At 74.8% G+C, this 114,340-nt stretch carries 107 protein-coding genes and 1 pseudogene (2 of these 108 cut by a window edge); 54 read left to right on the plus strand and 54 right to left on the minus strand.

Annotation, left to right across the window (positions count from 1 at the left end; genetic code table 11):
* On the plus strand, window positions 1–1,210 hold the 3' portion of the coding sequence (locus ACWIX3_RS16525) for an amino acid permease (RefSeq protein WP_448608429.1). The gene continues 317 nt to the left of window position 1, outside the view; 1,210 of the gene's 1,527 nt are visible here — the last part of the coding sequence; its start codon lies beyond the left edge, outside the window; its stop codon occupies window positions 1,208–1,210.
* 15 nt (window positions 1,211–1,225) lie between these two features.
* Here ACWIX3_RS16525 and ACWIX3_RS16530 read toward each other — a convergent pair whose 3' ends face one another.
* Window positions 1,226–2,629 carry a threonine/serine ThrE exporter family protein gene (locus ACWIX3_RS16530; protein WP_448608430.1) on the minus strand — a complete coding sequence of 468 codons (1,404 nt, stop codon included), beginning with the start codon at window positions 2,627–2,629 and terminating at the stop codon, window positions 1,226–1,228.
* A 58-nt stretch (window positions 2,630–2,687) separates the two neighbouring features.
* A complete protein-coding gene (locus tag ACWIX3_RS16535; RefSeq protein ID WP_448608431.1) occupies window positions 2,688–3,599 on the minus strand; it encodes a LysR family transcriptional regulator in 912 nt (303 codons plus the stop codon).
* 107 nt (window positions 3,600–3,706) lie between these two features.
* Between ACWIX3_RS16535 and ACWIX3_RS16540 the strand changes: the two genes are divergently transcribed.
* Window positions 3,707–4,873, plus strand: coding sequence for an NAD(P)/FAD-dependent oxidoreductase (locus ACWIX3_RS16540; protein WP_448608432.1), 1,167 nt, complete (start codon window positions 3,707–3,709; stop codon window positions 4,871–4,873).
* Between the two features lie 130 nt (window positions 4,874–5,003).
* Window positions 5,004–6,533: an L-piperidine-6-carboxylate dehydrogenase gene (amaB, locus tag ACWIX3_RS16545; protein WP_448608433.1), complete on the plus strand. Its 1,530-nt coding sequence runs from the start codon at window positions 5,004–5,006 to the stop codon at window positions 6,531–6,533.
* Between the two features lie 76 nt (window positions 6,534–6,609).
* Here the strand turns inward: amaB and ACWIX3_RS16550 are convergent, their stop codons facing one another.
* Window positions 6,610–7,260: a GntR family transcriptional regulator gene (locus ACWIX3_RS16550; protein ID WP_448608434.1), complete on the minus strand. Its 651-nt coding sequence runs from the start codon at window positions 7,258–7,260 to the stop codon at window positions 6,610–6,612.
* A gap of 88 nt (window positions 7,261–7,348) precedes the next feature.
* Here ACWIX3_RS16550 and acnA point away from each other — a divergent pair, with 88 nt between their 5' ends.
* Window positions 7,349–10,102, plus strand: coding sequence for an aconitate hydratase AcnA (acnA, locus tag ACWIX3_RS16555; protein ID WP_448608435.1), 2,754 nt, complete (start codon window positions 7,349–7,351; stop codon window positions 10,100–10,102).
* Here the strand turns inward: acnA and ACWIX3_RS16560 are convergent.
* Window positions 10,077–11,648: a helix-turn-helix domain-containing protein gene (locus tag ACWIX3_RS16560; protein WP_448608436.1), complete on the minus strand. Its 1,572-nt coding sequence runs from the start codon at window positions 11,646–11,648 to the stop codon at window positions 10,077–10,079. The two genes, acnA and ACWIX3_RS16560, sit on opposite strands and share 26 nt — an antisense overlap.
* A gap of 184 nt (window positions 11,649–11,832) precedes the next feature.
* Here ACWIX3_RS16560 and ACWIX3_RS16565 point away from each other — a divergent pair, with 184 nt between their 5' ends.
* The 3 genes from ACWIX3_RS16565 to ACWIX3_RS16575 are packed head-to-tail and all read left to right on the plus strand — an operon-like array spanning window position 11,833 to window position 14,742.
* Complete coding sequence (locus ACWIX3_RS16565) at window positions 11,833–12,876, plus strand: amidohydrolase family protein (RefSeq protein WP_448608437.1); 1,044 nt, start codon at window positions 11,833–11,835, stop codon at window positions 12,874–12,876.
* 10 nt (window positions 12,877–12,886) lie between these two features.
* Window positions 12,887–13,720: an iron-sulfur cluster assembly protein gene (locus ACWIX3_RS16570; protein WP_448608438.1), complete on the plus strand. Its 834-nt coding sequence runs from the start codon at window positions 12,887–12,889 to the stop codon at window positions 13,718–13,720.
* Window positions 13,717–14,742 carry an NAD(P)-dependent alcohol dehydrogenase gene (locus tag ACWIX3_RS16575; RefSeq protein WP_448608439.1) on the plus strand — a complete coding sequence of 342 codons (1,026 nt, stop codon included), beginning with the start codon at window positions 13,717–13,719 and terminating at the stop codon, window positions 14,740–14,742. Before ACWIX3_RS16570 ends, ACWIX3_RS16575 begins: the two co-directional genes overlap by 4 nt.
* A 123-nt stretch (window positions 14,743–14,865) precedes the next feature.
* Here ACWIX3_RS16575 and ACWIX3_RS16580 read toward each other — a convergent pair whose 3' ends face one another.
* The 4 genes from ACWIX3_RS16580 to ACWIX3_RS16595 all read right to left on the minus strand — a co-directional run bounded on the left by ACWIX3_RS16580 (window position 14,866) and on the right by ACWIX3_RS16595 (window position 18,901).
* Window positions 14,866–16,530 (minus strand): CocE/NonD family hydrolase, encoded by a 1,665-nt coding sequence (locus ACWIX3_RS16580; RefSeq protein WP_448608440.1) that lies wholly within the window; start codon window positions 16,528–16,530, stop codon window positions 14,866–14,868.
* An 83-nt stretch (window positions 16,531–16,613) separates the two neighbouring features.
* A complete protein-coding gene (locus ACWIX3_RS16585; protein ID WP_448608441.1) occupies window positions 16,614–16,994 on the minus strand; it encodes a hypothetical protein in 381 nt (126 codons plus the stop codon).
* A gap of 94 nt (window positions 16,995–17,088) precedes the next feature.
* The gene (locus ACWIX3_RS16590; RefSeq protein ID WP_448608442.1) at window positions 17,089–18,261 is read right to left on the minus strand and encodes an acyl-CoA dehydrogenase family protein; all 1,173 of its coding nucleotides are present in this window, start codon (window positions 18,259–18,261) and stop codon (window positions 17,089–17,091) included.
* Between the two features lie 49 nt (window positions 18,262–18,310).
* On the minus strand, window positions 18,311–18,901 hold the full coding sequence (locus ACWIX3_RS16595) for an Rv1733c family protein (RefSeq protein WP_448608443.1): 591 nt from the start codon (window positions 18,899–18,901) through the stop codon (window positions 18,311–18,313).
* Between the two features lie 242 nt (window positions 18,902–19,143).
* Here ACWIX3_RS16595 and ACWIX3_RS16600 point away from each other — a divergent pair, with 242 nt between their 5' ends.
* The 4 genes from ACWIX3_RS16600 to ACWIX3_RS16615 all read left to right on the plus strand — a co-directional run bounded on the left by ACWIX3_RS16600 (window position 19,144) and on the right by ACWIX3_RS16615 (window position 23,120).
* Window positions 19,144–19,350, plus strand: a complete 207-nt coding sequence (locus tag ACWIX3_RS16600; RefSeq protein WP_448608444.1) for a DUF2191 domain-containing protein — start codon at window positions 19,144–19,146, stop codon at window positions 19,348–19,350.
* Entirely contained in the window at window positions 19,341–19,766 is a 426-nt protein-coding gene (locus ACWIX3_RS16605; protein WP_448608445.1) for a PIN domain-containing protein, read from the plus strand. Before ACWIX3_RS16600 ends, ACWIX3_RS16605 begins: the two co-directional genes overlap by 10 nt.
* A gap of 104 nt (window positions 19,767–19,870) precedes the next feature.
* Entirely contained in the window at window positions 19,871–21,532 is a 1,662-nt protein-coding gene (locus tag ACWIX3_RS16610; protein ID WP_448608446.1) for a bifunctional 3'-5' exonuclease/DNA polymerase, read from the plus strand.
* A gap of 139 nt (window positions 21,533–21,671) precedes the next feature.
* Entirely contained in the window at window positions 21,672–23,120 is a 1,449-nt protein-coding gene (locus tag ACWIX3_RS16615; protein WP_448608447.1) for an SGNH/GDSL hydrolase family protein, read from the plus strand.
* A gap of 418 nt (window positions 23,121–23,538) precedes the next feature.
* Here the strand turns inward: ACWIX3_RS16615 and ACWIX3_RS16620 are convergent, their stop codons facing one another.
* Entirely contained in the window at window positions 23,539–24,483 is a 945-nt protein-coding gene (locus ACWIX3_RS16620; RefSeq protein ID WP_448608448.1) for an NAD(P)-dependent alcohol dehydrogenase, read from the minus strand.
* Window positions 24,484–24,617: 134 nt separating this feature from the next.
* Here ACWIX3_RS16620 and ACWIX3_RS16625 point away from each other — a divergent pair, with 134 nt between their 5' ends.
* Complete coding sequence (locus ACWIX3_RS16625) at window positions 24,618–25,118, plus strand: MarR family winged helix-turn-helix transcriptional regulator (protein ID WP_448608449.1); 501 nt, start codon at window positions 24,618–24,620, stop codon at window positions 25,116–25,118.
* A gap of 108 nt (window positions 25,119–25,226) precedes the next feature.
* On the opposite strand, the gene ACWIX3_RS16630 is transcribed toward ACWIX3_RS16625, so the two are convergent.
* A complete protein-coding gene (locus ACWIX3_RS16630) occupies window positions 25,227–25,580 on the minus strand; it encodes a nuclear transport factor 2 family protein (RefSeq protein WP_448608450.1) in 354 nt (117 codons plus the stop codon).
* Window positions 25,581–25,921: 341 nt separating this feature from the next.
* Window positions 25,922–26,311, minus strand: a complete 390-nt coding sequence (locus ACWIX3_RS16635) for a hypothetical protein (RefSeq protein WP_448608451.1) — start codon at window positions 26,309–26,311, stop codon at window positions 25,922–25,924.
* A gap of 87 nt (window positions 26,312–26,398) precedes the next feature.
* Between ACWIX3_RS16635 and ACWIX3_RS16640 the strand changes: the two genes are divergently transcribed.
* Window positions 26,399–27,172, plus strand: coding sequence for a helix-turn-helix domain-containing protein (locus tag ACWIX3_RS16640; RefSeq protein WP_448608452.1), 774 nt, complete (start codon window positions 26,399–26,401; stop codon window positions 27,170–27,172).
* Between the two features lie 9 nt (window positions 27,173–27,181).
* On the opposite strand, the gene ACWIX3_RS16645 is transcribed toward ACWIX3_RS16640, so the two are convergent.
* Window positions 27,182–28,609, minus strand: a complete 1,428-nt coding sequence (locus ACWIX3_RS16645) for an MFS transporter (protein WP_448608453.1) — start codon at window positions 28,607–28,609, stop codon at window positions 27,182–27,184.
* Here ACWIX3_RS16645 and ACWIX3_RS16650 point away from each other — a divergent pair.
* From ACWIX3_RS16650 to ACWIX3_RS16675, 6 genes and pseudogenes are all read left to right on the plus strand, one after another.
* Window positions 28,608–29,027: pseudogene (locus ACWIX3_RS16650) on the plus strand (acyl-CoA thioesterase domain-containing protein); the annotation flags it as partial. The gene ACWIX3_RS16645 and the pseudogene ACWIX3_RS16650 overlap by 2 nt on opposite strands.
* A gap of 223 nt (window positions 29,028–29,250) precedes the next feature.
* A complete protein-coding gene (locus tag ACWIX3_RS16655; protein ID WP_448608454.1) occupies window positions 29,251–29,553 on the plus strand; it encodes a hypothetical protein in 303 nt (100 codons plus the stop codon).
* 112 nt (window positions 29,554–29,665) lie between these two features.
* Window positions 29,666–30,826 carry a Gfo/Idh/MocA family protein gene (locus ACWIX3_RS16660; RefSeq protein WP_448608455.1) on the plus strand — a complete coding sequence of 387 codons (1,161 nt, stop codon included), beginning with the start codon at window positions 29,666–29,668 and terminating at the stop codon, window positions 30,824–30,826.
* Between the two features lie 192 nt (window positions 30,827–31,018).
* The gene (locus ACWIX3_RS16665; RefSeq protein WP_448608456.1) at window positions 31,019–31,999 is read left to right on the plus strand and encodes a substrate-binding domain-containing protein; all 981 of its coding nucleotides are present in this window, start codon (window positions 31,019–31,021) and stop codon (window positions 31,997–31,999) included.
* A gap of 61 nt (window positions 32,000–32,060) precedes the next feature.
* Window positions 32,061–33,122 carry an ABC transporter permease gene (locus ACWIX3_RS16670; protein ID WP_448608457.1) on the plus strand — a complete coding sequence of 354 codons (1,062 nt, stop codon included), beginning with the start codon at window positions 32,061–32,063 and terminating at the stop codon, window positions 33,120–33,122.
* A gap of 1 nt (window position 33,123) precedes the next feature.
* Window positions 33,124–33,939 (plus strand): ATP-binding cassette domain-containing protein, encoded by an 816-nt coding sequence (locus tag ACWIX3_RS16675; RefSeq protein ID WP_448608458.1) that lies wholly within the window; start codon window positions 33,124–33,126, stop codon window positions 33,937–33,939.
* A gap of 60 nt (window positions 33,940–33,999) precedes the next feature.
* Here the strand turns inward: ACWIX3_RS16675 and ACWIX3_RS16680 are convergent, their stop codons facing one another.
* From ACWIX3_RS16680 to ACWIX3_RS16690, 3 genes are all read right to left on the minus strand, one after another.
* On the minus strand, window positions 34,000–34,785 hold the full coding sequence (locus ACWIX3_RS16680) for a histidine phosphatase family protein (RefSeq protein ID WP_448608459.1): 786 nt from the start codon (window positions 34,783–34,785) through the stop codon (window positions 34,000–34,002).
* Window positions 34,786–34,857: 72 nt separating this feature from the next.
* A complete protein-coding gene (locus tag ACWIX3_RS16685; protein WP_448608460.1) occupies window positions 34,858–36,045 on the minus strand; it encodes a phytanoyl-CoA dioxygenase family protein in 1,188 nt (395 codons plus the stop codon).
* 171 nt (window positions 36,046–36,216) lie between these two features.
* A complete protein-coding gene (locus ACWIX3_RS16690; protein WP_448608461.1) occupies window positions 36,217–37,053 on the minus strand; it encodes an aldo/keto reductase in 837 nt (278 codons plus the stop codon).
* Between the two features lie 72 nt (window positions 37,054–37,125).
* On the opposite strand from ACWIX3_RS16690, the gene ACWIX3_RS16695 reads away from it, so the two are divergent.
* From ACWIX3_RS16695 to ACWIX3_RS16705, 3 genes are all read left to right on the plus strand, one after another.
* Complete coding sequence (locus ACWIX3_RS16695; RefSeq protein WP_448608462.1) at window positions 37,126–38,166, plus strand: LacI family DNA-binding transcriptional regulator; 1,041 nt, start codon at window positions 37,126–37,128, stop codon at window positions 38,164–38,166.
* A gap of 89 nt (window positions 38,167–38,255) precedes the next feature.
* Window positions 38,256–39,263, plus strand: a complete 1,008-nt coding sequence (locus tag ACWIX3_RS16700) for a Gfo/Idh/MocA family protein (RefSeq protein WP_448608463.1) — start codon at window positions 38,256–38,258, stop codon at window positions 39,261–39,263.
* Window positions 39,260–40,297 carry a Gfo/Idh/MocA family protein gene (locus ACWIX3_RS16705; RefSeq protein ID WP_448608464.1) on the plus strand — a complete coding sequence of 346 codons (1,038 nt, stop codon included), beginning with the start codon at window positions 39,260–39,262 and terminating at the stop codon, window positions 40,295–40,297. Before ACWIX3_RS16700 ends, ACWIX3_RS16705 begins: the two co-directional genes overlap by 4 nt.
* A 10-nt stretch (window positions 40,298–40,307) precedes the next feature.
* Here ACWIX3_RS16705 and ACWIX3_RS16710 read toward each other — a convergent pair whose 3' ends face one another.
* Window positions 40,308–41,306, minus strand: coding sequence for a sugar phosphate isomerase/epimerase family protein (locus ACWIX3_RS16710; RefSeq protein WP_448608465.1), 999 nt, complete (start codon window positions 41,304–41,306; stop codon window positions 40,308–40,310).
* A 19-nt stretch (window positions 41,307–41,325) separates the two neighbouring features.
* The gene (locus ACWIX3_RS16715) at window positions 41,326–42,513 is read right to left on the minus strand and encodes a Gfo/Idh/MocA family protein (RefSeq protein ID WP_448608466.1); all 1,188 of its coding nucleotides are present in this window, start codon (window positions 42,511–42,513) and stop codon (window positions 41,326–41,328) included.
* 188 nt (window positions 42,514–42,701) lie between these two features.
* Here ACWIX3_RS16715 and ACWIX3_RS16720 point away from each other — a divergent pair, with 188 nt between their 5' ends.
* Together ACWIX3_RS16720 and ACWIX3_RS16725 are read left to right on the plus strand one after the other, a co-directional pair.
* Entirely contained in the window at window positions 42,702–43,718 is a 1,017-nt protein-coding gene (locus ACWIX3_RS16720) for a LacI family DNA-binding transcriptional regulator (protein WP_448608467.1), read from the plus strand.
* A 117-nt stretch (window positions 43,719–43,835) separates the two neighbouring features.
* Complete coding sequence (locus ACWIX3_RS16725; protein ID WP_448608468.1) at window positions 43,836–46,103, plus strand: cytochrome P450; 2,268 nt, start codon at window positions 43,836–43,838, stop codon at window positions 46,101–46,103.
* Window positions 46,104–46,212: 109 nt separating this feature from the next.
* On the opposite strand, the gene ACWIX3_RS16730 is transcribed toward ACWIX3_RS16725, so the two are convergent.
* Entirely contained in the window at window positions 46,213–47,214 is a 1,002-nt protein-coding gene (locus tag ACWIX3_RS16730) for a LacI family DNA-binding transcriptional regulator (protein ID WP_448608469.1), read from the minus strand.
* 111 nt (window positions 47,215–47,325) lie between these two features.
* Between ACWIX3_RS16730 and ACWIX3_RS16735 the strand changes: the two genes are divergently transcribed.
* Window positions 47,326–48,345 (plus strand): Gfo/Idh/MocA family oxidoreductase, encoded by a 1,020-nt coding sequence (locus tag ACWIX3_RS16735; RefSeq protein ID WP_448608470.1) that lies wholly within the window; start codon window positions 47,326–47,328, stop codon window positions 48,343–48,345.
* A complete protein-coding gene (locus ACWIX3_RS16740) occupies window positions 48,342–49,127 on the plus strand; it encodes a TIM barrel protein (RefSeq protein WP_448608471.1) in 786 nt (261 codons plus the stop codon). Before ACWIX3_RS16735 ends, ACWIX3_RS16740 begins: the two co-directional genes overlap by 4 nt.
* Window positions 49,128–49,162: 35 nt before the next feature.
* On the opposite strand, the gene ACWIX3_RS16745 is transcribed toward ACWIX3_RS16740, so the two are convergent.
* From ACWIX3_RS16745 to iolC, 11 genes are all read right to left on the minus strand, one after another.
* Window positions 49,163–50,353, minus strand: a complete 1,191-nt coding sequence (locus ACWIX3_RS16745) for an FUSC family protein (protein ID WP_448608472.1) — start codon at window positions 50,351–50,353, stop codon at window positions 49,163–49,165.
* Window positions 50,354–50,605: 252 nt separating this feature from the next.
* Window positions 50,606–52,024 carry a sugar porter family MFS transporter gene (locus ACWIX3_RS16750; protein WP_448608473.1) on the minus strand — a complete coding sequence of 473 codons (1,419 nt, stop codon included), beginning with the start codon at window positions 52,022–52,024 and terminating at the stop codon, window positions 50,606–50,608.
* A gap of 105 nt (window positions 52,025–52,129) precedes the next feature.
* Window positions 52,130–52,447: a helix-turn-helix domain-containing protein gene (locus ACWIX3_RS16755; RefSeq protein ID WP_448608474.1), complete on the minus strand. Its 318-nt coding sequence runs from the start codon at window positions 52,445–52,447 to the stop codon at window positions 52,130–52,132.
* Window positions 52,448–53,051: 604 nt separating this feature from the next.
* The gene (locus tag ACWIX3_RS16760; protein WP_448608475.1) at window positions 53,052–54,545 is read right to left on the minus strand and encodes a CoA-acylating methylmalonate-semialdehyde dehydrogenase; all 1,494 of its coding nucleotides are present in this window, start codon (window positions 54,543–54,545) and stop codon (window positions 53,052–53,054) included.
* A 93-nt stretch (window positions 54,546–54,638) separates the two neighbouring features.
* Window positions 54,639–55,592: a sugar phosphate isomerase/epimerase family protein gene (locus ACWIX3_RS16765; RefSeq protein WP_448608476.1), complete on the minus strand. Its 954-nt coding sequence runs from the start codon at window positions 55,590–55,592 to the stop codon at window positions 54,639–54,641.
* Complete coding sequence (locus tag ACWIX3_RS16770; RefSeq protein ID WP_448608477.1) at window positions 55,589–56,674, minus strand: Gfo/Idh/MocA family protein; 1,086 nt, start codon at window positions 56,672–56,674, stop codon at window positions 55,589–55,591. Before ACWIX3_RS16770 ends, ACWIX3_RS16765 begins: the two co-directional genes overlap by 4 nt.
* A complete protein-coding gene (locus ACWIX3_RS16775) occupies window positions 56,671–57,657 on the minus strand; it encodes a sugar phosphate isomerase/epimerase family protein (protein WP_448608478.1) in 987 nt (328 codons plus the stop codon). Before ACWIX3_RS16775 ends, ACWIX3_RS16770 begins: the two co-directional genes overlap by 4 nt.
* A gap of 30 nt (window positions 57,658–57,687) precedes the next feature.
* Complete coding sequence (gene iolD / locus ACWIX3_RS16780; protein WP_448608479.1) at window positions 57,688–59,637, minus strand: 3D-(3,5/4)-trihydroxycyclohexane-1,2-dione acylhydrolase (decyclizing); 1,950 nt, start codon at window positions 59,635–59,637, stop codon at window positions 57,688–57,690.
* The gene (gene iolB / locus ACWIX3_RS16785; protein WP_448612482.1) at window positions 59,634–60,524 is read right to left on the minus strand and encodes a 5-deoxy-glucuronate isomerase; all 891 of its coding nucleotides are present in this window, start codon (window positions 60,522–60,524) and stop codon (window positions 59,634–59,636) included. Before iolB ends, iolD begins: the two co-directional genes overlap by 4 nt.
* A gap of 91 nt (window positions 60,525–60,615) precedes the next feature.
* The gene (locus ACWIX3_RS16790; RefSeq protein ID WP_448608480.1) at window positions 60,616–61,539 is read right to left on the minus strand and encodes a class I fructose-bisphosphate aldolase; all 924 of its coding nucleotides are present in this window, start codon (window positions 61,537–61,539) and stop codon (window positions 60,616–60,618) included.
* On the minus strand, window positions 61,532–62,494 hold the full coding sequence (gene iolC, locus ACWIX3_RS16795) for a 5-dehydro-2-deoxygluconokinase (RefSeq protein WP_448608481.1): 963 nt from the start codon (window positions 62,492–62,494) through the stop codon (window positions 61,532–61,534). The genes ACWIX3_RS16790 and iolC overlap by 8 nt, the downstream gene beginning before the upstream one ends.
* 223 nt (window positions 62,495–62,717) lie before the next feature.
* Here iolC and ACWIX3_RS16800 point away from each other — a divergent pair, with 223 nt between their 5' ends.
* Together ACWIX3_RS16800 and ACWIX3_RS16805 are read left to right on the plus strand one after the other, a co-directional pair.
* Window positions 62,718–63,446 (plus strand): GntR family transcriptional regulator, encoded by a 729-nt coding sequence (locus ACWIX3_RS16800; RefSeq protein ID WP_448608482.1) that lies wholly within the window; start codon window positions 62,718–62,720, stop codon window positions 63,444–63,446.
* A 183-nt stretch (window positions 63,447–63,629) separates the two neighbouring features.
* On the plus strand, window positions 63,630–63,878 hold the full coding sequence (locus ACWIX3_RS16805) for a hypothetical protein (protein WP_448608483.1): 249 nt from the start codon (window positions 63,630–63,632) through the stop codon (window positions 63,876–63,878).
* Between the two features lie 206 nt (window positions 63,879–64,084).
* On the opposite strand, the gene ACWIX3_RS16810 is transcribed toward ACWIX3_RS16805, so the two are convergent.
* Both ACWIX3_RS16810 and ACWIX3_RS16815 read right to left on the minus strand, forming a co-directional pair.
* Window positions 64,085–64,345, minus strand: a complete 261-nt coding sequence (locus ACWIX3_RS16810; protein ID WP_448608484.1) for a hypothetical protein — start codon at window positions 64,343–64,345, stop codon at window positions 64,085–64,087.
* Window positions 64,346–64,809: 464 nt separating this feature from the next.
* Window positions 64,810–65,142: a hypothetical protein gene (locus ACWIX3_RS16815; protein WP_448608485.1), complete on the minus strand. Its 333-nt coding sequence runs from the start codon at window positions 65,140–65,142 to the stop codon at window positions 64,810–64,812.
* A gap of 416 nt (window positions 65,143–65,558) precedes the next feature.
* Between ACWIX3_RS16815 and ACWIX3_RS16820 the strand changes: the two genes are divergently transcribed.
* The 13 genes from ACWIX3_RS16820 to gcvP all read left to right on the plus strand — a co-directional run bounded on the left by ACWIX3_RS16820 (window position 65,559) and on the right by gcvP (window position 78,673).
* Window positions 65,559–66,443, plus strand: coding sequence for an alpha/beta fold hydrolase (locus tag ACWIX3_RS16820; RefSeq protein WP_448608486.1), 885 nt, complete (start codon window positions 65,559–65,561; stop codon window positions 66,441–66,443).
* 69 nt (window positions 66,444–66,512) lie between these two features.
* A complete protein-coding gene (locus ACWIX3_RS16825; RefSeq protein ID WP_448608487.1) occupies window positions 66,513–66,713 on the plus strand; it encodes a DUF1918 domain-containing protein in 201 nt (66 codons plus the stop codon).
* Window positions 66,714–66,718: 5 nt separating this feature from the next.
* On the plus strand, window positions 66,719–68,788 hold the full coding sequence (locus tag ACWIX3_RS16830) for an elongation factor G-like protein EF-G2 (protein WP_448608488.1): 2,070 nt from the start codon (window positions 66,719–66,721) through the stop codon (window positions 68,786–68,788).
* Between the two features lie 271 nt (window positions 68,789–69,059).
* Window positions 69,060–69,710: a CDP-alcohol phosphatidyltransferase family protein gene (locus tag ACWIX3_RS16835; RefSeq protein ID WP_448608489.1), complete on the plus strand. Its 651-nt coding sequence runs from the start codon at window positions 69,060–69,062 to the stop codon at window positions 69,708–69,710.
* Window positions 69,707–70,627 carry a DUF881 domain-containing protein gene (locus tag ACWIX3_RS16840; RefSeq protein ID WP_448608490.1) on the plus strand — a complete coding sequence of 307 codons (921 nt, stop codon included), beginning with the start codon at window positions 69,707–69,709 and terminating at the stop codon, window positions 70,625–70,627. Before ACWIX3_RS16835 ends, ACWIX3_RS16840 begins: the two co-directional genes overlap by 4 nt.
* 2 nt (window positions 70,628–70,629) lie before the next feature.
* Complete coding sequence (locus ACWIX3_RS16845; RefSeq protein ID WP_448608491.1) at window positions 70,630–70,962, plus strand: small basic family protein; 333 nt, start codon at window positions 70,630–70,632, stop codon at window positions 70,960–70,962.
* On the plus strand, window positions 70,959–71,840 hold the full coding sequence (locus tag ACWIX3_RS16850; RefSeq protein WP_448608492.1) for a DUF881 domain-containing protein: 882 nt from the start codon (window positions 70,959–70,961) through the stop codon (window positions 71,838–71,840). Before ACWIX3_RS16845 ends, ACWIX3_RS16850 begins: the two co-directional genes overlap by 4 nt.
* Before the next feature lie 45 nt (window positions 71,841–71,885).
* Window positions 71,886–72,290: a glycine cleavage system protein GcvH gene (gcvH, locus tag ACWIX3_RS16855; protein WP_448608493.1), complete on the plus strand. Its 405-nt coding sequence runs from the start codon at window positions 71,886–71,888 to the stop codon at window positions 72,288–72,290.
* A 276-nt stretch (window positions 72,291–72,566) separates the two neighbouring features.
* Window positions 72,567–73,079 (plus strand): oxoglutarate dehydrogenase inhibitor Odhl, encoded by a 513-nt coding sequence (gene odhI / locus ACWIX3_RS16860; RefSeq protein ID WP_012948792.1) that lies wholly within the window; start codon window positions 72,567–72,569, stop codon window positions 73,077–73,079.
* A gap of 129 nt (window positions 73,080–73,208) precedes the next feature.
* Window positions 73,209–73,934, plus strand: coding sequence for a transcriptional regulator FtsR (ftsR, locus tag ACWIX3_RS16865; protein ID WP_448608494.1), 726 nt, complete (start codon window positions 73,209–73,211; stop codon window positions 73,932–73,934).
* 121 nt (window positions 73,935–74,055) lie between these two features.
* Complete coding sequence (locus tag ACWIX3_RS16870; protein WP_448608495.1) at window positions 74,056–74,547, plus strand: bifunctional nuclease family protein; 492 nt, start codon at window positions 74,056–74,058, stop codon at window positions 74,545–74,547.
* A 389-nt stretch (window positions 74,548–74,936) separates the two neighbouring features.
* Window positions 74,937–75,509 carry a MerR family transcriptional regulator gene (locus tag ACWIX3_RS16875; protein ID WP_448608496.1) on the plus strand — a complete coding sequence of 191 codons (573 nt, stop codon included), beginning with the start codon at window positions 74,937–74,939 and terminating at the stop codon, window positions 75,507–75,509.
* Window positions 75,510–75,661: 152 nt separating this feature from the next.
* Window positions 75,662–78,673, plus strand: a complete 3,012-nt coding sequence (gcvP, locus tag ACWIX3_RS16880; RefSeq protein ID WP_448608497.1) for an aminomethyl-transferring glycine dehydrogenase — start codon at window positions 75,662–75,664, stop codon at window positions 78,671–78,673.
* Between the two features lie 491 nt (window positions 78,674–79,164).
* Here the strand turns inward: gcvP and coaA are convergent, their stop codons facing one another.
* Entirely contained in the window at window positions 79,165–80,127 is a 963-nt protein-coding gene (gene coaA, locus ACWIX3_RS16885; protein WP_448608498.1) for a type I pantothenate kinase, read from the minus strand.
* A 123-nt stretch (window positions 80,128–80,250) separates the two neighbouring features.
* Here coaA and ACWIX3_RS16890 point away from each other — a divergent pair, with 123 nt between their 5' ends.
* Window positions 80,251–81,057, plus strand: a complete 807-nt coding sequence (locus ACWIX3_RS16890; RefSeq protein ID WP_448608499.1) for a GNAT family N-acetyltransferase — start codon at window positions 80,251–80,253, stop codon at window positions 81,055–81,057.
* A gap of 77 nt (window positions 81,058–81,134) precedes the next feature.
* Here ACWIX3_RS16890 and ACWIX3_RS16895 read toward each other — a convergent pair whose 3' ends face one another.
* A complete protein-coding gene (locus ACWIX3_RS16895; protein WP_448608500.1) occupies window positions 81,135–82,040 on the minus strand; it encodes an LppW family protein in 906 nt (301 codons plus the stop codon).
* Window positions 82,041–82,152: 112 nt separating this feature from the next.
* On the minus strand, window positions 82,153–82,698 hold the full coding sequence (locus ACWIX3_RS16900; RefSeq protein ID WP_448608501.1) for a YbhB/YbcL family Raf kinase inhibitor-like protein: 546 nt from the start codon (window positions 82,696–82,698) through the stop codon (window positions 82,153–82,155).
* Window positions 82,699–82,883: 185 nt separating this feature from the next.
* Between ACWIX3_RS16900 and ACWIX3_RS16905 the strand changes: the two genes are divergently transcribed.
* Together ACWIX3_RS16905 and ACWIX3_RS16910 are read left to right on the plus strand one after the other, a co-directional pair.
* On the plus strand, window positions 82,884–83,615 hold the full coding sequence (locus ACWIX3_RS16905; RefSeq protein WP_448608502.1) for an HAD family hydrolase: 732 nt from the start codon (window positions 82,884–82,886) through the stop codon (window positions 83,613–83,615).
* A complete protein-coding gene (locus tag ACWIX3_RS16910; protein WP_448608503.1) occupies window positions 83,612–85,975 on the plus strand; it encodes a glycoside hydrolase family 65 protein in 2,364 nt (787 codons plus the stop codon). The genes ACWIX3_RS16905 and ACWIX3_RS16910 overlap by 4 nt, the downstream gene beginning before the upstream one ends.
* On the opposite strand, the gene ACWIX3_RS16915 is transcribed toward ACWIX3_RS16910, so the two are convergent.
* Both ACWIX3_RS16915 and ACWIX3_RS16920 read right to left on the minus strand, forming a co-directional pair.
* On the minus strand, window positions 85,976–86,695 hold the full coding sequence (locus ACWIX3_RS16915; protein WP_448608504.1) for a M50 family metallopeptidase: 720 nt from the start codon (window positions 86,693–86,695) through the stop codon (window positions 85,976–85,978).
* A 423-nt stretch (window positions 86,696–87,118) separates the two neighbouring features.
* A complete protein-coding gene (locus tag ACWIX3_RS16920; protein ID WP_448608505.1) occupies window positions 87,119–87,487 on the minus strand; it encodes a VOC family protein in 369 nt (122 codons plus the stop codon).
* Between the two features lie 139 nt (window positions 87,488–87,626).
* Between ACWIX3_RS16920 and ACWIX3_RS16925 the strand changes: the two genes are divergently transcribed.
* From ACWIX3_RS16925 to ACWIX3_RS16935, 3 genes are all read left to right on the plus strand, one after another.
* Window positions 87,627–87,872, plus strand: a complete 246-nt coding sequence (locus ACWIX3_RS16925) for a type II toxin-antitoxin system Phd/YefM family antitoxin (protein WP_448608506.1) — start codon at window positions 87,627–87,629, stop codon at window positions 87,870–87,872.
* Window positions 87,869–88,243: a type II toxin-antitoxin system VapC family toxin gene (locus tag ACWIX3_RS16930; protein ID WP_448608507.1), complete on the plus strand. Its 375-nt coding sequence runs from the start codon at window positions 87,869–87,871 to the stop codon at window positions 88,241–88,243. Before ACWIX3_RS16925 ends, ACWIX3_RS16930 begins: the two co-directional genes overlap by 4 nt.
* Before the next feature lie 495 nt (window positions 88,244–88,738).
* Entirely contained in the window at window positions 88,739–88,984 is a 246-nt protein-coding gene (locus ACWIX3_RS16935; RefSeq protein ID WP_448608508.1) for a hypothetical protein, read from the plus strand.
* An 18-nt stretch (window positions 88,985–89,002) separates the two neighbouring features.
* On the opposite strand, the gene ACWIX3_RS16940 is transcribed toward ACWIX3_RS16935, so the two are convergent.
* Window positions 89,003–89,425 (minus strand): hypothetical protein, encoded by a 423-nt coding sequence (locus tag ACWIX3_RS16940; RefSeq protein WP_448608509.1) that lies wholly within the window; start codon window positions 89,423–89,425, stop codon window positions 89,003–89,005.
* 186 nt (window positions 89,426–89,611) lie between these two features.
* Between ACWIX3_RS16940 and ACWIX3_RS16945 the strand changes: the two genes are divergently transcribed.
* From ACWIX3_RS16945 to ACWIX3_RS16960, 4 genes are all read left to right on the plus strand, one after another.
* Window positions 89,612–90,388, plus strand: a complete 777-nt coding sequence (locus tag ACWIX3_RS16945) for a glycerophosphodiester phosphodiesterase (protein WP_448608510.1) — start codon at window positions 89,612–89,614, stop codon at window positions 90,386–90,388.
* Between the two features lie 86 nt (window positions 90,389–90,474).
* Window positions 90,475–91,827 (plus strand): MFS transporter, encoded by a 1,353-nt coding sequence (locus ACWIX3_RS16950; RefSeq protein ID WP_448608511.1) that lies wholly within the window; start codon window positions 90,475–90,477, stop codon window positions 91,825–91,827.
* A gap of 73 nt (window positions 91,828–91,900) precedes the next feature.
* Window positions 91,901–92,632, plus strand: coding sequence for a thymidine kinase (locus ACWIX3_RS16955; RefSeq protein ID WP_448608512.1), 732 nt, complete (start codon window positions 91,901–91,903; stop codon window positions 92,630–92,632).
* A gap of 300 nt (window positions 92,633–92,932) precedes the next feature.
* Window positions 92,933–93,277 carry an RNA polymerase-binding protein RbpA gene (locus ACWIX3_RS16960; RefSeq protein WP_089304327.1) on the plus strand — a complete coding sequence of 115 codons (345 nt, stop codon included), beginning with the start codon at window positions 92,933–92,935 and terminating at the stop codon, window positions 93,275–93,277.
* 246 nt (window positions 93,278–93,523) lie between these two features.
* Here ACWIX3_RS16960 and ACWIX3_RS16965 read toward each other — a convergent pair whose 3' ends face one another.
* The 4 genes from ACWIX3_RS16965 to ACWIX3_RS16980 all read right to left on the minus strand — a co-directional run bounded on the left by ACWIX3_RS16965 (window position 93,524) and on the right by ACWIX3_RS16980 (window position 98,361).
* Window positions 93,524–94,051, minus strand: coding sequence for an FxsA family protein (locus ACWIX3_RS16965; protein ID WP_448608513.1), 528 nt, complete (start codon window positions 94,049–94,051; stop codon window positions 93,524–93,526).
* Window positions 94,052–94,093: 42 nt separating this feature from the next.
* Window positions 94,094–94,885: a polyprenol monophosphomannose synthase gene (locus tag ACWIX3_RS16970; RefSeq protein ID WP_448608514.1), complete on the minus strand. Its 792-nt coding sequence runs from the start codon at window positions 94,883–94,885 to the stop codon at window positions 94,094–94,096.
* Window positions 94,882–96,489: an apolipoprotein N-acyltransferase gene (gene lnt, locus ACWIX3_RS16975; RefSeq protein ID WP_448608515.1), complete on the minus strand. Its 1,608-nt coding sequence runs from the start codon at window positions 96,487–96,489 to the stop codon at window positions 94,882–94,884. Before lnt ends, ACWIX3_RS16970 begins: the two co-directional genes overlap by 4 nt.
* Before the next feature lie 351 nt (window positions 96,490–96,840).
* Entirely contained in the window at window positions 96,841–98,361 is a 1,521-nt protein-coding gene (locus tag ACWIX3_RS16980; protein ID WP_448608516.1) for an amidohydrolase, read from the minus strand.
* Between the two features lie 128 nt (window positions 98,362–98,489).
* Here ACWIX3_RS16980 and ACWIX3_RS16985 point away from each other — a divergent pair, with 128 nt between their 5' ends.
* A complete protein-coding gene (locus tag ACWIX3_RS16985) occupies window positions 98,490–99,020 on the plus strand; it encodes a GNAT family N-acetyltransferase (protein WP_448608517.1) in 531 nt (176 codons plus the stop codon).
* Window positions 99,021–99,108: 88 nt separating this feature from the next.
* On the opposite strand, the gene ACWIX3_RS16990 is transcribed toward ACWIX3_RS16985, so the two are convergent.
* On the minus strand, window positions 99,109–99,966 hold the full coding sequence (locus ACWIX3_RS16990) for a lysophospholipid acyltransferase family protein (protein ID WP_448608518.1): 858 nt from the start codon (window positions 99,964–99,966) through the stop codon (window positions 99,109–99,111).
* 33 nt (window positions 99,967–99,999) lie between these two features.
* On the minus strand, window positions 100,000–101,151 hold the full coding sequence (locus ACWIX3_RS16995) for a glutamate--cysteine ligase (protein WP_448608519.1): 1,152 nt from the start codon (window positions 101,149–101,151) through the stop codon (window positions 100,000–100,002).
* Window positions 101,152–101,305: 154 nt separating this feature from the next.
* Between ACWIX3_RS16995 and ACWIX3_RS17000 the strand changes: the two genes are divergently transcribed.
* Window positions 101,306–102,163, plus strand: a complete 858-nt coding sequence (locus tag ACWIX3_RS17000) for a hypothetical protein (protein ID WP_448608520.1) — start codon at window positions 101,306–101,308, stop codon at window positions 102,161–102,163.
* A 124-nt stretch (window positions 102,164–102,287) separates the two neighbouring features.
* On the opposite strand, the gene ACWIX3_RS17005 is transcribed toward ACWIX3_RS17000, so the two are convergent.
* The 3 genes from ACWIX3_RS17005 to ACWIX3_RS17015 are packed head-to-tail and all read right to left on the minus strand — an operon-like array spanning window position 102,288 to window position 105,077.
* Complete coding sequence (locus tag ACWIX3_RS17005) at window positions 102,288–103,418, minus strand: Rv2578c family radical SAM protein (protein WP_448608521.1); 1,131 nt, start codon at window positions 103,416–103,418, stop codon at window positions 102,288–102,290.
* Between the two features lie 41 nt (window positions 103,419–103,459).
* On the minus strand, window positions 103,460–103,945 hold the full coding sequence (locus tag ACWIX3_RS17010) for an Lrp/AsnC family transcriptional regulator (protein WP_448608522.1): 486 nt from the start codon (window positions 103,943–103,945) through the stop codon (window positions 103,460–103,462).
* The gene (locus ACWIX3_RS17015; protein ID WP_448608523.1) at window positions 103,920–105,077 is read right to left on the minus strand and encodes a M24 family metallopeptidase; all 1,158 of its coding nucleotides are present in this window, start codon (window positions 105,075–105,077) and stop codon (window positions 103,920–103,922) included. Before ACWIX3_RS17015 ends, ACWIX3_RS17010 begins: the two co-directional genes overlap by 26 nt.
* 67 nt (window positions 105,078–105,144) lie before the next feature.
* On the opposite strand from ACWIX3_RS17015, the gene ACWIX3_RS17020 reads away from it, so the two are divergent.
* Entirely contained in the window at window positions 105,145–106,062 is a 918-nt protein-coding gene (locus tag ACWIX3_RS17020) for a 5'-3' exonuclease (protein WP_448612483.1), read from the plus strand.
* Between the two features lie 4 nt (window positions 106,063–106,066).
* Here ACWIX3_RS17020 and ACWIX3_RS17025 read toward each other — a convergent pair whose 3' ends face one another.
* The 8 genes from ACWIX3_RS17025 to ACWIX3_RS17060 all read right to left on the minus strand — a co-directional run.
* Window positions 106,067–106,798: a DUF4333 domain-containing protein gene (locus ACWIX3_RS17025; protein WP_448608524.1), complete on the minus strand. Its 732-nt coding sequence runs from the start codon at window positions 106,796–106,798 to the stop codon at window positions 106,067–106,069.
* Between the two features lie 29 nt (window positions 106,799–106,827).
* Window positions 106,828–109,683: a DEAD/DEAH box helicase gene (locus ACWIX3_RS17030; protein ID WP_448608525.1), complete on the minus strand. Its 2,856-nt coding sequence runs from the start codon at window positions 109,681–109,683 to the stop codon at window positions 106,828–106,830.
* Window positions 109,684–109,879: 196 nt separating this feature from the next.
* Window positions 109,880–110,779, minus strand: a complete 900-nt coding sequence (locus ACWIX3_RS17035; protein WP_448608526.1) for a diacylglycerol kinase family protein — start codon at window positions 110,777–110,779, stop codon at window positions 109,880–109,882.
* A 51-nt stretch (window positions 110,780–110,830) separates the two neighbouring features.
* Window positions 110,831–111,808 carry a twin-arginine translocase subunit TatC gene (gene tatC, locus ACWIX3_RS17040; protein ID WP_448608527.1) on the minus strand — a complete coding sequence of 326 codons (978 nt, stop codon included), beginning with the start codon at window positions 111,806–111,808 and terminating at the stop codon, window positions 110,831–110,833.
* A gap of 20 nt (window positions 111,809–111,828) precedes the next feature.
* Window positions 111,829–112,185: a Sec-independent protein translocase subunit TatA gene (tatA, locus tag ACWIX3_RS17045; RefSeq protein WP_448608528.1), complete on the minus strand. Its 357-nt coding sequence runs from the start codon at window positions 112,183–112,185 to the stop codon at window positions 111,829–111,831.
* A gap of 89 nt (window positions 112,186–112,274) precedes the next feature.
* Window positions 112,275–112,469, minus strand: coding sequence for a hypothetical protein (locus ACWIX3_RS17050; RefSeq protein WP_448608529.1), 195 nt, complete (start codon window positions 112,467–112,469; stop codon window positions 112,275–112,277).
* Between the two features lie 9 nt (window positions 112,470–112,478).
* Window positions 112,479–113,474 carry a helix-turn-helix transcriptional regulator gene (locus tag ACWIX3_RS17055; protein WP_448608530.1) on the minus strand — a complete coding sequence of 332 codons (996 nt, stop codon included), beginning with the start codon at window positions 113,472–113,474 and terminating at the stop codon, window positions 112,479–112,481.
* Window positions 113,471–114,340 carry the 3' portion of a helix-turn-helix transcriptional regulator gene (locus tag ACWIX3_RS17060; RefSeq protein ID WP_448608531.1) on the minus strand. 174 nt of this gene lie beyond the right edge of the window, so 870 of the gene's 1,044 nt are visible here — the last part of the coding sequence; its start codon lies off the right edge, out of view; the stop codon is at window positions 113,471–113,473. Before ACWIX3_RS17060 ends, ACWIX3_RS17055 begins: the two co-directional genes overlap by 4 nt.

Consider the following 114,340-nt stretch of genomic DNA (forward strand, 5'->3'; position numbering starts at 1 on the left):
CGTCGTCGGCTTCGAGGCCGTGGCCGGGGCGGCGATCCTGCAGCGCTGGCTGCCCGGCGTCCCGCTGTGGGTCATGGCGCTCGTCCTGATGGTGCTCATGACGGCGACCAACCTGTTCTCGGTGGCCTCCTACGGGGAGTTCGAGTACTGGTTCGCCGGCGTCAAGGTCCTCGCGATCATGGCGTTCATCGGCCTCGGCGCGCTGTTCGTCCTGGGGCTCTGGCCGGGCCGTGACCTCGACTTCTCGAACCTGACCGAGCACGGCGGCCTGTTCCCCAACGGCGTCGGCACGCTCTTCTCGGGCATCGTCATCGTGGTCTTCTCGATGGTCGGCGCCGAGATCGCCACCATCGCCGCCGCGGAATCCGACGAGCCGGAGCGCGGCATCGCGCGGGCGACGAACTCCGTCGTCTTCCGGATCCTGATCTTCTACGTCGGCTCCATCTTCCTGCTGGCCACCATCCTGCCGTGGAACTCCACGGAGCTGGGTGACTCGCCGTACGTGGCCGCGATGGAGCAGATGGGGATCCCGGCCGCGGCCGAGATCATGAACGCGGTCGTGCTCACCGCCGTCCTGTCCTGCCTGAACTCCGGCCTCTACACGGCCTCTCGCATGCTGTTCGTGCTCGCCGCCCGGCACGAGGCCCCGGGCCGGATGCTGAGGATCAGCAAGCGCGGGGTGCCCGCGTGGTCGATCCTGTCGTCCTCCGTCATCGGGTTCCTCTGCGTGGTCGCCGCCTACGTGTCCCCGGAGACCGTGTTCCTGTTCCTGCTGAACTCCTCGGGCGCGATCATCCTGTTCGTCTACCTGCTGATCGCCTTGTCCCAGCTGCGGATGCGGCCGACGATCCCGCCGGAGCGGCTGCGGGTGAAGATGTGGTTCTACCCCGTCCTCACCCTGCTCACGGCCGCCGCGATCGTCGCGATCCTCGTGCAGATGTTCATCCGGGGGAGCACGCGGTCGCAGCTCCTGCTCAGCCTGCTCGCCTGGGCCGTCGTGCTCGTGGCCTACGCGGTCCGGCGCAGGGCCATCGGCGACGCCCACCTGACCGAGGACGGGACCGCCGCCGAGCAGCGTGCGGACCGGTGGATGCACGAGCACGGCGCCGTGGTCGACGTGGAGGTCGACGCCGCCGTGGGGGAGGGGCGCCTCGACCCGAAGGTGGTCCGCCGGATGGACGAGGAGGGCTACCCGACCGAGGCCCCGTGACCGGGGGACCGGAGGTCAGTCGGCGGTCATGGCCCGACGCCGGACGCGCTCGTCGTAGCGGTCCCGCCTCGCACTGACCGGCCTGCCGAGGTACTCGCCCAGCGTGACCCCGGCGGCGAGGGCGAGCCCGACCGCCGAGGCCCCCACCAGGGCGGCGAGCCCACCCTGGATGTCGGCGTCGACGACGATCGCGAACAGGCCCTGGTAGATCGCCAGGCCCGGCAGCAGCGGGACGATGCCGCACACCGCGACGAGCTGCGGCGGGATCCGGAGCCGGTCGGTCAGCAGCTCTCCGCAGAACCCGAGGACGACGGCGGCGACCCCGCTGGCCAGCGGGGGACCGGCACCCATTCCGCCGGCCGCCCAGGACGTCGTCCACGCCAGGGCCCCGGCCAGCGCGGCGAGGACGACGGCGCGCGGCCGGGCGTGGCAGGCCAGGGACCAGCCTCCGGCGATCCCGGCCGACGCGGCCAGCCCGACAGGGAACGGGACGCTCGTGGGCGAGGCGTCGACGACGTCCAACGGGATCCCGGCCCGCAGGGCGACGTCCAGCACGCCGGCGATGCCCACGACGATGCCGGCGGTCAGCGTCACCACCTCGAAGGCCCGGGCTGCGGCGGTCACCGGGAAGCCGCTGATCGCATCCTGCGCGGCGCCGACCAGGGACAGCCCGGCGAGGAGCACGACGATGCCGGCCGCGACGACCAGTGAGCTCCGCACCTCGACGTCCCAGGCGAGCAGCAGGACGGCGACGCCGGTGGCGAGCGCGGCCCCGGCCGCCTGCTGGAAGAACAACGGCAGGCTGCGCCGGTTGAGCAGGCGCAGCACCTGGGCGATCAGGGCGGTGGTCAGCGCGGCGATGAGGGCCTCCAGCCACCCGCCGCCGAGGAGGAACCCGACGGAACCGGCGACGCCGGCCCATCCCAGCGCGTTCACGGTGCGGCGGTAGGTGGCGGGTGCCGACACGACGGCGTCCAGCCGGCGGTGTGCCTCCTCGACGTCCAGGCCGCCCCCGCCGACCGCACCGGCCAGGTCGCTGATCCCCTGCAGGCGGGTGTAGTCCATCTGGCTCGTGCGCACGGTCCGCATCGCGGTGAGCGGCACGGCGCCCTCCCGGTCGTAGCTCACCGTGATCGACGTGAAGGTCACGTCGACCTGGCAGTTCACCAAGCCGTAGCCGGCGGCCACCCGCAGCACCGTCGCGGTCACGTCGGCCGCGGGAGCCCCCACGGCCAGCATCGACGCCCCGATGCGCAGGGCCAGGCCCAGCGCGGCGTGCGCGGTGAGGTCGTCCATCCCGCCGCGCTGCGCCCGGATGCCGATCGGCGCGGTCGGGGGCGAGTTCCCCGCGATGGCCCGCCAGGCCCGCTCCGGGATGCGTGCGTACGTCGAGCGACGGGACCGGGGACGGGTGGACACGCTCCCAGGCTAGGTCGGCACCCATAGGGGGACGGGCGAGCGACCCCGGGTCGTCCCGTCAGCCGGGCCGGCCGGACGTCATCGAGGTCCGGATGGCGTCGATGACCGCCCGCACCCCGGGCTGGGGTGCCGGCTCACGGCGGTGGGCCAGCACCAGCGTCCGTTCGACGCGGTCGGTCAGCGGCACCGTGGCCAGGCCCGCACGCCGCAGCGACAGCATGAGGTCCGTCACGGGCGCCACACCGAGGCCGGCGGCGACCAGGGACAGCGTCGAGGCCGTGTCGGTCACGACGTGGTCGGCGCGGGGCTCGAAGTCCAGCCGGCGGCAGGCCATCCGGACGGCGCGGCCGTAGGAGCTCTGCTCCGGTGGCAGGATCCACGGCTCGTCGGCGAAGTCGCGCAGCGACACCGGTGTGCCCGGCGCCGAGCGACCGGCGGCGGTGGCCATCGCGAACCGCTCGGTGCCGAGGACGAGCAGGGCCACGTCCCGGGCCCGCGGGACGGGCGCGTGCGGGTAGTCCACGCCGAAGGCGAGGTCGACCCGCCCGGCGGCCACGGCGGACGTGGCGTCGTCCACGTCGACCTCGACCGACCGCAGACGGACGCCGGGGCAGTGCTCGCGCACCCGCAGCAGGGCGCGGGGCAGCAGCGCGGCCGCCGTCCCGAAGACCCCGACGAGGACGCTCGTCTGCGGCCCCCCGGGGAGGCCGGCCAGCGCCAGCTCGGTCTGCCGCGCCAGGGACAGCAGCCCCTCCGCGTGGTCGGCGAGCAGCCGGCCGGCATCGGTGAGCTGCACGCGACGGCCGACCTGGGTGAACAGGTCGGCCCGCACCGACCGCGCCAGCGCCGCCATCTGCTGGGACACCGCACCCGTCGTGTACCCGAGGGCCGCAGCCGCCGCGGTCATGCTGCCGCTCGTGCGGATCTCGACCAGGGTGCGCAGCTTTACCAGGTCGAGGTCGCCGTCCATGCAGGAACGTTAAACGGTCAGGTGCACGAACCGTCGATGGTGCTGCACGCTGCCGGGCGGCATGATCACAGCGCACCCGGCGTCCCCCCGCTCCCGTGAGGACCGTGATGACCGCTCCCCGGCGCCAGCCGCCGTCGTCGGCCTCGGTGGTCGTCATCGGCGGGGGCGTGGTGGGCCTGAGCTCGGCCTGCTCCCTGGCACGGGCCGGGGTGCGGGACGTCGTGCTGCTCGACGCCGGCGCACTCGGGTCCGGCTCGACCTGCAAGGCGGCCGGTGGCGTCCGGGCGCAGTTCTCCGACCCCGTCAACATCGCGCTCGGCGCGCGCAGCCTCGAGACCTTCCGCGACTTCCCCCGGCTGTTCGGCCAGGAGATCGACCTCTCCCAGGTCGGTTACCTGTTCCTGCTCAGCACCCCCGAGGCCGTGGTCGCCTTCGAGGCCAACGTCGCGCTGCAGAACGAGCTCGGCGTCCCCAGCCGCGTGATCGGTGTGGACGAGGCCCGCCGACTGTCACCGCTCATCGCCACGGAGGGGCTGCTCGCCGCGGCGTACTCCCCGACCGATGGCCACTGCACGCCGGAGTCGGTCGTCCTCGGCTACGCGGCGGCCGCCCGCCGGGCCGGCGCAACGCTGCTGCCGCACTGCGCGGCCGCCGGTATCGACGTCCGGGACGGCCGGGTCACCGGCGTGCGGACCGCCGCCGGGACCATCCGGACCGACACGGTCGTCTGCGCCGCCGGGGCCTGGTCGGCGGAGGTCGGTTCCTGGGCGGGCGTCGACCTCCTGGTCACCCCGCTGCGCCGGCAGATCCTGGTCACCGAGCCGATGCCCGGCCTGGACCCGCACACCCCCTTCACCATCGACTTCGAGACCAGCCTGTACTTCCACCGGGAGGGCTCCGGTCTGCTGCTCGGCATGTCCGACCCCGCGGAGACCCCCGGCTTCGCCCTCTCCCGATCCGACGCCTGGCTGCCCCGCCTCGGCGAGGCGATCGAGCGGCGCGCGCCGGCGCTGGCCGAGGTGGGCATCGTCGGCGGCTGGGCGGGGCTGTACGAGATGACCCCGGACCACAACGCCCTCATCGGCCGCGCCGACACGGTGGAGGGCTTCCTGTACGCGACCGGCTTCTCGGGGCACGGTTTCCTGATGGGGCCGGCCGTGGGCGAGGTCGTGCGCGACCTGTACCTCGGCGAGGAGCCCTTCGTCGACGTCTCCGGGCTCGGCGCCGCACGCTTCACGAGCGCCGACGTCCGGCCCGAGCTGAACATCGTCTAGAGAGGACCACCGTGCACCCCCACCGTTCGGCCCCCTCCCGGGTCCCGCCGCGAGCGTGCGAGCGGTGGGGAGGAGGGGGTCCTCCCACCTGCACGGTGGCCGCCGACCCACGATCCCCGAGGAGCCGTACGTGACCACCCTGCCCACCGCCGACGACCTCAGCCGTTCGGCGCGGGAGGCCGCCGCCCGCTGCGGCGTCGACCTCGACGCCGTCGCCGGCGACCGTCCCGTGACCTCCCCGGTCAACGGAGCGCCGCTGGCCTCCGTCCGCTGGCAGGGCGCGGCCGACGTCCACGACGCGGTCACCCGCGCCGGCCAGGCGTTCCAGGCGTGGCGGACGGTGCCGGCGCCGGTGCGCGGCGGGCTGGTGCGCCGCTTCGGCGAGCTGCTCCGCGAGCACAAGGCCGACCTCGGCACCCTGGTCAGCCTCGAGGTCGGCAAGATCACCTCGGAGGCCCGGGGCGAGGTCCAGGAGATGATCGACATCTGCGAGTTCGCCGTCGGTCTCTCCCGGCAGCTCTACGGCAAGACCATCAGCTCCGAGCGCCCCGGCCACCGGCTCATGGAGACCTGGCACCCCCTGGGCGTCGTCGGCGTGATCAGCGCCTTCAACTTCCCGGTCGCCGTCTGGTCGTGGAACACCGCCCTCGCCCTCGTCTGCGGGGACCCGGTGGTCTGGAAGCCCTCCGAGCTCGCCCCGCTGTCGGCCCTCGCCTCGGCCGCCCTGCTCGACCGCGCGATCGCCGAGACCGGCGCCCCCGCCCACCTGAGCCAGGTCGTCGTCGGCGGCGCCGACGTGGGGGAGGCGTTGGTGGGCTCCCCGGGTGTGGCCCTGCTCAGCGCCACCGGGTCGACGCGCATGGGCCGGGCGGTCGGCCCGCGGGTGGCCGACCGCTTCGGCCGCTCCCTGCTCGAGCTCGGCGGCAACAACGCCGCGATCGTGACGCCGTCGGCCGATCTGGACCTCACCACCCGCGGGGTCGTCTTCGCCGCCGCCGGCACGGCCGGGCAGCGGTGCACCACCATGCGCCGGGTCATCGCCCACGTCGACGTCGTCGACGAGCTCACCAACCGGCTCGCCGCCGCCTACCGCCGCCTGCCCATCGGCTCGCCCACCGAGGAGGGGACGCTGGTCGGCCCCCTCATCCACGACGCCTCCTACAAGGCGATGCAGGACGCGCTCGAGTCCGCACGGCAGCAGGGCGGCGAGGTCGTCGTGGGCGGGGAGCGCCGGCTCGCGGACGAGGCGCCGGACGCCTACTACGTGGAGCCGGCGATCGTGCGGATGCCGGCGCAGACCGACATCGTCCGGCAGGAGACCTTCGCGCCGATCCTCTACGTCCTGCCGTACCGGACGCTCGAGGAGGCGATCGCGCTCAACAACGGCGTCCCGCAGGGACTGTCGTCGAGCATCTTCACCTCCGACCAGGCCGAGGCCGAGCGGTTCCTCGCCGCCGACGGCTCCGACTGCGGCATCGCCAACGTCAACATCGGCACCTCCGGCGCCGAGATCGGCGGGGCCTTCGGCGGCGAGAAGCAGACCGGGGGCGGGCGGGAGTCCGGCTCCGACGCGTGGCGCAGCTACATGCGCCGCGCGACCAACACGATCAACTACTCCGGCGAGCTGCCCCTCGCCCAGGGTGTGAAGTTCACCGTGTGAGAGAGGACCCCCTGTTCCCGGCCCCGTTCAGCGCACCGCCCCGAGCTCGCGCAGGGCGGGAGGACGGGGTCGGTGTTCAGGTGCCGGCGAGGACGTCGATCGCGCGACGGCCGAGGCTGCCGGCCACGTGGCGGCGCATCTGCTCCTCGGCGGCATGGGGGTCGCCGTCGAGGACGGCGGTCATCATCGCCGAGTGCTCGGCCCGCACCCGGGTGCGGTCGTCGGGGGAGTCCTCGCGCGCCTCGAGGGCCACGCGGCGGTAGCGGTCGGCCTTGTCCCACAGCCCGTCGAGCAGGCCGATCAGCAGGTCGTTGTGGCTGGCCCGGTACAGCGCGCCGTGGAACGCGCGATGCGCCTCGAGGGCGGCGAGGCCGCTGCCGGCGTCCAGGGGCTCCAGCGACGCGGCGGCCTCGCGGATCCGCGCCCGGTCGCGCTCGTCGCGCCGCTCGGCGGCCAGCCGGACGGCGAGCGGGTCGAGCTGCTGGCGGACCTCGAACAGGCTGCGGGCCTCGGCGGCCGTGAGCGGGGCTACGCGGGCGTCCCGGTGGGCGCCGAGGAGGACCAGCCCCTCGGCGGAGAGCCGGCGCATGGCCTCGCGCAGCGGCGTGGTGCTGACGTCGAGCTCGGCCGCGAGGGCCTCCTGGTTGAGGACCGCGCCGTGGGGCAGGGCGCCGGACATGATCCGTTCCCGGACCTCGCCGTAGGCGTAGTCGGCCTTCGTGGACACCGGCTGGACCACACGTCCCTCCCTCGTGAGGCGGTGAGTTTTCGTTCGTCGCCCAGCCTGTAGCCTATAAGCAACTCTGGGAGGTGGCATGGCCCGGTACGACAGCTTCGGTGCACGGCGCGTCCTCGACCTCGGTGGCGAGACGTTCGAGACCTGGGCGGTGCACGCCGTCCCGGGCGCCGAGGACCTGCCGTTCTCGCTGAAGATCGTCCTCGAGAACCTGCTCCGGCACGAGGACGGCGTCGCGGTGACCGCCGAGGACATCCAGGACCTGGCCTCCGGCGCGGGGCGGGGGCGCGAGGTGTCCTTCGCGCCGGCCCGCGTCTTCCTCCACGACACCAACGGCATCCCGGTCCTGGCGGACCTGGCGGCGATGCGCGAGGCAGTGCGTGACCTCGGCGGCGACCCCGCGGTGGTGGACCCGGTGATCCCGGCGGAGCTGACGGTGGACCACTCGGTGGTCACCGACGTCTCCGGCCGCCCGGACGCGCTGACGCTCAACGTGGCCCGGGAGTACGCGCGCAACGAGGAGCGGTACCGCTTCCTCAAGTGGGGCCAGGAGCAGTTCCGCCGGCTGGCCGTCGTGCCCCCGGGGACCGGGATCATGCACCAGATCAACCTCGAGTACCTGGCCGACGTCGTCGTGCGCCGCGACGGGCAGGCGTTCCCCGACACGCTCGTGGGCACCGACTCGCACACCACGATGATCAACGGCCTGGGGGTCCTGGCCTGGGGCGTCGGTGGCATCGAGGCCGAGGCGGCGATGCTCGGCCTGCCGGTCAGCACCCTCGTCCCGCCGGTCGTGGGCCTGGAGCTCACCGGGGAGCGGCGTCCCGGGGTGACCGCGACGGACCTCGTGCTGACCATCGCGGAGCTGCTGCGGGCCCACGGCGTCGTCGGCAGCTTCGTGGAGTTCACCGGGCAGTCGGTCGGGGCCGTCCCGCTCGCCGACCGCGCCACCCTGGCCAACATGAGCCCGGAGTTCGGCTCCACCTGTGCCGTCTTCCCGATCGACCGGGTCACGCTGGACTACCTGCGGTTCACCGGCCGGGACGCCGAGCACGTAGCGGCGGTCGAGCGCTACGCCGAGGAGCAGGGGCTCTGGCACGACCCGGCGGCCCGGTTGCGCTTCGACGACCTCATCCGGCTGGACCTGTCCACGGTGGAGCCGTCGCTGGCCGGGCCCCGCCGTCCCCAGGACCGGATCCCGCTGGCCAGCTCGCGCAGCCGCTTCCGGAGCACGCTCGCCGACCTGCTGGCCGACCGGTCGCCGGAGGCCGCCGGCGACGCCGTGGACGAGGCCGGCCGGGAGTCCTCCCCGGCCGGCGACCCGCCGGCCCTGGCCCCGGGCCCGTCGCCTCGGGCGAACCGGGTGGAGCTGGAGCACGGGGCGGTGGCGATCGCGGCCATCACGTCGTGCACCAACACGTCCAACCCCTCGGTCATGGTCGCCGCCGGGCTGCTGGCGCGGAACGCCGTCGCCGCCGGGCTGACGGCCAGGCCGTGGGTCAGGACCAGCCTGGCCCCCGGCTCGAAGGTCGTCACCGACTACCTGCAGCGCGCCGACCTGGAGGCCCCGCTCGAGCAGCTCGGCTTCCACACCGTCGGCTACGGGTGCATGACCTGCATCGGCAACTCCGGGCCCCTGGCCCCGGAGGTGAGCCAGGCGGTCGCCGACCGCGACCTGCTCGTCGCCGCGGTGCTCTCCGGCAACCGCAACTTCGACGGCCGGATCAACAACGACGTCGCCCTCAACTACCTGGCCTCACCGCCCCTGGTCGTCGCCTACGCCCTGGCCGGCTCGATGGACGTCGACCTGCTCCACGACCCGCTCGGCGCCGACCGAACCGGACGGCCGGTGTACCTGGGCGACCTGTGGCCGACCGACGCCGAGGTCGAGGAGGTCGTCCGGGCGAACCTCGACCCCGCGATGTTCGCCGACCGCTACGCCGACGTCTTCACCGGTGAGGAGCGCTGGGCGCAGCTGCCGGGCGGCGGAGGCGCCACCTTCGACTGGGACCCCGACTCCACCTACGTCCGGCGTCCGCCGTTCCTCGACGACCTCTCAGCGGTCCCGGAGCCGGTCGGTGACATCACCGGGGCCCGTGCCCTGGCGGTGCTCGGCGACTCCATCACGACCGACCACATCTGCCCGGCCGGTCGCATCCCGGCCGACAGCCCGGCGGGGGGGTTCCTGCGCGCGCGGGGGGAGACGGACCTGAACACCTACGCCTCCCGGCGCGGCGACCACGAGGTGATGCTCCGCGGCGCCTTCGGCAACCAGCGGCTGCGCAACCGGCTGGTGCCGCACCGGCGCGGCGGCTGGACCCTCGACCACCTCGACGGCCGGGAGAAGACGGTGTTCGAGGCGGCGGAGCACTACCGCACCGCGGGGACCCCGCTGCTGGTCCTCGCAGGTGGGGAGTACGGCACCGGCTCGTCCCGCGACTGGGCGGCCAAGGGAACGGCGCTGCTCGGCGTCCGCGCGGTCCTCGCCGAGGGCTTCGAGCGGATCCACCGATCCAACCTCGTCGGAATGGGGGTCCTGCCCCTCCAGTTCCGCGCGGGCGACAGCGTGCAGAGCCTCGGGCTCACCGGGCGGGAGGCCTTCGACATCACGGGCCTGGGCGGCCTCGGCGAGGGGGACCGGCCCGGGCACGTCGTCGTCGAGGCCCGGTCCGACGACGGCAGTGCGGTGCGCTTCGCCGCCGACGTCCGGGTGGACACCGCTCGCGAGGCGCTCTACCTGCGCCACGGCGGGATCCTGCCCTACGTCGCGCGCTCCCTGGTCGCCTCGACGTCGTCGGCGGCGGCGCTCAGCCCGTCGCCCGCGGCACTGTGATCTTGTACTGGGCGATCTTCCGGTAGAGCGTCGCGCGGCCGATGCCGAGCTCCTCGGCGGCGCGGGTGACCGTGGTGTCGGGCCGGGTGAGGCAGCGGACGATCTCGTCCCGCTCGAGCCGCTCGAGCCGGCTGAGCGGGCGGCTGCCGCCGTCGAGCACCTCCGCCGCGAGGTGGTGCACGTCGACGACGTCGGCGCGGGTCACGGCGTCCCGGACGACGCGGCGCAGCTGCCCGACGTTGCCCGGCCAGGCGTAGCCGGTCAGCGCCCGGGCGGCCCGTGGGGTGAACCCGACCGCGCGGTGCCGCTCACGACGCGCCGACCAGTGCGCGAGGGGAAGGACGTCGTCGGGCCGCAGCCGCAGCGGCGGGGCCTCGACGACGGCGTCGGCCAGCTGAGCGAGCTGCTCGGGGATCGCGGCGAACTCGGGGGCGGCCAGCACGAACGGCTGTGGCGAGCCGGCCCGCCGGACCGCGGCGAGGGTCTGCGCGAGCTCACCTGCCGCCCACGCCGGCAGGTGGTGCAGCCCGGAGACGATCACGCAGGTGTCCGCGTCGCGCAGCTCCGGCGTCCACAGCTCGAGCCAGGCCGCGACGTCACCGGTCTCCGGGGCCCGGGCGTGCAGCAGCCGCTGTCGCGGGGCGAGCCGCCGGCGGGCGAGGGCGGCCAGCGTGGCCTTGCCCGCGCCCGGCTCGCCCACGACCGCGGTCACCCGGCCGGCGGCGACGGCGACCGCCGCCTCGTCCGTCGCGGCCCGCCAGTTCGCCGACACGCACGGGTCGCCGGCGTCCGGGGCGAGGTGGCTGCCGACCACGTGGAAGACCTCGCCGCGGGGTGCCGACCGGACGGTCCGGCCGCCGGCGCGCACGAGCATGAGCGCGCTGGTGGCGTTCGCCGCCGTCTGCGCCAGCCCCAGGAGCAGCCCGGAGGAACTGCTCGACCAGGTCGTGAGGTTGATGCTGCCGGCCAGCTCGCCGGTCACCGGCTCGATCACGGGTGCCGCCGCGCAGGTGTAGCCGCGCAGGTCGGTGCAGTAGTGGTCCTCGGCGCGCACCAGCGAGGGCGCCCGGTCGGCGAGGGAGAGCCCCAGACCGTTGGTGCCGGCGTTGCGCTCGTTGTAGGAGAACCCGGGCGCCAGGTGCACCCGGTCCAGCGACCGCTGGATGTCGCGGTCGTCGCCGATCCGGGCCAGGACCAGCCCCTGCGAGTCGGCCACCATGAGGCTCACCGGCTCGTTCGGGATGGTCGCCTGCAGGTCGGTGAGCACCCGGTGCGCGCACTCGTAGAGCAGCGAGCCGGTGTCCGGCGAACCGCTGAAGACCGGGACGACCTCGTCCGGGGGGACGCCGTAGCCGGCACTGCGCTGCCACGACGCGCGCAGCCGGGGTGCCGCCGCCCGCCCGGCCAGCTCGGGGTCGGCCAGCGGGGCGGCGGTCGACACCTCGTCCCGGCCCACGTCGTCCCGGCCCACGTCGTCCCGGCCCACGTCGTCCCGGCCCACGTCGTCCCGACCCACGTCGTCCCGGCCCACGTCGTCCCGGCCCACGTCGACGGGGCACCTCCACCGGCTGGGATGTGTGCGCTGGGTCACACCGGACTGTACGCGTCCGATCGTTCCCGGCGGCGTCCCAAAGTGAGACAGCAACCGGTTCCGCGGGGGGCGGCCCCTGCCTAGCGTCGTCGGCCAGGGGAGCGTGACCGCTCTCACAGCGAGCCGACGGAGGCCGGAGATGTACAGCAAGGACGGCGAGCAGTACTACGTCGTGGACTCCCACATCGCCCTGTGGGACGCGCGGCCGGAGAACCAGCGCAACGTCCACGGCAAGCAGTTCATCGACTGCTTCTACGACTACCACCGCAACCTCAGCCCGGAGTCCGAGGTCTGGGGCTACGAGGAGTACCTGTACCAGGGCGGCGAGCGGCTGATGCGCGACGTGTTCGTCGACGGGATCGTCGACCACGCGATCTTCCAGCCGGCCCGGCTGGCCGAGTTCTACCACCGGGGCTTCGGGCAGACCGAGGAGGCCTTCGCCCTCGCCCAGGCCCATCCGGACAAGCTGACCTACAACCACTACTGGGACCCGCGCGACGGCGAGAACGGCCTGGACGCGCTGCGGGCCAACGCCGAGCGCATGCAGCTCAAGGGCGTGAAGCTGTACACCGCCGACTGGCACGGCGAGTCCCGGGGCTGGAAGCTGACCGACCCGATGGCCTACCGCTACTTCGAGCTCTGCCGCGAGCTGGGCATCACGAACGTCCACATCCACAAGGGCCCGACGATCCGGCCGCTGGACCGCGACGCCTTCGACGTCGCCGACGTCGACCACGCGGCCACGGACTTCACCGACCTCAACTTCGTCGTCGAGCACTGCGGCCTGCCGCGGCTGGAGGACTTCTGCTGGATCGCCACGCAGGAGCCGAACGTCTACGCCGGCCTCGCGGTGGCGATGCCGTTCATCCACACCCGGCCGCGCTACTTCGCGCAGATCATGGGCGAGCTCACCTACTGGCTCGGGGAGGACCGCATCCTCTTCTCCAGCGACTACGCGCTGTGGACCCCGAAGTGGCTGGTCGAGCGGTTCGTGGACTTCCAGATCCCCGAGGACATGACCGAGTACGCGCCGCTGACCACCGCGGTGAAGAAGAAGGTGCTCGGCCTCAACGCGGCCAAGCTGTACGACCTGCCGGTGCCGGCCCACCTGCAGCTGCCCGACGCCGACGAGACCCAGACCGGCCCGCGCCAGCCCGACGCGGCCGACCTGGCGACGGTCTGAGGCGCTGCCGATGACCGCCGTGCTGACCGGCCTCACCGCAGAGGTCGCCGAGGCAGAGGTCGCCGAGGCAGAGGTCGCCGAGGCAGAGGTCACCGAGGCAGAGGTCACCGAGGCAGAGGTCCGGGCCGCGCTGGGCACCGTCGTCGACCCCGAGCTGGACGAGCCGATCACCGACGTCGGCTTCGTCCGCTCGGTGGCCGTGGACGGGGCGGCGGTGGAGGTGCACCTGCGCCTGCCCACCTCGTTCTGCGCGCCGAACTTCGCCTGGCTGATGGTCTCCGACGCCCACGACGCGGTGTCCGCCGTCCCGGGGGTGGGGTCCGTGGTGGTCGAGCTGGACGACCACCACGACTCCGACCTGATCAACCGCGGGATGGCGGCCGGGCTGGGCTACCGGGGCACCTTCGGGCACGAGGCGGAGGAGTCGCTCGACGCACTGCGGGCGACGTTCCGGCGCAAGGCGCACACCGCGGCGATGGAGCGGGCGATCACCGCACTGCTCCGCACCGACCCGGCGGTGGACGTCGTGGCGCTCACCCTCGGCGACCTACCCGCGGGGGAGCACACCACCGACGCGCTGCTGCGCCGGCGGGCGGCTCTCGGCCTGCCCGTCGACGACGGGGCGCCGGTGCTCGTGCACGACGACGGCACCCGCCCCGACCCCGCGCAGGCGGAGCTGGTGCTGCGCCGGGCCCGCTCGGTGCGCATCTCCGTCGACGGCAACGCGCACTTCTGCCGGGGTCTGCTCACCACCCGCTACCCCGGGTCGGAGGCCGACCAGACCCCCCGCCCCGAGGACCGTCCCGTGCTCCCGCTCACCGTCTCGAAGGGAACCCACCCGTGAAGGCCGCCCGCGTGCACGAGTACCACGCCGACCCCACGATCGACGACATCCCCGAACCGGAGATCCAGGGTCCCCTCGACGTCATCGTCAAGATCGGCGGCGCCGGGGTCTGCCGCACCGACCTGCACATCCTCGAGGGCCAGTGGGCCGACCTGCAGAACCCGGACCTGCCCTACGTGATCGGGCACGAGAACGCCGGGTGGGTGCACGAGGTCGGGGAGGGTGTCACCAACGTCGCCGTCGGTGACACCGTGATCCTGCACCCCCAGCCCAGCTGCGGCCTGTGCATGGCCTGTCGCGCCGGCCGGGACATGCAGTGCGAGAACGCCTTCTTCCCCGGGCTGTCGAACGACGACGGCGGCATGGCCGAGTACCTGCGCACCACCGCCCGCGCCTGCGTGAAGCTCGACCCGTCCACCAACCCCGCCGACGTCGCCGCGCTCGCGGACGCCGGCATCACCGCCTACCACGCCGTGCGCAAGGCCCTGCCGCTGCTGCACCCGGGCACGACGGCGGTCGTGCAGGGCGCCGGCGGTCTGGGCCACATCGGCGTCCAGTGCCTGGCCGCACTTTCGGGCACCCGGATCATCGTCGTCGACCGCAACCCCGACGCCCTGGAGCTCGCTCGGCAGATCGGCGCGGACGAGACCGTGGTGGCCGACGGGAACCAGGTGCAGGCGGTCAAGGACCTGACCGGCGGGGGCGCGAACGTCGTCCTCGACTTCGTCGCCGAGCAGGGCGCGGAGATGGACGGCTGGCACATGACCGGCCCGGCCGGCTCGTACTACGTCATCGGGTACGGCGGCGAGCTCCGGATCCCGACGCTGGACTTCGTCGCCGGCGAGAAGAACATCGTCGGCAACATCGTCGGCACCTACACCGACCTGGCCGAGCTGATGGTGCTCGCGCAGGCCGGGAAGGTCACCCTGCACACCCAGCAGTACCCGCTCGACAGGGCCGTGGACGCGCTCCGCGACCTCGACGCCGGGAAGGTCCGGGGCCGGGCGATCCTCGTGCCCTGAGACAGGACCCCTCTGCCCCCCACCGCTCGCAAGCTCACGGTGGGGCCCTGCAGAGGGGCCGTTCCAGCACCTCACCAGGCACACGCGGCCCGGGTCCCTCCTCGGGACCCGGGCCGCGGTGCGTCACGGCAGCACGGGCAACTCCAGGCACGACGGGTGCGCGGCGTCGTGGAACACCTCGAACCGGCAGGTGCGCCCGGTGGTGGCGGTCGCCAGCGGTTCCCCGGTGCCCGGGTTGCGGGCGTAGCGGGGGAAGGCGCCGCCGGCGACCTGGACGCGCAGCCGGTGCCCGGCCCGGACGCGGTAGGCGGTGGGGAACAGCTCGACGTCGACCGCCAGCACGCCGTCCTCCCCGACGGTGACGTCGTCGGCGGGGACCGTGCGCGGGTCGAGCCGGCGGATGCCGTCGACGACGTTGCGGGACACCCCGTCGGGGTCGACGTCGCACAGCCGCACGAATACGTCGGCGTGCTCCAGCTGCGGGCGCACGTGCACGCGGGCGCGGACGTGCCCGACCACGTCGACGTCGTCGGTCAGCACCGGGCCGGTGAAGACCAGGACGTCGTCGCGCGACTCGACGGCCGCGTTGTCGGCCTGCTTGCCCGGCGGCTGCAGCAGCGGGCCGCCCACCGTGGGCGTGGGGTTGGCCGGGTCGTAGGTGAAGACGCCGGGCCGGGCGTCGCCGGGGTCGGCCTCCTCGGTGAGCCCGCCTCCGGCGCGGAGGTGGTGGCGGACCGGACGGCTGCCCGGTGGCGGCCACGACTCGGACTCCAGCCACGTGCCGGCCTGCTGCAGGTACAGCCGGACCGGTGCACCCGATGGGGCGGGACCGCCGCGGAGGTGGTGGTCGAGCCACCGCACGTCGGTACGGAGGATCGTGCGGATCTCCCCGGCCTCGGCGTGGATCCACGGCCCGACCGTGAGGCGCGCGGGCACACCGGCGGCGCGCAGGCGGGCGTGGTCGGTGAGCTGGCCGGCCGCGAAGAGGTCCCACCAGCCGGTGACCATGGTGACCGGCGGCATCCGGCTGAGGTCGGCGTCGTCGTGGTCGGCGACGTCCCAGAAGTCGTCGCCGGGTTCGGCGTGGGTGGTGAAGTCGCGCCAGAACGGCACGGGGGCACCGGTCACCGCGGTGTCGGCGGCCTGCAGGGGCAGCCGGCGCAGGGCCCGCTCGAGTCGCGCCCGGCGCCGCGGGGTCGGGACCCCGGCCGGCAGGCCACCGGCCTCCTGCCGGCCGATCTCGGCCGACCAGGTCAGCGCGGTGTGCAGCAGGGGCGCGCCGTGCTCGTAGAACGCCGTGGTGATCCGCGCGGCCGTGACGTGCGGCGAGACGCAGACCAGCGGTGGGTCGACGTAGGGGGCGACCGCCCACTGGGTGTGCCCGAAGTAGCTGCCGCCGGTCATCGCCACCCGGCCGTCGCACCACGGCTGCTCCCGCAGCCAGGCGACGGTGGCCAGGCCGTCGTCGTGCTCGGTGGTGAAGGGCCGGAAGTGGCCGCCGGAGCCGAACGTGCCGCGCGTGGACTGGACGAACACCTGGAACCCGCGACGGGCGAACGGGGTCGCGAAGGCGTGCGCGAACGCCGCGGCGCGACCGTAGGGCAGCCGGACCAGCACCACGGGCAGCGGGCCGGGAGTCCCGGCGGGGCGGTAGAGGTCGCCCAGCAGCGACACCCCGCCGGGTACCGGGACGGGGAGGTCGCGCTCGACCGTGTACGGCGTGGCGCGCAGCGGCAGGCCCAGCGCAGCGTCGGCGAGCAGCCCACCCAGTCTCGTCAGCAGCGACACCCCGCCACTCTCTCCCGCCGGGCGGACGACGGCGCGCGCAGCAGGGCACCGCCCGCGGATGCGGGCCTTCCGGGCCCCGCGGCTCAGGGTGCGTCGAACAGGGTGACCTCGTCGGGCCGGGTGGAGAACGGGTTGGCCCACTCCGACGGCGCGCCGGTGATGGGCTGGGCGTCGGTCACGACGACGAACGGGCTGCCCGGGTAGACGGCGAGCACCCGGGTGGCCGAGGTCAGCGTCTCGGTGCGCTCGAGCAGCTCTCCGCGGCGGAGCTGCTGCGTCGTCCGCTCCCCGCGCAGGACCTCCCCGACCTCGGCGACCCACCGGGCGCCGTCCTGGGCGAAGGCGATCGCCTGCACACGCCGCCCCGGGGGAGCGGGCTCGCAGCCGGCGAACTCGGCGAGGGCCTCGTAGAGCCGCTCGGCCTGCTCGTCGTCGCTCGCCCGCGGGAGGAAGAAGGCAGCCATGGCCGCCATCCTCACCGGGAGCACCGACAGGACGGGGGTCGCCCCCTGCTCCCTCACGGGAGCAGCGCCCGAGCGTCCGGGGTGGAGGGTTCGGTCAGTACGACCGGGGCAGCCCCAGCACCTTGGTCGCGACGAAGGCCTTGACCATGTTGTTGTGCACCGGGGCCACCTGGTACATGCGGGTCTCGCGGAACTTGCGCTCGACGTCGTACTCGTCGACGAACCCGTTGCCGCCGTGCGTGTCGAGGGCGACGTTGGCCGCGGCCCAGCTGGCCTCGGAGGCCAGGTGCTTGGCCATGTTCGCCTCGGCCCCGCACGGCTGGCCGGCGTCGAAGAGCCGGGCGGCCTCGTAGCGCATCAGGTCCGCCGCCCGCACCTTCATGTAGGCGTCGGCCAGGGGGAACTGCACCCCCTGGTTGGCGCCGATCGGGCGGCCGAACACCTCGCGTGCGTTGGCGTAGGCGACGGCTCGGTCGACGAACCAGTAGCCGTCGCCGATCGCCTCGGCGGCGAGCAGGATGCGCTCGGCGTTCCACCCGTCGATCACGTACCGGAAGCCGGCGTCGACCTGGCCGACGACGTGGTCCGCGGGCACGCGCACGCCCCGGTAGAACACCTGGTTGGTCGCGTAGTTGAACATCGTGCGGACGGGCACGACCTCGAGGGTCTCCGGCTGCTCGGCGCGCACCTGTCGCAGGTCGACGAGGAAGAGGGTCAGGCCGCGGGTCCGGTCGACGGCCTTCTCGCCGGTGCGGGCCAGCACGAGGGCGAGGTCGGACTCGGAGATCCGGCTGGTCCAGTTCTTGTGCCCGGTGATCACGAAGTCGTCGCCGTCGCGGGTGGCCGTGGTGGTGATCGCGGTGGTGTCCGACCCGGCCGCGGACTCGGTGATCGAGAAGGCCTGCAGCCGCAGCTCCCCCTTGGCGATCAGCGGCAGGTACGCCTCCTTGAGCGCGTCGCTGCCGTGCCGCAGCAGGGCGCCCATCGTGTACATCTGCGCGTGGCAGGCGGCGGAGTGGCCGCCGGAGCGGTTGATCTCCTCCATGACGACGGAGGCCTCGGTCACGCCGAGGCCCGCGCCTCCGTACTCGGTGGGGATCAGGACCGAGAGCAGGCCGGCCGCGGTGAGGGTGTCGACGAACTCTTGCGGATAGCGGCGGTCCCGGTCGGTCCCGCGCCAGTAGGCGTCGGGGAACCCGGCGCACAGCGCGCGGGTGCGGGCGCGCAGGGCCTCGAGGGAGACCTCGTCGGTGCCGGCGGGGGGCATGGGCGTCCTTCCGGGAGTCGTGTCGGTGAGCGGCGCGAGCGGCCGCCGGTCAGGGCACGCGGCGGCTCCACGTCGGCTCGACGCGGGCCCACTCGCGGGCCCACCGCCGGTCGGCCCGGGAGGCGAGCAGCCGGCACAGCGCGACGTGCAGCAGGACGGTGGCCACCACGGTGCCGGCCCAGCCCAGCCCGACCAGCACGAGCGTGCTCCGCCACACCCCGGCCGGCGTCATCGGCGCGCCGGTCGGCCGCCCGTCGGACGTCGTCCACAGCACCAGGGTGTCGCCGGCGCGGGTGGTCGGACGCGCGGGCACCTCGCCCTCCACCGGGGTCCCGTCGGGGGAGGTCCACCGCGCCGGAACGGGGACCCGGGTCCGCGGGGGCGCGTCGGCAGGGGCCGCGGCGTCGGCGGTCACGACGGCGGGGACCTGCGTGCGCTCGTCGGCCTGCTGCCGCGCCAGGGCCGCCAGGTCGGACCGGACGGCGGTCCCCACGGCGAGGGCGACCGGTACGGAGAGCAGCACCACGAGCAGGACGACGACCCGCGACACGAACTCCACCGTGTCGCTCGTGCGCCGCGGCGGGCCCCAGCCGAGCGTGAACCGGCGGACGCCGCAGGCGAGGGGACCGAGCCGGGCCACGACACCGCCTCCCTCCGCACCGGGCCCCATCGTGCCAGCGGATCCCGCACCGTCGTCCGGCTCGACCGACCGCGTGCCGCGTCCGCGCAGCAGCGTCAGCACCTGCCGCACGACCGGCCGGCGAGGACGCCGAGAGGGACGGGAGCCGCGACCCGGCGCGAGCGGCCGCGCCACCACACGGCCGAGGAGCCGTACACCTCGGACGTATATACGAGACGGCGCAGGCATATATACTTGCTGGCGTGACGAAGCGCCTGGTGGAGATCGACGACGCCGACCTCGATGCCGCCCGGGTGGCGCTGTCGACCTCGACGATCAAGGAGACGGTGGGCCGGGCGCTGCGCGAGGCGGCCGCCTCCGCCGCCCGTCGCCGTGAGGTCGAACGGCTGCTGGACGGCTCCTCGAGCCTCCTCGCCACCGGCGCGGACCGCGACCGGGCATGGCGGTAGTCGCCCGGTACCTCCTCGACACCAGTGCCGCCGCGCGGGTGCCCCACCGCCCGGTGGCCGACCGCGTCGTGCCCCTGCTGTCGGCCGGGCTGCTGGCGACCTGCGCCGCCCTGGACCTGGAGGCGCTGTACAGCGCCCGGACGCCGGGGGAGTACCGGGACGTCCGGGCCGACCGACGGCTGGCGTACGAGTACCTGCCCACCGAGGACGAGGACTGGCAGCGCGCCCTCGAGGTGCAGGCGGCCCTGGCCGACGGCGGCCGGTGGCGGGGCGTGGGGATGGCCGACCTGGTGATCGGTGCCGTGGCCGAGCGGCACCGGATGACCGTGCTGCACTACGACGGGGACTTCGACCTCGTCGCCGGGGTGACCGGCCAGCGCACCGAGTGGGTGGTGCCGGCCGGCTCGGTGCCCTGACGCCGACCGTCGGTGCCCCGGTCCGGTCACGGCTCTCCGACGGGGTGACCGACGCCCCCTCGGCGCGCCCGCGACCTGTCGCACCGGGCCACGAGACTGCGGGGGTGAACAGGGTCGTCCTCGTGCGCCGCGCGGAGGCCGTCGTCGAGGCCCGGGAGTGCGCCGAGGACGGGACGACGGTGCGGATCACCCCACTGGCGGCCGGGGAGCTCGCGGCGTTCGTCCGGGTGCGGGAGCGCGTGCCCGTCCGCTGGGTGTGGGACGACACCACCCGCTGGTACCCGGAGCTGCTGGACGCCGGCGTCCGCGTCGAGCGGTGCACCGACCTGCGGCTCACCCACGCGGTGCTGCGGCGCTCACCGTTCGCCGACCAGTCCCTGCTCGTCGCCGGGGAGACCCCGGCCTGGGACGCGCTGCAGCCGGTCACCGCCGCCGACCCGGCGCTCTTCCCGCTCGAGGACCCCGCCGACGCCCTCGACCCGGTCGCCGAGCACGAGCGCCAGCGGGCCGCGGTGGCCGCCTCCCCGCAGCAGACGCGCCTGGCGCTGCTGCTGGCCGCGGAGTCCTGCGGAGCGCTGGTGGCGGCGGAGATGACGCACGCGGGGCTGCCGTGGCGGGCCGACGTGCACGAGCGCCTGCTCACCGAGCTGCTGGGGCCGCGCCCGCTCTCCGGGCAGCGGCCTGCGGTGCTGGAGGCGCTGGCCCGGGAGGTCCGCGCGGCCCTGCGGGCGCCGGAGCTGAACCCGGACTCGCCGGGCGCGCTGCTGGCGGCGCTGCAGTCCGCCGGGCTGGCGGTGGAGGACACCCGGTCGTGGACGCTCGAGCAGCTCGACCACCCCGTCGTCCCGCCGCTGCTGGAGTACAAGCGGCTCTCCCGGCTGCTGACCGCCAACGGCTGGGCCTGGCTGGACGCCTGGGTACGCAACGGCCGGTTCCGGTCGTGGTTCGTGCCCGGCGGCGTGGTGACCGGGCGGTGGGCGTCCAACGGCGGGGGAGCGCTCTCGGTCCCGGTCCAGGTGCGCCCGGCCGCGGTCGCCGACGACGGCTGGCGGCTGGTCGTCGCCGACGTCGCCCAGCTCGAGCCGCGGGTGCTCGCCGGCCTGAGCGGGGACGACGCGATGGCCGAGGCCGCCCGGGCCGCCGACCTGTACGAGGGCATGGTGGCCGGCGGCGCGGTCGAGACCCGGGCGCAGGCCAAGGTCGCGATCCTCGGCGCGATGTACGGCGCCACCCGGGGCGAGAGCGGCCGCATCATGCCGCGGCTGACCCGCCGCTACCCGCGGGCGATCGGGCTGGTCGAGGAGGCCGCGCGGGCGGGGGAGCGCGGGGAGGTGGTGCACACCCTGCTCGGCCGCGGCTCACCACGTCCCACCGGCGCGTGGGCCGAGCGCGCCGTCGCGCTGGGCGAGCCGGCCGAGGCCCCGGGCTCCCGGGAGGAGCGCGACCGGCACCGTCGCGCCTGGGGCCGGTTCACCCGGAACTTCGTGGTCCAGGGCACCGGCGCCGAGTGGGCGCTGTGCTGGCTGGCCGACCTGCGCAACCGGCTGTGGCGACTGGGCGGCACGGGTGCCCTGGACCAGCGCCCGCACCTGGTCTTCTTCCTGCACGACGAGGTCGTCGTCCACACGCCCGAGCACCTCGCCGCCCCCGTCGCCGAGGAGGTGCGCCGCGCCGCCGCGACGGCCGGCCGGCTGCTCTTCGGCGGCTTCCCCGTCGACTTCCCGCTCGACGTCTCGGTCGTCCGCTCCTGGGCGGAGGCCGGCTGAGTCCTGGGCTGGTCCTGCGGCGACGCGCAGCGCGAGCAGCGGGGTTCGGCATCGTCGGACGAGCGCCCTTGCCGGCCCCCCTGGACTCCCGCCACGCTCCAGACCCCCGACCGGGGTCGCTGGTTCGAGGAGGAACAGCATGAGAGTGCGATCCCTGACGACAGCCGTCCTCACGGCGGCCGGGTGCGTGGTCCTGGCCGCTCCGGCGCTGGCGGTCGTCCCGCAGCAGGCACCGTCGCTGGCGGTGTACCACGACCCCGGGCACCAGGGCTCCGGCGAGGAGCCGTGGGTGGCGGCGTGGACCACCGCGCCCCAGGGCGTCTACCCGTTCGGCTACGCGGTGGGGCAACCGGGGCCGCTCGGCGAGGTGGCGCCCGGCGTGCAGCAGCCGCTCCTCGAGCACGCCTTCCCCGACGAGCAGGCGCAGGACCAGACCATGCGCATGGTCGTGCACCCGGGCATCGGCGGCGACGAGTGGCGGGTGAGGCTCAGCAACCGGTTCGGCACGCAGCCGGTGACCTTCGGCAGCGCGACCGCCGCCCTGCAGCAGAGCGGCGCCACCGTCGTCCCGGGCACCGACCGGCAGCTCACCTTCCACGGCCAGGAGTCGGTGACCCTGCAGCCGGGCGAGGAGGTGCGCAGCGACCCGGTCCGCATGGAGCTCACCGACGCCGACGCGCAGCGGTCCGATGTGGCCGTGAGCCTGCACGTCCGGGGGGCCAGCGGGCCGATGACCTGGCACGCGGCGTCCTTCACCACCTCCTACGTCACGGACCCGGGGGCCGGCGACCACACCGGTGACGTCACCGACGAGGCGTTCCCGCACCCCACGACGAGCTGGTTCTTCCTTACCGGGCTGGAGGTCCAGCGGGAGGACGCCGGAACGGTGGTCGCCTTCGGCGACTCCATCACCGACGGCTTCTTCTCCACCATCAACGGCAACGACCGCTGGCCCGACGTGCTGCAGCGCCGCCTGCTGGCCGAGGACGACGAGGGGGTCCTCTCGGTCGTGAACCAGGGCATCGCCGGCAACATGGTCACCCGGGTGGGGCGCCTCGCGGGAGGCTGCACCCCGTGCGACGGACCCCCGGCCGTCGACCGGCTCGACGAGGACGTGCTCAGCCAGCCCGGCCTGCGTGCCGTCGTCCTGCTGGAGGGCATCAACGACCTCGGTGGCGGTGGCGCGACCGCGGCCGAGGTCATCACCGGCATGGAGGAGCTCGCCGACCGGGTGCACGCCGCCGGGATCCCGATCATCGGGGCGACGCTGACCCCCTCGGGCGGTGCCGAGGAGGGCCTGGCGAACTACGGCACGGCCGAGACCGACGAGCGGCGGCGGGCCGTGAACGACTTCATCCGCAGCAGCGGGGTGTTCGACGCCGTGGTCGACTTCGCGGCGGCCACCGAGGACCCGGCCGACCCCGGCCGGCTGCTGCCCGCCTACGACACCAACACGTCGGTGGGCGGCCCCGGCGACCACCTGCACCCCAACCGCGCCGGGTTCCTCGCCATGGGCTCCGCGTTCGACCTCGAGGAGCTGCGGCAGCTCGTCGACGCCGCCGCTCCGGAGGTCAGGCAGGCGGGCTGAGGACGGCGGGGGCGACCGGAGACGGGAACCCGCACCGCGGGAGGCGGCGTCCCGACGAGGGGGCGCTGCCTCCGCCGCCTCCGCCGCTGGTGCCCGCGTGCGCTGCGCCGTCGCCCTCCCCGGAGGGGACGGCGCAGGAGCTGCGGCGCTGGTAGGGGTGGAGACGGGACCGGGCGGTGCCGTTGTCAGCGGTGTGCGCGTCTCCTCGGTCCTGTGGCCCCGCGACGAGTCACCGTGAGCGTCGGCGTGGCGCACGCCCCGGACCACGCGAGCGACGTGCGCGACCTCTACGCGGCAGCGGACGCGGCCCTCTACGCGGCAAGCGCGGCGGACGCGACCGGGGCGCCGTCGCCGCGGAGGTCGCGGCCACGTCCGCCTGACCGGCCGGGCCGCCCGGACCCGAGCCGGACCCAGCGGTCTACGGCTGCGTGCCCAGCGAGACCACCACCTTGCCGCGGAGCCGGCCGGAGCCCGCGTGCTCGAGGCCCGACGCCACGTCCTCCAGCGCCACGACGCGGTCGAGCGGGACGCGCAGGCGGGCCGTGTCGACCAGGTGGGCGAGGTGGGCGAGGTCGACCGGTGACCGCCGCGTCGCGACGGCGGTGGCGCGCGGCCCGTGGCCCGGACGGAGTCCCCGGACCGTGTCGGGGGACAGCGGCCGGGTCGAGACCAGGACGCCGCCGCGGCTCAGCGAGGGTCGCACCGCGGCGAACCGCAGCGCGCCGGGCGCGTCGAGCACCACGTCCCACTGCCGACCGCCGCCCAGGACGTCGTCGCGGCCTCGGTCGACGACGACGTGGGCGCCGAGGTCGCGGACGAAGTCCGCACGGGCGGGGTCGGCGACCGCGGTGACGTGGGCGCCGGCGAACCGCGCGAGCTGCACGGCGTACGCGCCGATCCCCCCGGCCGCCCCGACGACCAGGACCCGCGGGGCGACCCGCGCGGAGAGGGCGGCCCGGCCGTGCAGGGCCTGCAGGGCGGTCAGGCCGGCGAGCGGGATCCCGGCCGCCTCCTCGAGGTCGATCGTGCGAGGTGCGCGGGCGACGCGGTGCTGCGGCAGGAGGACCAGCTCGGCCATCCCGCCGCCGGTGTGACCGATGAGGGCCATCACCCGGTCACCGACGGCGAAGCCGGTCACGGCCGGCCCGCACGCGACCACCTCGCCGGCCACGTCGAACCCGGGCGCGACGCGGCCACCGCTCAGCGCGCGGAACAGACGTCCCCCGCGCAGCAGCCCGAGGTCGGTGCCGTTGACACTCGACGCTGCGACCCGGACCAGCACCTCGGTGCGCGCCGGTGCCGCGGGTCGAGGCACCTCGACGACCCCCGGCGCGACCGACCCGCCGGCGCGGACGAGCCGCACGGCTCGCATCGGGCGGGAGCCGGTCACCGCCCGTCAACCAGCAGCCCGCCGGTCGTTCCGGTTGCTCCGGGTACCGCCATCCGCACGGCGCGACTCCTCGACGAGCAGGGTCAACTCATGTGTACGGTACACACGTGGCAGGGGCGCGGCCAGGGGATCTGCGGGTGCTCGACGAGGCGCTCGTCCGACTCCGCCGGCTGTGGGCGGCGTCGCGGGCCCACGTCGTCGACGACCTCGGCCGGCGGGTGGAGATGTCCAGCGTGCTGGTGGTGGAGGCCTGCGCCCGAGCGGAGCCGGGCACCGCCGAGGTGACGGTCGGCGACGTGGCCGCCTTCCTCGACGTCGAGCCCTCCACCGCGAGCCGCATGGTGGAGCGGGCGGCGGCGGCGGGACTGGTCCTCCGCGTGGCCTCCACGGTGAACGGGCGCCGTGTCGCCCTCCGGATCACCGAGGCCGGGCGCGAACTGCGCGCGCGGGCGACCGCCGCCCGCCTCGGCTGGCTCGGCGGGGTGGTGGCGGACTGGCCGGGCGAGGAGGTGCACGCCCTCGCCACCGCGCTCACCCGCTTCGCCGACGCGGTGGCTGCGACCCCGGCGTCCGCGGGAGGCGGGCGCGGAGCGCCGCCGCGGACCTGAGGACCGCGTACCGGCCCCCTGGTCGGGTTCCGGGCCTGTCGGGACCCCCCACCCGCGCCGGCTCCCGAGAGGCCGACCGCAGCGCCGCGTCCGGGTCGCCCGGCGGTGCTACTGCTCGACGTCCATGCGCTGCACGAGGTCCCCGGCGAAGCGGTACACGTGGCGGACGTCGCCGACCGCGAGGAGCGCACCGGTCCGGTCGCGGACCACCTGGTGGACGGCGACCTCCACCGTGCCGTCGGGGCGCTCCCGGATGCCGGTGGGCTCGACCCGGGGGCGGATCTCGGCCCACTGGCTCTGCCAGTAGCGGCGGACCCCGTCCTGCCCGACGACCCGGCCTCCCTGCCAGCCGTTGGGCCAGTCGACGTCGGCGGTCATGGCGCCCAGCACGGTGTCGATGTCCCGCGCGTTGAACGCCCGGTACAGCGACCGGAGCAGCTCCTCGCGGCTCGGTGCGGTCATGGCGGAGTGTCCTCCCGGCCCGACGTCGTGGCGTGCAGGACACCGTCGCACGATCCGGCGCCGGCGAAGGCGTCCACCGACGGCCGGAGGCGGTCGGGACCGGGCGCGACGGGCGCGGACGTTCCGTTATCCCCAACTATCGACAGAGGAGAACGGTGCCCGGTCGACGTCTACCGGACGAGCCGGGAACCGGCGGACGAGGGGCGACGGGCTGCGAGCGGGACGGCGAGCTCAGGGCCGGCCAGTTCACCCCGGACAGCACGCTCCGGCACGACCGCGCCGCGGCGGAGGCGACCGAGCCGGCTCGGTGGCCGGCCCGGTCGCCCCCGGCCGGGTCGGGCTCAGGAGCGGCGCAGGCCGGCGACCTGGAGACCGGCGAAGGCGGCGACGACGAGCGCCTGCAGCAGGACCCATCCCGCGCCGACGGCGGTGGGGGAGCCGACGCCGGTCGCGGCTACGAGGACGCTCCCGGCCACCCAGAGCGCGTTGGCCGCGACGACGGTGCCGACGGCGGGTGACGTGGGCCGGGCGGCGACCGCCCACACCCCGGCGCCGAAGAGCAGCAGGAAGACGCCGACGCCGCGCAGCCACCCGGAGGGCAGGCCGAGCAGGTCGTCGAGCAGCGGGGCGGCGAGCAGGTAGGCCGCGCCGTTGGCCGCGGTGACGACGGCGTCCAGCCGGAGCGCCAGCCGCAGCAGCGAGGGGACAGCGGGAGCGGTGGTGGTGGTCATGGCGGACACGCTCCCGCTCGTGGGGGAGCCGGTCGATTACCTGCGAGGTAGGCGACGGCGCCCTCGCGCGTCGCTAGCGTCGCGGGGGTGACCGTCGCCTCGACGAGCCCGTCCGTGGGGGACCTGCTGCGCACCTGGCGGCAGCGGCGCCGGCTGTCCCAGCTCGACCTCGCCAACGAGGCCGGCGTCTCCGCGCGCCACCTGAGCTTCCTCGAGACCGGCCGGGCCAGGCCGAGCCGCGAGATGGTGCTGCACCTGGCCGAGCAGCTTGAGGTCCCGCTGCGGGAGCGCAACGAGCTGCTGCTCGCCGCCGGGTTCGCCCCGGTCTACGGACGCCGCCCGCTGGACGCCCCCGACATGGCCGCGGTCCGCGCGGCGGTGGACCTGCTGCTGGAGGCCTACGAGCCGTTCCCGGTCGTCGTCGTGGACCGCGGCTGGCACATGGTGGCCGGCAACCGCAGCCTCGCCGTGCTGACAGCAGGTGCCGACCCCGACCTGCTCGAGCCCCCCGTCAACGTGCTGCGGCTGGGGCTGCACCCCCGAGGGCTGGCGCGGCGGATCCTCAACCTGCCGCAGTGGCGCACCCACCTGCTCACCCGGCTGGCCCGCGAGGCCCACCTCACCGCCGATCCGGCCCTGGCCGCGCTGCACCGCGAGCTCGCCGCCCTGCCCGGCGGCACCGACCGGCGGCTCCCGGACGGCATCGCCGTCCCGCTGCGCATCCGGCACGGGGACGGCGTGCTGTCCTTCCTCAGCACGGTGACCACCTTCGGCACCGCCGTCGACCTCACCGCCGCGGAGCTCTCCGTCGAGGCGTTCCTGCCCGCCGATGCCGCCACTGCGGAGGCGCTGCGCGGCTGACGGGCCGGGCTACCGCGCCGGGAGCCGCCCGCCGCGGGTCGCCTCCGCAGGCCGGTCGGGGGAGGAGGAACGCCCCAGCCCGAGCCGGGCGACGGCCGCCGTCGTCGCGCACACCGTGATGCCGACGAGGGCGAGGGTCGTGTAGCCGCCGGCGGCCGGTGCCGCAGCGCCGGAGGGCGTGGCCCCGGCGAGCACGGTCGCGGTGAGGGCGCTGCCGAGCGCGAAGCCCACGTACCGCAGCACCTGGTTGAGGCTCATCGCGCTCCCGGTCTCCGAAGGCGGGACGGCGGAGACGACGAGCGCGGGGAACGCCGCGAAGGAGGCCCCGACCCCGAGACCGGCGACGGCCATGACGACGAACAGCTGCCAGAGGTCCGAGCGGACGAGGGCGAACAGGACGAACGCGGTGCCCTGCACGCCCGCCGCGACCGGGAGGACGACGTGCCGGCCCGCGCGGTCGGCCAGGAGCCGGGCCAGCCGCCCGCCCAGCACGCCCGCCGCCGAGAACGGCAGCAGCGTCAGTCCGGCGACGACGATCGAGGTCCCGAAGCCCGCACCCTCCGACGGCGGGGCCTGGGCGAGCACGGGCACGGCCGTGAGCAGCAGGTAGTTGGACAGCCCGACCAGCAGGGCCGCCGCGTGGGCGGTGCGCGCCAGTCGCCCGCGGGCCAGCCGCAGGTCGACCAGGGGCCAGGTCGTCCGGAGTTCCCAGGCGACCCAGGCCAGCAGCGCGACGGCCGAGCCGGCGGCGAGCGCCCACAGCAGCGGGGAGGTCCAGCCCCAGGCCTCGACCTCGCCGAGGGCGAACAGCAGCCCGGCGACCCCGGCCCCGAGCAGGACGGCGCCGACGACGTCCAGCCGCCCCCGCGGGGCCGCCGTCGACGGCGGAAGGACCGCCGCGCAGGCCAGCAGCGCGGCGAGGCTGACGGCGGCGCCGGCCCAGAACGCGGCGTGCACCCCGCCGAGCTCGGCCACCAGCCCCGCCAGGGGGTAGCCCAGCCCGACACCGGAGACCACCGTCACCGACAGCACGGCGATGGTCGACCGCGACCGTTCCCCCTCGAGCGCCTCGCGGGCGGTCGCCATGGCCAGCGGCGTCAGCCCCAGTCCGACGCCCTGCAGTGCGCGGCCGGCGATCAGCCAGCCCAGACCGAGGGGGAGGGCGGCCAGCACGCCGCCGAGCGTCACGACCGCGAGGACGGCCAGGACGACCCGGCGCCGGTGCGGCCCGTCGCCGAGGCGGCCCACGACCGGCGTGGCCACCGCGCCCACGAGCAGCGTGGCGGTCAGCGACCACTGGGCGCTCGGCAGCGTCGTCCGCATGGTGTCGGCGATCGCGGGCACCAGCGGTGCGCCGAGGCTGCTGATGACGGCGACGACGGTCCCGACGAAGACCAGCACCGGGACGAGGGCGCGGGGGGACCGGCCGACCGACATGGGTCCAGGGTCCCAGGTGGTTGCGTCGATCAACCGGAGGGCTGCCCCACCGTGCCCGGTCCGCAGCCCGGGTCGGCATCCTCGGCACACCACCGTCCCCGTGGCCCTGCCACCCGGCCCCGGAAGTCGAGCATGCCCGCCCCCCGTCCCGACCGCAGCGCCGCCGGCCTACTTCGAGCGCCTCGCCCCCGACCGGTTCCGGGCGACCGGGCACACCGGCGGCGCGTGGTCGGTCACCGAGCAGCACGTCAGCCCGCTCAACGGGCTGCTCGTGCACGCGATCGACCGGTTCGTGGCCGAGCGCGGGACCGGCGACCGGCTGGTCACCGCCCGCATCGCGTTCGACATCCTCGGAGTCATCCCCATCGGCGAGGTCGACGTCCACGTCGAGGTCGTGCGCCCCGGGCGCACCGTCGCGCTGCTCGAGGCCGTCGCCGTCTCCGGCGGGCGTCCCGTCCTGCGTGCCCGCGCGTGGCGGCTGGCGCGGCACGACACCGCGGCGGTGGCCGGCGGTCAGCCCGACCCCCTGCCCCCGCCGGACGGGCTGGCGCCTGCGGAGCTGTCGGGCGTGTGGCCCGGCGGCTACATCGCCTCGCTCGACGTGCGCCCGTTGCGCACCCCCCCAGCCGGGGCGGGCCACCGTGTGGCTGGCCACCCCGGTCGCCCTGGTCGCCGACGAGCCGGGAAGCGAGCTGGCCCGGTTCGTGGGCCTGGTCGACACGGCCAACGGGATCGCCGTGCGGGAGTCACCGAGGGCGTGGATGTTCCCCAACGTCGACCTCACCGTCCACCTGTACCGGCAGCCCGGAGGGCGCTGGGTGGGCCTGGACACCACCGTCGTCTTCGGTCCGGACGGTTCGGGCCTCACCACGACCGTGCTGCACGACCGCACCGGTCCGGTGGGGCGGGCCGAGCAGCTCCTCACCGTGCGGCCGCTGACCTGACCTGGCCGACCCGCCCCGGGGGCGTGGGCGGGGCGGTGACCCGGGCGTCCGTCCCCGCCCTGCCGGGTCGCGCCCTAAGCTCGCGCCCTCGACGGGCCGGAGAGGGGCGTTCATGGAGAGCATCGGCGTGGGGGTCATCGGGTTCGGGTGGATGGGCCGGGTGCACGCCCAGGCCCACGCCCGGCTCCGGCACCACTTCCCGGACCTGGGACTGGTCCCGGAGCTCGTCGCGGTCGCCGACGACGTCCCGGGGCGGGCCGAGCAGGCCGCCGCGCAGTTCGGGTTCGCCTCCGCGACCACCGACTGGCGCGAGCTGCTCGCCGACCCGCGGGTCGGGCTCGTCTCGGTGACCGCCCCCAACTGGCTGCACCGGGAGATCGGCGTGGCCGTCGCCGAGGCCGGCCGGCACCTGTGGATCGAGAAGCCCGTGGGTCTCACCGCGGACGACGCCCGGGCGGTGGCCGGCGCCGCCGCCGCTGCCGGCGTGCAGGGCGCCGTGGGCTTCAACTACCGGCACGCGCCCGCGGTGGCCCTGGCCCGCCGCCTGGTCGACGAGGGCGCGATCGGCCGGGTCACGCACGCCCGGTTCGCCTTCCTCAGCGACTACGCCGCCGCCCCCGAGGGCGCCCTGACCTGGCGGTACGAGCGGGCGCGGGGCGGCAGCGGCGTCCTGGGGGACCTCGCCTCGCACGCCGTCGACCTCGTCCGGTACGTCCTGCACGGCGAGGTCACCTCCGTGCTGGCCGACACCGCCGTCTTCGTGCCGGAACGGCCGCGTCCGACCGGTGCGACGTCCGGGCACGCCGTCGCGACCGGAGGCGTCCCCGGGCCGGTGGAGAACGACGACCACGTGTCCGCGCTGCTGCGCCTGTCCACCGGTGCCCGCGTGGTGCTCGAGGCCAGCCGGGTCGCGGTGGGGGAGCAGAATGCCTACGGGTTCGAGGTCCACGGGACGGCGGGGCGCCTGGCGTGGGACTTCCGCCGGATGGGCGAGCTCCAGCTCAGCCGCGGACCGGCCGCCCAGGACCAGCCGGTCGCCACCGTGCTGGTCGGGCCGGGGGCCGGGGAGTACGCCGCCTTCCAGCCCGGCGCCGGGATCGCGATGGGCTACGACGACCTCAAGGTCGTCGAGCTGCGCGACCTGCTCGCGTCGGTCGTGGCCGGGCGGCCCGTCGGCGCCGACCTGACCGACGCCGTCCGCGCCGCGGTCACCCTCGACGCCCTCGTCGCCTCCTCGGCGAGCGGCACCCGGGTCGAGGTCCCGGTCGGCTGAGGCGCCCCGTCTGCGCTGAGGGGTCTGGGCGGGGTCGCGCACACGGAGGACCCTTGACGCTGCTGGTGGGCCATGTCACATTCCTCATGTCACTATGTCCAGACATAAGGGCTTCGTCGCGGGGGTCGGCGTCCGGGGACTGGGCAGGCGAGCAGCCACCAGCAGGGTGGCCATCCCGACGAGGAGACGTGCATGAGGAACACCCGGAGGTCGCTGCAGGCGGCGGTGGCGGTCAGCGCAGCGACCGTGGCGCTCGCGGCGTGCAGCAGCCAGGGCGGGGCGCAGGACGAGGGCGGAGGTGCCGCTGCGGCCGGCGAGGAGTTCACCATCGCGATGGTCACGCACGAGGCCCCCGGTGACACGTTCTGGGACAAGATCCGCGCCGGTGCCGAGGCGGCCGCCGCGAACCACAACATCACGCTGAACTACTCGAACAACCAGGACGCCGGCGAGCAGTCGACGCTCATCCAGAACGCCATCGACCAGGGCGTAGACGGGTTGGCGACCACGCTGCCCACCCCCGACGCCATCGGGCCCAACGTGCAGAAGGCGGTCGACGCCGGGATCCCGACGGTCGCGTTCAACGCCGGGATCAACGACTACACCAACTTCGGCGTCGGCATGTACTTCGGCTCGGACGAGGACCTCGCCGGGCAGACCGTCGGCACGAAGCTCGCCGCGGAGAGCCCCGGACCCACGGTGTGCGTCATCCAGGAGCAGGGCCAGGTCCAGCTCGAGGCCCGCTGCGCCGGTGTGGCGAAGACCGCGCCCGACACCGAGGTCCTCTACGTCAACGGCCGCGACCTGCCGGCGGTGCAGCAGACCATCGGGGCCAAGCTGCAGGAGGACGCCTCGATCGCCAACGTGGTCGCGCTCGGCGCCGACATCGCGCTGGCCGCCCAGCAGGCCAAGGCCGACTCGGGCAGCCAGGCCAGCGTCGCGACCTTCGACCTCAACGCCGACGTGGCCAAGCAGATCGAGGACGGCGGCATCCTGTTCTCGGTCGACCAGCAGCCCTACGTCCAGGGCTACATGGCCGTGACCTCGTTGTGGCTGAACCTCACCAACGGCAACGACATCGGTGGCGGCGGCCCGGTGCTGACCGGCCCGTCCGTCGTCGACCAGAGCAACATCGGCCCGATCGTCCAGTACGCGGAGAACAACACCCGCTGACCCGCTGGGGGGAGCCGGGGGGACCCGGCTCCCCCCACCCCCGCCCAGCCCTGGAGCAGTCATGAGCTCATCCGTGGCGGCGAAGCCGTCCACCGCACCCCCGGCCGCACCTCCGGGCCGCGCCGAACGATCACTGGTCTCCCGCGTCCTCGGCCGTCCCGAGATCGGCGCGCTGGCCGCGGCGATCGTGATCTTCGCCTTCTTCTACGCCGTCGCGGAGCCGTTCCGGACCCTGCCGGCGCTGGCGACCGTCCTCTATGCCTCCTCGACCATCGGCATCGTCGCGGTCGGCGTGGCGCTGCTGATGATCGGCGGCGAGTTCGACCTGTCCGCCGGTGTCGCGGTGACCACGGCGGCGCTCGCGTCGGCGATGATCTGCTACCAGTTCAGCCTGAACATGTGGGTCGGCGTCGTCGTGAGCCTGCTCATCGCGCTGGCGGTCGGCTTGGTCAACGGCTACCTCGTGATGAGAACGGGGATCCCGAGCTTCCTGATCACGCTGTCCACCTTCTTCATCCTCCAGGGCATCAACCTGGGCGTCACCAAGCTGGTCACCGGGACGGTCGCCACGCCGAACACCAGCGCCCTCGACGGGTTCGCCTCCGCGAAGGCGGTCTTCGCCAGCGACATCGACCTGGGGTTCATCACGCTGAAGGTCACCGTGCTGTGGTGGCTGCTGTTCGTGGCCGTCGGCACCTGGCTGCTGCTGCGCACCCGCACCGGCAACTGGATCACCGCGGTCGGCGGCAACCAGGCCAGCGCCCGCGCGGTCGGTGTGCCCGTCCGCGCGACCAAGATCGGCCTGTTCATGGGCGTGTCGTTCCTGGCCTGGTTCCTGGGCATGCACCTGCTGTTCAACTTCAGCACCGTGCAGGCCGGCCTCGGCGTCGGCAACGAGTTCATCTACATCATCGCCGCGGTCGTCGGTGGTGCCCTGCTGACCGGTGGCTACGGCTCGGCCGTGGGGTCGGCGCTCGGCGCCTTCATCTTCGGCATGACCACTCAGGGCATCGTCTACGCCGGCTGGGACCCGAACTGGTTCCGCGCCTTCCTGGGCGTGATGTTGCTGCTCGCCGTGCTGGTGAACCTGTACATCAAGAACTACGCCGCCCAGAGGAGATGACGTGACGGACACGATCGCCGAACACGCCGCACCGGACCTCACCAAGGGCGCGCCCCTGGTGGAGATGGAGGGCGTCGGCAAGGCCTACGGCGCCATCCGGGCCCTGGAGGGCATCAACCTGACGGTCAACGCGGGGGAGGTGGCCTGCGTGCTGGGGGACAACGGCGCCGGCAAGTCCACCCTCATCAAGATCATCTCGGGGTTGCACGGGCACACCGAGGGCACGCTGCGGGTCGACGGCCAGGAGCGCAAGTTCTCCTCACCGCGGGAGTCCCTGGACGCCGGCATCGCCACCGTCTACCAGGACCTCGCGGTCGTGGGCCTGATGGAGGTGTGGCGGAACTTCTTCCTCGGCTCGGAGATCCGCAAGGGGAAATACCCCATGGCGCCGCTGGACATCAAGGCGATGCGGGAGGTCGCCGACGCCGAGCTGCAGAAGATGGGCATCGTCGTCAAGGACATCAACCAGCCGATCGGCACGCTCTCCGGCGGGCAGCGCCAGTGCGTCGCCATCGCCCGGGCGGTCTACTTCGGCGCGCGGGTGCTGATCCTCGACGAGCCGACGGCGGCCCTCGGCGTCAAGCAGTCCGGCGTGGTGCTGAAGTACACCGCCGCGGCCCGCGACGCCGGTCTCGGGGTCGTCTTCATCACGCACAACCCGCACCACGCCTACCTGGTGGGCGACCACTTCATCATCCTCAAGCTCGGCCGCCGGGTGCTCGACAAGAAGCGCTCCGAGGTCTCGCTCGAGGAGCTCACCACCGAGATGGCCGGCGGTCAGGAGCTCGCGGAGCTCTCGCACGAGCTGAAGCGGTGAAGGACCCCGTCCTCCTCACCGCTCGCTAGCTCGCGGCGAGCCTCTGGACGGGGCCGGCGGTCACGGCGCCCGCCGTTCCCGGACCACGTCGTCCGGGGACGGCGGGCGCCGTGGCGGCTCCCTGCAGGTCCGCCACGAGCTCGCGAGTGGAGGAGGCAGTCCTCCCTCAGGTCGGCGGGACCCCGACCCGGGAGAGGTCGTCGGCGAGGTGCGCGGTGTCGTCGAACCGGCGGACCGGCGGACCGTCCAGCGTTCGCCGGCGAGGACAACCCGGGACAGCGCGGTGTTGCGAGCGCTCAGGAAGGCGAACGGCGGCGCGCCCGTGGCCAGGGCGAGGGCCTGGGCGACGACCCCGCCGTGCGTGAAGACGGCGACCCGCCCGCCCGGGTGCGCGGCCGCGATCCGCTGCAGCGCGGCGCGGACCCGCGCCGCGAGGGCCGCCACCGGCTCCGCACCGGGGATGAGGTCCCACCGCTGCTCGGCCACCACCCGCGTGGCGACCGGGTCCCCCTGGGCCAGGCGCTCGCGGACCAGCCCGTCCTCCCACTCGCCGAGGTGCAGCTCGCGCAGGTCGCGCTCGACCCTCGGCCGGATGCCGGTGACGTCGAGCAGCGGCTGCGCGGTCTCGACCGTGCGGCGCAACGTCGTCACGTAGACGGCATCGAGGCCGGCGTCGCACAGCCGCCGTCCCACCGCATCCGCCTGCGTGCGGCCGAGCGGCGACAGCGGCGGGTCGCCCTGTCCGTCCTCGAGCAGGGGATGGGGGTGGTCGGGGTGCGCGGGCACGACCTCGCCGTGGCGGACGAGCAGCACGTCGGTGGTGGGGTCGCGGTGCACTGCGGGCACCGGGTCATCCTGCCCGGACGGCCGCACCGGCGCCGTGCCGTTCTCCGACACCGGGGCCGCGCGACTGCACGGTCACCCGGCGCCGGCGTGCCGCTCGGCCTGGGCGGTCAGCTCGGCGTCCAGGGCCTCGGGCGACCAGTCCTCCCGCAGCGCCCGCCAGACCAGCTCGGCCTGCGTCTCGGGGGCCAGGCCGCCGATCGGCTGGTCGCGGTCGAGGTTCGTGGGGAAGGCGTAGCCCTCGGCGGAGGCGGCCACGACGTCGCGCAAGGTGCGCTCGTCGGCACCGGCGGCCTTGCGGGCGCGCAGCACCGGGTAGAGCGCGCGGCACATCGCCGCGCGATCGACGGTCTCCATCGCCCGGCCGAACGCCGAGGAGACCTGCAGCAGGTTGGCCATGCGGCGCACGTCGGCCGAGCGGTTCGTGCCCGCGCCGTGGAACAGTGCCGGGTTGAAGAAGGCGGCGTCGCCCTTGCGCAGCGGGAGTTGGACGAAGTGCTCGTCGAAGTAGGCGGTGAAGTCCGGCTGGTGGAAGGCGACGTAGCCGGGGGCGTACTTCTGCGAGTGCGGCAGGTACATCGTCGGCCCGGTCTCCACCGGCATGTCGCAGTGCGCCACCGCGCCCTGCAGGGTCATGACCGGCGAGAGCCGGTGCACGTGGGCCGGGTAGGCCAGGGCCTGCTCCTCGGACATGAAGCCGAGGTGGTAGTCGCGGTGGGCGACCTGGGCCTTGCCGCCCGGGTTCACCACGTTGACCTGGCTGGTGACCTGGTACCCGCGGCCCAGCCACGCCTCCGAGGCCAGGGCGATCACGTCGTTGCCGTAGTAGGCGGCGAAGGCCTCCGGGTCCCGGACGGCGAACTTGTCCAGCGCGCCCCACACCCGGTCGTTGGCACCGGGCGTGGCGAAGTGGTCGCCGCCGACGACGCCGGCCGCCTTCTGGTCGGTGATCATCGCCTCGAAGACGGCGGTGGCCCGGTCGACCACCGAGGTGTCGGGGAAGGCGCCGGCGAAGACGACGATGCCCGGACCGTCGGTGAGCGCGCGGGCGAGCTCCGCCTGGACGTCCCGGCGTCCCTCGGGGGTGGCGAGGTGGTTGCGCAGCCGGGAGCCGTAGACGAGGACGTTCTCCCGCACCTCGTCGGCGTAGGGGTACTCGGCCAGGTCGGTGGTCGTCTCGACGACGGCGCGGAAGTCCTCGAGGCGGCAGTCCTCCGCGGTGAACCAGCCGGGAGTGCGTCGGGTCGTGACGGGTGCGCTCATGGCGTCGTCCTCCGTGTGCGGGTCGGGTGCCATCGAGCCTGACCGGCGGCTGCCGGGTCCACAAGGCCGCGAACCCCTCAAGAACCCGTCATCGGGCGGTGCTGCCAGTAGGCCTGATCCTCGCGCTCCGGCGCTCGCCGCGATGCTCCCCGGGCTGTCAGCCGACGGGCCTCAGAACTCCTCCCAGACGTCCGGGTACTGCCCGTTGACCCGGGTGCCGTCGGCGAGCGTGGCGATGCCGGCCAGGTCCTCCTGGGTGAGCGCGAAGTCGAAGACGTCCAGGTTCTCGACCAGCCGGACGCGGGAGGACGCCTTCGGGAAGGTCACCAGCCCCTGCTGCACGTGCCAGCGCAGCACCACCTGCGCTGGTGTCCGGCCGTGCCGGGCACCGATCTCGGCGAGCACCGGCCGGCGCAGCAGCTCGCCGCCGTTGGCCAGCGGCGACCACGACTCGGTGACGATGCCGCGCCGGGCGTCGTCGGCGCGCTGCTCGAGCTGCGGCTCCCGCGGGTGGCACTCGATCTGGTTCACCGCCGGCACGGTCGAGCTCTCGGCGGCGAGGCGGTCGAGGTGCTCGGGCAGGAAGTTCGACACCCCGATGGCCCGGGTCAGCCCCTCGGCCAGCAGCTCCTCCATCGCCAGCCACGACTCGACGTAGCGGTCGAGCCGGGGGAGCGGCCAGTGGATGAGGTAGAGGTCCACGAAGTCCAGCCCCAGCCGGTCCAGGCTCGACCGCAGCGCCTCCTTCGCCGAGGCCGAGCCCTGGTCGCGACCGCGCAGCTTGGTGGAGACGAACACCTCCTCCCGGGGGAGGCCCGAGTCGGCGAGGGCCTGCCCGACACCGCGCTCGTTCTCGTAGCTGGCGGCGGTGTCGACGAACCGGTAGCCGACCTCGAGCGCCTCGCCGACCACCCGCCGCGTCTCCTCGTCGGGGAGCCGGGCGGTGCCCAGCCCGAGCTGGGGGATCGCGACACCGTTGTTCAGCTGGACGTCCGGGACCGTGGTCATCGCGCCAGCCTCCTGAGCCGCCCGGCGCCCGGTCAACCTGGGCGCCCTCAGGGACCCCTCAGACTGGTCGACGTGCCGCACCCCTACCCGATCCGCGAGATCGCCCGCCAGGCCGGCCTGTCCGAGGCGACCGTCGACCGCGTCCTCAACCGGCGCGGCGGGGTGCGGCAGAGCACCGTGCAGGAGGTGCACCGCGCCATCGCGGACCTGGACCGGCAGCGCTCGCAGGTGCGGCTGACCGGGCGGACGTTCTTCCTCGACCTGGTGGTCGACGCGCCCGACCGGTTCTCCGCCGCCGTCCGGGCGGCCCTGGAGTCGCAGCTGCCGCTGGTGCGGCCGGCGACGTTCCGGGCGCGGTTCCACCTGGCCGACGCCCCGTCGGTTCCCGAGCTGGCGGCCACGCTCGACGGGATCGCGCGGCGCGGATCGCAGGGTGTCGTCCTGAAGGCCCCCGACCACCCGCTGGTGGTGGGTGCGGTCGAGCGGCTGGCCGAGGCCGGGATCCCCGTGGTCACGCTGGTCACCGACCTGCCCACCAGCCGCCGGGTCGCCTACGTCGGCCTGGACAACCGGGCGGCGGGTGCGACCGCGGCCTACCTGCTCGACCGGTGGCTGCCGGACGACGCCGCCGTCCTCGTCACCCGCGGGACCGGCACCTTCCGCGGCGAGGACGACCGGGAGATGGGCTTCCGGGCGACCACCCGGTCGCTGCGCCCCGGCCGGCGACAGGTCGACCTGGTGGACGCCACCGGGGAGGACGACGTGCTGCGCGGGCTGGTCCGGGACGCCCTCGCCGCCGACCCGGACATCGCCGCCGTCTACTCGATGTACGCCGCCGGCGGCAACGCCGCGACCGTCGCGGCCTTCGCCGACGCCGGGCGTGCCTGCCGCGCGTTCGTCGCTCACGACCTGGACGCCGAGAACCTCGCCCTGCTGCGGGCCGGGCGGCTGTCCGCGGTGCTGCACCACGACCTGGCCCTGGACCTGCGCCGCGCCTGCCACGTGGTCATGCAGGCCCACGGCGCGCTGCCCGGCACCCCGCGGTCCTGGCACTCGGGGGTCCAGGTGGTCACGCCGTACAACGTCCCCGCCGAGGTCCTGAGGGCTACTTGAGGGTCCTCCGCCGTTGCCCGCGCCTCCCCGAGCCCGGAACCTGGACCGACGCGGACCGGACGGGGCGCAGCGGAGTCGAGGAGGGCGTCGTGGGACTGGACGTCGGGGTCATCGGGGTCGGCATGATCGGCCAGGAGCACATCCGCCGGCTCGACGGCGGCCCCGGGGGCAGCCGGGTGGTGGCGGTGGCCGACGCGGACGCCGAGCGCGCCGCGACCGTGGCCACGCGGCTGCCGGCCGCCAAGGTCCTGCCCAGCGGCGAGGAGCTGATCGCCTCGGACGCGGTCGACGCCGTCGTCGTGACCTCCTGGGGGCCCACGCACGAGCCGTACGTGCTGGCCGCCATCGCCGCCGGCAAGCCGGTGTTCTGCGAGAAGCCGCTGGCCACCACGCAGGAGGCCTGCCGGCGGATCGTGGAGGCGGAGGTCGCTGCCGGCCGCCGCCTGGTCCAGGTCGGCTTCAACCGCCGCTACGACCCCGCGCACCGGGCCCTCAAGCGGGCCGTGGACGACGGCGCGATCGGCGCGCCGCTGCTGGTGCACTGCGCGCACCGCAACGCCTCTGTGCCGCCGCACTACACCCGCGACATGTCGATCGCCGACACCGCCATCCACGAGATCGACGAGCTGCGCTGGCTGCTCGGGACCGAGATCGCCGCCGTGCGGGTGCTGACGCCGCGGAGGAGCAGCCGCGGCGGCGAGCTGCAGGACCCGCTGCTGGTGCTGTTCGAGATGGCCGACGGCGTGCTCGTCGACGTCGAGGTGTCGGTCAACATCCACTACGGCTACGAGATCCGCTGCGAGGTGTCCGGGGAGACCGGCACCGTCGAGCTGGCCGAGTCCGCGCCGGTGACCATCCGCCGCGAGGGCACCGTCGCCGGGCTGGTCCCGGGCGACTGGCGGGAGCGCTTCGCCCTCTCCTACGACGTCGAGCTGCGCGAGTGGGTCGACGGCGTCGCCGGCGGACACCCGCCGCAGGGGCCCAGCGCCTGGGACGGCCACGTCGCGCAGGTCGTCTCCGACGCCGCGCTGCACTCCCTGCACTCCGGCGGGCGCGTGGCGGTCGAACTCCCCACCCGACCGGACCTGTACCGGTGACGACCGCGCCGACCGAGCCCCTGCGGATCGGGGTCCTCGGGGCCGCGCGCATCGCCGAGCGGGCCATCGCCGTCCCCGCGCGGGCCACCGGCAACCGGCTGGTCGCGATCGCCGCCCGGGACCGGGCCCGAGCCGAGGAGTTCGCCCGCGCGCACGGCGTCGAGCGGGTGCTGCCCTCGTACGAGGACGTCCTCGCCGACCCGGAGGTGGAGGTCGTCTACGACCCGCTGCCCAACGCGCTGCACGGCCCGTGGAACCTGGCCGCGATCGAGGCCGGCAAGCACGTGCTGTCCGAGAAGCCGTTCGCCTCCAACGCGGGGGAGGCCGCCGACGTCCGCGACGCCGCTCGGCGCGCGGGCGTCACGGTCATGGAGGGCTTCCACCACCTCTACCACCCGGTGGTGCGCCGGCTGCTGGAGCTGGTGGACGCCGGCGAGCTGGGTGACGTCGTCTCCGTCGAGGCCACCATCGCCATGCTCCCGCCGGCCGACGGCGACCCGCGCTGGTCGCTCGAGCTCGCCGGCGGCGCGCTCATGGACCTCGGCTGCTACGGCCTGCACGCGCTGCGCAGCCTGGCGCCGTGGACCGGCGGGGAACCAGAGCCGGACGCCGCGCGGGCCGGCGAGCGCGCCGGGGCCCCGGGCGTCGACGAGTGGCTCGACGCCGACCTGCACTTCCCGTCCGGCGCCACCGCGACGGTGCGCTGCAGCATGGTGCACCGGGAGCGGGACTTCTCGCTGCGCATCGTGGGCACCCGCGGGGAGGCGACCGCGCCGGCGTTCGTCGAGCCCCACCGGGACGACCGCGTGCTCGTGCGCACCCCGGCCGGTACGAGGACCGAGCACCTGGGCACCCGGTCGTCGTACACCTACCAGCTGGAGGCGTTCGCCGCGGCGTTGCGGGGCGGCCCGCCGGTCCCGACCGGTCCGGACGACGCGGTCGCGACCATGACCCTGATCGACCGGTGCTACCGGCTCGCCGGGCTGCCGCCCCGACCCCGCGCGGCGGGCGAGCCGCACCGGGCCGGGGCCTGATCCGAGGGCGCTACAGCTTCTCGGCGGCGGCGCGCAGGTTGTCGGCGGCGAGGGCCAGGCCCTCCAGGCGGTCGTAGGCCGCGTCCTCGTGCTCGATGTTGACCGCCATGTCCGGGTCGACCTCGGCCAGCGCGCGCAGGAACTCCGTCCAGTAGCCGACGTCGTGGCCGACGCCGACGGCCACGAACCGCCAGCCGGGCTCCTCCGGCCAGGCGTTGCACCAATGGCCGTAGCCGGTGGGCACCTTGCCCGGTGCGTCGGCCGGGACGCGCTCGAACGAGGTGTCGAGGACGCCGCGGACGTCCACCCCGGGCGTGATCATCGCGTCCTTGGCCGCGGCGTGGAACACCAGCGGGCCCAGGCGGCGGATGCAGGCCACGACGTCCATGCCCTGCCACATCAGGTGCGACGGGTCCATCTCGGCACCGAGGTTCGTGGCCCCGGTCAGCTCGACCAGCTTCTCCAGCGTGACGGGGGAGAAGACCAGGTTGTGCGGGTGCATCTCGATGGCGACCCGGACGTCGTGGGCGCGGGCGAGGGCGTCGATCTCCGTCCAGAACTCGGCCGCGACGCCCCACTGGTAGTCCAGGACGTCCATGTAGACGCCGTCCCACGGGTTGACCACCCACGACGGGTACCTGGCGTCGGGGTCCGACCCGGGCGTGCCCGACATCGTGACGACGTTCCGCACCCCGAGCAGCCCGGCCAGCTCGATGGTGCGGCGCAGGTCGTCGGCGTGCTTGGGGCCGACCCCCGGCAGCGGGTTGAGCGGGTTGCCGTTGCAGTTCAGCCCGGTCAGCTCCATCCCGCGCGCGGAGAACGTCTCCAGGTAGTCGCGGCGGGCCTGCTCTGAGGAGAGCAGCAGGTCGACGTGGCAGTGCGGCGAGGGGATGAAGCCGCCGGTGTTGACCTCGACGGAGGTCAGGCCGTCGGCCTGCAGGACGTCGAGGGCCTCGGCCAAGGGGCGGTCGTGCAGGCAGGCGGTGTAGGCGCCGAGCTTGAGGGGCATCGCAGGTCCAGCCTTCCGGTCAGTGGGTGGGGACGGCGACGGCGGCGCCGTCGGACTGCGCGGACTGCACGACGGCCTGGATGATCTGCATCGTGTGCAGCCCGTCGGCGAAGGTGGCGTTCGGCGGCAGCGGGTCGGGCGTGCCGGCGATCTGGTCGAGGAAGGCGCGGCACTGGTAGACGAACATCTCGGCGTTGCCGCCGCCCACGCCCGGGGCCTCCATCGGGTAGCCGCCGGCGAAGTAGGGCATCTGCGGGCCGACGATGACCTGCCGCGCCCCTCGGGTGCGGGCCTCGGGCTGCGGGTCGTCGAACAGGTACTCCGAGGGGCGGTGCCAGTCGAAGGAGGCGCGGCCGCCCAACCCGTACACGTCGAAGGCCAGCCCGTTCGGCATGCCGAAGGCGGTGCGGGACACCGAGAACGACGCGGACAGGCCCGACTCGAACCGGGCCGTGAACACCGCGGTGTCCTCGTTCTCGACCTCGCCCGTCTCCTCGCTCACCGGAGCGGCGTCGTGCCCGACCGTGGGGCCGAGCGGCAGCGGCCGCTTGGCGATCTGGGTCGACAGCACCGCCCCGGACACCGACACGACGGGGCCGCAGACGAACTGGCCGGCGTCGATCACGTGGGCGCCGATGTCGCCCAGGGCGCCGGAGCCGGGACCGCCCCTGAACCGCCAGCTGAGCGGACCGCGGGGGTCGCAGGCGTAGTCGCACCAGTAGCGGCCGTCGAACAGGCTCAACTCGCCCAGCTCACCGTTCCGCACGTGGTCGCGGATCGCCGCGATCGCGGGGGACCGGCGGTAGGTGTACCCGACAGCGGTCACCACGTCCGCGGACTGCTCGGCGGCGACCATCGCCCGGGCGTCGTCCATCGAGCCGGCCAGCGGCTTCTCGCAGAGCACGTGCTTGCCGGCGGCGATGGCCGCCTCGGCGATCGGCCGGTGCAGGGAGTTGCCGACGACGATGCTGACCGCGTCGATCGAGGGGTCCTCGACGACCTTCTCCCAGCTGGACACCGCCTCCTCGAAGCCGTAGCGGCGGGCCGCGTCGCGGGCCAGCTGCTCGTTGGCGTCGGCGATCGCGGCCAGCCGGACCGGCGGCAGACCCTCGCCGAAGACGGTGTTCACCTGGCGGTAGCCGGCGGCGTGGCTGCGGCCGGCCATCCCCGCACCGATCACCGCCACGGACAGGAGCCGCTGCGACATGGCTGTTCCCCTCTCATCGGGTGGGCGGGGCCCGGACGGTGCAGAGGCGTCCGCAGGACGTGGCACGCTCCCGCGGTGGAGCGGGCGGCCCCGAGGCGCCGTTAAAGCGCTTTAATAGCGATGCCGATCACAGCAGGGTGCCGCGGTCGTGTCAAGGGGAGGTGGTCGTCCTGAGCGCGGAGGGGTCCGTGCGTCGTCCCCGGCTGCAGGACGTCGCGGCTGAGGCGGGGGTCTCGCCGGCCACGGCGTCGCTCGTGCTGCGCGGCGCCCCGGGGCCGAGCAGCGCCACCCGCGAGCGCGTGGTCGACGCCGCCGCCCGGCTGGGTTACCGGCCCGACCGCGCCGCGAGCCTGCTGGCCCGCCGGCGCAGCAGGCTGATCGGCGTCCTGATGGACGTCCGGAGCACCTTCCACGCCCAGCTCGTCGAGGACGTGCACGAGGCGGCCGAGGAGCACGGGTACGACCTGGTGCTCTGCACGGTGACCCGCACCCGGGACGAGGGGCGGGCGGTCGAGACGCTCCTCGACTCGCGCTGCGAGGCACTGGTCCTGCTGGGCCCGGAGTCCCCCGCCTCCCGGCTGAGCGCGCTGGACCGGCAGCTGCCCGTCGTGGCCGTCGGCCGCTCCGTGCCCTCGGCCGGTGTCGACGTCGTCCGGGTCGCCGACGAGGAGGGCGTCGCGCAGGCCGTCGACCACCTCGTCGGTCTCGGGCACCGCCGCATCGCCCACGTCGACGGCGGGCCCGGGGTCATCGCAGCCGGCCGGCGGCGCGGCTACCAGCGGGCCATGCGCCGGCACCGGCTCGGGCCGCACGTGCAGGTCGTCGCGGGTGACAACGGCGAGGCGTCGGGGGCGCGAGCGGCGCGGACGCTGTTCGCCTCCGACGCACCCCCGACCGCGGTCGTCGCGTACAACGACGCGTCCGCGGTGGGTCTGCTCGACGCGCTGCTGCGCAGCGGCGTGGACGTCCCCGGCGAGGTGTCGGTCGTGGGCTACGACGACAGCCCCCTCTCGCGGCTGGCGCACGTGGACCTGACCACCGTCAGCCAGGAGTCCCAGCAGCTGATGCGGCACGCGGTCGCCGCGGTGGTCGAGCGTCTGGACGGCGGCCGCACCGTCCACCGCGAGGTGGTCGTCCCGCCGCGCCTGGTGGTGCGGGGGACGACCGGTCCGCCGCCGGGAGCGGACCGGCCCTCCCCGCGGTGAGGTCGGCGCAGCGTCGGGCTGGGACTTCGTCCTGACAAGCGGTTGACAGTGGCCCAGGTCACCCGCAAGGCTTCAAACGCTTCAAGTCGAGTAGCTCCCGACCGCGGAGACCCCCTCATGGCCGAGACCGCCACCGCCCCTGCCGCCCTCGAGTACGACCCGTTCCGGCCGGACTTCTACACGTCCGACCCGTTCGGGACCTACCGCCGGATGCGGGACGAGGCACCCGTCTACTGGAGCGAGCGCTGGGGCTGGTACGCCCTGACCCGCTTCGAGGACGTGCGGGCGGCGGCGCTCGACGCGGACACGTTCCGCAGCTTCGAGGGCATGGACATCGACGACAGCCGCCTCGAGCAGGTGCCCCCGGGCTCCATCGGCAGCATGGACAACCCGCGCCACGACCAGGTCCGCTCGGTGGTGCAGCCGTACTTCCTGCCGCGCCGGATCGCGCAGCTCGAGGACGGCGTCCGGGCGGTGGTGCGCGACCTGGTCGCCTCGTGGCGGGACCGCGGCGCGGCGGGCGGGGGCACGGTGGACATCGCCCAGGAGCTGGCCTGGCCCATGCCCTTCGACGTCTTCTTCCACCTGATGGGCCTGCCGAGCCGGCACGACGACGACCCCCTGGAGCAGGCGCGGCGGGAGCAGCTGGAGCACTGGACCCACGAGCTCAAGGACCGGGTACCGGGCACCCCGCACCTGACCCCGGTGGCGAGGGCCGCCACCGCCGGCGTCCAGCAGTTCTTCATCGACCTGCTGGAGGAGCGCCGCCGCAACGGGCGCGAGGACCTCGTCACGGAGTTCGTGCACGCCGACATCGACGGCGTGCCGTTCGTGGACGCGCAGGTCACGCCGAACTCAGAGGTCAGCGGCCTGATGATGATTCTGTTCCTCGGCGGCGTGGAGTCCACCGCCGGGTTGACCGGCACGCTGTTCACGCTGCTCGCCGAGAACCCCGACCAGCGGGCGCTGCTGCAGGCCGACCCGTCGCTGATCCCGGCCGCCGTCGAGGAGGCCATGCGCCTCATCACGCCCCTGCAGCTCACCGCGCGCACGACGTCGCGCGAGGTCACGCTGCACGGGGTCACCATGCCCGCCGGGAGCCGCGTCGTCCTGATCCCCGGCGCGGCCAACCGCGACGAGCGCCAGTTCCCCGACCCCGACCGCTTCGACATCACCCGGCCGCGGAGCCGGCACCTGGGGTTCGGCGAGGGCGTGCACGGGTGCCTGGGCGCTCCGCTGGCCCGGCTGGAGGCGCGGATCGCCCTCGAGGAGGCCCTGCCGGTGCTGGGCGACTACGAACTGGCGGGCCCGCCGGCCTTCTACCCGAGCTCGCCCAACATGTACGTCTGGAAGAACCTGCCGATCACCTTCGGCAGGTCGGCTCGCCGCCCGCACGTCGAGGCCGTGCACCACCGGACGACGACGGTCACCCTCGCCACCACGGAGTTCGAGGCCGAGGCGACGGTGGCCGCCAAACGGGAGGTGGCCGACGGCGTCGTCGCCCTGACCCTGCGCGAGGCCGACGGCCGCCCGCTGCCCCCGTGGGAACCCGGCGCCCACGTCGACCTGGTCCTCGACGGCGCGGCCACGCGTCAGTACTCGCTGTGCGGCGACCCCGCCGACCACGGCGAGTACCGCCTGGGCGTCCTGCGCGACCCGGGCGGCCGCGGCAGCTCGCGGTACGTGCACGACCGGCTGGCCGTCGGCGATGCGGTGCGGGTGCGCGGCCCGCGCAACAACTTCCCGCTGGTCGCCTCGCCGCGGTACCTCTTCATCGCCGGCGGCATCGGCATCACGCCGCTGCTGCCGATGATCCGGGCCGCCGAGACCGCCGGCGCGGACTGGCAGCTCGTCTACGGCGGGCGGCAGCGCGCCTCCATGGGGTTCCTCGACGAGCTGGCCGGCTACGGCGACCGGGTGGCGGTGCGCCCGCACGACGAGACCGGGCTGCTCGACCTCGACGGCCTGCTCGGCGCACCCCAGCCGGACACGCTCGTCTACTGCTGCGGCCCCGAGGCGCTGCTCGCGGCGGTGGAGCAGCGCTGCGCCGCCTGGCCGCGCGGGGCGCTGCACGTCGAGCGGTTCGCGCCCCGGCCGCAGACCGAGCCGGTGCGGACCGAGGCGTTCGAGGTCGTGCTGGAGCGCAGCGAGCTCACCCTGACCGTGCCGCCGGACCGCTCGATCCTGTCGGTCGTCGAGGAGGCGGGGGTCGGCGTCCTGTCCTCGTGCGCGGAGGGCACCTGCGGCACCTGCGAGACCGCCGTCGTCGAGGGCGTGCCCGACCACCGCGACTCGGTCCTCGACCCCGAGGAGCGGGAGGCGGACGACTGCATGATGATCTGCGTCTCGCGCTCGCGCGGTCCCCGGCTGGTCCTCGACCTGTAGCCGCCCTCGTCCACGGCACGGCCCCGAGCCCTGACGGCCCCCTCGCGGGGTCCCACCGCGAGCTCGCGAGGGGGCGAGGGGTCCTCCAGGGGGAGGACGGGGTCCGCTCTCAGCGGGGCGGCGCGGTGCTGCTCCGCACGACGAGGCGCGGCGGGACGACGAGCTCGCGCCGGTCGACGGGGGTGCCGTCGAGCCGGGCGAGGGCGCGGCCGACGGCGAGCGTGGTCAGCTGGTCGACGTCCTGGGCGACCGAGGTGAGATCGACCGCGGAGAGCCGGGCGATCCGGCTGTCGTCGTAGCCCACCACGCTGATCTCGCCGGGCACGGTCCGGCCCGCCCGGCGGAGGACGTCGAGCACCCCGAGGGCGCAGCGGTCGTTGAACACGGTGACCGCGCCCGGCAGCGGCCCGTCCAGCAGCCTCCGTGCAGCCGCGGCGCCGTCGTCCTCCGTGAGCCCGCCGTCGACGACCCGCGCCGGGAGCCCGTGCCGCTGCACCGCCTCCCGGTACCCCCGGCGCCGTTCCGCCGCGCCGGGTGCCCGCCCGCCGTCGACGTGGACGACGTCGCGGTGCCCGAGCGCCACGAGGTGATCGACGGCCAGGCGCATGCCCTCGTCGTCCGCGGTGCGGACGACGTCCACCGTGGTCGACCGGACCGGGCGCGCGACGACCACCACGGGCAGGCGCCTGGCGAGGTCGGTGAGGTGCGCGGTGGGCGACGAGGGGCCGAGCAGCACCAGCGCCTCGCACCGGTCCTGCAGCAAGCTGTCGACCGCCCGCTGCTCGCCGCGTCCCGGCGTGACGGCGCTCAGGGCCAGTTCGTACCCGGCCTTCTCGGCGGCGTCGTAGAGCCCCGCCAGCAGGTCACCGTGGAAGGCGTGCTGGACCCCGAACACGACGCCGATCAACCGGCTGCGGGAGCTGCGCAGCAGGCGGGCGCGGGTGTCGGGGCGGTAGCCGATCTCGTCGGCGGCGCGCCGCACCCGCTCGCGGGTCGCGGCGCTGGCGCCGGGGGCGTCCCGCATGACGATCGAGACGAGCGCCGTGGAGACCCCGGCGCGGGCCGCGACGTCGGCCAGGGTCGGCCGCCGGTCGGGGCTCGTCGAGGGCACCGGGCGAGCGTAGCCCGGCACCCTAGAACGTTCTAGGTGGCTCCCCTTGACGCGGGAGGGGCCGGCCGTCACGCTGACTGTGCCCTAGAACGTTCTAGATGAGGAGTCGAGATGGCGAGCGAGACCGTGGGCGTGGCCCTGATCGGGTCGGGCCGGATGGGGGCCTTCCACGCGGGGACGCTCGCCCTGCGGCTGCCGCAGGCGCGGCTGGCCGCCGTCGTCGACCCCGCGCCCGGGGCCGCGGAGCGGTTGGCGGGGGCGCTCGGCGCGGACCGGGCGTACTCCGACCCCGCGCGGTTGTGGGACGACCCGGCCGTCGACGCGGTCGTCATCGCCTCCCCGGCCCGGTCGCACGCCGACCTGGTGGTGGCCGCCTCGGCCGCGGGCAAGCACGTGTTCTGCGAGAAGCCGATGGCGGTCACGCTCCCGGACGCCGACCGCGCCATCGACGCCGCGCGGGCGGCCGGCGTCGTCCTCCAGGTCGGGTTCAACCGCCGGTTCGCGGCCGACTGGCGGGCCGCCCGCGGGCTCCTCGACGACGGCACCCTCGGCACGCCCCGGCTGCTGCGCTCGCTGACCCGCGACCCCGGCGGCTTCGACCCCTCCCGCGTCCTGCCGGACACGATCTTCCTCGAGACCCTCATCCACGACTTCGACACGCTGCGCTTCCTCAACCCCGGCGCCGTGGCCGTGGAGGTGTTCGCCGTCGCGGACGCGCTCGTCGAGCCGGCGTGGCGGGACCGCGGTCTGCTGGACACCGCGGTGGTCACGATCCGGTTCGACAACGGGGCGACGGCGGTCGCCGAGGCCTGCTTCGAGGCCGCCTACGGCTACGACGTCCGCGGGGAGGTCCTGGGCTCCGGCGGGATGGCCACCATGGGCGACGGCCGCCGCTGCGGGATGGCCTTCTCCGGGCCCGCCGGCCGGCTGGTCGAGACCGTCCGCGGTGACCAGGAGCTCTTCCCCGAGGCGTACACCGCCGAGCTCGCCGCCTTCGTGGACGCCGTCCGCACGGGGGTGCCGGCCCCGGTGACCGGGGAGGACGCCCGGGCGGCCCTGGCGATCGCCCTGGCTGCTGCCGAGTCGGTGCGCGCCGGCCGCCCGGTTCGGGTGGAGGAGGTGGAGAAGTGACGGCGTACCGCCTGGCCGCCTCGGCGGAGATGCTCTTCCTCGACCTGCCGTTCGCCGAGCGGGTGCGGCGGATCGCCGACCTCGGCTTCGAGGTCGAGATCTGGGACTGGACGGCCAAGGACGTCGACGAGCTCACGCGGACCGGTGCGACGTTCTCCTCGATGACCGGCTACGTCACCGGCACGCTGGCCGACCCCGACGGCGCCGCGGAGCTGCTGCGCACCGCCGAGGAGTCCCTGGCCGTGGCCGGGCGGCTGGACTGCCCGCGGCTGAACGTGCACGGCACCGGGCTGGACGGGAACGGGCTGCCCGTCGTCGCCAGCGAGGTCGTGACCCCGGCGATGTGGCTGACGGCGGCGCGCACGCTGGAGCGGCTGGCCGCGCTGGGCGAGCGGGCCGGGCGGGTCTTCACCCTGGAGAACCTCAACACCGCCGTCGACCACCCGGGAACGCCCTTCGCCCGCGCCGCCGACACGATCGCGCTGGTGGAGGCCGTCGGCAGCCCGCACCTGCGGCTGAACCTCGACCTGTACCACGCGCAGATCGGCGAGGGGAACCTGATCGAGCTGGTGCAGCGGGCGCTGCCCCTGGTCGGTGAGATCCAGGTGGCCGACGTCCCCGGCCGGTGCGAGCCGGGCACGGGGGAAATCTCCCACCCGGCGATCGCCGCCGCCCTGGAGAGGCTCGGCTACGACGGCGTCGTCGCTCTGGAGGGCTGGGCGTCGGGCGACCCGGCCCAGGCGCTCGACCGCTTCCGCGCCGCCTACGCCCCGGCCGCCTGACCTTCCCTCCCTCCTGCCGCCGGTCCGACCGGTCGTCAGGGACCGTCGCGGCCCAGCACGGGCGGCGCGACGGACGCACCGCCGGTCGGCGACCGGCCGGGGATCCGCCACCGCCCTGCCGCTCGGGTGGCGGCGCGCCGAGCGCCTGAGGGCTCCGCGGGCGGCTGCGGCGTCCGGTTCCAGCCGGTCGGGTCGAACTCGGCGAGCATCCGGTCGACCGTCGTCACCAGGGTGGAGGTGAGCTCCCAGAGGCCGGAGCGGCTGCGCGGGTCGTGCAGGAGCAGGTCCTGCACCAGGGCCCGTCCGCTGCGGAGGGCCTCGAGAGCCGCGGCGAGCCGCTGCCGCTCCCACCCCGCACCGGCGCCCACCTCGGCGAGGAGCAGGCTCCCGAACTCGCGCACCGCGGTGCTCATCCGCGCCAGCAGGCTGGCGGTGGTCCGCTGGACCGTGGCGGCGTGGCCGGGGTCGGCGGTCACCCCGGTCCGTCCCCGGGTGGCGTCGTCGATGGCGCGGAACAGGGTCCGCAGCGACACCGAGGTGTGCTCCAGCGCGTCCAGTCCCTGCCGCATCCCCGGCCCGATCGGCGGGGTCCGCAGCGCGCGCACGTTGAGGTGACGACTCTCCTCGGCATGGGCCAGCGCCCGGTCCACCCGGGGCGCGTGCCGGTTCAGCCGCCGGGCGTCCTCCAGCCAGCGCGTCGACTGCTCCTCGCTCACCGGCCCGGCCGACAGGGCGGCCGCCGCGTCGTCCAGGAGGCCGGCGATCTCCCCGGCGAACCCGTACACGGCCCGTCCGGCGTACCGCGTCTGCACAGCGGGCGGGAAGGCCAGGTTGACCAGCACGCCGACCGCCGCGCCGATCAGCGTCTCGACGACCCGCCCGCCCCCGACGGACTCCACCCCCGCGGCGCCGACACCGAGCACCAGCATCGCGCTGATCGGCACCTCGACCAGGTGCGGACCCAGCCTCAGCAGCTGGCCCACGACGATGGACGCCGCGACGAGACCCGCGAGGCTCCACCAGGTCAACCCGACCGCGGCCACGACGAGCACCGCCAGGGCGACGCCGGCCACGACGCTCGCCACGCGCTGGACCCCGTTGAGCAGGGTGCTGGTGAGGGTGGCCTGCACGACCAGGAGCGCCGTGAGGGCGGCGATGATCGGCGGCGGGTCGTGCAGCCCGGCGAGCTGGGCGATGAGGAAGGCGGCCACCGTGGCGCCGGTCATCCGGCCCGCCCGGAAGGCGGCGGACCGGCCCCGCGTGCGCACACGGAGCAGGAACTCCGCCGCTGGGCGCGGGAGACGCGGCCCGGCTCCCCGGCTCCGACGGGTCACCTCGTCATCCTCCACCCCCGGATCGGGCCGCAGGCTTCCGGGACCGGCGCACCCCGGGGGGCGAGCCGGGCCGCGGACGGCCGGCACACCCCGTGGGTGCGCCGGCCGTCCCGGCCTCGTCGCCCCCGTTCAGGGGCGAGCGACCTAGCGGAAGTTGCCCGCCGAGAACGACTCCTCCAGCTCCTCCAGGGAGCGCTTGCCGGTCTCGGGGAGCATCTTCTTGAGGAACACGATCGCGATCAGTCCGAGGACGACGAAGACCAGGAAGGCTCCCTGGATCTTGATGGCGTCGACGAGGATCGGGAAGACGAACGCGATGACCGCGTTGGCCACCCAGAGCATCAGCACGCACACGCCCATCCCCAGGCCGCGCAGCCGCAGGGGGAACAGCTCGGACAGGACGACCCACACCGGGACGTTGAGGGCGAGCTGCATGCAGAAGACGAAGAGCACCATGAAGGTGAGGATCACGAACGCCTTGGTGAGGCCCTCGGGCAGCAGGTACGAGGAGAGCACGATGAGCGCGTGGCACGTCGTGGTCGCGACGAAACCGCCGATGATCAGCGTGCGGCGCGGCACCCGGTCCATCAGGAAGAACAGGCAGACGGCCGAGCCGACGACGGCCAGCACGCCGTTGGCGACGTTCGCGATCAGCGCCGCGCTGGCCGAGAAACCGGCCACGGTCAGCACCTGGGTCCCGTAGTACATGATCGAGTTGATGCCGGTTGCCTGCTGGGCGATGGCGAGCCCGATACCGACGATGAAGAGGTGGCGGACCCATCCGATCTTGAGGTCCCGCCAGCCCCCCATGTGGGCCTCTTCCTCCTCCTCGGCCAGGAACTCGACCTCGGCCATCTCGGCGCGGGCCCGGTTCTCGTCCCGGACCTGCCGGAGGACGGCGAGGGCGTCGTCGTGGCGGCCCTTCGAGATGAGCCAGCGCGGCGACTCCGGCATCCGCATCATCCCGACGAACAGCGCGACGGCGGGGACGGCGGCGACCGCGAGCATGTAGCGCCACACGCCCTCGTGCTCGCCCCAGACGTTGCCGATGATGGCGTTGATGATGAAGGCCAGCATCTGGCCGACGACGATCGCGAGCTCGTTGCGACCGGCGAGGCCGCCCCGGCGCTCGGTGGGGGCCAGCTCGGCCAGGTACACCGGCACGGTGACCGAGGCGCCGCCGACCGCGAAACCGAGGACCACCCGCGACGGGATCATCATCTCGAGGCTCGGGGCGAACACACCGCCCAGGGTGCCGACGAAGAAGATGACGGCCAGGATCGTCAGCGTCTTCTTCCGGCCCAGGGTGTCGTTGATGCGGCCGCAGACGAGCGCTCCGATCGCGGCCCCGACCAGCAGGGTGCTGGTGACCGCGCCCTCACCGGCCGCGGTCAGCCCCAGGTCCTCCTTCATCGGCTCGAGGGCACCGTTGATGACGCCGGTGTCGTAGCCGAAGAGCAGGCCGCCGAACGTCGCGACGACCGTCACGAGGTCGAGCCGCCGCTGGTGCGGACCTGCCGTCAGGGGTGGCAGCGTCACGCTGCCGGGCTTGCTGGTGTCCATGGCCTTCTCCATCAACGTCGGTCACTTCGACAGGGGCACTGGCCCGGCGAGCGGGTCCGCGGCGCCATCACCGCGGCACCGGGTGCGGTCACGTCGTCCACGGGGTCATGACGGGTCGCCGGCTCCGGACTGCGGCGCCTGTTCCTCGGACAGGTCGTTCACGTACGCCTCGAGGTCGCGCACGCGGAAGCGCGCCGCGCGTTCGACGTGGACCAGGGGCAGTCGGCCGGCCGCCACGAGGCGCTCGATGGTCCTGACCGAGACGCTGAGCCGCTCAGCGGCTTCCACCTTGGTCACCAGCAGGCGATCGGCCACGCGGCGAGCGTGCGCGGCGTCACTGCCGCCGTCCACCGGTGTCGCCTTCGGGCGCGCTCTGACGCACCTGGTCAGGAATCCGGCCAGTTCGTCGACCTCGGCGGGCACGGCGGCACCCGTCTGACGCAGGTTGCGGACGTGGAGGGACAGCGCGACCGCCAGGTGCCTGACCAGCTCAGGAGGTCGAGTGCTCACGTCCCCGGGAGCCGCGGGATCGGTCGACAGGTGACAGCGGCCGTGGGTCCCGTTCTCCACCGTGGACCGCTCCCGATGGCGTCCGTGCCCTGACGCGGCCACGGGGGGGACGACGAGGGCCACCGGCTGCTCGTGGACTCCGGTGGGGGCACGACGAGGAGAGGCTCCCGGCATCGGACGATCCCCCTCTGCACAGCGACGTGCGGTGGACGGTGGGGCTGGCGGTACGGGTCGGGCCGGGCGCCGGTGGAGAACTCGTCTGCCACGGTCTGTCGGAGGGGCCGGCGCCGAGCCGCACCGACCGGAACGGGAGCCGCCGCACTGCTGCGGTGGCACCGGCCTGCGTGGGAGGCCGGCGTCGGGAGGTGGCGGGCCCGACCGGCCGACGGTCACGGGGCCGGCGTGGCGGCTCGCTGTCGGGGACGGGCGTGTCGCCACCGCGGGGCCGTGATCGTCGAGGAGCCGACCGTTCGAGGCCGGCGCCGGCGGAGACGCGTCTCGCCGGCGCCGGCCGGTCTCAGGCGTTCTGCGGGAAGCCGAGGTTCAGGCCGCCGTGGCTGGGGTCCAGCCAGCGGCTGGTGATGACCTTGCCGCGGGTGAAGAAGTGCACGCCCTCGGCGCCGTGGGCGTGCGAGTCGCCGAACAGGCTGTTCTTCCACCCGCCGAACGAGTAGTAGGCCATCGGCACCGGGATCGGGACGTTGATGCCGATCATCCCGACCTCGACCTCGTGCTGGAACCGCCGGGCGGCGCCGCCGTCGTTGGTGAAGATGGCGGTGCCGTTGCCGTACTCGTTGCGGTTGATCAATTCGACGGCGTGCTCGTAGGTGTCCACCCGCAGCACCGACAGCACGGGGCCGAAGATCTCGTCGGTGTAGACGCTCATGGTCGGCTCGACGTGGTCGACCAGGGTCGGGCCGAGCCAGAACCCGTTCTCGCTGCCGTCGGGGGTCACCTCGCGGCCGTCGACGACGAGCTTGGCGCCCTCCTTCTCGCCGGCCTCGACGTAGGACTCGACCCGGTCACGGTGCCGCCGGCTGATCAGGGGGCCCATGTCGCAGCCCTTGCGGCCGTCGCCGGTGCGCAGGGTGTGGGTCCGCTCGGCGATCCGGGCGACGAGGTCGTCGCCCACCCCGCCGACGGCGACCACCGCGCTGATCGCCATGCACCGCTCGCCGGCCGAGCCGAACCCGGAGTTCACCGCGGCGTCGGCGGCGAGGTCCAGGTCGGCGTCGGGCAGCACGACCATGTGGTTCTTCGCGCCGCCCAGGGCCTGCACCCGCTTGCCGTGCCGGGTGCCGGTCTCGTAGACGTACCGGGCGATCGCGGTGGACCCGACGAAGGACACCGACCGGATGTCGGGGTGCTCGAGCAGCCGGTCGACGGCGACCTTGTCGCCCTGGACGACGTTGAAGACGCCGTCGGGCAGCCCGGCCTCCTTCCACAGCTCGGCGATCCACAGCGACGCCGACGGGTCCTGCTCGCTGGGCTTGAGGACGACGGTGTTGCCGGTGGCGATCGCGATGGGGAAGAACCACATCGGCACCATCGCCGGGAAGTTGAACGGGCTGATGATCGCGACCGGCCCGAGCGGCTGGCGCACCGAGTGCACGTCGACGTTGGTCGAGGCGTTCTCGGTGAAGCCGCCGCGGACCAGCGAGGGGACGCCGCAGGCGTACTCCACGACCTCCTGGCCGCGGGAGACCTCGCCGAGCGCGTCGTCGAGGACCTTGCCGTGCTCGGCGGTGATGATGGCGGCCAGCTCGGGCTTGCGGGCGTTGAGCAGCTCGCGGAAGCGGAAGAGCACCGCGGTGCGCTTGGCCAGCGAGGTGTCCCGCCAGCCCGGGAAGGCCGCCGTGGCGGCGGCGACCGCGGCGTCGACCTCCTCGGTGGAGGCGAGGGCGACCTCGCCGGTGACCTCACCGGTGGCCGAGTCGGTCACGTCTCCGGTGCGGCCGCTGGCGCCCTCGCGCCGTTCGCCGCCGATCCAGTGCGGGATGTGCGTGGGCATGACTGCCTCTCTCGGGGGTCGGTTCACCGCCAGGGAGCGGTGTCGTCAGGGAGCGGTGTCGTCAGGGAGCGGTGTCGTCAGGGAGCGGTGTCGTCAGGGAGCGGTGTCGTCGGGGAGCGGGGTCTGCGGGAAGTTCGGCCGGGACGTGCCGGCGTCGGCCCGCCCGGCGTCGCCGCCGAGCGCCTCGGTGCCGAAGTGCTTGTCGACCAGCTCGCGGATCGCGCTGAGCATGCGGATCCCGGACTCGCGGGCCTGGTCGTCCCAGCCGAAGACGCAGGTGGTGAGGACGCCGTCGAAGCCGATCCCCGCCAGGGCCGCGAAGGCCTCGTCGAAGTCGACGTCCCCGCGGCCGATCTCCATGTGCTGGTGGACGCGGGTGGTGTTGCCCGGCGGGTTGGTGATGTAGCGCAGCGCGTCGGAGGCCCGGTGGTCCATCGAGTCGGCCACGTGCACGTGGGTGAGCAGCTCGCCGGCGTTCGCGATGATCCCCGGCGCGTCGTCGCCCTGGTGGAACGTGTGCGGCAGGCAGTACAGGAAGGACACGCACGGCGAGTCGATGCCACGGATCATGTCGAGCGCCGGGAGGCCGAGCTCGATGAAGTCGTCGGGGTGCGGCTCCAGCGCCAGCTTGACGCCCTCCCGTTCGAAGACCGGCAGCAGCTCCTCCATCGACCGCCAGAACATCGCCTCGGCGAGCTCCGGGGCCTCCGGCCGGCCGTTGAACTCGGAGTTCATCGTGTCCACACCGAGCTCGACGCAGATCTCGACGGCCCGCTTCCAGTAGCGGACGGCGGCCTGGCGCTCCACCTCACCCGGGCCCGACCAGCGCATCACCGGCAGCAGCGAGGTGACCCCGACCCCGGCGTCGGACAGCTTCGACCGGAACGCGCGCACCGTGGCGGTGTCGACCCGCGGGTGCTTGAAGAACGGGATGAAGTCCTCCCGGGGGGAGAGCTCGATCCACTCGTAGCCCATGCCGGCCACCACGTCGGGCAGCTCCAGCAGCGGCGTCGTCCGCAGCATCTGCGGGTCCAGGGCGACTCTCATGACTGCACGCCCCCCCGCGACTCCATCCCGACCTCGGTGCGCTGCCCGCTGCGCAGCGCCCGGACGCCGGCCGCGCACACCGCCTGGGCGGCGTAGCCGTCCCACGCCCCGGGGCCGTCGACCTCGCCGCGGCGGGCGGCGTCCACCCACCGCTGCAGCTCGATGTCGTAGGCGCGGCCGAACCGCTGCCGGAAGTCCGGGGCGATGCCGGTCGACCGGGTTGCCGACTGCCCGCCGGAGGTGCGCACCAGCCCGGCGTCCAGGCCGATCATGGCGCTGCCGTCCTCGCCGACGACCTCGGTGCGCACCTCGTAGCCCACGCCGGTGCTGACGAAGCACTCGACGTCGACCAGCCGGCCGCCGGTGGTCTCGAGCAGCACGAGCAGCGGGTCGGACTGGCCGGCGACGGCGCGGCGGGTGGCCCGCGGCCGCAGCACGGTGACCGCGGCGATCTCCTCGTCGAGCAGGAACCGGGCGACGTCGACCTCGTGCACCACCGAGTCGTTGACCATCATCTCGCTGGTGAAGTGCGGCGGGACGGCGGCGTTGCGGTGCGCGCAGTGCACGACCAGCGGCTCGCCGAGGCCGCCCGCGTCGACGAGCGCCTTGAGCTCGGCGTACTCGGGGTCGAAGCGGCGCATGAAGCCGACCTGGACCAGCCGCCGGCCGGTGCGCGCGGCGTACTCGTCCTCGGCCCGCACGAGGGCCAGGGAGCTGTCGGCGTCCATGGTCAGCGGCTTCTCGCACAGCACCGGGATGCCGCGGTCGATGCAGGCGAGCACCTGCTCCTCGTGGAACTGGCCGGGGGTGGCGACCAGGACGGCGTCGACGTCGTCGTCGGCGATCGCGGCCAGCGGGTCGCCGATCACCCGGCAGCCGGGCACGGTGGCGGCCACCTGCTCGGCCTTCTCGGTGAAGGCGTCGCTGACCGCGACGACCTGCGCGCCGGAGATGCGGCTGTAGAGGCGGGCCACGTGGTCGGCGCCCATCATCCCGACGCCGAGCACGGCGACCCGCAGTTCCCGGGCGGGGACGTCGGCGAGGTCCGGGAGCGCCCCGGCGCGGGTCTCTGCGGTGGTCATGCCTGTGCCTCCGGGGCGTTCTTCGGGCGGCCGATCCGCAGCGACGGGAAGCCGCAGCTGCCGATGTAGCGGTGGGTGCGCTGGGCGATGGGGAAAGGCACGTCCGGCGGGCAGGGGTACAGGTCGTGCTCCACGATCGCGAACACGTCGAGACCGTGCGCCTCGATCGCCTCGAACAGCGGCGGGTAGGCCGGGACGCCGTTCGGCGGCTCGGTCATGGCGCCCATCGGCACCGCGGCCGCCCAGGTGATGTCCTCGGCCAGGACGCGGTCGATCACGGCGGGGTCGACCTGCTTGAGGTGCAGGTAGCCGATCCGCTCCGGGTACTTGTTGATCAGCTCGAGGTTGTCGCCGCGGTAGTAGCTGACGTGCCCGGTGTCCAGGCACAGCGGCACGTACTGCGGGTCGGTGTCGGCCAGGAACCGCTCGATGTCCGGCTGCCAGCCCACGTGCGTCTCCGCGTGCGGGTGGAAGGCGATCGACAGGCCGTACTCCTCCTGCACCGCCCTGCCGAGCTGGGTCACCCCCGTCGTCTTCGCCTCCCACTGCTCGGGGGTGAGGTCGCGGGACTCGACGTCGGCGCCGGTCTTCTGGTCGCGGAAGGTGTCGGGGATGACCACCACGTGGGTGCCACCCATGGCCTGGGTCAGCGCGGCGACGTCCTTGACCTGGCCCCACACCGCGTCCCAGGAGTCGGGCCGGTGCAGGTGCTCGAACACCGTGCCGGCGGACACCTGCAGGCCCCGCGCGGCGAGCTCGTCGGACAGCTGCGCCGGATCGGTGGGCAGGTAGCCGTAGGGGCCCAGCTCGATCCACTCGTAGCCGCAGGCGCTGACCTCGTCGAGGAACCGCTGCCACGGCACCTGGGCCGGGTCGTCGGGGAACCAGACGCCCCAGGAGTCGGGTGCCGACCCGACCCTGATCCGGCTGCGGCTGGACTCCCGGCTGGTCTGGTCGGCAGCCGCGGCGTTCTGCACGGTCATCTCTTCTCTCTTCCGGAGGGGTCGGGCGGATCAGGACGGGGAGGTGCCGCGCTCGGACGGCGCGAGGTAGGCGGGCCGCTGGACGGCCTTCCAGCGGTCGTAGACCGCGCGGGCGTCCTGGGTGCTCTGCAGCGTGGAGACCTCGCCGACCGGCACGTCCCACCAGGACTCGCTGGAGGGGGCGTCGACCAGCGGGTCGGTCTCGACGTGCACGACCGTCGTCCGGTCGCTGGCCTTGGCCTTGCGCAGCGCCGCCTCGAAGCTCGGACCGTCCTGGGCGACGAGCACGTCGACACCGAGGCTGGCGGCGTTGGCGGCGAGGTCGACCGGCAGCACGTCGCCGTCGAGCCGGCCGGACGCCGAGCGGTACCGGTAGCGGGTGCCGAAGCGCTGGGACCCCAGCTGCTCGGACAGCGCGCCGATCGAGGCGAAGCCGTGGTTCTGCACCAGGACGACGACGATCTTGACGCCCTCCTGGACGGCGGTGACCAGCTCGGTCGGCATCATCAGGTAGGAGCCGTCGCCGATCATCACGAAGACGTCGCGGTCGGGGCTGGCCATCCGGATGCCGATGCCGCCGGGGATCTCGTAGCCCATGCACGAGTAGCCGTACTCGACGTGGTAGCCCTTGCGGTCGCGGACCCGCCACATCTTGTGCAGGTCCCCGGGCATGGAGCCGGCGGCGCAGACGACGACGTCCCGCGGGGCGGAGACCTCGTTGACCATGCCGATGACCTCGTTCTGGGTCAGCCGGCCGCCCTCTCCCGCGCTGGGCACCTCCGGGTGGTAGGCGGCCTCGACGGTGGCCTCCCACGCGGCGGCGAGCTCCGCGGTGCGGGCCCGGTACCCGTCGTCGACCGACCAGCCGGCCAGCGCCCCGGTGAGCGCGGTCAGCGTCTCCCGCGCGTCGGCCTGCACGCCCACGCCGGCGTGCTTGACGGCGTCCAGCGCGGCGACGTTGACGTTGACGAACCGCACGCCGGGGTCGTTGAAGGCGGTGTGCGAGGCGGTGGTGAAGTCCTGGTAGCGGGTGCCGATCCCGATGACCACGTCGGCCTCGCGGGCCAGGGCGTTGGCCGCCGTCGTCCCGGTGGAGCCGATGGCGCCCACCGACTGCGGGTGGTCGTAGGGCAGTGCGCCCTTGCCGGCCTGGGTCTGGCCGACCGGGATGCCGGTGGCCGAGACGAAGGCGTCCAGCGCCTCGGTCGCCTGCGAGTAGATGACCCCGCCGCCGGCGACCACGAGCGGCCGGCGTGCCGAGCGGATCACCTCGACGGCGCGGGCCAGGGCGGCCGGCTCGGGCAGCGGCCGGCCGACGTGCCAGGTCCGCTCGGCGAACAGCTCGACCGGCCAGTCGAAGGCCTCGGCCTGCACGTCCTGCGGGAAGCAGAGGGTGACCGCGCCGGTCTCGGCCGGGTCGGTCAGCACCCGCATGGCGCCGAGCAGCGCACCTGGCAGCTGCTCGGGCCGCCAGATGCGGTCGAAGTAGCGCGACACCGGCCGGAACGCGTCGTTGACGGTCACGTCGCCGCTGTCGGGCCGCTCCAGCTCCTGCAGCAGCGGGCCGGCCGAGCGGGTCGCGAAGGTGTCGGCGGGCAGCAGCAGCACCGGCAGCCGGTTGATGGTCGCCAGCGCCGCGCCGGTGAGCGTGTTCGTCGAGCCGGGGCCGACGCTGGTGGAGACCGCCCAGGTCTGCAGCCGGTCCTTCGCCCGGGCGTAGGCCACGGCGGTGTGCACGACGGCCTGCTCGTTGCGGCCGAGCACGTAGGGGAGGGCGCCGGGCTCGTCGATCTCGGCCTGCAGCAGGGCCTGGCCGAGGCCGGCGACGTTGCCGTGCCCGAAGATGCCGAAGCAGCCGGCGAACAGCCGCTGCCGCTGCCCGTCGCGTTCGGTGTGCTGCTGTGCCAGGAACCGGACGACGGCCTGGGACACGGTGAGGCGCACGGTCTCGGTCCGTGCCGGCGCGGGGATCTCGCTCACGGTCGGGGGGCTCCGTTCTGCTCGGTGCCGGCGGGGGAGTGGAGGGGGAGGCGGGGGTCGACCGGCTCGTCGGCCCAGGTGCCGCGGATCCAGGTGTGCGCGGGGTCGTCGACGATCCGCCAGGCGCGCTCGGTCCCGGGACCGGCCATGACGTTGAGGTAGTAGAGGTCGTGGCCCGGGGCGGCGATCGACGGACCGTGCCAGCCGTGGGGGATGAGGACGACGTCGCGGTCGCGCACCTCGGCGAGGACGTCGACGGGCCGCTCGGGGGTGCCGTAGACCCGCTGGTAGGCCAGGCCCGGCTGACCCTCCGGCCCGGCCGCGATCTCGAAGTAGTAGATCTCCTCGAGCTCGGTCTCCACCTCGGAGCTCTCGTCGTGCTTGTGCGGCGGGTACGACGACCAGTTGCCGCCCGGGGTGATCACCTCGCAGGCGATGATCGCGTCGGCCTCGAAGACGTCGGCGGTCGCGAAGTTGTTCACCTGGCGGCTGCACCGGCCGGCGCCGCGCAGCTCGACCGGGACGCCCGCGGCGGGGCCGTACCGCACGGGCAGCCGCCGGCGGGCGCGGGCGCCGCAGAGCGCGAACCGCCCGCCGCCCCGGCTGGAGAGCTCGGCCGGAACACCGAGCGGGAGGTAGGCGAAGTCGGTCGGTCCGGCGAAGACGCCGCTGCGGCCGGCGAGGCTCAGCACCTCGCCGTCGCACCCGACGGTCAGGCCGCCCTCCAGCGGGACGACGAGGACCTCGTCGGGGCCGGTGTCGAGGGTCGCGCTCCCGCCCGCGGGGAGCTCGAGCACCCGCAGGCTCGAGTGCCCCCACCCGGCGGACTCCGGGGTCACCTCGAGGGCGTAGGGACCGGCGGCGGCGCTGCCGGCGGGCAGGTGCAGCGAAGAAGGCCCCCCCTGCGCCCCACCGCTCGCAGGCTCGCGGCGGGCCCCTGCAGGGGGGCCGTCAGACCATGCGCTCATCGTGGAGCCCTCAGTGGACCAGGGACACGGCGGTGTCCACGGCGGTGGCGACGTCGTCGTCCGGCGGGTAGAGGAGGGTCCGGCCGACGACGAGGCCGCGGACCGCCGGGAGGGCCAGCGCGTCGCGCCAGCTGGCGTAGGTCTCCTCGGGCCGGCGGGAGGGGTCCCCGCCGAGCAGCAGCGTGGGCAGGGTCGTGGCGTCCACGACGCGTTCCATCTCGGCGACCACCGGCAGCTTGAGCCAGGTGTAGGCCGAGGTGGCACCGAGGCCCTGCGCGATGTGGACCGACTTGATGACCGCGTCCGGGCTGAGGTCGTTGGAGACCCGGCCGTCCACCCGCCGGGACAGGAACGGCTCGAGCATCGCCACGACGCCGGCACGGGCCAGCTCGGTGACCGCCCGTCCGGAGGTCTCCAGCATCCGCACCGTGCCGGGGTCGTCGAGGTCGATCCGGTTGAGCATCTTCGCCGCGTCGAAGCGGGCCTCGACCACGCCGGCGACGTCGTAGCCGGTCATCCGGTCGTCGAGCTCGAAGCTGGCGCCGGCCAGGCCACCACGGTTCATCGAGGCCACGACGACCTTGTCCTCGAGGGCGCCGAGCAGCAGCAGGTCCTCGGCGATGTCGGCGGTGGCCAGCAGGCCGTCCACACCCGGCCGGGCCAGCGCGGTCCGCAGCCGGTCGAGCATGTCGGTGCGGCTGTTCATCGCCGTCGCCCGGCCCTGGGCCGACAGCGCGCCGCGGGCGGGGTGGTCGGCGGCGACCAGCATGAGCCGCCCGTCCTCGGGGAGGAAGGCCGACCGGCGGGACCGCGCGGCCAGGGCCCGGCGGATGGCCTGCGGGTCGCGGCTGCGCACCTCGGTGACCTCGGCGTACGTGGTGCACACCGGCGGCGCGCCGAGCACCGGGGCGGGGGACAGGGCGGTGTCAGGCACGGGTGCCCTCCAGGGAGGCGGCGACGGAGGCGTCGATCTCTGCGGCGGTCGGCATCGCGGTGGAGCACTCCAGCCGGGAGGCGACGATGGCCCCGGCGGCGTTGGCGTTGCGCAGCAGCTGCTCGAGCGGGAGACCGCTGAGCAGGCCGTGGCACAGCGAGCCGCCGAACGCGTCGCCCGCCCCGAGGCCGTTGACGACCTCGACGGGGGTGGGCGGGACGACGACCCGCTCGGTGCGGGTCCTGCCGAGGACGCCGCGCGGGCCCTGCTTGACGATGGCCAGCTCCACCCCGGCGTCGAGCAGCGCCTCGGCGGCCCGGTCGGGGTCGGTCTCGCCGACGGCGACCTCGCACTCCTCGCGGTTGCCGACGGCGACGGTCACGTGCGGGAGCGCCGCGCGCACCTGCGCCGTCGCCTCCTCCCGAGAGGCCCAGAACATCGGCCGGTAGTCCAGGTCGAGCACGGTGTGCCGGCGCCGTCCCCGGGCCTCCCACGCGGCGTGGTGGGCCGACCGGCTGGGCTCCTCGGAGAGCCCGGTGACCGTCGCCCAGAACAGCTCGGCGTCCCGGATGGCCGCCGTGTCCAGGTCCTCGGGGCGGATCTGCAGGTCCGGGGCCTTCGGCCGGCGGTAGAAGTACAGCGGGAAGTCGTCGGGCGGGAAGATCTCGCAGAAGGTGACCGGCGTGGGGTGCGCCGGGTCGACCACCACGAACCGGTCGTCGACGCCGAGGTCGCGCAGCGCCCGGCGGACGAAGCGGCCGAAGGGGTCGTCGCCCACCCCTGTCACGAGGGCGCTGGAGTGGCCGAGCCGCGCCGCGGCCACCGCCACGTTCGCCGCGCTGCCGCCGAGGAACTTGCCGAACGTCTCGACGTCCTCCAGGCCCACGCCGACCTGCAGCGGGTAGACGTCGACCCCGCTGCGGCCCATCACCACCATCTCGAGGGTGTCTGCCACGGTGCTCGGTCCCCCTGTCGTCGTCCGGCTGCTCCTGGGACTGTGCTCCGCGACACATCGACGTGTCAAGACTTTGTAAGGACATAAAGGCAAAGGCACGTCCAGATGTCGGCTGCCACCCGGAGAGGTGAGGACGTGAGGACGTCGTGAGGTGCGATCATGGGTCCGCGAAGTCGCCGGTCACCGGCCGAGCCCACGTGGTCCCGCAGCCGAGGAGGCCCCTGTGCTGACGTTCGACATCGACCGCTCCAGCCCCACGCCGCTGTACTTCCAGCTGGCCCAGGCCATCGAGGGGGCGATCGCCGGCGGCAGCCTCCCGGCCGGCTCCCGCCTGGAGAACGAGATCCTGCTGGCCCAGCGCTACGGGCTCTCGCGCCCGACGGTGCGCCGGGCGGTGCAGGAGCTGGTGGACAAGGGGCTGCTGGTCCGCAAGCGCGGCGTGGGCACCCAGGTGATCCAGCCGCACGTGCGCCGCTCCGTCGAGCTGACCAGCCTCTACGACGACCTCTCCCGGTCCGGGGAGGCGCCGACGACGGAGGTCCTGTCCCTGGAACGGATGCCGGCGCCGGCCGACGTGGCCGAGGAGCTCGACGTGCCCGAGGGGGACGAGATCGTCGTGGTCCGGCGGTTGCGCCGCTCGCGGGGAGAGCCGCTCGCGCTGCTCACCAACCACCTGCCGGGTCGCTTCGAGCCGACCGTCGAGGACCTCACCGAGCGCGGGCTCTACCAGTACCTGCGGGCTCGGGGAGTGCACCTGCGGGTCGCCCACCAGCGCATCGGGGCGCGGCTGGCGCGCGCCGACGAGGCCCGGCTCCTCGACGAGCCACCGCGCTCGGCGCTGCTCACCATGCAGCGGACCGCCTTCGACGACCAGGGCGTTGCCGTCGAGTACGGCCGGCACGTCTACCGCGCGTCGCGCTACGACTTCGAGACGACGCTCGTCGGCCGCTGACCCGTTCCCGTCGCACGACGGGGCTTCGGCATCACCTGTGCCTCGTCGCGGACCGCGGAGCGGGTGGTGTCGGCCACATGTGCTCACTCGTGGTGGGCACACTCACAGCGTCGCAGCGAGATGTGCCAACACTTTCGGCCGACCATGGGAGAGGAGACATCGACCCACACCAGGGAGACCACCATGCAGGGCAGCGCCTTCGCCATCACCACGACCGCCACCACCCCCGACCTGGGCCTGGGCAACTGGCTGCGCCGCCGCCGGGACGAGCGCCGCGCCCGCCGGGCTCTCGAGCGTGAGCTCGCCGACTACGCCACCGTGGGCGACCGCGACGACCTCGCCGCCCTGATCGCCGGCCGCGGGGACGCCGACAGCGACGCCGCCGCCGTCCTCGTCCGCCAGGCCCGCCGCGACATCTTCCGCGCCGGCTGACGAAGGACCCACTGCCCCCAGCGCTCGCAGGAAGAGGGCCCGTCCTCCTCGCCGGGTGGGGACCCCGTCCTCCTCGCCGGGTGGGGACCCCGGCCTCCCCACCCCTCGCGAGCTCGGCGTGGTGCCCGGTACGGGGCCCGGCGAGCCTGTGAACGGGGTCACGCCCGTTCTCCTCGCAGACCCGGGGCGCCGTGGGAACGTCGCCGCTAGGCGAAGGGGTTCCCGCCGGCCTCGATCTGCGCGGCGTACTCCTGCAGCGCCGTCCGGTCCGGCGTGCCACCCGCGTCCCGGACCGCCGCGTCCAGAGCGGCGAGGACCTCGTCCGCCGGCCGGCCGGCCATGTCGTCGCCGATGTCGGCCAGCGTGGGAGCCACCCGCTCGCTGACGAGCTCGGCCCGGCCGGGCACCGGCGGCTGCAGGAAGCGGAGGAGCTCCTCCTGGAGTCCGCTCCTCGATGGACGCGCCATGCCCGGTCTCCTCTGCCTGCGGCGGAGCCCGCCCGGCAGAGCCTGCAGCCGGCCCGGGGGAGCTCCCGCCAGTGGACACCGGGGCGTCCGGCGCGGGCAACCCCGCGCCCCGCCGTCCCCGGCGCCCGCAGCAGCGCCCGGGTCGGCCGGTGAGCACCGCCCAGCCGTGCGCCGGCAGGTGCACGCCGTCCCGCCCGACGGCGGCGGCACCGGCGAGGACGTCCCCGGCGCCGGCAGCCTGGCGGGGGAGTCGGCGATGTCGAGCGCCACCAGCAGCCGCCCGCCTCCCCGGCGACCGCGTGGACCGGCTGCTCGTCGGCGACGTGCACCTGCTGCGGTGCGGCGGTGTGCAGCCAGCGGTGCCGGCGGCGCAGCCCGATGAGCTGCGGGTGCAGGGAGGCCGTCGGCTCCCCGAGCGGCGAGAGCTGCGAGGGCTCGGCGGGGAGGGCGGGCGGACGGCGTCGTCACCACCCGGGCGGTGCTCCGCCAGCACCCGGATGCCGCGCTCGTGCGCCGCGCCGATCAGGGCGTCGAGGTCGGCCTCGGCCCGGGCGCGGGTCGACGCGGAAGTGGTCCACGGTGTCGTAGCCGTGCGTGCCCGAGGCGAACACCGGGCCGAGGGCCAGCGCGCTGCAGCCCAGCGCGTTGCAGCCCAGCCCCAGCAGGTGGTCCAGCCAGCGCTGCAGGTGCGCCAGCCGGTGCCGGACCTCGCCGGCCGGCAGCGCGGTCGGCTCCGCCCCGACGAAGTCCAGCGGGTGGACCTGCCACCAGATCGCGTCGGCCATCCGGGTGGGCACGCGGCTCCTCCCGTCGTCGCTGACGGGTCCAGCCTGCGGGGACCGCAGCGGTCCGCCCGCCGGGGCTCGGCACAATCGACCGTTATCCCCAACAAACGTACGTCAACCGCGGAGCCGGACGAACCGCACCGAGGGGGAGGAGGGTCAGCTCGGCGCCCGTCGGGCGCACTCCGGGCAGGGCGACGCCGAGCCCAGGCCACGCCGCCCTGTCCAGCTGCCCTGGACGACGGCGACGGGGGTCCCGCACACGGCCACCCACGGCGGCGGCCCGTCAGCGGCTTCTCGGGGTACGGCGTGGGCGAGCTCGCTGTCCTGGTCCCGGCCGGCCGCGTGCTGGGAGCTCGTCATGCGACCAGCATGGGCGCCGCCCCCGGAACGCGGTCGACGGGGCCGGGCGGGCGCGTCAGGCTGCGTCCGTGGAACACCGCATCCCCGTGGCGCCGGGCGTCGAGCTGTGGGCCGAGGAGCGCGGCGACCCGGCCACCACGCCGCTGCTGCTCGTGATGGGGGCCAACGCCAGCGGCCTCACCTGGCCCGAGGCGCTGGTCGACCGGCTGGCGCAGCGGCACCGGGTGGTCCGGTACGACCACCGCGACACCGGTCGCTCCACCCGGGCGTACGCCGCCGCTCCGTACGCGGTCCGGGACCTCGCCACGGACGCCGTCCGCCTGCTCGACGGGCTCGGCATCGAGCGGGCGCACGTCGTCGGCATGTCGATGGGCGGCACGCTCGTGCAGCTGCTGCTGCTCGACCACCCCGACCGGCTGCGCAGCGCCACCGTGTTCGCCACCTCCGCGCTCGGCAGCGGCCTGGCCGACCCGGCAGGGGGGAGCGACCTGCCCGGCCCTGCCCCGCACGTCCTCGAGTACTGGGCCTCGATGGGGGAGGAGCGCGACCCCGAGGCCGAGCTCGCCTGGCGGGTGGAGCACTGGCGGCTGCTCAACGGGGACGGCGTCCCCTTCGACCCCGCCGAGTTCCGCGCGCTCGAGGAGCGCGCGGTCGCGCACAGCGGCACCGCCGTCAACCCGGTCGCGCACGCCCTCGCCGACCGGTCCGGGCTCGACCGAGGGGCCGAGCTGGCCGCCGTCCGGGTGCCGACCCTGGTCGTCGAGGCGCCCGAGGACCCGGTCAACCCGCCGCCGCACGCCGACCACCTGGCCGCCGTCATCGGCTCGGCGCGCCTGCACACCGTCCCGGGCATGGGCCACGCCCTGCCCGCCGCCGTGGTGGGACCGCTGGCCGACGCGATCGTCGCCCACACCGCCGCGGTCGACGCGGAGGACGAGCCCCGGGTCCCTTGATCGGCCCCGCGCCCCGGAGCAGGCTGTGACCCACAGCACACCAACGGGGGCAGCCGCCAGGAGGTCGTTGTGCAAGCACGCGTCGGGGACCGGATCGTCGTCCGGTCGACCCACCAGGGAGAGCCCGAGCGCACCGGCAGGGTGCTCGAGGTCAGGGGAGAGGGCGGGGGGCCGCCGTACGTCGTCCGGTGGGACCCCGACGGGCACACCGGCGTCTTCCACCCGGCTGCAGGTACCTGCGCCGTCGTCCCCGAGCCGGCGAACGGCTGAGCGGCGTGGCCAAGGAGACCGTCGCCGCACCCGGCCCGCGGCCGGCCGACAAGGTCAGGAACGTGGCCCTGGTGGGCCACGCGGCCGCGGGCAAGACCACCCTCGCCGAGGCGCTGCTGGTCGCCACCGGCGCGCTGACCCGCGCCGGGCGGGTCGAGGACGGCACCACCTGCCTCGACAGCGAGGAGGTGGAGGTCCGCCAGCAGCGCTCGGTGTCGCTCGGCGTGGCCACCGTCGAGCACGACGGGCACCGCATCACCCTGCTGGACACTCCCGGCTCGCCGGACTTCGTCGGCGAGCTGCGGGCCGGGCTGCGCGCGGCCGACGCCGCCCTCTTCGTCGTCTCCGCGGTGAACGGCGTCGACGCGGGCACCGTGCAGCTGTGGGAGGAGTGCGCGTCGGTCGGCATGCCGCGCGCGGTGGTCATCACCCAGCTGGACCGCGCCCGGGCCGACGTCGAGGAGACCGTCCGGCTGTGCCAGACGATGCTCGGCGCGGGGGTCTACCCCGTCCACCTCGTCGACCGCGGCCCGGACGGCAGCGTCTCCGGGGTGGTCAACCTGCTGCAGCCCGGTGCCGAGGCCCCGGACGCCGACCGTCTGCGCAGCGAGCTGATCGAGGGCATCATCGGCGAGAGCGAGGACGAGGCGCTGATGGAGCGCTACCTCGCCGGCGACGAGCTGGTCCAGGGCGACCTGATGAACGACCTGGGGACCGCGGTCGCGCGGGGCCACTTCCACCCCGTCCTCTGCGCGGCACCGCTGCAGGGCATCGGCCTCGACTCGCTCCTGTACCTGCTGGTCAACGGCTTCCCGTGCCCGATGGAGCACGGCTGCCCACCGGTGACCCGCCCCAACGGCTCGCCGGTGCCCCCGCTGTCCTGCGACCCCGACGGCCCGCTGGTCGCCGAGGTCGTCAAGACGACGACCGACCCCTACCTCGGCCGGGTCTCGCTGGTCCGCGTCTTCTCCGGCACCCTGCGCCCGGACACCGCGGTGCACGTCTCCGGGCACGGCATGGCCGACCGCGGCCACCCCGACCACGACATCGACGAGCGGATCGGTGGGATCTCCTCGCCGCTGGGCGCGACCCTCCGCCCGGTCGCCGCCTGCCCGGCGGGCGACATCTGCGCCGTCGCCCGCCTCACCGCCGCCGAGACCGGCGACACCCTCTCGTCGCCGGACGACCCGCGGCTGGTCCCACCGTGGGACCTACCCACGCCGCAGTTGCCGGTCGCGGTGGAGGCGGCGTCCCGGGCCGACGAGGACCGGCTGGCCACGGCGCTGTCCCGGCTGGTCGCCGAGGACCCGACCGTGCGGCTGGAGCGCCGTCCCGACACCGGGCAGCTGCTGCTGTGGTGCGTCGGCGAGGCGCACGCCGAGGTGCTGCTGGAGCGGTTGCGCACCCGGCACGGCGTCACGGTCACCACGGTGCCGGTGCGGGTGCCGATGGTGGAGACGCTCGCCGGGTCGGCGCGGGTCACCGGGCGGCACGTCAAGCAGTCCGGCGGGCACGGCCAGTACGCGGTCGTCGTGGTCGAGGCCGAGCCCGGGCCGCCCGGCTCCGGCATCGTCTTCGAGCAGCGGATCGTCGGTGGCACGGTGCCCAGCCAGTACCACGGCAGCGTGGAGAAGGGCATCCGCGCCCAGGCGGAGAAGGGCGTCAACGGCGACCGGCCGATCGTCGACGTCCGCTTCACCCTCGTCGACGGCAAGGCGCACTCCGTCGACTCCTCCGACGCCGCCTTCCAGGCCGCCGGTGCGCTCGCCGTACGGGAGGCGGTGGCCGCCGCCGGCACCCGGGTGCTCGAGCCGTGGTGCGAGGTGCAGGTGGCGGTGCCGGGGGAGTACGTGGGTGCGGTGATGAGCGACCTGTCCGGACGGCGGGCACGGGTCACCGGCAGCGACGCCGACCCGGAACGCGACCGGACGACGGTGCGCGCCGAGGTGCCCGAGGTCGAGCTGCTCGGCTACGCCGGGGCGCTGCGCTCGGTGTCCCACGGCACCGGCGGCTTCAGCCGCCGCCCGCTGGGGTACGAGCCGGCGCCCGCGTCGCTCACCGCCGTCCCGGCCTGAAAGGGGACCCCCTGCGCCCACCGCTCGCAGGCTCGCGGCGGGCCCCTGCAGGGGCCGCCCCGTCCTGCCCGCCTGTCGGAGACCCAGGGCGGGGCCCGGGACGGGGGCCGCCCTGCACCCGTGGGGGCTGCCCCCGCGAGCGCGGCGGCACCCGGGAGCCGCCGGACCGGCCCGTATCGGCACCCGGCCGTCCGCGGGGAGTGTCGGCCCCGGGAGGGTCGGCGCGGGACACTAGCCTCGGGGGCCGGTGTCCAGTGGGTGCGGAGGTGTCGTGACGTCGTCGAACGGGCCGTCGGCCGCCGCCTCGGCCCGGCGGGCGGCGATCGTCGCCGACCGCAACGTGCTGCCCGACCGGATCTGGACGCTGCCCAACGCGCTCTCGGTGCTGCGGCTGCTCGGCGTGCCCCTGTTCCTGTGGCTGCTGCTGGGGCCGCAGGCCGACGGCTGGGCCGTGGTCGTGCTCATGGTCTCCGGCGCCACGGACTGGGCCGACGGCGCGCTGGCCCGCACCCTCGGGCAGTCCAGCCGGCTGGGGGCGCTGCTCGACCCGGCCGCCGACCGGCTCTACATCGTCGCCACGCTGATCGCCTTCGTGCTGCGCGACGTCGTCCCGCTGTGGCTCGTCGCGGTCCTGGTGGGCCGTGAGCTGGTGCTGGGCCTGGCGCTGCTGGTCCTGCGCGCCCACGGCTACCCGCCGCTGCAGGTGCACTACCTCGGCAAGGCGGCCACGTTCATCCTGCTCTACGCCTTCCCGCTGCTGCTGCTCGCCGACGGGGACGGCCCGGTCGCGGCCGTCGCGGCGCCCGTGGCGTGGGCCCTGACCATCTGGGGGAGCGCCCTCTACGTCCTCGCCGGCGTCTTCTACGTCGTCCAGGTCGCAGGGCTGGTCCGCGCCGACCGGGTCGGCGGGGCCGCCCCGTGACGACGGTGCAGCGCGGCGGCGGCCCACGCTCGCTGGGCGCCTCGCTGCTCGACCAGGTGCTGGCCGAGACCCTCGACCCCGCCTACGCCCAGGCCGCGCAGTCCCGGGCGGCGCGCGCCGCGGGGGAGGACCCCCCGCCCTCCCGGCGGCGCCGGGGTCAGCTGGCCGTCGCCGGCGTCCTGGCCGTCGCCGGCGTCCTGGCCGCGGTCACCTACGACCAGGCCGCCGCCGGCGCGCAGGGCCGCGAGGAGGTGCGCGCGGCGCTGGTCACCGAGGTCCAGGGGGAGTCCGAGAACAGCGACCGCCTCGCCGCCGACCTCGAGGCGGTGCGCGCCGACGTCACCGCCGCCCGCGACGCCGCGCTCGCCGCCACCGCCGTCGGGCAGCGCGCGCTCGAGCGGCTGGAGGATGCCGAGCTCGCCGCCGGCGCCCTCCCGGTGAGCGGCCCGGGCCTGCTGGTCACCCTGGCCGACGCCGAGCCCGACGCCGACGAGGACCCGGTCGGCGGGACGGCGGAGGCCGATCCCCGCGGCCAGGTGCGCGACGGGGACCTGCAGCTGGTGGTCAACGCGCTGTGGGCGGCCGGCGCCGAGGCGGTCAGCATCAACGGTCAGCGGCTGGGGCCGACGACGGCGATCCGCTTCGCCGGCGAGGCGGTGCTCGTCGACTTCCGGCCGGTCACCAACCCCTACCTGGTCAGCGCGGTCGGCGACCCCGCGAGCCTGCGCGGCCGCTTCCTCGCCAGCCCGGAGGTCGGCGCCCTCGCCGTCATCTCCGAGACCTACGGACTGCGCTTCGAGTTCGCCCAGGAGGACGAGCTGTCCCTTCCCGCCGGGAGCCCACCCGAGCTCCGATCCGCCGTCCCGGTGTCCGAGGTGCCACCCGCCCCGGCTCCCGAGCCCGTGCCGGGGGGCTGACCGTGATCCCGATCCTCGGCCTGGCCCTCGGCATCGCGCTCGGCCTGGTGTTCGACCCCACCGTGCCGCTGTGGCTGCAGCCCTACCTGCCGATCGCCGTGGTCGCCGCCCTCGACGCGGTCTTCGGCGGCTTCCGCGCCCGCCTCGACGGGATCTTCGACGCCAAGGTCTTCGTCATCTCGTTCGTGTCCAACGTCGTGGTCGCCGCGCTGGTGGTGTTCCTCGGCGACCAGCTCGGCGTCGGCGCCCAGCTGTCCACCGCGGTGGTCGTCGTCCTGGGCATCCGGATCTTCGGCAACGCCGCGGCCATCCGCCGGCACGTGTTCCGGGCATGAGCGAGCAGCCGCGCCCGGGGCCCGGGGCCGACGGGGTGCCGGACGAGGCCGCCGCCCGCCCGGCGGGCGTGCCGGAGGGGACGCCGGGCGCCGATCCCGGCCCGCCCGCTGCCGGGGGAGCCGCACCGACGGCGGGCCCGCCCGCTGGGGAGCCCCCCGCCCCGGAGCCAGCTGCGCGCCCGCGGCGCCGGCGCGACCCGCTGGCCGCCGCGCTGATCGGCGTCCTCACCCTGCTGCTCGGCTTCGCCTTCGCCGTCCAGGTGCGCACCACCGGGACGGGGGAGGACTACTCGACCCTCCGCGAGGAGGACCTCGTCCGCATCCTCGACGAGCTCGACGCCCGCGAGGACCGGCTGCGCGAGCAGATCGCCGACCAGCGGACCGCGCTGCGCGAGCTCAACAGCGACGACAGCCAGTCCGAGGCCGCGCTCGAGGAGACCCGGGAGCGCGCCGAGGCCCTCGGCATCCTCAACGGCACCGTCGCCGCCCAGGGGCCGGGGCTGCTCATGACCGTCCGCGACCCGGAGGGCCGGGTGCGCGTCGCCGACCTGCTCGACGCCGTCCAGGAGCTGCGCGGCGCCGGCGCGGAGACGATGCAGATCGACGGGGTCCGCGTCGGGGTGTCGACGGCGGTCACCGGCGAGCCCGGGCAGCTGCGGGTCGACGGCCGCGAGGTCGAGAGCCCGTACGAGATCCGGGTCATCGGCTCGCCGCAGGACCTGGAGACGGCGATGAACATCCCCGGCGGCGTCGTCGACCGGGTCGGCCGGCAGGGCGGCAGCGTCGACATCGAGCAGTCCGAGACCGTCGTCGTGGACGCGTTGCGGCAGCCGGACAGCCCTCAATACGCTCAGCCCGACACCGACGACGGCGACTGACGCCGTGCCGGACCCCCACCCCCCTCACCGACGAGGAGCCGCTGCATGACCACGCCCGACGACCGCCGCTACACCGAGCAGCACGAGTGGGCCCTGCTGCAGCCGGGTGGGGGCGAGGGCGCCGTCGTGCGGGTCGGCATCACCGACCACGCGCAGGACGCGCTGGGCGACATCGTCTTCGTGCAGCTGCCCGAGGTCGGCGCCGAGGTCGCGCCCGGTACGCCCATGGGCGAGGTGGAGTCGACCAAGTCGGTCTCCGACGTCTACGCGCCGGTGGCCGGCGTCGTGGCCGCGGTCAACGAGGCCCTCACCGACGCGCCCGAGACCATCAACGCCGACCCCTACGGGGCCGGCTGGCTGGTCGAGATCACCGTGGCCGGGGACGGTGCCGACCCCACCGCGGACCTGATGGACGCCGCCGCCTACCAGGCCCTGGTCGACGCGAGCTGACCCCTCGCGGCGGGCCCGCGGCGGCTGGCGCCCCGGCTCCGACGGCGATCACTATGCTGCCGGTCGGGGCACCGCGGAGGCCGCCGCGTGACCGCTGAGCCTCACCCTGTACGTTCGGTTGACCCTCGGGTCGGCCGCTGGTTCCATGACCCACGGCCCGCCGCGCTCGACGCGGCGCCCGACCCGCGACGGGCTGTCCGGCCCGTCGTCCGCCGGCCGCCCGCGGCCAGACCCCAGGTCCGCGGCGGTGCCACCCCTGCACCGGAGGAGACAGACGTGCACTGCACTCGTTGTGGCCACAACAACCCCGAGGGCAGTCGCTTCTGCGCGCAGTGCGGCGCGGCGCTGTCCCAGGAGCGGATCGGGGAGTCCACCAGCGTCATCCCCAAGGTCGGTGGCGAGGACTCCGCGGAGACCCCCGAGGTCACCGAGGCCGACGCCCACGCCGGCGCGGTCGAGTCGCTGCCCGCGGGCTCGGCTCTGCTGGTCGTCAAGCGCGGCCCGAACGCCGGCAGCCGGTTCCTGCTCGACCAGGACGTCACCACCGCCGGCCGGCACCCCGACAGCGACATCTTCCTCGACGACGTGACGGTCAGCCGCCGGCACGTGGAGTTCCACCGCGAGGGCGGCGGCTTCTCGGTGCACGACGTCGGCAGCCTCAACGGCACCTACGTCAACCGCGAGCCGGTCGACGTCGCGACGCTGGCCGGGGGCGACGAGGTGCAGATCGGCAAGTTCCGCCTCGTCTACCTGACCGGTCCGCGCACGGGCGAGCCCGCCGGCGCGTGACCGAGCTCGCGAGGTCACGCATGGGCACAGCACCACCGGGTACGAGCGCGACGAGCGCCAGCGAGGAGCGCTCGTGACCCGGCGCGCGGCCAGGGGGACGGGGACGGTGCCGACGGCACGGACGGCGGCGTGAGCGCGGTGCCCTCGCACGCCGACGCGTCCGGGGAGCCCGATGGCCGGCACGCGCCCCGGCTCACCATCGGCGAGGTGCTCAACGTGCTCCGCGAGGACTTCCCGGACGTCACGATCAGCAAGATCAGGTACCTCGAGTCCGAGGACCTGGTGCACCCGCAGCGCACACCGTCGGGTTACCGGAAGTTCTCCTCGGCCGATGTGGCCCGGCTGCGCTACGTACTGGCCGCCCAGCGCGACCAGTACCTGCCGCTGCGGGTCATCAAGGAGCACCTGGAGGCGCTCGACCGGGGCGAACCGCTGCCCGGCAGCACGCCCCCGGCCGCGCCGCCGCCCGAGGAGGACGCCGACTCCGGCAGCCTGACCAGCGAGCAGTTCGCACGGGCGTCCGGGCTGGAGGGCGGGCAGCTGGCCGCCTGCGTGCAGTTCGGCCTGCTCACGCCCGACGCCGACGGCCGGCACCCGGCGACCGACCTGCCGATCGCGCGCGCGGCGGCCGGCCTGGCCCGTCACGGCATCGAGCCGCGGCACCTGCGCGTCTACCAGAACGGCGCCGAGCGGGAGGCCGGGCTGGTCGAGCAGCTGGTGGCACCGGTGCTGCGGGCCCGCTCCGAGGAGGCCCGCAACCGCGCCACCGAGAAGCTCCGCGAACTCGCCGCCCTCTCCGCGCAGCTGCACGGTGCGCTGCTGGAGGCACGCCTGCGGGATCTCCTGCGCCCCTGACTCGGGCGTACCGTGGTCGGAGCCGGGCACCGAGTCCACGGCCTCGGCGCCGACCCGCCGTCCACCAGCCGCCTGTACCGATCCACCGCCCGTCCCGGGCCGCAGCTGAGGGAGTCCCACCGTGCAGGAACTCAGAGTCGTCGGCGTCCGGGTCGAACTGCCCGGGAACCAGCCGATCCTGCTGCTCAAGGAGACGCAGGGCGAGCGGTACCTCCCCATCTGGATCGGCGCGGTCGAGGCGGCGGCGATCGCCTTCGAGCAGCAGGGCGTGCGGCCGGCCCGGCCGATGACCCACGACCTCCTGCGCGAGGTCGTGCGCGCGCTCGGCGCGACGCTCGAGGCGGTCAACATCACCGAGATGCGCGACGGCATCTACATCGCCGAGCTCGTCTTCGGTGACGACCGGGTGGTCAGTGCCCGCCCGTCGGACGCCGTCGCCCTGGCCGTCCGCACCGGCGCGCCCATCTACGGCGCCGAGGAGCTGCTCGACGAGGTCGGCATCGAGATCCCCGACGAGCAGGAGGACGAGGTCGAGAAGTTCCGCGAGTTCCTCGACCAGATCTCCCCGGAGGACTTCGGCGCCGGTTCCGGCTCCGGCGGCGGCCCCGCCTGAGGAAGGACCCCGTCCTCCCCACCCTTCGCCCGCTCGGGGCGGGACCCGGGACGGGGCCGCCCGTCCTCCCACCCCTCGCCCGCTCGGGGCGGGGCCAGAGGCCAGGGGCCGGGGCTGCCGGGGCGGGTGGGACCGGTGTGGCGGAGTCGCGCGATCTGCTGCCGCTCCGGCTCAAGTGGAGGCCGCGGTACGCCGATACCCCTCCGATGGGTGAGTGCTGCGACACGCCGCCCTCCTCAGTTGACCCACCCCAGGGCCCGGCTTACGGTCGGCGAACAACAGCGGTGTGACACCAGTGACCCGACGCGCAGCCGGCTGCGGCGACCCGAGTCACGGTCCGCACCGCGGGGACCGCGGCGCCAGCTGCGGGAGCAGAGGAGGACGCTGACGTGAGCGACCAGAGCAAGGGCTCCCAGGGTCAGCTCTTCAGCGACGCTGCCGTGGGCGCGCCGTCCTACGACGAGGTCGACAGCGACCTCGTCGGGTACCGCGGCCCGACGGCGTGTGCCGCTGCCGGCATCACCTACAGGCAGCTCGACTACTGGGCCCGCACCGGTCTGGTCGCCCCGTCGGTCCGCAGCGCCACCGGCTCGGGCACCCAGCGGCTGTACTCCTTCCGCGACATCCTGGTGCTCAAGGTCGTCAAGCGGCTGCTGGACACCGGCGTCTCGCTGCAGAACATCCGCAAGGCCGTCGACCACCTGCGCAACCGCGGCATCAAGGACCTCGCCAACGTCACGCTCTTCTCCGACGGCGCCACCGTCTACGAGTGCACCTCCGCCGAGGAGGTCGTCGACCTGCTCGCCGGCGGTCAGGGCGTCTTCGGCATCGCCGTCTCCGGCGCGCTGCGCGAGCTGTCCGGTGAGCTGGCCGAGCTGCCCGCCGAGCGCATCGACGGCGCCCCGCTGCACACCGCGGACGACGAGCTCGCCGCGCGCCGCCGCCGCCGCGCCGCGGTGTGAGGCGATGACACCGTCGGCCTCCGGCCGACACCGCGGCCACGAGCCGCCCCCCTGCTGAGCCGAGCAGCTCCGGCCGCTCCCCGCGGGACCCTGCGGGCCCGGTCGTCGTCCGGCCGGGCGCCGGTGTCGCGGCCGCTGGTAGCGTCGTGGTAATGGCGGACCGTGCCCCTGAGCCCCTGCCCGCACTCGCCGCGCTGGACCCCGCAGGGTCCTTCGCCGCCCGGCACATCGGCCCGCGACCCGATGAGACGCAGGCGATGCTGGACGCCGTCGGCCACCCGACGCTGGCGTCCCTGGTCGACGCCTGCGTGCCCGAGGTGGTCCGCGACCGGACGCCGCTGGACCTGCCGCCCGCCGCCGACGAGGCCACCGTGCTGCGGCAGCTGCGCGAGCGCGCCGAGGCCAACGAGGTCTTCACCTCGATGATCGGCCTGGGCTACTCCGGCACGGTCACCCCGGCGGTCATCCAGCGGACGATCCTGGAGAACCCCGCCTGGTACACCGCCTACACCCCCTACCAGCCCGAGATCAGCCAGGGCCGGCTCGAGGCGCTGATCAACTTCCAGACGGTGGTCGCCGACCTCACCGGCCTGCCGGTCGCCGGCGCCTCCATGCTCGACGAGGCCACCGCCGCCGCCGAGGCGATGACGCTGGTCCGCCGGGCCGGGCGGGCCAAGGCCGACGCCGTCTTCGTCGTCGACGAGGACACGCTGCCCCAGACCCTCGCCGTCCTGCGCACCCGCGCGGAGCCGCTGGGCATCGGCCTGCACGTCGCCGACCTCTCCGCCGGCTGGCCCACCGACCTGCCCGCGGCCGGGGCGTTCGGCGTGCTGCTGTCCTACCCGGGGGCCAGCGGTGCCGTCCGCGACCACCGGGCGCTCGCCGCAGCCGCGCACGAGGCCGGCGCCGCGGTCGTCGTCGCCGCCGACCTGCTGGCGCTGACGCTGATCGAGGCGCCCGGGGAGTGGGGCGCCGACGTCGCCTGCGGCAGCTCCCAGCGCTTCGGCGTCCCCATGGGGTACGGCGGCCCGCACGCCGGCTACCTCTCGGTCCGCGAGGGCCTGGCCCGGCAGCTGCCCGGCCGGCTGGTCGGCGTCTCGGTCGACGCCGACGGCGACGTCGCCTACCGGCTCGCGCTGCAGACCCGTGAGCAGCACATCCGCCGGGAGAAGGCGACCAGCAACATCTGCACCGCCCAGGTGCTGCTCGCCGTCATGGCCGGCACCTACGCCGTCTACCACGGCGCGGAGGGCCTGACCGCGATCGCCGCCCGCGTGCACCGCAGCGCGCAGACCCTGGCCGCGTGGCTGCGCGCCGGGGGAGTGGACGTCGTCCACGACCGGTTCTTCGACACCGTGCAGGCCCGGGTGCCCGGGCGCGCCGCCGAGGTGGTGGCGGCCGCGGCCGACCGGCGGATCAACCTGCGGCTGGTGGACGCCGACACGGTGGGCGTCGCCTGCGACGAGACGACGACGGTGCCGACCCTGCGCGCGGTCGCCGGGGCCTTCGGCGTGCCGGCGGACAGCACCGACGAGGGCAGGGCGGCGCTCGCCGACGGAGGGGCCGACGCGCTCCCGGCCGAGCTGCGCCGCCGCACCGGGTTCCTCACCCACCCGGTCTTCTCCGCGCACCGCTCGGAGACCGCCCTGCTGCGCTACCTCCGCTCGCTGGCGGACAAGGACCTCGCGCTGGACCGCACGATGATCCCGCTCGGGTCCTGCACGATGAAGTTGAACTCGGCGGTGGAGATGGCCGCGATCACGTGGCCGGAGTTCGCCCAGCTGCACCCGTTCGCGCCGGCCGAGCAGGCCCGCGGCTACCGGCAGCTCATCGACGAGCTGTGCACCGCGCTGGCCGAGGTCACCGGCTACGCCGCGGTCAGCGTGCAGCCCAACGCCGGCTCGCAGGGCGAGTTCGCCGGACTGCTGGCCATCCGCGGCTACCACCGCTCCCGCGGCGAGGAGCACCGCGACGTCTGCCTCATCCCGTCCTCGGCGCACGGCACGAACGCCGCCAGCGCAGTCATGGCCGGCATGCGGGTCGTCGTCGTGGCCTGCGACGAGGCCGGCAACGTCGACGTCGCCGACCTGCGGTCCAAGGTCGACCAGCACGCCGACCGGCTGGCCGCCATCATGATCACCTACCCGTCGACGCACGGTGTCTTCGAGGTCGAGGTGCAGCAGATCTGCGCGGCGGTGCACGACGCCGGCGGGCAGGTGTACGTCGACGGCGCCAACCTCAACGCGATGGTGGGACTGGCCCGGCCCGGTCGCTTCGGCTCCGACGTCAGCCACCTGAACCTGCACAAGACCTTCTGCATCCCGCACGGCGGCGGCGGCCCGGGCGTCGGCCCGATCGGCGTCCGGGAGCACCTGGTGCCCTTCCTGCCCGGGCACCCCCTGGTGGACACCGGCGCGCAGGGCCCGGCGGTGTCAGCCGCACCGTGGGGGTCGGCGGGCATCCTGCCGATCTCGTGGGCCTACGTGCGGCTGATGGGCCCCGACGGGCTCACCCGGGCCACCGAGCACGCCATCCTGGGCGCCAACTACCTCGCCGTCCGGCTGCGCGAGCACTACCCGGTGCTCTACACCGGCGCCGAGGGGCTCGTGGCGCACGAGTGCATCCTCGACATCCGGCCGCTGACCAAGGCCACCGGCATCACCAACGACGACATCGCCAAGCGGCTGGTCGACTTCGGCTTCCACGCCCCGACGATGAGCTTCCCGGTCGCCGGCACGCTGATGGTCGAGCCGACCGAGAGCGAGGACAAGGGCGAGCTGGACCGCTTCGTCGACGCGATGGCCGCCATCCGCGCCGAGATCGAGAAGGTCGCCACCGGGGAGTACGACCGGACCGACAACCCGCTGCGCAACGCCCCGCACACCCTCGCGATGGTGGCGGGGGAGTGGGACCGGCCGTATCCGCGCGAGGCCGCCGTGTACCCGGTGCCGGGCCTGCGGAGCCGCGGCTACCTCGCCCCGGTGCGCCGCATCGACCAGGCCTACGGCGACCGCAACCTGGTCTGCTCCTGCCCGCCGCCGGAGGCCTTCGCCGAGCCGGAGCCGGCGCCGGGGCCGGCGGCGCGCGTCCCGGACCGCGCGGAGGGCGCGCCCGACGACCTGGGGACGGTGGCCGACGCCGTCCCCGCCGGCGCGCAGGCCTGAGTCGAACGCGAGCCGCGGCGCCGGTCCATCCGGACCGGCGCCGCGGTCGCTCCCTGCACGACTCGACGGCCGGCAATGCGACGCACTCCTGACGATCCGTTATCCCCAACAACTGCGCGCCTACGTGGGTCCGCGCCCGGCTGGCGACCGGACAGCCGGCACGCGCTGGCAGGCAGACCGACGGACCGGCGATCGACGAGGACGACGGTTCGCGTCTGACGGAGCATCCGCCGGCCGGGCTGCGTCGGCGACGCCCACGGGTTCCGCGCGCCCGGCGAACGCGGTGCCGAGGGCCGACGGGGCCCACCGAGGTGATCACCGGGTCGTCGCCGGCACCGGCGGGCACGACAGCTCCTGCGCCGACCCCAGTGGCACGGCGGAGGTGACGCGGACAGCCGGAGGCGGTCCGACCAGCACCTAGCCCCGTTATCCCCAACAACCGGCCCGATGAAGCTGCTGCAGGAAAGCAGCACCAGTGGGGGAGGGGAGGATCAGATCTTGCGCAGCAGCACCCGGCGCACCTCGTGGTCGGCGGCCTTCTGCAGCACCAGCCGGGCCCGGGAGCGGGTCGGGGCGATGTTGTCGCGCAGGTTGGGACCGTTGACCGCCGCCCAGATGCCCAGCGCGGTCTCGCGGGCCTGCTCGTCGGTCAGGCCCGCGAAGCGGTGGAAGTAGGCACCGGTGTCGGCGAATGCCGTCCGCCGGAGGGCGAGGAAGCGTTCGACGTACCAGTGCTGGATGTCGGACTCGGCGGCGTCGACGTAGACGGAGAAGTCGAAGAAGTCCGAGAGGAACACCTCGGGCGCGCGGCCGTCGGGCCGGCGGCCGGCCTGCAGCACGTTGAGCCCCTCGAGCACGAGGATGTCGGGCCGGTCGACGACCTGCCGGGCACTCTGGACGACGTCGTAGGACTGGTGGTCGTACAGCGGGGCGCCGACCTGGCCGCGGCCGGACTTCACGTCGGCGAGGAAGCGCAGCAGCGCCCGCCGGTCGTAGCTCTCCGGGAAGCCCTTGCGCCCGAGCAACCCGCGGGCCTCCAGCTCGGCGTTGGGCAGCAGGAACCCGTCGGTGGTCACCAGGTCGACCCGCGGGTTGCCCGGGCCGGCCGCCAGGAGGGTCTGCAGCAGCCGGGCGGTCGTGCTCTTGCCGACGGCGACGCTGCCGGCCACCGCGATCACGTAGGGCACCTTGGCCGTCGAGTCGCCCAGGAACTGGCTGCGGGCCGCCCAGAGCCGCCGGCTGGCCTCCACGTGCAGCCGCAGCAGTCCGGCCAGCGGCAGGTAGACCGTCGCCACCTCGTCGAGGTCGATCCGGTCGCCGAGGCTGGCCAGCGACTCCAGCTGCGCCGCGTCGAGGGGCAGGGAGCTGCCCGCCGCGAGCGCACGCCACGAGTCGCGGTCGAACACCGCGTAGGGCGACACCTGGGGCCGTGTCGCTGCGGTCACGCCGCCCATCCCACGTCCGTCACGGACCCCATCGTGCCGTCCCGCCTCCGCACCTCACCCGCCCGGGTGGGGCGGGGGCGTCGGATCGGCGGTGGAGCGGACGTCGTCCCGCAGCCCGTCTAGGGTGCCGGTGTGCCCGCGCCCCCCGGCCTGCTCGAGCGCGTCGAGCGGTACTTCGCCGCCGCGCCGCTGCCGGACGCACGCATCGAGTCCGCCGGCGGACTCGACGTGCCGGTCGGCAGCCCGACCTGGCCCTATCCGGCACGGCCGCGGCCGGGGGAGCCGGTCAGCGCCGACGACGTGCGGGCCGCCGCGGCGCTTCAGGAGGCCGCCGGCCTGCCGGTGGCCGTCGAGTGGGTCTGCGAGGACGCACCCACGGTCGAGGCCGCCGTCCGGACCGCGGGGCTGACCGTGGGCTCCTCCCCGCTGCTGGTCGCCGCGGACCCGGTGGAGCTGTTGTTGCCGCAGGGGGTGCGGCTCTACCTCGTCGGCGCCGACGACCCCGAGCTGCCGCGTTACGAGCGGCTGGCCTCGATCGCCTTCGCCCACCCGGGCCCGCGCTCGGAGGCCGGCGGCGCCTCGGTCGGCGTGGCCCTCGGCTCGCCCCGCACCGCGGTGCTGCGCGAGCGCATCGCCACCGGCCGCACGGTCATGATGGTCGCCGTGGAGGACGGTGAGCCCGTCGCGGTCGGCACCCACCACCCGGTGGACGTCGACGGCACCGAGGTCACCGAGATCGCCGGCGTCGCCACCCTCCCGCGGCTGCGCGGGCGGGGTCTCGGTGCCGGGCTGGCCTCGGCGCTGACCGCGCACGCGCGGGAGACCGCGGAGCTGGTGTTCCTCGTCGCGGGGGACGACGACGTCGCACGCGTCTACGAGCGCACCGGGTTCGCCCGCCTGGCCACCGTGGGCGTGGCCGACCTCTCCGACGCCGGCTGAGCCGCCGTCAGGGAGCCGCCGTCAGGGAGCCGCCGTCAGGGAGCCGCCGTCAGGGAGCCGCCGTCAGGGAGCCGCCGTCAGGAGGCCGCCGGCAGCGGGACCGCCGCTGCGGCCGCGTCCAGCGCCCCCTTCGCCGCGTCCCAGCCCACCGACCTGGGCACCTCGCTGAGCAGCACGATCACCTGCCCGCCGACGACGCCCACCGAGTGCAGGTGCCGCTGGCCGCCGAGGCAGCACATCCAGCCCTGCTTGACCGCGGCGCCGGGCAGCGTCCCGAAGACGCCGAACTCCTGGTCGAAGCCGTCCGAGGCGGTGGGGGTGGCCGCGCGCATCCAACCGAGCAGCGCCTCGGCGTCGTCCGGGTGCGCGATCACCGGCAGCCGGGTGAGGAAGCGGGCCAGGTCGGCACCGGTCGTCGTCGTCTCGCCCCACTGGCCCCACCTGCGCGGCGGTGCCGTCCCGGTCAGCCCGTAGCGCACGGCGACGTCGCGGACCGCCTGGGCGCCACCGAAGCGCACCCAGGCGTCGGAGGCCGCCGGGTCGTTCGAGCTGCGGATCATGACCTCGAGCTGCACCCGGTCGTCGGGCGTCAGGAGGACCGCGCCGGTGCGGGCGCGGTGCAGCACGTCCTCGGCGAGGAAGAGCTTCACCAGCGACGCGGTCGGGAAGGGCCGGTCGGCCAGCTCGTTGCCCGCCGTCCGGGCGAGCACCTGGGCGGTGCGGGCCTCGGCGGCGCGGATGGAGACGCCCGCCTGCCGCTGCTCCTGCTCGGCGACGACGACGGCGAAGGTGCCTCCGTCGCCGTGCGCGGCGGTCACCGCCTGGACGATCTCCGCGGGCGCGGCGTCGTCCTGCGCTGCCGCCCACCGGGGGAATGCGGTACCGGACAGCAGCAGCGCGAGCAGGACGACGGACACCACGGCCGCCGGCAGGCCGAAGCGGGCACACCGGGGCGCGACCCGGTGTCCTGGCACGGCCGACATGACGCCATCGTGCGCTGCTCAGGTAACGGGTATGAGAACTCTCAAGCACCGGCCGTGTGTCGGACGCGCAGCGCGTACGGTCGGTCGCACCGCGGTACGAGACGGAGCCGTTTCAGCTCTGCTCGTAGGTGCCGACGAGCACGGCGCGGGCGAGCGTGTGGCCGAACAGGTTGAAGCCGAGGAACGCGGGAGAGGCGTCCGGCGTCACCTCGAGCCGGTCGACGTCCACCGCGTGCACCGCGACGAAGTAGCGGTGCGGCCCGTGGCCGGCGGGGGGAGCGGCGCCGACGTAACCGGGGAACCCGGCGTCGTTGCGCAGCTGCACCGCACCCTCCGGCAGGCCCGAGCCCCGCTGGTCCCCGGCGCCGCTGGGCAGCTCGGTGACCGAGACCGGGATGTTGGCCACCGCCCAGTGCCAGAAGCCGCTGTGGGTGGGCGCGTCGGGGTCGAAGACGGTGACGGCGAAGCTCTTCGTCCCCTCGGGGAAGCCCGACCAGGACAGCTGCGGCGAGCGGTCCTCACCGCCGGCGCCCATGACCCCGCTCACCTGCGGCCTGTCCAGCGGCGCGCCGTCGGTGACGTCGGTGCTGGTCACCTCGAAGCCGGGCACCTGCGGCAGGACGTCGTAGGGACTGGGGGGCGTCGGGCGGTCGGCCATGGACGAGCTCCTCGGGTGTCGCGGGACCGGACGGGGACGGATGCCTCCGGGCCGACCCTAGAAGGACCCCGTCCTCCCCGCCCTTCGCGAGCTCGGGCCGGGGCCCGGGACGGGGTCGTGCCGGGCCGGTGAACAGCGCATTTCCCGGCTCGGCGCGGTCCCGCGGACGCCGGTAGCGTCGAGGGGTGCTCGGTCTGCCCGGCTCGATACGTGCCTGCCTGTTCGACCTCGACGGCGTCCTCACCCGGACCGCGACGGTCCACATGGCCGCCTGGAAGCGCACCTTCGACGAGTTCCTGCAGGCCCGTGACCCCGGAGCACCGGAGTTCACGCAGGAGGACTACAACCGCTACGTGGACGGCAAGCCGCGCCTCGACGGGGTGCGCGACTTCCTGGCCAGCCGCGGCATCACGTTGCCGGAGGGGACGGCGGACGACCCGCCGGACGCCGCGACGGTGCACGGAGTGGGCCTGCGCAAGAACCAGCTCGTGCACGCCGAGCTCGCCGAGCACGGCGTCGAGGTCTACCCCGGCTCGATCCGCTACCTGCGAGCGGCCAAGGAGGCCGGCCTGGCGACCGCGGTGGTCACCGCGTCACGCAACGGCGGGCAGGTGATCGAGGCCGGCGGCTTCGCCGACCTGATCGACACCCGGGTGGACGGCGAGGTCGCGGCTGCGCAGGGGCTGCGCGGCAAGCCCGCGCCCGACACCTTCCTGGCCGGCGCCCGCGCGCTGGGCGTGCCGCCGGCCCAGGCGGTCGTCTTCGAGGACGCGCTCGCCGGGGTGGCCGCCGGCCGGGCGGGCTCCTTCGGCTACGTGGTGGGCGTCGACCGGGTGGGGCAGGCCGCCGCGCTGGCCGCCTCCGGCGCCGACGTCGTCGTCGCGGACCTGGACGAGCTGCTGGAGGAGTCGTCATGACGGAGGGGCGACCGACCTTCCCGATCGAGCCCTGGTCGCTGAGCGAGACGGGCCTGGACCACGCCTCCCTCGCCGTCCACGAATCGGTGTTCGCGTTGTCCAACGGGCACATCGGCATGCGCGGCTCCTTCGAGGAGGGCGAGCCGGTCGTCGTCCCCGGCACCTACCTCAACGGCTTCTTCGAGGAGCGGCCGCTGCCCTACGCGGAGGTCGGGTACGGCTTCCCCGAGCAGGGACAGACGGTCGTCAACGTGACCGACGGCAAGCTGGTCCGGCTGCTGGTCGGCGACACCCCGCTCGACCTCGACTACGGCGAGATCGTCGAGCACCGCCGCACCCTCGACCTGCGCCGCGGCGTGCTGCGCCGCAGCACCGAGTGGCGCTCGCCGAACGGCCGCGTGGTCACCGTGACCAGCACCCGGCTGGTGTCCCTGCGCCGCCGCTCCATCGCCGCCATGGAGTACACCGTCGAGTGCACCGACGGGCAGGGCGACCTCTACATCGCGCTGCAGTCGGACCTCCTGGCCAACGAGCCCGTCGACAGCGGCGCGGAGGCCGACGACCCGCGCGCGGCCGCAGCGCTGGCCCGCCCGCTGCTGAACGAGATGGCCGTGGCCCGCGGCCAGCGTGCGGTCCTGGTGCACCGCACCAAGCGCAGCCGGCTGCGGATGGCCGCCGGCATGGACCACGTCGTCGACGTGCCCGACAGCTCCACGGCCGACATCGAGGCCACCGACGACCTCGCCCGCTTCACCCTCGCCGCCCGCCTGCCCCAGGGCTCCTCGGTGAAGCTGGTCAAGTACCTCTCCTACGGCTGGTCCTCCCGGCGGTCGGCGGCCGCGCTGCGCGACCAGGTCGAGGGTGCGCTGGCCACCGCCAAGCTGGCCGGCTTCGAGCGGCTGCTGCGCGAGCAGCGCGAGGTGCTCGACGAGCACTGGCAGCACGCCGACGTCGAGATCGAGGGAGACGACGAGCTGCAGCAGGCGGTACGGGTCGGCGTCTTCCACCTGCTGCAGGCCGGCCTGCGCGCCGAGCGCCAGCCCATCCCGGCCAAGGGGCTGACCGGCCCCGGCTATGACGGGCACACCTTCTGGGACACCGAGACCTACGTGCTGCCGGTGCTCACCTACATCGCCCCCGGGGCCGCCCGCGACGCGCTGCGCTGGCGGCACTCCACCCTGGAGCTGGCCCGCGAGCGGGCTCGGGTCCTCGGCCTGGACGGCGCGGCCTTCCCCTGGCGGACGATCCGCGGCGAGGAGACGTCGGGCTACTGGCCGGCGGGGACGGCGGCGTTCCACATCAACGCCGACATCGCCGACGCCGTCGCCCGGTACCACAACGCCACCGGGGACGAGGAGTTCGACCGGGACCACGGCGCCGAGCTGCTCATCGAGACCGCCCGGCTGTGGGCCTCGCTGGGCCACTTCGACGACGAGCACGGCTTCCGCATCGACGGCGTCACCGGCCCCGACGAGTACACCGCGGTCGTGGACAACAACGTCTACACGAACCTCATGGCGCAGCGGAACCTGCGCGAGGCGATCGCGGCGGTCAAGCGCCAGCCCGACGTGGCCGGCCGGCTGGGCGTCACCGGCGAGGAGACCGACCGCTGGGACCGGGCGGCCGCGCTGATGGCGGTGCCCTACGACACCCGGCACGGGGTGCACATGCAGTCCGACGCCTTCACCCACCACGAGGAGTGGGACTTCGAGTCGACCCCGCCGGACTGCTACCCGCTGCTCCTGCACTACCCGTACTTCGACATCTACCGCAAGCAGGTCGTCAAGCAGGCCGACCTGGTGATGGCGCTGCACCTGCGCGGGGACGCCTTCACCCACGAGGAGAAGGTCGCCGACTTCGCCTACTACGAGGCCCGGACGGTGCGCGACTCGTCCCTGTCGGCGACCCAGCAGGCCGTGGTCGCCGCCGAGACCGGCCACCTGGAGCTGGCCTACGACTACTGGGGCGAGGCCACGCTGACCGACCTGCAGAACCTGCACGGCAACTCCGGGCACGGCCTGCACATCGCCTCGCTGGCCGGTGGCTGGACCGTTGCCGTCGCCGGGTTCGGCGGGATGCGCGACCACGGCGGGCAGCTGGCGTTCTCGCCTCGGCTCCCCGAGCGGATCACCCGGCTGCGGTTCCGGCTCAACTACCAGGGGCGCCTGCTGGTGGTCACCGTGACGCCGACCGAGGCCACCTACCGGCTCACCGAGGGTGATCCGCTCGACGTCCACCACCACGGACGACGGCTCACCGTGACGGAGGAGGAGGTCAGCGCCGTCATCCCGCCCGCGCCGGAGGTCGCGCCGGTCCGCCAGCCGCACGGAGCGGCCCCCCGGCGACGCGGCCGGCGCTGATCAGACCGGCAGCCGGTCGCCGAGCAGCCACCAACCGCCGAGCAGCAGCGCGCCGACGTCCACCAGCAGGAACAGCCCGACCCACAGCACCGCCGGCACGCGGGTGAGGCGGGCCAGCTGGTCGGCGTCGGAGTCCGGTGCGGTCCGGCGGCGCCGGGCCCGCTGCAGCTCGAGCACCGTCTTCGGCGCGGCCAGCAGCAGGAACCAGGTGCCGGCGGCGGCGAAGGCGGCCTGCCCGGACGGGGGGAGCCAGCCCGTGACCGCCAGGACGACGGCGCCGGTGGCCAGGACCGCCCACAGCCCGTACCAGTTGCGGATCTGCACCAGCAGCAGCGCCAGCAGGCCCAGCAGCGCCCACAGCAGCCCGACGGCGTGCCCGGCGGCCAGCAGCGCTGCGGCCCCCAGCCCGAACAGCGCCGGCCCGGTGTAGCCGGCCGCGCAGGTGAGCACCATGCCCGGCCCCGTCGGCCGCCCCGCCGACACGGTCAGGCCCGAGGTGTCCGAGTGCAGCCGGATGCCGGCCAGCCGCCGCCCCGCGGCCAGGGCCACCAGCCCGTGCGCGCCCTCGTGCGCGATCGTCACGACGGTGCGGGCCGGCCCCCACAGGGCAGGGGCCCAGACGACGGCAGCGGCAGCCAGGAGTGCGCCCACCAGGACCGCCGTCGGCAGCTGGGGCAGGGGAGTGGTCACGCGGGCCCAGAACCCCTCGACGACGTCCACGCCGGGGAGTCAACCGCACGCGGCTGTGAACGCCGGGAGGGCGGCACGGTTCCGTCCGGCGTGGTGCCCGCCGATGACCAGGGGACGACGGGTCGCAGGACGAGCGCGCGACTTCTGACATTCTTCCGTTATCCCTAACAACACACTAACAACTGAAGAAGCACAAACAAGCTCAACGACCAAGGGCAACCTCCGCCGACCCTCGGCGTTCGTCACTGACCTGGGCCTCCGTCGCAGCGAGGGCACAGGTGCTCGCAGGGGGAGAGGGACGCTGCAGCACCCGCCGGGCGAGCGGTCGACCGACGGCAGGGAGTGGCGTCTCGGGCAGGTACCGGCACCAGTCCAGCAAGCCGACGGCGGTGCTCGGCATCGCCGTCGGCGTGACCCGGAGCGGCCGCGGTGAGGCTCAGGAGGGCGTCGTCGTCAGGTTGACGGCGTCGTCGTCAGGTTGACGGCGTTGCCGTCCGGATCGGTGACGTGCGCGACCCGCTGACCCCAGGGCATGTCGTTCGCAGGGGCCGGAGCCTGACCGCCGAGCGCCTCGACCCGAGCCAGGGCGGCGTCGACGTCGGGCACCTCGATGCTGATCAGCACCCGCCCAGCAGGAGCCCCCTCGATCGATCCGTCAGCGACGATGCCCAGTTCGGAGTCGCCCACCTGCAGGCCGAGGTAGAACGTCGGTCCGTCGTCCGGCGTCCGGCTGGTCTCCGTCGCACCGGCCACGCCGGCGTAGAAGCGCGCCAGGCGCTCGAGGTCGTGCGTGATGATCATGGGCGTGACGCTGCTGGGCACGGGGACTCCTCCGGTGGTGTACAGACGAGGACCGTCGTCGAGCGGCGGACTCATCGATCGCCGGGACGCCGAGCGGGCCGGCGCACCCGTTCACCGTCGAGTCTTGGACTTAGCCAGACTTAGTCCTACCCTGGAACACGTGGCCCGGACCGTGAACGTGCACGAGGCGAAGACCCACCTGTCGAGGCTGCTGGAGGCGGTCGAGGCGGGGGAGGACGTCGTCATCGCTCGGGCCGGCAAGCCGATCGCCCGCCTGGTCCCTGCCGCGGCGCGCACCGAGCCGCGTACCCCTGGAGCCTGGCGCGGCCGGATGGTCATCCCGGACGACTTCGACGAGACGCCCGAGGACCTCATCGCCGCCTTCCACGGCGACGCCGACTCGTGACCCTGCTGCTCGACACGCACGTCCTGCTGTGGTGGCTCGGCGACGACGACCGGCTGACGCCCACCATGCGCTCGGCCATCGCCGACCCGCGGACGGCGGTCATGGTGTCGGCAGCGTCGGCGTGGGAGGTGGCGATCAAGGCCGCCCTGGGCAAGCTGACGGTCCCGGGAGACCTGGCGGAGGAACTCGACCGGCAGGGCTTCGACGCCGTGCCGGTCACCGTGGAGGACGGCCTGGCCGCGGGTGACCTGCCGCGACACCACGCCGACCCGTTCGACCGCATGCTCATCGCCCAGGCCCGGCGTCGACGGCTCGTCGTGGTGACCGCCGATCGGCGCTTCGCCGACTACGACGTGCTGACCCTGGCGTAGCCCGGTCGGGAGAGGGGTCCTCACCGGGCTAGTTGACATAATGTACATTATCGGCGCCGCGGATGAGGGAGCCGAGAGGGGTCGGGCGGCGCCGACCCGGCTGCCCGAGTGGGTGCTGCCGAGCCGGTCGACAGGTCGCAGCGTGCACCGATCGCATCGATGCGCCGGGTGCGTCCACGCCGACGCGTGACCGCGTCGTCCCCGCAGGTCGACCTGGTGACGCGTCGCCAGGTCGACCTGCCGCCTGCCGGCCCGACCGGGCGCCCCCCGTCCGAAGTCGTCCGTCCCGATGTCGTCCGTGCCGGCCCGACCGGACCTCGGCGTGGATACCCCAGGTCGATCCGTGCCAGCCGGGTCGCCGACCCTCCCGGCCCACCCTGGTGGCCACTTCCCCGGTCCGGTCACCCATCCGTCATTACGTCACTGTGACGTAATGACGGATGGGTGAGCGGCTTCGACGGGCGGGCTCCACGAGTGCTGCCTAGGGTCGGAGCCATGCAACTCCGACGCCCGATCGCCGCACTCATGACCGCCCTGGCGCTCTTCGGAGGCGGCGCCACGATGACGGCCTGTCAGGCATCCGGGCAGGATCAGAACGACGGGACCACCGACGAGAACGTGCCGCCGAACGTCGAGACCAACGAGGAGTCGGATCCGTCGCAGGACAACGTGCCCGACATCTCCGACCAGGACGACGGCGTCGAGCAGGGCAACGGCAACGACGACTCCGACGACGGCTGATCCGCCGGGCCGGTGCGGTCAGCCGGCGGCTCGCTCGGAGACCCAGAGCCTGTCGAGCCGGCCGGTCGACCGCACCAGGTCCTGCAGGGACCGCTCCAGTTCCGCCTTGGTGTGCCGCTCGCCCAGCAGCGTCTGCACGTCCTCGATCGCGCAGCGCAGCTGGTACAGCCGGTCCTGCAGGCCGTCGAGCTCCGCGCGGGTGACCAGCACGACGTCACCGGACAGGCCGGCCTTCGTCGTCGCGGAACGCTGCTCGTAGGCCCGCTGCCGGCAGGCCTGACCGCAGTACTGGCGCGGCCGTCCGACCGACCCCTGCTGGGGCAGCACCCGGCGGCACCAGCCGCAGCGACGCTCGCTGCCACTCCCCGTGCGGGGGCTGGGCAGCCCGGTCTCGGTCGTTGCCTCCTCGTGGATCGTCCGGATCACGTCTCGCTCTGCCACGCTGGGCACCGTAGACGCAGGTGCCGACAGGACCGTGTGACACGCCCACCCGCCCGCCCGGCCCGTGCAGGCGGAGGTCCCGGCGGCCGGGACGGACCGGTCCGCCGGGCGGGACGGACGGGTCCCGCCCGAGGAGCGGGACGGGTCCCCGGACAGCGCGTCCACCAGCGGCGTTAGCGTGTCGGCGTGGGCTCGGTCCGGTACGCGTTCCTCGACGGTCCCACTCCCATCGCGATGGCCCACCGGGGCGGGGCGATCGAGCACCTGGAGAACACCATGCCGGCCTTCGAGGCCTGCGTGGCGATGGGATACCGGTACCTCGAGACCGACGTCCGGGTGACCGGCGACGCTGTGCCGATCGTCTTCCACGACCCCACCCTCGACCGCGTCACCGACCGCACCGGGCGGGTCGACCAGCTGCCGTGGGCGGAGCTCGCCGCCGCACGGATCGGCGGGCGGGAGCCGGTCCTGCGGCTCGAGGACCTGCTCGGCGCCTGGCCCGACGTCCGGTTCAACCTCGACATCAAGGCGCCCGGCGTGGTCGCACCGCTGGTCCGTACCGTCCGCCGGATGGGCGCCGAGGACCGCATCTGCCTGGGCTCGTTCTCCGACGCCCGGGTCGCCGCGGCTCGCCGGGTGTTCGGGCCCGGGGTGTGCACCTCGCTCGGCCCGCGCGGGGTGGCGGCGCTGCGGCTGTCCTCCTACTCCCCCCGTGCCGCCGGGCTGGTGCGCATCCCGGCCGGCTGCGCGCAGGTGCCGCTCCAGCTGGGGGGCCGGGCGCTGGTCGACGAGCGGTTCATCGCCGCTGCGCACGCCCGTGGACTGCAGGTGCACGTGTGGACCGTGGACACCGAGGAGGAGGCCACGGCCGTCCTCGACCTCGGGGTGGACGGCGTGATGACCGACCGTCCGGCGATGCTGCGCGACCTCCTGCAGCGGCGCGGCCAGTGGGTCCCGCGGTGAGGCGCGACGCCAACCGGGCCCGCTCGAGGACACCCCGTGACCGCACCGTGCTGGACGGTCATCGTCCGGGCTGACACCCTGCGGCCGTGACGACCGCCGCCACCACCGGGCCGACCAGTCCCCCCGCCGACCGCGCGCTGCGCCGCGAACGGTTCGGCTGGTACTCCTACGACTGGGCGATGTCGGTGTTCAACACCAGCGTCACCACCGTCTTCCTCGGGCCGTACCTGACGTCGGTCGCCGAGGAGGCGGCCGAGCCCGACGGCCGGCTGGGCCTGCTCGGCCTGTCCATCCCGCCGGGGAGCTGGTTCTCCTACGTGCTGTCCGCGTCGGTGCTGATGCAGGTCCTCGTGCTGCCGCTGACCGGCGCCGTGGCCGACCGGACCGGCCGCAAGCGGGAGCTGCTCGCCGGCTTCGCCGCGCTGGGCGCCCTGGTCACCACGGCCCTGTACTTCGTCGCCGACGGCCGCTACCTGCTCGGCGCCGTCCTGTTCATCCTGGCCAACATCAGCTTCGGCGCGGCCACCGTCGTCTACTACTCCTGGCTGCCGGACCTGGCGGGGCCGGACGAGCGGGACGCCGTCTCCAGCCGGGGCTGGGCGTTCGGCTACGTCGGCGGCGCGCTGCTGCTCGCCGTCCACCTGGGGCTGGTGCTCGGGGCGCCGTCCCTGGGTCTGACCACCGGTGAGGCGGTGCGGATCTGCCTGGCCACGGCCGGCCTGTGGTGGGGCGCGTTCACCGTCTTCACCGTGTCCCGGCTGCGCAACCGGCCGGTGCGGGAGGCGCCGGACCGGCCGCGCAGCGGGTTCCGCCAGCTGGCGACGACGATGCGCGAGATGCGGGCCTTCCCGCTGACGCTGTGGTTCCTCGGCGCGTACCTGCTGTTCAACGACGGCGTGCAGACCGTCATCTCGCTGTCGGCCACCTACGCCACCGAGGAGCTGGGCCTCGAGCAGTCGGTGCTGACCGGCGCGATCCTCATGGTCCAGGTGGTGGCCATCGCCGGCGCACTGGGCCTGGGCCGGCTGGCGGCCCGGTACGGGGCCAAGCGGACCGTCCTCGGCGCGCTGGTGGCGTGGATCGGCGTGCTGGTGGTCGCCTACTTCCTGCAGGCCGGGGCGGTCGGGCAGTTCTACGCCCTGGCCGCCGTCATCGGGCTGGTGCAGGGCGGCACCCAGGCGCTGTCCCGGTCGCTGTTCAGCCAGCTCATCCCGGCCGGCAAGGAGGCCGAGTACTACGGCTTCTACGAGATCAGCGACCGCGGCACCAGCTGGCTGGGTCCGCTGGCGTTCGGGCTGACCTACCAGCTCACCGGGTCCTACCGCCTGGCCATCGTCAGCCTCGTCGTGTTCTTCGTGGCCGGCTTCGTCGCGCTGGCCGCGCTGCCCATCCGCCGCGCGGTCGTCGCGGCCGGCAACACCCCTCCGGAGCGGTTGTGACCGAGCCGGCGAGGTCACGGATCTGCAGAGCACCCCGTCGCGCAGGACCGACGAGCGCCGGCGAGGAGATCCTGTGACACCCCGGACCGACACGGACGGCGCACCGCTGCTGTCCGTCGTCCCGGCCTCCGGCGACCGCCGTCGCCACCCGGCGCCGGCCCACCTGCGCTTCTTCCACGGCCCGATGGACTGCGGGAAGTCCACGCTGGCCCTGCAGGTCGACCACAACCAGAGCCGGCAGGGACGGCGGGGCTTGCTGCTGACCCAGGGCGACCGCTCCGCGCAGCCGCAGATCAGCTCGAGGGTGGGGCTGTGCCGCGAGGCGCTCGAGGTGGCGGCCGGCACCGACCTGCGGCTGCTGGTGCGCGACCACTGGGCCGCCGGGCACCGGGTGGACTACCTGATCGTCGACGAGGCGCAGTTCCTCGCCCCGGAGCAGGTCGACCAGCTCGCCGAGCTCGTCGACGAGTCGCACGTCGACGTCTACGCCTTCGGGCTCACCACGGATTTCCGCGCGCGGCTGTTCCCGGGCACCCAGCGGCTGCTCGAGGTCGCCGACGACGTCCAGCGCATCCAGGTCGAGGTGCTCTGCTGGTGCGGGCTGCCGGGGCTGCTCAACGCGCGGGTAGTGGACGGCGAGATGGTCCGCGAGGGCGAGACCGTCGTCGTGGCCGACACCGCGCCCACGCCGGCACCCGACGAGCGGGACGCCGACGTGCACTACCAGGTGCTCTGCCGGCGCCACCACGTGCTGGGCCAGCTGGGGCCGACGGCGGCCGGCCCGGGACAGCTGGCGCTGCGCTGACGTCCCGGAGCGTCAACGGCGGCCGAGCAGGAGGTGGCGCTCGTCGTCGAACCGCGCGGCCTGGACGCCCCACTCCCCCGGGTGCTCACGGCCCCGAGGTGCTCGGCACAGGGCCCTCGTTCCCTCGGAAGGGGGTGGTCGAGCGCCGCATTACCACTCCATGCGATGATTCGGGACCGATTCCGCGGAATCTCTCCGCGAACTCTGTCGTTGGTCCTCTTGATCCCGCCGCCAGTGGGTAGACCCCTGCTGCGACGGTGAGTCCGGACCGACACCACCAGCACGAGAGGACGGTGTGCCATGGGCGAGCGTTCCCTGCGGGGCAGCCGACTGGGCAGCGTGAGCTACGAGACCGAGCGGAACACCGCACCGATCGAGCGTCAGTACGCGGAGTACCGGTGCCCGTCGGGCCACCTGTTCACCGTGCCCTTCGCGGACGACGCGGAGCTCCCCGACACCTGGGAGTGCAAGTTCGACGGTTCGGCCGCCAAGCTCGTCGGTGGCACCGAGCCCGCGCCCAAGAAGGTCAAGCCGCCGCGGACCCACTGGGACATGCTCCTGGAGCGCCGCTCGGTGGAGGACCTCGAGGAGGTCCTGGCCGAGCGCCTCGAGGTGCTCCGCGGACGGCGGACGCGCGCCAGCTGACCCAGCCGCACGACGGCACGCGACGGCCCCGGTGGGATTCCCCACCGGGGCCGTTCCGCGTCTCCGGCCGGTGTGCGCGGGCGTCGCCTCGACCGGTGGAGCCGCCCTCAGCGATTGATCATGGGGTTGGTGCCGGTGACACGCGCCGACACGCCGTGCAGGCCGGCCACGACCCCATGATCAACAGCGGGTGGGGCAGGTGGGCGGGTAGGCCCCGGGGCGGCGGAGCCGAGGGGCGGCGGTGCCTCAGCGGCGCTCGTCGTCGACCGGCGCGTTCCGCACGACCTCGCCCTCGATGACCAGCGGCCGCCCGAACCGCGACGCGTGGGCGCCCGAGCCGAACGGGGCGCCCGGGTGCACCGGCCCCTCGGCCCGGGCACTGCGCACCCGCACCGGACCCCGCAGCTGCACCGGCAGGCGGGAGGCCACCGCGCGGCCCAGCAGCCCGCGGACGAGGAAGCGCGTCGGCGGCAGCAGGCACAGCAGCCCGACGACGTCCCCCAGGAAACCGGGCAGGACCATCAGCACGCCGCCGACGGCGATCAGCCCGGCGTCCCCCAGGGCCCGTCCCGGCGCCCGGCCCCCACGGGCCCGCTCCCGCAGCTCGACCAGCGCCCTCGTGCCCTGCCGGGCCAGCAGCACCCACCCCAGGGCGGTGGTGGCCAGTGCGGCCAGCACGGTCCACCCCACGCCGATCCACGACGCGACCAGGACCAGGACGACGACCTCGGCCAACGCCCACAGACCGGCCAGCACGCGCACGCGGTGTCCCACGGCTCTCCTTCTGCCCACACGCGCCGGTGGTCCCGGGTCCGCCTACCGGACCCCGGTCGACCGCCTGCCGTCGCGGGCTCGTCCCGGCACGGGGTGGCGGACCCGGCCCGGCAGCCGATCGGCCAGCCGGTCCTGCAGGCCCCACCAGGTGACCCGTACCAACGCCTCTTGAACGATCGAGCGGCTCATCTTGCTCCTGCCGAAGGTGCGCTCGGTGAAGGTGATCGGCACCTCGACCACGCGGGCGCCGCCCCGGACCGCCCGCCACGCCCAGTCGACCTGGAAGCAGTACCCCTGGCTGGCGACGTCGTCGAACGGCAGCCGGTCGACCAGCGCGCCGCGCACCGCCCGGAAACCGCCGGTGGCGTCGGCCAGGGGCAGCCGCAGCGACCAGCGGGTCCACAGGTTGCCCGCGCGGGAGAGCAGCAGCCGGTGCACCGGCCAGTCCTCCACCCGGCCGCCGGGCACGTAGCGCGAGCCCAGCACCAGATCGGCGTCGTCGAGCGCCGCCAGCAGGCGGGGCAGCTGCTCGGGGTGGTGCGAGCCGTCGGCGTCCATCTCCACGAGGACGTCGTAGCCGCGGGCGCGGCCCCAGCGGAAGCCGGCCACGTAGGCCGGACCCAGGCCGGACTTGGTGGTCCGCCGCAGCACGTGCACCCGCGGGTCGAGGGCCGCCAGCTTCTCGGCTAGTTCCCCGGTGCCGTCCGGGGAGCCGTCGTCCACCACGAGGGCGTGCGCGTCGGGGAGGCTGGCGTGCAGCCGCTCGAGGATCGGCTCGAGGTTCTGCACCTCGTCGTAGGTGGGGACGACGACCAGCAGCCGCCCCGCGCTCACGCCGCTCCCCCGCGGACCCGGCGACGGCGCAGCGCGGGCACGGCCACCGCGAGCAGCGCCCCGGCACCCAGCGCACTCAGCAGCCCCTCCGGCCCGGCCCCGAGCCGTTCGGCCGGGGTGGTGGAGTCGCGTTGCGCGATCTCCTCGACGAACACGGCCGGCTCGAACAACCCCGAGGAGGCGGCCAGCGAGCCGTCGGGGGCGATGACCGCCGAGATCCCGCTGGTGGAGGCCAGGGCGACCGAGCGGCCGAACTCGACGGCCCGCACCCGGGCCGCCGCGACCTGCTGCTCGCTCTCGGCGCTGTAGCCGAAGGTGGCGTTGTTCGTCTGGACGACGATCATCCCGGCACCGGCGGAGACGGCGTCGTGCACCAGCCCGTCGTAGACGACCTCGAAGCAGATGACGTCGGCGATCCGTGCGCCGCCCATCTCCAGCAGGCCCACTTCGTCCCCGGCGGCGAAGTCCCGGCGCACCAGGTCGACCTTGTCGCTGAACAACCGGAAGAACTCCCGGGAGGGGATGTACTCGGCGAACGGGACCGGGTGGCGCTTGACGTAGGTGTCGCCGGGCCCCGTCCCCGGCTCCCACACGATCGCCGTGTTGCTGATGAACTCCCCGGGGCCGCTGACGACCGCCCCGACCAGGACCGGCGCGCCGATCGCCTCCGCGGCGCGACCGATCTGCCGGGCCGCGTCGGGGTTGCGGTACGGGTCGATGTCGGAGCTGTTCTCCGGCCAGACGACGAGGTCCGGCTGCGGCCGCTCCCCGGCCGCGACCGCCTCGGCGAGGCCGATCGTCTGCTCGACGTGGTTGTCCAGCACCGCCCGGCGTCGCTCGTTGAACTCCAGGCCCGGCTGCGGGACGTCACCCTGGACGACCGCGACCGTCCGGGTCGGCCCGCCCGCGGTCAGCGAGGCGCCGGGCAGGGGCAGCCAGGCCAGCCCGCCCAGCGCCGGCACGGCCAGCGCGCCGACCGCGGTGAGCGCCGCGGCGCGCCGTCCTCCCCGGTGCAGGGACAGGACGGCGGCGGCCAGCAGCGTGCCGGTGAGCGCGATCGCGAAGCCGACCAGGGGCACCCCGCCGTAGGCGGCGAACGCCAGGAACGGGCCCTCGGTCTGGCTCAGGCCCAGCCGGCCCCAGGGGAACCCGCCGAAGGGGAACCGGCCGCGCAGCGCCTCCTGGCCCACCCAGAGGGCCGCCACCCACAGCGGCCACAGCGGCAGCCGCGACGTGGCGGCCGTCGCCGCGCCGAGCAGGGCGAGGGAGGCGGCCTGCGAGGCGGCGAGGGCCAGCCACGGCAGGGCGCCGACGAAGATGCCGCTCCACGACAGCAGCGGCACGAAGAACGTCAGGCCGGCCACCAGACCCAGCCAGGCTCCGGAGCGCGCACGCTGCCCGTGCACGGCCAGCGCCAGGGCGGCCGGGCCCAGCGGCGCCAGCAGCGGCAGCGAGGAGCCGGGGAAGGCGAGCAGCAGCAGGACCCCGGCGACGACCGCCAGCAGCGTGCGCCACGGCAGGCGCCACCGGGACGCGCTCGCGGGTGCCGGGCCCGAGGACCGGGCCGGCCGCTCGAGGGTGCCGGACGACGTCGCTGACGGCACCCGCGCCTCCCCTGCACTCGTGCGGCCGGTACCCCCCGGCCGCCTGCCTCCCCCCGAGCCGGTCGGACGGGGTCGCGGCCACCGACGTCGTCGCCGGCGGTCCGCGATCCAGCATCCCATCCCGCCGGGGACCCGCAGATGCCCAGTTCCGGGTCATCCGTCCGTGCCGGGCCCCGGACGGCGCCGACGGCGGCCGCGGCCGGGACGTCGCACCCCGGGGCCGTCCGGCCGGTCGCTGGTGGTGGGCCCGTACCCGGTGCCCGGGGGTGGAACTGCAGGCACTGTAAGGAGCGGGTCGCTGCCGTCCGCCGCCTGCGTGGACCGTGTGGCGGACCGTGACCCGTTCGTGCCCTACGCGGCGGCCTCGACCGGGGCGCCGTCCACCAGCAGCAGGCGGCAGGCGGGCCGGGCCCGTCCGGCGAGGACCGCCGACAGGGGCTCCGTCGTCGCCCACAGCGCGAGGTCGGCCGGCGCGCCGACGGCCAGCGGCCCCTGGGGGTGTGCCGCGCGGACGGCGTGCCAGCCGCCGTGCGTGGCCGCGTCGAAGGCGTCGGAGGGCCGCAGCCCCGACCCGGGCGTGCGGTGGTCGACCGCCGCGTGCACCCCGCCCCAGGGGTCGAGCGGGGTGACCGGGGCGTCGCTGCCCAGGGCCAGCGCGACGCCGGCGTCCGCGAGGTCGGCGAACGGGTTGGTGTCCAGCGCCCGGTCCACCCCGAGGCGCTCGGCGTACATCCCGGCGTCCCCGCCCCAGGCCGCGTCGAAGGCCGGCTGCACGCTGGCGACCATCCTCCAGTCGCGCAGCCGCTCGACCGCCGCCGGGGACACCATCTCGACGTGCTCCAGGCGGTGCCGGCAGGCCCGCACCGCCGCCCGGCCCAGCTCGTCGACGACCGCGCCGACCGCGCCGAGCACCTGGTCGACGGCGGCGTCCCCGATGACGTGGAAGCCGGCCTGCACGCCGGCGCGGGTGCAGGCGCGGACGTGGTCGACGACGGAGGTCGTCGGGAAGCGCAGGTGCCCGGCGGTCTCGGGTCGGTCGCTGTAGGGACGGCTCAGCGCGGCGGTGTGCGAGCCGAGGGCGCCGTCGCAGAACAGGTCGCCGCCGGCACCGGCCAGCCCCAGTTCGCGCACCACCTCCAGCCCGCCGCGCTCGGCCAGCTCGCCCCAGTAGCCCAGGACGCGCGGCCCGGGCTCGGCGGCGGTGATCGCCAGCAGGCCGGCCAGGTCCTCGGCTCCCGACACCTCGGGACCGGCCATCTCGTGCAGGCTGCCGATGCCCAGGGCAGCCGCGGCCGCGCGGGTGGTGCGCTGCGCGGCGGCGCGCTGGAAGGCGTCCACCGCGCCGTAGGCCGCCTGTCGGGCGGCGTGGTGCGCGTCGAGGCGCAGCTGCCCGTCCGCGGAGAAGCCGGGCAGGTCGGCGATGCCCGGGATCCGGTCCAGCAGCGCGGTGGAGACGGTGGCCGAGTGGACGTCGACCCGCGCCAGGTAGGCCGGCCGGTCGCCGACGACGGCGTCGACGTCGGACCGGGTCAGCCCGCGCCCCTCCGGCCAGCCCGTCTCGTCCCAGCCGGTGCCGAGCAGGACGCCGGCGGCAGCGACCTCGACGTGCGCCCGGAGCGACGCGACGGCGTCCCCGAGGCTCGAGCTCGAGTGGAGGTCGAGGCCGGTGAGCGCCAGACCGGTCGCCGTGGCGTGGACGTGGGCGTCGACGAACGCCGGCGTGAGCAGCGCCCCCTCCCCCGCGACCAGCCGGGCGCCGCCCGGCGCGTCGGCCGCGTCCCCCGCCCAGGCGATCCGGCCGGCATCCACCAGCACCGCCCGGCCGGCGCGGTCGCCGATCGTCACGTCGGTGACCAGCAGGCGTTCGGTCACGGTCGGTCCTCCCCGTCGCACGGGCGCCGTCCGCGCCCGGGGAAGGACACCACGGCGCCTCCGCTCGCTCGCCCCGGGGGGTCGGCGTCCGGTGGCCGCGGCCCGTCCCCGGCGGTAGGCAGGACGGCGTGACGGCCGACGGCGGGAACCTGTGCACCGCCCGGTTGCGGCTGCGCCCCTGGACCACCCGCCGCGACGACCTGGCCCGCCTGGTGGACCTCTACGGCCGCGACGAGGTCACCCGCTGGCTGGGTGGCACACCGTCGGTCCCGCCGGTCGAGCTGGTGGCCCGGTGGCGCGCGGTGGCGGCGGCCGACGACCGCTTCGGCGTCTGGGCCGTCGAGCTCGTCGGCTCCGGGACGGTGGCCGGCACGGTCCTGCTCAAGCCCCTGCCCCACGGCGTGGGCGAGGTGGAGGTCGGCTGGCACCTGCACCCCGACAGCTGGGGCCGCGGCTACGCCACCGAGGCCGCGCGCGCGGTGATCGACCGGGGTTTCGGGGCGGGCCTGCCGGAGGTCTACGCCGTCGTCCGGCCCGGCAACACCGCGTCGGTGGCGGTCTGCACCCGGCTGGGGATGACCCCGCTGGGCCGGATGCGCCGCTGGTACGACGTCGAGCTCGACGCCTTCCGGCTCGTGGCGCCGGTCGTCGTCGACTGAGAGAGGACCACCCCTCCCCCTCGCCTCGCACGCTCGGCGCGGGCCCGGACCGGGGCCGCGGCGATCCTCTGCGCGGGCTGGCGGCGACTCAGCGGGACCGTCGACGCAGCAGCTTCCGCGCCCGCGCGAGGGGGTTGCCCCTCGGGCGGGTACCCCGGACGTCGCTGTGGTCGAGACGCACGGCCTCCTCCAGGGTCGGCGCGGTGCCGCCCAGGTACGCCGGCTGCCACCACAGGTCGTCGGGCCCGGCCGGCGACTGGGGATAGGTCCGCTGGGCCTCGTCGACCAGCGCCTCCATCGCCGTACGGATGCGCTGCAGCAGCTCACGGGGCTTCTCCCCCGGCTCCGGACGGATCGGCTCGCCGAGGACGACGGTGATCGCCACGCCGCGCTTCAGCTCGATCGGGTGGTGCTTGGTGAACAGTCGCTGGCCGCCCCACACCGCCGCGGGGACCACCGGGACGGCGGCGTCGATCGCCATGCGCGCCGCGCCGCCCTTGAGCTCCTTGAGCCGGAAGCTGCTGCTGATCGTCGCCTCGGGGAAGACGCCGACCACCTCGCCGTCCTTCAGCGCCCGGACGGCGAGGTCGAACGCGGCCGCGCCGGCCTTCCGGTCGACCGGGATGTGGTGCATCGCCCGCATGAACGGCCCCGAGAAGCGGTTGGCGAACACCGAGGCCTTGGCCATGAAGCGCACCATCCGGTGCTGCGGCAGCGCCGCCAGGCCGAGGAAGGTGAAGTCGAGATAGCTGACGTGGTTGCTGCAGATCACCGCGCCGCCCGACGTCGGCACGTGCTCGGCGCCGCGGACGTCGAAGCGGAAGCGCAGCAGCCGGAAGACCACCAGCGCCAGCCGGATGACGAACCGGTAGGGGCGGTCGCGCCGGTCCGGGCGGGTGCCGAAGAGGTCCCGGCGGACGACGTCGCGCCAGCTGGCGGTGTGCATGGCGGGACGATAACCGTCTCGCGCGTCGTGGGGTCAGGCGTGCGTCGCCTCGACGGCCGCGCGCACCACGGCGGTCAGGTCGCCGGTCTCGGCGAAGACGCGACGCTGCAGGTCGGCCCCGGTGCCCCGGTCGAGGACCGCAGCGACCCCGTCGGTGACGCGCTGCTCGTCCCCGGCCGCGGCGAGGGCGGGGCGCACGTGCTCGAGCAGCGCGGTCACGACCTCCGCGGCCGCCGCGGGGCGGCCGGTGGCGGGGTGCACCAGGTCCCCGGTCAGGCCGGAGCGGCTGGCCCGCCAGGCGGCCATCCGCACCACCTCGCTGCGGACGGCGGGCGCGGGCAGCCGCGCGCGCCACTGCCCCGCGGCGGTGTCGACCAGCGCGCGCACCAGGCCGGCCAGCGTGACGGCGTCCTCGGCGCGCAGCGCGACGTCGGCGACGCGCACCTCGACCGTGGGCCAGCGCTCGGACAGCCGCGCGTCGAAGTAGACCATCCCGGTGTCGACGATGGTCTCGGTCTCGAGCAGCTCCCGCACCAGCCGGTGGTAGGCGGCGGCGTCGGCGAAGAGCTCGTTGGGTCCGGACGACGGCCAGCGGTTCCACGCCTGGGCGCGGTAGCTGGCGTGCCCGCTGTCCCGGCCCAGCCAGAACGGCGAGTTGGCGGTCAGGGCGGTCAGCACGGGCAACCACACGCGGATGCGGTTGAGGACGGCGACGCCCTCCTCGTCGTCCTGCACGGCGACGTGCACGTGGCAGCCGCAGGTCAGCTGCTCGGCCGCGGTCAGACCGAAGGTGTCGACCATCTGCGCGTACCGCTCGCCCGGTGTGGACTGCGGCTCGACGTCCACCGGAGAGCTGGCCAGCGCGGCCACTCGGGCACCGACACCGCGGGCCGCGGCATCCGCCCGCTCGCGCCAGTGCCGAAGGTCGGCGGCGACGGCGTCGAGGCCGGTGCAGACGCGCGTGCCGAACTCCAGCTGCTGAGCCTTGAGCTCGGGCACCAGCCGGGCGGCCGGGTCGTCGGTCCCGCGGGTGTCGCCGTCCTCTCGTTCGGCACGGTCGTGCTCGTCGACCGTCTCCCCCTCGCCGCGGCGGGCCGCCACCTCCAGGGCGGCCGGTCCGAGCGGCACCGGCCGCCCGGAGGGGTCGACGACCAGCAGTTCCTCCTCGACACCGACCGTCCGCACGCCGACAGCATCGCCAGCCTGCGGTGGTGGCGCGCGGCGAACGGTCGCGGGAGGGGTTGGGCGTCGCTGCTCCGGCGCCGGAGGCGCCGTGGTCGTTCGCACGACCGACCACGAATGTGCAGTTGTTTGTTGGGGATAACGGTACAGTGGTCCCATGACCGACCGTTGGGAACCGCCGCTCCCGGCGATGCCGGCCCCGCCCCCCGAGCGGGCCTGGCGGCGCCTGCCCGTCCCACCGGGCTACGAGGCCCAGTGGCGCCGGCTCGTCGACGCCGCGCTCGAGGTCGGCATGGGGCCGGACTCCCTCGTCGAGGAGGGCCTGGACCCGATCGCCGCGGCGCGCGACTGGAAGCCGGCCACCGTCGCCCTCTACAGCAAGGTGGCCCGGTACGGCGGGATCGCGCTGCCGATGGTGCGGACGCCGGAGCCCGACCCGCAGACCCTGGAGCTGCGGCCACTCTCGCAGATCAGGAGCGAGGACCCCGAGCACCTGCGCACCGTGGCGTGGTGCGCGCTGGCGCTGGGCTGGCCCGGGACCGTCGGCCAGTTCCGCTCGCTGCGCCGCGACCAGGTGCACCCGACGGCGCGGCGGGTGATCGTCCGCACCGAGGACGGCGAGTGGTCGGTCCCCGGCGCACTCACCGCGTGGCACGCCTGGGAGTCCTGCCGGGCCCGGTTCCCCGCGCTGGCCGACAGCCCCTGGGTGCTCCCGGCGCTGCGCCGCGGGCCGGGCCTCGCCTCGGCCGTGGGCGCCCAGCTGTCGACCCAGGCGCTGCAGGTGACCTTCGCCAAGCACGCCGTCCGGACCGCTCAGCACCTGCGCATGACCGCTCCGCCGTCGCGACGCGACTGGGCCGAGGCGCTGGCCGTGCAGTACCTGACCCTCTCCTACGACTCCTACCGCCGGCTGGCCCTCGCTGCGGGCGCCGAGCCGGTCGCCCCGCGGGGTGCGGTGCGCGCCAAGCGCAGCGCGGCACGAGCGGCACGGGAGGCCGAGGGGCGCCGCTCCTGAGCGCCGTCCAGGGGTCCTCCTCCCCCGGTCGTTGTCGTCCTTCTGGTGTGAGTTTTGTGGTGCCATAGTTGGGGATAACGGTTCATGGTCAGCCGATGGGTGGTGCGTCGGAGAGGGGATGACGTCAGAGGAGCGCGAGCTGCTCGCCGGCCGGCTCGGCGGCGGCGCGGGCCCGCATCACCCGGTCACCCGAGCGGGTCGCCGGCAGGCTGCCCTCCGGGAACCGGCCGTCCTCGTCCCCGGGGATGCCGGCCGGCGCGCTGCCGCCGTCCACCCCGCGGGCAGCTCCCCCGGCCTGCCGGTCCAGGCCGTACCGGGTCAGCAGCGGAGCCACCCGCCCGGCCAGCCAGCTGCGGTACTCCGGCGCGACGACCGCGCCGCGCCGGTAGAGCTGCCGGTAGCGCGGCACCAGCTGCGGGTGCTCGCGGGCCAGCCAGGCGGCGAACCACTCGCGGGCGCCGGGGCGCAGGTGCAGGGGGACGACGGTGACGCCGGTGGCCCCTGCCTCCGCCACGGCCCGCAGCGCGGTGTCGAGGTCGGCCAGCCGGTCGGTGAGGCCGGGCAGCACCGGCGCGAGGAACACCCCGCACGTCAGCCCGGCGTCGGTGACCGCCCGCACCAGCTCCAGGCGGGCACGCGGGCTGGGTACGCCGGGCTCGAGCGAGGCGTGCAGCTCGTCGTCCCAGACCGCCATCGAGACGCCCAGCCCGATCGGGACGTCGTGGGCGGCGGCCGCCAGCAGCGGCAGGTCCCGCCGCAGCAGCGTGCCTTTCGTCAGGACGGAGAACGGCGTCCCGGAGCCGGCCAGCGCGCTGATCACCCCGGGCATCAGCCGGTAGCGCCCCTCGGCCCGCTGGTAGGGGTCGGTGTTGGTGCCCAGCGCGACGTGCTCGCGCCGCCAGGAGGGCCGGGCGAGCTCGCGGCGCAGGACGTCGACCAGGTTGGTCTTCACGACGACCTGGCTGTCGAAGTCCCGGCCGGTGTCCAGCTCCAGCCACTGGTGCGAGCTCCGGGCATAGCAGTACACACACGAGTGGGAGCAGCCCCGGTAGGGGTTGACGGTCCAGCGGAACGGCATCGCCGAGTCGCCGGGGACCTCGTTGAGCGCGCTCTTGCTGCGCACCTCGTGGAAGGTCAGCCCGGGGAACTCCGGCGCCTGGACGCTGCGCAGCAGACCGCGCATCGTCGGCATCCCGGGCAGGGTCGCCGGGTCCTCGGCGTCCAGCCGCTGGGCGTCCCACCGCATGCCGGCCATCCGAACACACGTTCGATGACGTGTCCAGCCGGCGTGCCCGGCTACAGCGGTGGGCGGTCCTCGTAGAACGTGGAGAGCACCACCGTCGTCCGCGTGGTGACGTTGGCGGTCTGCCGGATCGTCCGCAGCAGCGTCTCCAGCGCGTCGGGGGACGACGTCCGCACCTTGAGCAGGTAGCTCTCCGCCCCCGCCACCGAGTGGCAGGCCTCGATCTCGCGCAGGTGCGCGAGCAGGGACGGCGCCTCGTCGGGCGATGCGGCGTCGCTCGGGGTGATCGCGACGAACGCCGTCAGCCCCAGCCCGAGCCGTCCGGCGTCGAGCTTGGCGTGGTAACCGGTGATCAGACCCCGCTGCTCCAGCCGGCGCACGCGCTGGTGCACCGCCGACACCGACAGGCCTACCTTCTCGGCCAGCTCGGTGTAGCTGGTGCGCCCGTCCCGGGCCAGTGCGGCGAGCAGCGCGCGGTCGACGTCGCCGGAGGTGATCGGCCCGCCGCCGTGGTCAGCCGGGGAGGACGACGAGCTCACGCGGGCCCTCGTTGAGCGCGGTGACGCCGTCGTCGGTGCAGACGACGATGTCCTCGATGCGGGCGCCGCAGCGGCCGGGCAGGTAGATGCCCGGCTCGACGGAGAACGCCATCCCCGGCTCCAGCGGCAGGTCGTTGCCGGCGACGATGTAGGGCGCCTCGTGGGTGTCCAGGCCGATCCCGTGCCCGGTGCGGTGGATGAAGTACTCGCCCCACCCGGCGGCGGCGATGACGTCGCGGGCGGCGGCGTCCACGGCCTCGGCGGTGACCCCGGGCCGGACGGCGGCGGTCGAGGCGCGCTGCGCCTCCTGCAGGACGGCGTACCACTCGGCGACGTCGGCGCCCGGTGCGCGCCCGACGGCGTAGGTGCGGGTGCAGTCCGACCGGTAGCCGGTGGCCGTCTCGCCGCCGATGTCGACCACGACCACGTCGCCGTCCTCCACCACCCGGTCGGAGAGCTCGTGGTGCGGGCTGGCGCCGTTGGGCCCGGAGCCGACGATGGTGAAGTCCACCGAGACGTGCCCCTCGGTGAGGATGGCCGCGGCGATGTCGGCGCCCACCTCCGCCTCGGTGCGCCCGACCCGCAGCCACTCCCCCATCCGGGCGTGCACCCGGTCGATGGCGGCGCCGGCCGCGGCGAGCTCGGCGACCTCGGCCGGCGTCTTCACCATCCGCAGCCGGTCGACGACCGGGCTCGCCAGCTCCAGCGCCGCCCCGGACAGCGCGCCCACGACGCCGAGCGCGTGCAGCGCCCAGGTGCGCTCGCCCACGGCCACCCGCGCCGGCGCGGTGCCCAGCCGGGCGGTGGCGGTGCGCGCCAGCAGCGCGAACGGGTCGTCGGTCTCGTCCCAGGCCAGCACCTGCAGGTCCAGGGCGCCGGCCGGGCTGGCCTCGACCATGGGCGCTTCCAGCCGGGGGACGACCAGGAACGGCTCGCCGCGCCGCGGCACCGCCAGCGCGGTCAGCCGCTCCATCGCGTGGGCGTCGTAGCCGGAAAGGTAGCGCAGGTCCGAGCCCGGGGTGACGACGAGCAGGTCGACCCCGGTACCCGCGGCGACCTCCCGCGCGGCGAGCACGCGGTCGAGGGTCACCAGCGGCGCGACGGCCTTCGGAGCGGCGGACGGAGAGGACACGAATCGCAGCCTAACCAGCGGATACGACGGTCACCCCCGGCCGTTACCGTCCCGAGTCGTGACGACGATGCTGCTCGACGCCGCCAGCCTCTACTTCCGGGCGTTCTACGGGGTGCCGACCAGCGTCACCTCGCCCGACGGGCGCCCGGTCAACGCCGTCCGCGGCTTCCTCGACATGACCGCCCGGCTGGTCACCGCGCACGCCCCCGACCGCCTGGTCGCCTGCTGGGACGACGACTGGCGGCCGGCCTTCCGCGTCGAGGCGCTGCCCTCCTACAAGGCGCACCGGCTCTCCCCCGACGGCGGCGAGGAGACCCCCGACGAGCTCGGCCCGCAGGTGCCCGTGCTGGTGGAGGTGCTCGCCGCGGCGGGGCTGGCGCGGGTCGGCGCGCCCGGCTACGAGGCCGACGACGTCATCGGCACGCTGGCCACCCGCGCGCGCGGCCCGGTCGACGTCGTCACCGGCGACCGCGACCTGTTCCAGCTGGTGGACGACGGGCGCGGCGTGCGCGTCCTGTACACCGCCCGCGGCATCACCGACCTCGAGCTGGTCGACGAGGCGGCGGTGACCGCGAAGTACGGCATCCCGGGCCGGGCCTACGCCGACTTCGCCGTGCTCCGCGGCGATCCCAGCGACGGACTGCCCGGGGTGGCCGGCATCGGCGCGAAGACCGCGGCGGCGCTGATCACCGAGTTCGGCGACCTGGCCGGCATCCGGGAGGCCGCCGCGCGCACCGTCGTCCCGAAGCCGCCGCTCACCGCCGCGGTCCTCAAGAAGCTGCACGCCGGCGCCGATTACCTCGACGCCGCCCCGGTGGTCGTGGCCGTCGCCCGCGACATCGACCTCCCGGCGGTGGAGGGGACGCTCCCCCGCCGTCCGGCCGACCCCGACGCGCTGGCGGTACTGGCCGCCACGCACGGCATCGAGTCCTCGCTGCGCCGGCTCGGTGCGGCGCTGGGCTGGCCGGAGGACGCGCTCAGCTGAGTGCTCAGACCTCTTCCCAGGTGTAGGAGGCGTCGGTCTCGTCGGTGATGACGATGCGGAGGGTGACCTCCTCACCGTCGGCCGTGGTGCCGGTGCACTCGTAGTCCGCGCCCTGCTCCACCTGCATCTCGTCGTCGCAGGACAGGTCGATCGCCACGCCTTCGATCTCCTCGAACTGCGCGGCGACGTCCTCCTCGACCCGCCCGGTGTCGAGGACGGTGTCGGCGAAGACCCGGGCGAGCACGACGGCGATCAGCAGCAGGACCGCCGGGACGACGATGCCCGCCACCAGCGCCTTCCGCGACCGGCGCTGCGGCGTCGGCGGCGCGTACGGCGACTGCCCCCACGGCTGTCCGTACTGCGGTTGCCCGTACTGCGGCTGACCCGTCCAGTAGGGCGGCTGCCCGGCCGCCGGCTGCCCGCCCCAGGGCTGCCCGTACTGCGGCTCCGGCGATCCGTACGGCGGCGGGCCCTGCGGCGGCGGGCCGCCGTACGGGCCGGGCGGCGGCGGACCCCAGGCCCCGGGCTGCTGCGCCCCGGGCTGCTGCGCCCCGGGCTGCTGCGCCCCGGGCTGCTGCGGCCACGGCTGCTGGGGCGCACCCTGCGGGCCCCCCGCCTGCGGGGGCCACGGCTGCGGGGGCCACGGCTGCGGGGGCCACGGCTGCGGGGGCCACGGCTGCTGCGGCTGCGGGCCGGGCTCACCCGGCGGCGGGCCGCCCTGCGGGGGGTTGGTCATCGTCGACAGATCGTGCCACGGAGAGGAGGTCAGCCGCCGACCGCGACGGCCACCACGCCGCGCCGCACCCGCTCCACCGCCGTCCGGGCCGTCGTGGCGAGGGGGCCGTCGGCGACCTTGGCCAGCTGGTCGAGCAGGTCGAGCAGCTGGCGTGCCCAGCGCACGAAGTCCCCGCCGGAGAGCTCCGTGCCGGCCTGCTCGGCGCCGGCCAGGACGCGGTCGAGGCTCTGCCCGTCGGCCCAGCGGTACGCCGCCCAGGCGAACCCGAGGTCCAGGTCGCGGGTCGCCGGGACGCCGTGGTCGAGCTCGACGTCCTGCAACCGGGAGCGGATGCGGCGCATCTCCGCGATCGCCGCGGCCACCTTGCCGGCCGGGACCGCGGGCTGGCCGGGCATCTCGCGGCGGGCCTCGAACACCAACGTCGAGACCGCGGCCGCCAGCTCGGCCGCGTTGAGGCCGCGCCACACGCCCGAGCGCAGGCACTCGGCGACGAGCAGGTCGGCCTCGGACCAGATGCGCGCCAGCCGCCGGCCGTCGTCGGTGACCACCGGGGCGACGTCGGCGACCTCGTGGTCCACCGGGTCCTCCCCGTCGGTCACCGGCGGGGCCGCCGGATCGGGGACCAGGTAGCCCAGCTCCTCGAGGACGTCGCACGTGCGGTCGAACTGGCGGGTCAGGGAGCCGGTGCGCTCGGCCATCCGCCGGTGGGTGGCCTCCGCCTCCCGGGTGGCCCGCAGCCAGCGCTCGGCCGCCCGGACGCGCTCCTCGCGGTCGGGCAGGGCGTGCACCGGGTGGGCCCGCAGCGCCCGTCGCAGGTCGTGCAGCACCGGGTCGTCGGCAGCCGCGGAGCGCTGCTTGACCCGCCGCGCGCCCAGGTCGTTCTCCACGCGGGCACTGCGCAGCGTGGCCGCCATGTCCCGGCGGGCGTGCGGGCTGCGGTGGTTGAAGTTCTTCGGCACCCGCACCCGGGCCAGCGCGGTCACCGGCGTCGGGAAGTCGACGGCGCCCAGGCGCCCGGCCCACTTGTCCTCGGTGAGCACCAGCGGGCGCGGCTCGGCCAGGTCGGTCACCCCGGGGTCGAGGACGACGGCCAGCCCCTGCCGCCGTCCCGACGGCACCCGGATGACGTCCCCGGGCCGCAGCGCCGCCAGGGCGTCGGAGGCCTCCATCCGGCGCTTGGCCGCCGAGTCGCGGGAGAGCTCCTTCTCCCGGTCCGCGATCTCCTGGCGCAGCCGCGTGTACCCGGCGACGTCGCCGCCCTCGGAGTGCATCTCTGCGGCCCAGCGCTCCGCGTCCCGTTCGTGGCGGGCCGCGGCGCGGGCCAGCCCCACGACCGACCGGTCGGCCTGGAACTGGGCGAACGAGGAGGCCAGCAGCTCGCGGGCCTGGGCCCGCCCGAAGGAGCCGACCAGGTTGACGGCCATGTTGTAGCTGGGCCGGAAGCTGGACCTGAGCGGATAGGTGCGGGTGCTGGCCAGCCCGGCGACGACCGAGGGGTCCATGCCCGGGGCCCAGACGACGACGGCGTGCCCCTCCACGTCGATGCCGCGGCGGCCGGCCCGGCCGGTGAGCTGGGTGTACTCCCCCGGCGTCACGTCGACGTGCGCCTCGCCGTTCCACTTGACCAGCCGCTCGAGGACGACGGTGCGCGCCGGCATGTTGATGCCCAGGGCGAGGGTCTCGGTGGCGAACACGGCCTTGACCAGGCCGCGGACGAAGCACTCCTCGACGGTCTCCTTGAACGCCGGGACCAGGCCGGCGTGGTGCGCGGCGAGCCCCGCCAGCAGCCCCTCGCGCCACTCCCAGAAGCCGAGGACGTGCAGGTCCTCCTCCGGCAGCGACCCGGTGCGCTCGTCGATGATCGCGGCGATCTCGTTGCGCTCGTGCTCGTCGGTGAGCCGCAGCCCGGAGCGCAGGCACTGGTCGACCGCGGCGTCGCAGCCGTTGCGGCTGAACACGAAGGTGATGGCCGGCAGCAGGCCGGAGCGGTCCAGCCGCTCGATGACGTCGGGCCGCGCCGGCGGCCTGTACCGGGGGCGGTGCCAGTCCCGCTCCCGGCGAGAGCCGCCGTTGCCGCCGCCCCAGGTGTCGATCCGCCGCTCGTACTCCCGCACGTAGCGGACCAGTTCGGGGTCGACGACGCTGGCGCCGCGCTCGCGCGTGGACTGGCCGCGCGGGTCGTCGCCCTGCTCGGCGGCGTGCGCCGCCGGGCGCAGGCTGAACAGGTCGAACACCCGGTTGCCGACCAGCATGTGCTGCCACAGCGGGATGGGCCGCACCTCGCTGACCACGACCGTGGTGTGACCGCGGACGGTGACCAGCCAGTCGGCGAACTCCTCGGCGTTGCTCACCGTCGCCGACAGGGACACCAGGGTCACCGACTGCGGGAGGTGGATGATCACCTCCTCCCACACCGCGCCGCGGAAGCGGTCGGCGAGGTAGTGCACCTCGTCCATGACGACGTAGCCCAGGCCGTCGATCGCCGGGGACTCCGCGTAGAGCATGTTGCGCAGCACCTCGGTGGTCATCACGACCACGGGCGCGTCGCCGTTGATGGCGTTGTCCCCGGTGAGCAGGCCGACCTTCGCCTCGCCGTAGCGGTCGACCAGGTCGTTGTACTTCTGGTTCGACAGCGCCTTGATCGGCGTCGTGTAGAAGGCCTTGCGGCCTTCGGCCAGCGCCTTGTGGACGGCGAACTCCCCCACGACCGTCTTGCCCGCGCCGGTCGGCGCGCAGACCAGCACGCCGGCACCCTCGTCGAGGGCCTCGCACGCCTGCACCTGGAAGGGGTCGAGGGAGAAGCCGAGCTCCGCGGTGAAGTCGGCCAGCGCGGGGTGGGCACCGCGCCGGCGGGCAGCCGCGTACCGCTCAGCGGGGCTGGACATGGCTCCACGTTAGGCGTCTCTCCCCCACTCGGCGCGGCCGACCCCAATGCCGTCGTTGTTGGGCATAACGGTTCAGGAGCCGAGGGAGCGGCGATGATCAGCTGGGCTGGTCCGTCGCGGGTCCTGGCTCACCACCGGTGGTGAGCCAGGACGCCGGACGGTCAGCTCGGCTGATCATCGAGGTGAGGAGGCCGGCTCAGCGGCCGGCGCCCACCACCGACAGCGCCCCCGGCACGCAGACGCTCGCGGCGGGCAGCGGCGCCACCGCTTCCCCGTCGGCGTAGGTGGTCAGCCCCTCCCCCGCCAGCTCCACCCGGCGGGCGCGGTGCACGGTGACCGCGGGGTGCTCGACGTGCGTGCCGGCGGTCAGCCGTGGGCGGGTGCGCACCAGCTCGCGGCGGCTCACCGGCCCGACGACCGTGACGTCGAACGCGCCGTCGGTGGGATCGGCGGCCGGGCAGACGCGCATGCCGCCGCCGTACCAGGGGGTGTTGCCGACGGCGACGAGCGTGGCGGCCAGGGTCCGCGGCTCGCCGTCGAGCACGAGGGTCAGCTGCCGCGGCCGCAGCCGGGCCAGCTCGGCGAGGATGGCCAGGTCGTAGCGGCGCGGCCCGCGCGGCCAGCGCAGCCGGTTGGCGCGGTCGGTGACGGCGGAGTCGAAGCCACAGCAGAGCACCGTGGCCCACCACCGGTTCCCGGTGCGGCCGGCGTCGACGGCGCGGACCTCCCCCGCGTGCAGGTCGGCCGCGGCCGCCTCCGCCGCCGCCACCGGGTCCGGCGGCACGTCGAGAGCGAGAGCCAGGTCGTTGCCGGTGCCGGCGGGGACGACGGCCAGCGGGGTGCCGGTCCCGGCGACCGCCTGCAGGCCGGCGTGCGCGGCGCCGTCCCCACCGATCGCGACGACGGCCAGGGTGCCGGCCGCGACCGCCGCGGCGGCCTGGGTCTCGGCGGCGGTCCGGGTGGTGGCGGGCAGCACCCGCGGGGTCAGACCGGCGGCGCGCAGCACGTCGAGCACGGCACCGGCGGCGGTGCGGGCTCGACCGCGGCCGGCCGCCGGGCTCAGCAGGACGGCGACCTCGACGCCGCGACCGGCCACCCTGCTGGGGCCCGCCGCGAGCGGGCGAGGGGTGGGGAGGACGGGGTCCTCTCAGCCGCGGGAGCGCGCCGGGCCGTCCAGCGGCGCGGGGTCGTCCTCGCGGCGCAGGTCGTCGTACGGCGTGGGGCCGGCGTCGAGTGCGGACGGCGCGGCGTCCAGCGGCGAGGCCTCGTCGTCGGCGAGGGCGTGGAAGTGCTCGACGGCGTCCCGCTTGGCCCGGCGCCGGTCGACGAACCGGGCCATCTGGATGGCCAGCTCGAAGAGCACGATCATCGGCCCGGCCATGAGCAGCATGGTGAACGGGTCCTGCGTCGGCGTGACGAACGCGGCGAAGACGATCGTCAGGAAGAAGATCCACCGCCGGGCCCCGCGCAGCACCTCGTAGGACAGGACGCCGACCAGGTTGAGCGCCACCGCCACCAGCGGGACCTCGAAGCTCACCCCGAACGCCACCAGCAGGGAGAGCATGAAGCCGATGTAGTCCGGAGCGGTCAGCGCGATGACCGTGCCCTCGCCTGCCAGGCCGAGCAGCAGCTCCAGGCCCGCCGACAGCGACACGTAGGCCAGCACCGCGCCCAGGGCGAACAGCGTCGTGGAGACCAGCACGAACAGGACGCCGTAGCGCTTCTCGTTGCGCTTCAGCCCCGGGGTGATGAACGCCCACAGCTGGTAGAGCCAGATCGGCGCGGACAGCACGGCACCGGCCAGCAGGCTGACCTTCAGCCGGATGAACACGCCGCCGAAGACGTCGGTGATCAGCAGCCCGCAGCCGCCGTCGGCCGTGCCGCCGTAGCGCAGCTCCGCGGGCAGGCCGCAGTACGGCGCCCGGATGAAGTCACCGAGGCCGTGCTCGTACCACCAGAAGGCGACCGCGGTGGCGACCAGCAGGGCGAGCAGCGCCTTGGCGATCCGGTTGCGCAGCTCGGTGAGGTGCGCCACCAGCGTCATCGTCGCCGCGGGGTCCCGTGGCGGGCGGCGCCGGCGCAGGCCGGACCGGCGGGACCCCTTCCCCGAGGTGCTGTCGCTCATGGTGGTGCCGGCAGATGGGGTCAGCGGGTGCTGTCGGCCGGGCCGGCCTGGGTGGCGCGGGCCCGCAGCTCGGCGGCCCGGGCCTCCGCCGCGCGCGCCTCGGCCTCGAGGGCGCTGCGATCGAGGGCGCTGCGATCGGGGGCATCGCGCTCCCGGTCGGCGGCGGTCGCCGGCGGCAGCACCTCACCGCGCACCGGAGAGGTCTTGGCGGCGTCCTTGGTGCGGACGTCGTCGTCCTTCATGCCCTTCATCTCGCCCTTGAAGATGCGCAGCGAGCGGCCCAGCGAACGCGAGGCGTCCGGCAGCTTCTTGTAGCCGAACAGCAGCAGGATGGCCAGGATGATCAGGCCGATCTCCAGCGGTCCGAGGTTGGGCATCGTGGTCCTCCGTGGGTGGGTGGCGTCGTCGATGCTACGTGCCCGCAGGCGTCCTGCCGCCCCCGAAACGGGGGGTGCGAGCGGCCCGGTCAGGACGGGCGCTGCACCTGCGCCGCGCGGGCGGCGGCGGCCTGCGCCTCGGTGCGCAGCGGCCGCAGGTCCTGCTCGAGGGCGGCGAGTTCCCGGCGCAGGCGGCCGGCGGCGCCGAGCACCCCGTACGCCAGCGCACCCAGCACGACGACGGCCAGGACGGCGACGGCGATCCACACGACGGTCAGCAGCACGGACCGACCCTAGTCGCCGGAGGTGGACGGCAGCTGCCCGTCGGCCGGATACCGGGTGAGCGCGGCCCGGGCGTCGGCGGTCACCGCCGCGGCGAGCTCGGCCGGCTCGTCGACGGTGGCGGCCCCGCCGAGGGAGGCCACCAGCCGCCGCGCCCACGCCATGTCGGCGGTGCGCAGGGCGACCGCGAGACCGCCGGGCGGGTCCTCGACCTCGCGCGCGTCCTCGACCGGGTAGTACTCGGCCACCCAGCGCGCGGTCCGGGCCAGCCGCAGCCGCACCACCGGCGAGCCCGGCTCGGGCTGGTAGAGCCCGTTGTCGACGTCGCGCAGGGGCACGTTCGGCGGTGGCGCGGACGGCTCGTCGAGGACCCGGACGTCGTCGATCCGGTCCAGCCGGAACAGCCGGACGCCGCCGACCTCCCGCGACCAGGCCTCCAGGTACCAGCGCCCGTCGACCAGCAGCAGCCGCAGCGGGTCGACGGTGCGCTCGGTCCGCTCGTCGCGGGTGGGCACGTAGTAGTGCAGGTGCAGGGCCCGCCCGCGCTCCAGGCCCTCCCGGACCACGGCCAGCGCCTGCTCCTTGGCGTCGACCGACAGCGCCACCGGCGTTCCCCGCTGGGAGGCGTGCCCGGCGGCGGCCGAGACCTTGGCCAGCGCCCGGCTGACCGCCTCGCGCTCGGCCAGACCGGGCAGCTCGAGGAGCGTGCGCAGCGCGACGACCAGGGCGACCGCCTCGTCGGTGGTCAGCCGCAGCGGGCGGACCATGCCCGCGGTGAAGGTGACCCGCACGCGGTCGCCCTCGAAGGCCAGGTCGATGAGGTCGCCGGGCCCGTAGCCGGGCAGGCCGCACATCCACAACAGCTCCATGTCCCGGCGCAGCTGCCGCTCGGGGACGCCGAAGTCGCGGGCGACCTCGGCCAGCGGCACCCCCTCGGGACGGGCGGTGAGGTACGGGACCAGCGAGAGCAGCCGGGTCATCCGCTCGGTCGTGGTGGGCGCGCTCATGCCGTTCCCTCCGGCGCCGTTCCCCCCGGCACCAACCCCCCCGGCGTCATTCCCCCTGGCGTCATTCCCCCTGGCGCCATGGCCGCGAGCCGCCGGAGCCGCTCGACGACGGCCGTCCGCACCGCGGCCGGGGCCTCGACGACGACGTCGGCGCCGTAGGAGGCGATCTCGCCGGCCAGCCGCATCGGCTCGGTGGTGCGCAGCTCCAGCCGGTCGTCCCCGTCCTCGGCCGGGCCCAGCGGAACGGCGTGCCGGCGCAAGCCGACCGCGGTGCCGGGCCGGGCCCGCACCACCACGAGCTGCTCCTCGCCCCGGAACTGCCCGGCGACCATCGCCGCCAGGTCGACGTCCTCCGGCGGCTCGAAGGCCCCTGCGGGACCGGACGCCACGGGCCGGCCCACGACGCGGGAGAGCCGGAACACGCGCGGGGCCTCCCGGTCGAGGTCCAGCCCGCCGAGGTACCAGCGGCCGTGCCAGGCGACGACGCCCCACGGCTGCACGCGGCGGCGAGCGGGGGTGTCCTCGTCGGGACGGCGGTAGTCGAAGGTCAGCACCCGCCGGTCGCGGGCCGCGGCGTAGCAGGGCTCGAAGGCCGGCTCGTCGGAGTCCAGCCGGGGGCGCAGCGGGATCGCGCGGGAGGTGTCGACCTCCACCCCGGCGGCCTTGAGCTTGACCAGCGCGCTCTGCGCGGCGCCGGCCAGCTGCGCGGACTCCCACAGCCGCAGCGCCAGGCCGACCGCGGCAGCCTCCTCGCCGGTGAGGGTGATCTCGGGCAGCTCGTAGTCGGCGCGGGCGATGCGGTAGCCGTCCTCGGTGTCGAAGACGCTGGTGCGGCCGGTCTCCAAGGGCACGCCCATCTCGCGCAG

It is taken from the genome of Geodermatophilus sp. URMC 60, from assembly GCF_053502585.1.

Coding starts and splice junctions, on each gene's coding strand:
- gcvH (WP_448608493.1), top strand. CDS start 71,886: ATGACCACGCCCGACGACCGCCGCTACACCGAGCAGCACGAGTGGGCC.
- ACWIX3_RS16900 (WP_448608501.1), bottom strand. CDS start 82,698: ATGGCCGACCGCCCGACGCCCCCCAGTCCCTACGACGTCCTGCCGCAG.
- ACWIX3_RS16805 (WP_448608483.1), top strand. CDS start 63,630: ATGCAGGGCAGCGCCTTCGCCATCACCACGACCGCCACCACCCCCGAC.
- ACWIX3_RS16665 (WP_448608456.1), top strand. CDS start 31,019: ATGAGGAACACCCGGAGGTCGCTGCAGGCGGCGGTGGCGGTCAGCGCA.
- ACWIX3_RS16565 (WP_448608437.1), top strand. CDS start 11,833: ATGTACAGCAAGGACGGCGAGCAGTACTACGTCGTGGACTCCCACATC.
- ACWIX3_RS16615 (WP_448608447.1), top strand. CDS start 21,672: ATGAGAGTGCGATCCCTGACGACAGCCGTCCTCACGGCGGCCGGGTGC.
- ACWIX3_RS16685 (WP_448608460.1), bottom strand. CDS start 36,045: ATGAGCGCACCCGTCACGACCCGACGCACTCCCGGCTGGTTCACCGCG.
- tatA (WP_448608528.1), bottom strand. CDS start 112,185: ATGCCCAACCTCGGACCGCTGGAGATCGGCCTGATCATCCTGGCCATC.
- ACWIX3_RS16935 (WP_448608508.1), top strand. CDS start 88,739: ATGCAACTCCGACGCCCGATCGCCGCACTCATGACCGCCCTGGCGCTC.
- ACWIX3_RS16715 (WP_448608466.1), bottom strand. CDS start 42,513: ATGTCGCAGCGGCTCCTGTCCGTGGCGGTGATCGGTGCGGGGATGGCC.
- ACWIX3_RS16535 (WP_448608431.1), bottom strand. CDS start 3,599: ATGGACGGCGACCTCGACCTGGTAAAGCTGCGCACCCTGGTCGAGATC.
- gcvP (WP_448608497.1), top strand. CDS start 75,662: ATGGCGGACCGTGCCCCTGAGCCCCTGCCCGCACTCGCCGCGCTGGAC.
- ACWIX3_RS16570 (WP_448608438.1), top strand. CDS start 12,887: ATGACCGCCGTGCTGACCGGCCTCACCGCAGAGGTCGCCGAGGCAGAG.
- ACWIX3_RS16990 (WP_448608518.1), bottom strand. CDS start 99,966: ATGCACACCGCCAGCTGGCGCGACGTCGTCCGCCGGGACCTCTTCGGC.
- ACWIX3_RS16745 (WP_448608472.1), bottom strand. CDS start 50,353: ATGACCGGCGCCACGGTGGCCGCCTTCCTCATCGCCCAGCTCGCCGGG.
- ACWIX3_RS17000 (WP_448608520.1), top strand. CDS start 101,306: ATGACCGACCGTTGGGAACCGCCGCTCCCGGCGATGCCGGCCCCGCCC.
- ACWIX3_RS16670 (WP_448608457.1), top strand. CDS start 32,061: ATGAGCTCATCCGTGGCGGCGAAGCCGTCCACCGCACCCCCGGCCGCA.
- ACWIX3_RS16750 (WP_448608473.1), bottom strand. CDS start 52,024: ATGGACACCAGCAAGCCCGGCAGCGTGACGCTGCCACCCCTGACGGCA.
- ACWIX3_RS16630 (WP_448608450.1), bottom strand. CDS start 25,580: ATGACCGCACCGAGCCGCGAGGAGCTGCTCCGGTCGCTGTACCGGGCG.
- ACWIX3_RS17020 (WP_448612483.1), top strand. CDS start 105,145: ATGCTGCTCGACGCCGCCAGCCTCTACTTCCGGGCGTTCTACGGGGTG.
- ACWIX3_RS17030 (WP_448608525.1), bottom strand. CDS start 109,683: ATGTCCAGCCCCGCTGAGCGGTACGCGGCTGCCCGCCGGCGCGGTGCC.
- ACWIX3_RS16710 (WP_448608465.1), bottom strand. CDS start 41,306: ATGCCCCTCAAGCTCGGCGCCTACACCGCCTGCCTGCACGACCGCCCC.
- ACWIX3_RS16810 (WP_448608484.1), bottom strand. CDS start 64,345: ATGGCGCGTCCATCGAGGAGCGGACTCCAGGAGGAGCTCCTCCGCTTC.
- ACWIX3_RS16690 (WP_448608461.1), bottom strand. CDS start 37,053: ATGACCACGGTCCCGGACGTCCAGCTGAACAACGGTGTCGCGATCCCC.
- ACWIX3_RS16540 (WP_448608432.1), top strand. CDS start 3,707: ATGACCGCTCCCCGGCGCCAGCCGCCGTCGTCGGCCTCGGTGGTCGTC.
- ACWIX3_RS17055 (WP_448608530.1), bottom strand. CDS start 113,474: ATGAGCGCGCCCACCACGACCGAGCGGATGACCCGGCTGCTCTCGCTG.
- coaA (WP_448608498.1), bottom strand. CDS start 80,127: ATGGGCGGCGTGACCGCAGCGACACGGCCCCAGGTGTCGCCCTACGCG.
- ACWIX3_RS16585 (WP_448608441.1), bottom strand. CDS start 16,994: ATGGCTGCCTTCTTCCTCCCGCGGGCGAGCGACGACGAGCAGGCCGAG.
- ACWIX3_RS16735 (WP_448608470.1), top strand. CDS start 47,326: ATGGCGAGCGAGACCGTGGGCGTGGCCCTGATCGGGTCGGGCCGGATG.
- ACWIX3_RS16760 (WP_448608475.1), bottom strand. CDS start 54,545: ATGCCCACGCACATCCCGCACTGGATCGGCGGCGAACGGCGCGAGGGC.
- ACWIX3_RS16765 (WP_448608476.1), bottom strand. CDS start 55,592: ATGAGAGTCGCCCTGGACCCGCAGATGCTGCGGACGACGCCGCTGCTG.
- ACWIX3_RS16850 (WP_448608492.1), top strand. CDS start 70,959: ATGAGCGAGCAGCCGCGCCCGGGGCCCGGGGCCGACGGGGTGCCGGAC.
- ACWIX3_RS16605 (WP_448608445.1), top strand. CDS start 19,341: ATGGCGGTAGTCGCCCGGTACCTCCTCGACACCAGTGCCGCCGCGCGG.
- ACWIX3_RS16895 (WP_448608500.1), bottom strand. CDS start 82,040: ATGTCGGCCGTGCCAGGACACCGGGTCGCGCCCCGGTGTGCCCGCTTC.
- ACWIX3_RS17025 (WP_448608524.1), bottom strand. CDS start 106,798: ATGACCAACCCCCCGCAGGGCGGCCCGCCGCCGGGTGAGCCCGGCCCG.
- tatC (WP_448608527.1), bottom strand. CDS start 111,808: ATGAGCGACAGCACCTCGGGGAAGGGGTCCCGCCGGTCCGGCCTGCGC.
- ACWIX3_RS16775 (WP_448608478.1), bottom strand. CDS start 57,657: ATGACCGTGCAGAACGCCGCGGCTGCCGACCAGACCAGCCGGGAGTCC.
- ACWIX3_RS17005 (WP_448608521.1), bottom strand. CDS start 103,418: ATGGCCGGCATGCGGTGGGACGCCCAGCGGCTGGACGCCGAGGACCCG.
- ACWIX3_RS16590 (WP_448608442.1), bottom strand. CDS start 18,261: ATGCCCCCCGCCGGCACCGACGAGGTCTCCCTCGAGGCCCTGCGCGCC.
- ACWIX3_RS16910 (WP_448608503.1), top strand. CDS start 83,612: ATGACGGAGGGGCGACCGACCTTCCCGATCGAGCCCTGGTCGCTGAGC.
- ACWIX3_RS16635 (WP_448608451.1), bottom strand. CDS start 26,311: ATGACCACCACCACCGCTCCCGCTGTCCCCTCGCTGCTGCGGCTGGCG.
- ACWIX3_RS16725 (WP_448608468.1), top strand. CDS start 43,836: ATGGCCGAGACCGCCACCGCCCCTGCCGCCCTCGAGTACGACCCGTTC.
- ACWIX3_RS16770 (WP_448608477.1), bottom strand. CDS start 56,674: ATGACCACCGCAGAGACCCGCGCCGGGGCGCTCCCGGACCTCGCCGAC.
- acnA (WP_448608435.1), top strand. CDS start 7,349: ATGGCCCGGTACGACAGCTTCGGTGCACGGCGCGTCCTCGACCTCGGT.
- ACWIX3_RS16645 (WP_448608453.1), bottom strand. CDS start 28,609: ATGTCGGTCGGCCGGTCCCCCCGCGCCCTCGTCCCGGTGCTGGTCTTC.
- ACWIX3_RS16960 (WP_089304327.1), top strand. CDS start 92,933: ATGGGCGAGCGTTCCCTGCGGGGCAGCCGACTGGGCAGCGTGAGCTAC.
- ACWIX3_RS16660 (WP_448608455.1), top strand. CDS start 29,666: ATGGAGAGCATCGGCGTGGGGGTCATCGGGTTCGGGTGGATGGGCCGG.